This window comes from Kocuria sp. CPCC 205235 (assembly GCF_040980905.1).
GTDB lineage: Bacteria > Actinomycetota > Actinomycetes > Actinomycetales > Micrococcaceae > Kocuria > Kocuria carniphila.
This window is the reverse complement of the sequence record NZ_JAVKPR010000015.1, coordinates 1-88,200: the sequence shown is the minus strand read 5'-3', so window position 1 is coordinate 88,200 and position 88,200 is coordinate 1. Positions and strand designations below refer to the sequence as shown.

79 protein-coding genes, 1 tRNA gene, 1 other RNA gene, 2 pseudogenes and 1 riboswitch are annotated in these 88,200 nt (G+C 64.0%); of the genes and pseudogenes, 35 read left to right on the top strand and 48 right to left on the bottom strand.

The genetic code is table 11. The features are described 5' to 3' along the window. Positions 1 to 494 precede the first annotated feature (494 nt). Positions 495 to 1,495 (top strand): annotated as a pseudogene (locus tag RF638_RS11250) (IS481 family transposase). Between the two features lie 570 nt (positions 1,496 to 2,065). On the opposite strand, the gene nrdF reads toward RF638_RS11250, so the two are convergent. Then, positions 2,066 to 3,046 carry a class 1b ribonucleoside-diphosphate reductase subunit beta gene (nrdF, locus tag RF638_RS11245; RefSeq protein WP_368842042.1) on the bottom strand — a complete coding sequence of 327 codons (981 nt, stop codon included), beginning with the start codon at positions 3,044 to 3,046 and terminating at the stop codon, positions 2,066 to 2,068. Positions 3,047 to 3,387: 341 nt separating this feature from the next. On the opposite strand from nrdF, the gene RF638_RS11240 reads away from it, so the two are divergent. Then, positions 3,388 to 3,576, top strand: coding sequence for an antitoxin (locus RF638_RS11240; RefSeq protein ID WP_095798883.1), 189 nt, complete (start codon positions 3,388 to 3,390; stop codon positions 3,574 to 3,576). 86 nt (positions 3,577 to 3,662) lie between these two features. On the opposite strand, the gene zapE is transcribed toward RF638_RS11240, so the two are convergent. Further along, the gene (gene zapE, locus RF638_RS11235) at positions 3,663 to 4,712 is read right to left on the bottom strand and encodes a cell division protein ZapE (RefSeq protein ID WP_095798918.1); all 1,050 of its coding nucleotides are present in this window, start codon (positions 4,710 to 4,712) and stop codon (positions 3,663 to 3,665) included. Positions 4,713 to 4,975: 263 nt separating this feature from the next. On the opposite strand from zapE, the gene RF638_RS11230 reads away from it, so the two are divergent. Genes RF638_RS11230 through ybaK form a run of 3 tightly spaced genes read left to right on the top strand, consistent with a single transcriptional unit; the run spans position 4,976 to position 6,848 of the window. After that, the gene (locus tag RF638_RS11230; protein ID WP_095798884.1) at positions 4,976 to 5,884 is read left to right on the top strand and encodes a sulfurtransferase; all 909 of its coding nucleotides are present in this window, start codon (positions 4,976 to 4,978) and stop codon (positions 5,882 to 5,884) included. Beyond that, positions 5,881 to 6,342, top strand: coding sequence for a SufE family protein (locus RF638_RS11225; protein ID WP_095798885.1), 462 nt, complete (start codon positions 5,881 to 5,883; stop codon positions 6,340 to 6,342). Before RF638_RS11230 ends, RF638_RS11225 begins: the two co-directional genes overlap by 4 nt. A gap of 59 nt (positions 6,343 to 6,401) precedes the next feature. Beyond that, positions 6,402 to 6,848 carry a Cys-tRNA(Pro) deacylase gene (ybaK, locus tag RF638_RS11220; RefSeq protein WP_259915453.1) on the top strand — a complete coding sequence of 149 codons (447 nt, stop codon included), beginning with the start codon at positions 6,402 to 6,404 and terminating at the stop codon, positions 6,846 to 6,848. On the opposite strand, the gene RF638_RS11215 is transcribed toward ybaK, so the two are convergent. Then, complete coding sequence (locus RF638_RS11215) at positions 6,808 to 8,064, bottom strand: alpha/beta hydrolase family protein (protein WP_368842040.1); 1,257 nt, start codon at positions 8,062 to 8,064, stop codon at positions 6,808 to 6,810. The genes ybaK and RF638_RS11215 overlap by 41 nt on opposite strands. 132 nt (positions 8,065 to 8,196) lie before the next feature. Here RF638_RS11215 and msrB point away from each other — a divergent pair, with 132 nt between their 5' ends. The 3 genes from msrB to RF638_RS11200 all read left to right on the top strand — a co-directional run bounded on the left by msrB (position 8,197) and on the right by RF638_RS11200 (position 10,807). Continuing rightward, a complete protein-coding gene (gene msrB / locus RF638_RS11210) occupies positions 8,197 to 8,640 on the top strand; it encodes a peptide-methionine (R)-S-oxide reductase MsrB (RefSeq protein ID WP_095798919.1) in 444 nt (147 codons plus the stop codon). A gap of 63 nt (positions 8,641 to 8,703) precedes the next feature. Further along, positions 8,704 to 9,363: a DUF3000 domain-containing protein gene (locus tag RF638_RS11205; protein WP_368630291.1), complete on the top strand. Its 660-nt coding sequence runs from the start codon at positions 8,704 to 8,706 to the stop codon at positions 9,361 to 9,363. Between the two features lie 85 nt (positions 9,364 to 9,448). Further along, positions 9,449 to 10,807, top strand: a complete 1,359-nt coding sequence (locus RF638_RS11200) for an HRDC domain-containing protein (RefSeq protein WP_368842039.1) — start codon at positions 9,449 to 9,451, stop codon at positions 10,805 to 10,807. Positions 10,808 to 10,927: 120 nt separating this feature from the next. Here the strand turns inward: RF638_RS11200 and RF638_RS11195 are convergent, their stop codons facing one another. Continuing rightward, complete coding sequence (locus tag RF638_RS11195) at positions 10,928 to 11,338, bottom strand: hypothetical protein (protein WP_095798888.1); 411 nt, start codon at positions 11,336 to 11,338, stop codon at positions 10,928 to 10,930. Positions 11,339 to 11,512: 174 nt separating this feature from the next. On the opposite strand from RF638_RS11195, the gene RF638_RS11190 reads away from it, so the two are divergent. Beyond that, positions 11,513 to 11,977 carry a ubiquinol-cytochrome c reductase iron-sulfur subunit gene (locus RF638_RS11190; RefSeq protein ID WP_238663228.1) on the top strand — a complete coding sequence of 155 codons (465 nt, stop codon included), beginning with the start codon at positions 11,513 to 11,515 and terminating at the stop codon, positions 11,975 to 11,977. 57 nt (positions 11,978 to 12,034) lie between these two features. Here RF638_RS11190 and dxs read toward each other — a convergent pair whose 3' ends face one another. The 4 genes from dxs to RF638_RS11170 form a co-directional block, all read right to left on the bottom strand. Then, positions 12,035 to 14,047: a 1-deoxy-D-xylulose-5-phosphate synthase gene (gene dxs, locus RF638_RS11185; protein WP_368842037.1), complete on the bottom strand. Its 2,013-nt coding sequence runs from the start codon at positions 14,045 to 14,047 to the stop codon at positions 12,035 to 12,037. A 193-nt stretch (positions 14,048 to 14,240) separates the two neighbouring features. Continuing rightward, entirely contained in the window at positions 14,241 to 17,048 is a 2,808-nt protein-coding gene (gene acnA / locus RF638_RS11180) for an aconitate hydratase AcnA (protein ID WP_368842036.1), read from the bottom strand. Between the two features lie 139 nt (positions 17,049 to 17,187). After that, positions 17,188 to 18,603 carry a class I SAM-dependent RNA methyltransferase gene (locus tag RF638_RS11175; protein WP_368628952.1) on the bottom strand — a complete coding sequence of 472 codons (1,416 nt, stop codon included), beginning with the start codon at positions 18,601 to 18,603 and terminating at the stop codon, positions 17,188 to 17,190. Further along, the gene (locus RF638_RS11170; protein WP_095798892.1) at positions 18,600 to 20,573 is read right to left on the bottom strand and encodes an APC family permease; all 1,974 of its coding nucleotides are present in this window, start codon (positions 20,571 to 20,573) and stop codon (positions 18,600 to 18,602) included. Before RF638_RS11170 ends, RF638_RS11175 begins: the two co-directional genes overlap by 4 nt. Positions 20,574 to 20,637: 64 nt before the next feature. Between RF638_RS11170 and RF638_RS11165 the strand changes: the two genes are divergently transcribed. Both RF638_RS11165 and RF638_RS11160 read left to right on the top strand, forming a co-directional pair. After that, the gene (locus RF638_RS11165; RefSeq protein ID WP_095798923.1) at positions 20,638 to 21,366 is read left to right on the top strand and encodes a TrkA family potassium uptake protein; all 729 of its coding nucleotides are present in this window, start codon (positions 20,638 to 20,640) and stop codon (positions 21,364 to 21,366) included. After that, on the top strand, positions 21,363 to 22,142 hold the full coding sequence (locus tag RF638_RS11160) for a TrkA family potassium uptake protein (RefSeq protein ID WP_259915466.1): 780 nt from the start codon (positions 21,363 to 21,365) through the stop codon (positions 22,140 to 22,142). The genes RF638_RS11165 and RF638_RS11160 overlap by 4 nt, the downstream gene beginning before the upstream one ends. On the opposite strand, the gene RF638_RS11155 is transcribed toward RF638_RS11160, so the two are convergent. The 4 genes from RF638_RS11155 to dut are packed head-to-tail and all read right to left on the bottom strand — an operon-like array spanning position 22,042 to position 24,419. Further along, positions 22,042 to 22,779 (bottom strand): DUF3159 domain-containing protein, encoded by a 738-nt coding sequence (locus RF638_RS11155; protein WP_368842035.1) that lies wholly within the window; start codon positions 22,777 to 22,779, stop codon positions 22,042 to 22,044. The genes RF638_RS11160 and RF638_RS11155 overlap by 101 nt on opposite strands. Then, complete coding sequence (locus RF638_RS11150) at positions 22,776 to 23,150, bottom strand: hypothetical protein (protein WP_095798894.1); 375 nt, start codon at positions 23,148 to 23,150, stop codon at positions 22,776 to 22,778. Before RF638_RS11150 ends, RF638_RS11155 begins: the two co-directional genes overlap by 4 nt. Positions 23,151 to 23,155: 5 nt before the next feature. Next, the gene (locus tag RF638_RS11145; protein ID WP_095798895.1) at positions 23,156 to 23,908 is read right to left on the bottom strand and encodes a DUF3710 domain-containing protein; all 753 of its coding nucleotides are present in this window, start codon (positions 23,906 to 23,908) and stop codon (positions 23,156 to 23,158) included. A 49-nt stretch (positions 23,909 to 23,957) separates the two neighbouring features. Next, positions 23,958 to 24,419, bottom strand: a complete 462-nt coding sequence (gene dut / locus RF638_RS11140) for a dUTP diphosphatase (RefSeq protein WP_368842034.1) — start codon at positions 24,417 to 24,419, stop codon at positions 23,958 to 23,960. An 81-nt stretch (positions 24,420 to 24,500) separates the two neighbouring features. Here dut and RF638_RS11135 point away from each other — a divergent pair, with 81 nt between their 5' ends. Then, a complete protein-coding gene (locus tag RF638_RS11135) occupies positions 24,501 to 25,025 on the top strand; it encodes a DUF3093 domain-containing protein (RefSeq protein ID WP_095798897.1) in 525 nt (174 codons plus the stop codon). A 94-nt stretch (positions 25,026 to 25,119) separates the two neighbouring features. Here the strand turns inward: RF638_RS11135 and RF638_RS11130 are convergent, their stop codons facing one another. Further along, entirely contained in the window at positions 25,120 to 25,419 is a 300-nt protein-coding gene (locus RF638_RS11130) for a DUF4193 domain-containing protein (protein ID WP_095798898.1), read from the bottom strand. 333 nt (positions 25,420 to 25,752) lie between these two features. Between RF638_RS11130 and sepH the strand changes: the two genes are divergently transcribed. Then, on the top strand, positions 25,753 to 27,090 hold the full coding sequence (gene sepH / locus RF638_RS11125; RefSeq protein WP_095798900.1) for a septation protein SepH: 1,338 nt from the start codon (positions 25,753 to 25,755) through the stop codon (positions 27,088 to 27,090). A 131-nt stretch (positions 27,091 to 27,221) separates the two neighbouring features. Further along, entirely contained in the window at positions 27,222 to 27,860 is a 639-nt protein-coding gene (locus tag RF638_RS11120; RefSeq protein ID WP_368842033.1) for a hypothetical protein, read from the top strand. Between the two features lie 144 nt (positions 27,861 to 28,004). Here RF638_RS11120 and RF638_RS11115 read toward each other — a convergent pair whose 3' ends face one another. From RF638_RS11115 to RF638_RS11100, 4 genes are read right to left on the bottom strand one after another with little or no spacing between them, the layout of a single operon-like run. Next, on the bottom strand, positions 28,005 to 29,075 hold the full coding sequence (locus tag RF638_RS11115) for an alkaline phosphatase family protein (RefSeq protein ID WP_368842043.1): 1,071 nt from the start codon (positions 29,073 to 29,075) through the stop codon (positions 28,005 to 28,007). 59 nt (positions 29,076 to 29,134) lie between these two features. After that, the gene (locus tag RF638_RS11110; protein WP_259915472.1) at positions 29,135 to 29,854 is read right to left on the bottom strand and encodes a DUF5998 family protein; all 720 of its coding nucleotides are present in this window, start codon (positions 29,852 to 29,854) and stop codon (positions 29,135 to 29,137) included. Between the two features lie 46 nt (positions 29,855 to 29,900). Then, positions 29,901 to 31,295, bottom strand: a complete 1,395-nt coding sequence (locus RF638_RS11105; protein ID WP_129701693.1) for a serine/threonine-protein kinase — start codon at positions 31,293 to 31,295, stop codon at positions 29,901 to 29,903. Between the two features lie 12 nt (positions 31,296 to 31,307). Further along, a complete protein-coding gene (locus RF638_RS11100) occupies positions 31,308 to 34,001 on the bottom strand; it encodes a GNAT family N-acetyltransferase (RefSeq protein ID WP_315279963.1) in 2,694 nt (897 codons plus the stop codon). A gap of 70 nt (positions 34,002 to 34,071) precedes the next feature. Between RF638_RS11100 and RF638_RS11095 the strand changes: the two genes are divergently transcribed. Next, positions 34,072 to 36,657: a DNA topoisomerase (ATP-hydrolyzing) subunit A gene (locus RF638_RS11095; protein ID WP_368842032.1), complete on the top strand. Its 2,586-nt coding sequence runs from the start codon at positions 34,072 to 34,074 to the stop codon at positions 36,655 to 36,657. Between the two features lie 164 nt (positions 36,658 to 36,821). On the opposite strand, the gene RF638_RS11090 is transcribed toward RF638_RS11095, so the two are convergent. Beyond that, a complete protein-coding gene (locus RF638_RS11090) occupies positions 36,822 to 38,930 on the bottom strand; it encodes a type IIA DNA topoisomerase subunit B (RefSeq protein WP_368842031.1) in 2,109 nt (702 codons plus the stop codon). Positions 38,931 to 39,161: 231 nt separating this feature from the next. Between RF638_RS11090 and RF638_RS11085 the strand changes: the two genes are divergently transcribed. Beyond that, positions 39,162 to 39,365 (top strand): hypothetical protein, encoded by a 204-nt coding sequence (locus RF638_RS11085; RefSeq protein ID WP_016996488.1) that lies wholly within the window; start codon positions 39,162 to 39,164, stop codon positions 39,363 to 39,365. An 87-nt stretch (positions 39,366 to 39,452) separates the two neighbouring features. Here the strand turns inward: RF638_RS11085 and RF638_RS11080 are convergent, their stop codons facing one another. The 5 genes from RF638_RS11080 to RF638_RS11060 form a co-directional block, all read right to left on the bottom strand. Continuing rightward, complete coding sequence (locus RF638_RS11080; RefSeq protein ID WP_238663230.1) at positions 39,453 to 40,157, bottom strand: ubiquinone/menaquinone biosynthesis methyltransferase; 705 nt, start codon at positions 40,155 to 40,157, stop codon at positions 39,453 to 39,455. 14 nt (positions 40,158 to 40,171) lie between these two features. Next, positions 40,172 to 41,767 carry an RNA polymerase sigma factor gene (locus RF638_RS11075; protein WP_129701700.1) on the bottom strand — a complete coding sequence of 532 codons (1,596 nt, stop codon included), beginning with the start codon at positions 41,765 to 41,767 and terminating at the stop codon, positions 40,172 to 40,174. Between the two features lie 161 nt (positions 41,768 to 41,928). Then, positions 41,929 to 43,308: a DUF4192 family protein gene (locus RF638_RS11070; protein ID WP_368842030.1), complete on the bottom strand. Its 1,380-nt coding sequence runs from the start codon at positions 43,306 to 43,308 to the stop codon at positions 41,929 to 41,931. A 141-nt stretch (positions 43,309 to 43,449) separates the two neighbouring features. Beyond that, a complete protein-coding gene (locus RF638_RS11065) occupies positions 43,450 to 44,748 on the bottom strand; it encodes a nitrate/nitrite transporter (protein ID WP_095798911.1) in 1,299 nt (432 codons plus the stop codon). A gap of 59 nt (positions 44,749 to 44,807) precedes the next feature. Continuing rightward, positions 44,808 to 45,728 carry a PAC2 family protein gene (locus RF638_RS11060; protein ID WP_129701702.1) on the bottom strand — a complete coding sequence of 307 codons (921 nt, stop codon included), beginning with the start codon at positions 45,726 to 45,728 and terminating at the stop codon, positions 44,808 to 44,810. Positions 45,729 to 45,939: 211 nt separating this feature from the next. On the opposite strand from RF638_RS11060, the gene RF638_RS11055 reads away from it, so the two are divergent. The 4 genes from RF638_RS11055 (at position 45,940) to RF638_RS11040 (ending at position 51,894) form a co-directional block, all read left to right on the top strand. Continuing rightward, on the top strand, positions 45,940 to 47,478 hold the full coding sequence (locus tag RF638_RS11055) for a leucyl aminopeptidase (protein WP_368842028.1): 1,539 nt from the start codon (positions 45,940 to 45,942) through the stop codon (positions 47,476 to 47,478). A gap of 182 nt (positions 47,479 to 47,660) precedes the next feature. Then, positions 47,661 to 49,028 carry a dihydrolipoyl dehydrogenase gene (gene lpdA, locus RF638_RS11050; protein WP_095798914.1) on the top strand — a complete coding sequence of 456 codons (1,368 nt, stop codon included), beginning with the start codon at positions 47,661 to 47,663 and terminating at the stop codon, positions 49,026 to 49,028. 115 nt (positions 49,029 to 49,143) lie between these two features. After that, positions 49,144 to 51,420 (top strand): 2-oxoglutarate dehydrogenase, E2 component, dihydrolipoamide succinyltransferase, encoded by a 2,277-nt coding sequence (sucB, locus tag RF638_RS11045; RefSeq protein ID WP_368842027.1) that lies wholly within the window; start codon positions 49,144 to 49,146, stop codon positions 51,418 to 51,420. A 123-nt stretch (positions 51,421 to 51,543) separates the two neighbouring features. After that, positions 51,544 to 51,894 carry a hypothetical protein gene (locus RF638_RS11040; RefSeq protein WP_129701006.1) on the top strand — a complete coding sequence of 117 codons (351 nt, stop codon included), beginning with the start codon at positions 51,544 to 51,546 and terminating at the stop codon, positions 51,892 to 51,894. Between the two features lie 148 nt (positions 51,895 to 52,042). Here RF638_RS11040 and RF638_RS11035 read toward each other — a convergent pair whose 3' ends face one another. Beyond that, a complete protein-coding gene (locus tag RF638_RS11035; protein WP_368842026.1) occupies positions 52,043 to 53,767 on the bottom strand; it encodes a protein kinase in 1,725 nt (574 codons plus the stop codon). A 75-nt stretch (positions 53,768 to 53,842) separates the two neighbouring features. Between RF638_RS11035 and lipB the strand changes: the two genes are divergently transcribed. The 3 genes from lipB to RF638_RS11020 all read left to right on the top strand — a co-directional run bounded on the left by lipB (position 53,843) and on the right by RF638_RS11020 (position 56,512). Beyond that, entirely contained in the window at positions 53,843 to 54,544 is a 702-nt protein-coding gene (gene lipB, locus RF638_RS11030; protein WP_368842025.1) for a lipoyl(octanoyl) transferase LipB, read from the top strand. A gap of 69 nt (positions 54,545 to 54,613) precedes the next feature. Beyond that, on the top strand, positions 54,614 to 55,621 hold the full coding sequence (gene lipA, locus RF638_RS11025) for a lipoyl synthase (protein ID WP_095798444.1): 1,008 nt from the start codon (positions 54,614 to 54,616) through the stop codon (positions 55,619 to 55,621). Positions 55,622 to 55,762: 141 nt separating this feature from the next. Continuing rightward, positions 55,763 to 56,512: a DUF4191 domain-containing protein gene (locus RF638_RS11020; protein ID WP_315279541.1), complete on the top strand. Its 750-nt coding sequence runs from the start codon at positions 55,763 to 55,765 to the stop codon at positions 56,510 to 56,512. A gap of 36 nt (positions 56,513 to 56,548) precedes the next feature. Here the strand turns inward: RF638_RS11020 and RF638_RS11015 are convergent, their stop codons facing one another. Further along, positions 56,549 to 56,995 (bottom strand): RDD family protein, encoded by a 447-nt coding sequence (locus tag RF638_RS11015; protein WP_368842024.1) that lies wholly within the window; start codon positions 56,993 to 56,995, stop codon positions 56,549 to 56,551. A 260-nt stretch (positions 56,996 to 57,255) separates the two neighbouring features. Between RF638_RS11015 and glnA the strand changes: the two genes are divergently transcribed. Beyond that, positions 57,256 to 58,680: a type I glutamate--ammonia ligase gene (gene glnA / locus RF638_RS11010; RefSeq protein WP_315279546.1), complete on the top strand. Its 1,425-nt coding sequence runs from the start codon at positions 57,256 to 57,258 to the stop codon at positions 58,678 to 58,680. A 215-nt stretch (positions 58,681 to 58,895) separates the two neighbouring features. On the opposite strand, the gene mptB is transcribed toward glnA, so the two are convergent. Continuing rightward, entirely contained in the window at positions 58,896 to 60,470 is a 1,575-nt protein-coding gene (gene mptB / locus RF638_RS11005) for a polyprenol phosphomannose-dependent alpha 1,6 mannosyltransferase MptB (protein WP_368842023.1), read from the bottom strand. Between the two features lie 162 nt (positions 60,471 to 60,632). Here mptB and orn point away from each other — a divergent pair, with 162 nt between their 5' ends. After that, positions 60,633 to 61,259 carry an oligoribonuclease gene (gene orn, locus RF638_RS11000; RefSeq protein ID WP_238663165.1) on the top strand — a complete coding sequence of 209 codons (627 nt, stop codon included), beginning with the start codon at positions 60,633 to 60,635 and terminating at the stop codon, positions 61,257 to 61,259. 105 nt (positions 61,260 to 61,364) lie between these two features. Then, positions 61,365 to 61,437, top strand: a tRNA-His gene (locus tag RF638_RS10995). Positions 61,438 to 61,597: 160 nt separating this feature from the next. On the opposite strand, the gene RF638_RS10990 is transcribed toward RF638_RS10995, so the two are convergent. The 6 genes and pseudogenes from RF638_RS10990 to RF638_RS10965 form a co-directional block, all read right to left on the bottom strand. After that, a complete protein-coding gene (locus tag RF638_RS10990) occupies positions 61,598 to 62,887 on the bottom strand; it encodes an RNA polymerase sigma factor (protein WP_368842022.1) in 1,290 nt (429 codons plus the stop codon). 23 nt (positions 62,888 to 62,910) lie between these two features. Beyond that, positions 62,911 to 63,258 (bottom strand): YciI family protein, encoded by a 348-nt coding sequence (locus tag RF638_RS10985; protein WP_238663173.1) that lies wholly within the window; start codon positions 63,256 to 63,258, stop codon positions 62,911 to 62,913. Positions 63,259 to 63,520: 262 nt separating this feature from the next. Continuing rightward, the gene (gene yidD / locus RF638_RS10980) at positions 63,521 to 63,826 is read right to left on the bottom strand and encodes a membrane protein insertion efficiency factor YidD (protein WP_031272760.1); all 306 of its coding nucleotides are present in this window, start codon (positions 63,824 to 63,826) and stop codon (positions 63,521 to 63,523) included. A 72-nt stretch (positions 63,827 to 63,898) separates the two neighbouring features. After that, a pseudogene (locus RF638_RS10975) lies at positions 63,899 to 65,227 on the bottom strand (ABC1 kinase family protein); the annotation flags it as partial. A gap of 11 nt (positions 65,228 to 65,238) precedes the next feature. Then, the gene (locus RF638_RS10970; protein ID WP_129701013.1) at positions 65,239 to 65,946 is read right to left on the bottom strand and encodes a hypothetical protein; all 708 of its coding nucleotides are present in this window, start codon (positions 65,944 to 65,946) and stop codon (positions 65,239 to 65,241) included. Beyond that, entirely contained in the window at positions 65,889 to 66,467 is a 579-nt protein-coding gene (locus tag RF638_RS10965; RefSeq protein ID WP_095798435.1) for a TetR/AcrR family transcriptional regulator, read from the bottom strand. Before RF638_RS10965 ends, RF638_RS10970 begins: the two co-directional genes overlap by 58 nt. A gap of 112 nt (positions 66,468 to 66,579) precedes the next feature. On the opposite strand from RF638_RS10965, the gene RF638_RS10960 reads away from it, so the two are divergent. The 4 genes from RF638_RS10960 to RF638_RS10945 all read left to right on the top strand — a co-directional run bounded on the left by RF638_RS10960 (position 66,580) and on the right by RF638_RS10945 (position 69,142). Next, the gene (locus RF638_RS10960) at positions 66,580 to 67,167 is read left to right on the top strand and encodes a hypothetical protein (RefSeq protein ID WP_095798434.1); all 588 of its coding nucleotides are present in this window, start codon (positions 66,580 to 66,582) and stop codon (positions 67,165 to 67,167) included. Between the two features lie 55 nt (positions 67,168 to 67,222). Further along, positions 67,223 to 67,654 (top strand): DoxX family protein, encoded by a 432-nt coding sequence (locus tag RF638_RS10955; protein WP_129701017.1) that lies wholly within the window; start codon positions 67,223 to 67,225, stop codon positions 67,652 to 67,654. 153 nt (positions 67,655 to 67,807) lie between these two features. After that, on the top strand, positions 67,808 to 68,596 hold the full coding sequence (locus tag RF638_RS10950; protein ID WP_368842021.1) for a hypothetical protein: 789 nt from the start codon (positions 67,808 to 67,810) through the stop codon (positions 68,594 to 68,596). A gap of 117 nt (positions 68,597 to 68,713) precedes the next feature. Further along, positions 68,714 to 69,142, top strand: coding sequence for a VOC family protein (locus tag RF638_RS10945; protein WP_095798429.1), 429 nt, complete (start codon positions 68,714 to 68,716; stop codon positions 69,140 to 69,142). Between the two features lie 6 nt (positions 69,143 to 69,148). On the opposite strand, the gene RF638_RS10940 is transcribed toward RF638_RS10945, so the two are convergent. After that, positions 69,149 to 70,333 (bottom strand): zinc-dependent alcohol dehydrogenase, encoded by a 1,185-nt coding sequence (locus RF638_RS10940; RefSeq protein ID WP_095798461.1) that lies wholly within the window; start codon positions 70,331 to 70,333, stop codon positions 69,149 to 69,151. Positions 70,334 to 70,436: 103 nt separating this feature from the next. Here RF638_RS10940 and RF638_RS10935 point away from each other — a divergent pair, with 103 nt between their 5' ends. Next, entirely contained in the window at positions 70,437 to 71,375 is a 939-nt protein-coding gene (locus tag RF638_RS10935; protein ID WP_129701023.1) for an SDR family oxidoreductase, read from the top strand. Between the two features lie 69 nt (positions 71,376 to 71,444). Here the strand turns inward: RF638_RS10935 and RF638_RS10930 are convergent, their stop codons facing one another. From RF638_RS10930 to RF638_RS10885, 10 genes are all read right to left on the bottom strand, one after another. Then, positions 71,445 to 71,816 carry a multidrug efflux SMR transporter gene (locus RF638_RS10930; RefSeq protein ID WP_129701025.1) on the bottom strand — a complete coding sequence of 124 codons (372 nt, stop codon included), beginning with the start codon at positions 71,814 to 71,816 and terminating at the stop codon, positions 71,445 to 71,447. A gap of 1 nt (position 71,817) precedes the next feature. Beyond that, complete coding sequence (locus RF638_RS10925; RefSeq protein WP_095798426.1) at positions 71,818 to 72,132, bottom strand: multidrug efflux SMR transporter; 315 nt, start codon at positions 72,130 to 72,132, stop codon at positions 71,818 to 71,820. Between the two features lie 12 nt (positions 72,133 to 72,144). After that, positions 72,145 to 72,211, bottom strand: a riboswitch (guanidine-III (ykkC-III) riboswitch). 155 nt (positions 72,212 to 72,366) lie between these two features. Beyond that, positions 72,367 to 73,635, bottom strand: coding sequence for an APC family permease (locus RF638_RS10920; RefSeq protein WP_368842019.1), 1,269 nt, complete (start codon positions 73,633 to 73,635; stop codon positions 72,367 to 72,369). Between the two features lie 2 nt (positions 73,636 to 73,637). Further along, a complete protein-coding gene (locus RF638_RS10915) occupies positions 73,638 to 74,723 on the bottom strand; it encodes a sorbosone dehydrogenase family protein (protein WP_095798424.1) in 1,086 nt (361 codons plus the stop codon). 44 nt (positions 74,724 to 74,767) lie between these two features. Further along, complete coding sequence (locus RF638_RS10910) at positions 74,768 to 75,673, bottom strand: SDR family oxidoreductase (RefSeq protein WP_129701033.1); 906 nt, start codon at positions 75,671 to 75,673, stop codon at positions 74,768 to 74,770. Between the two features lie 52 nt (positions 75,674 to 75,725). Beyond that, a complete protein-coding gene (locus RF638_RS10905; protein WP_095798422.1) occupies positions 75,726 to 76,364 on the bottom strand; it encodes a DNA-binding response regulator in 639 nt (212 codons plus the stop codon). A 34-nt stretch (positions 76,365 to 76,398) separates the two neighbouring features. Continuing rightward, entirely contained in the window at positions 76,399 to 77,232 is an 834-nt protein-coding gene (locus RF638_RS10900) for a glycosyltransferase family 2 protein (RefSeq protein ID WP_095798421.1), read from the bottom strand. Then, positions 77,217 to 78,089: a glycosyltransferase gene (locus tag RF638_RS10895; RefSeq protein ID WP_368842018.1), complete on the bottom strand. Its 873-nt coding sequence runs from the start codon at positions 78,087 to 78,089 to the stop codon at positions 77,217 to 77,219. The genes RF638_RS10900 and RF638_RS10895 overlap by 16 nt, the downstream gene beginning before the upstream one ends. Before the next feature lie 140 nt (positions 78,090 to 78,229). After that, positions 78,230 to 79,291 (bottom strand): glycosyltransferase family 4 protein, encoded by a 1,062-nt coding sequence (locus tag RF638_RS10890; RefSeq protein ID WP_095798419.1) that lies wholly within the window; start codon positions 79,289 to 79,291, stop codon positions 78,230 to 78,232. Then, positions 79,288 to 80,349 carry a glycosyltransferase gene (locus RF638_RS10885; protein ID WP_095798418.1) on the bottom strand — a complete coding sequence of 354 codons (1,062 nt, stop codon included), beginning with the start codon at positions 80,347 to 80,349 and terminating at the stop codon, positions 79,288 to 79,290. The genes RF638_RS10890 and RF638_RS10885 overlap by 4 nt, the downstream gene beginning before the upstream one ends. A 206-nt stretch (positions 80,350 to 80,555) precedes the next feature. On the opposite strand from RF638_RS10885, the gene def reads away from it, so the two are divergent. Continuing rightward, the gene (gene def, locus RF638_RS10880) at positions 80,556 to 81,125 is read left to right on the top strand and encodes a peptide deformylase (RefSeq protein ID WP_095798417.1); all 570 of its coding nucleotides are present in this window, start codon (positions 80,556 to 80,558) and stop codon (positions 81,123 to 81,125) included. A gap of 81 nt (positions 81,126 to 81,206) precedes the next feature. On the opposite strand, the gene RF638_RS10875 is transcribed toward def, so the two are convergent. From RF638_RS10875 to RF638_RS10860, 4 genes are all read right to left on the bottom strand, one after another. Beyond that, positions 81,207 to 81,989: a YaaA family protein gene (locus tag RF638_RS10875; RefSeq protein WP_129701037.1), complete on the bottom strand. Its 783-nt coding sequence runs from the start codon at positions 81,987 to 81,989 to the stop codon at positions 81,207 to 81,209. A 13-nt stretch (positions 81,990 to 82,002) separates the two neighbouring features. Further along, positions 82,003 to 82,377, bottom strand: an RNA gene (gene rnpB, locus RF638_RS10870) — RNase P RNA component class A. A gap of 59 nt (positions 82,378 to 82,436) precedes the next feature. After that, the gene (locus RF638_RS10865) at positions 82,437 to 83,165 is read right to left on the bottom strand and encodes a zinc ribbon domain-containing protein (protein WP_129701039.1); all 729 of its coding nucleotides are present in this window, start codon (positions 83,163 to 83,165) and stop codon (positions 82,437 to 82,439) included. Next, positions 83,162 to 84,085: a Nif3-like dinuclear metal center hexameric protein gene (locus RF638_RS10860; protein ID WP_173674325.1), complete on the bottom strand. Its 924-nt coding sequence runs from the start codon at positions 84,083 to 84,085 to the stop codon at positions 83,162 to 83,164. The genes RF638_RS10865 and RF638_RS10860 overlap by 4 nt, the downstream gene beginning before the upstream one ends. A 70-nt stretch (positions 84,086 to 84,155) precedes the next feature. On the opposite strand from RF638_RS10860, the gene msrA reads away from it, so the two are divergent. The 3 genes from msrA to epsC all read left to right on the top strand — a co-directional run bounded on the left by msrA (position 84,156) and on the right by epsC (position 86,536). Next, a complete protein-coding gene (gene msrA / locus RF638_RS10855) occupies positions 84,156 to 84,695 on the top strand; it encodes a peptide-methionine (S)-S-oxide reductase MsrA (protein WP_129701041.1) in 540 nt (179 codons plus the stop codon). Between the two features lie 86 nt (positions 84,696 to 84,781). Continuing rightward, on the top strand, positions 84,782 to 85,717 hold the full coding sequence (cysK, locus tag RF638_RS10850) for a cysteine synthase A (RefSeq protein WP_095798413.1): 936 nt from the start codon (positions 84,782 to 84,784) through the stop codon (positions 85,715 to 85,717). 234 nt (positions 85,718 to 85,951) lie between these two features. Then, the gene (epsC, locus tag RF638_RS10845) at positions 85,952 to 86,536 is read left to right on the top strand and encodes a serine O-acetyltransferase EpsC (protein ID WP_095798412.1); all 585 of its coding nucleotides are present in this window, start codon (positions 85,952 to 85,954) and stop codon (positions 86,534 to 86,536) included. Positions 86,537 to 86,628: 92 nt separating this feature from the next. Here the strand turns inward: epsC and gndA are convergent, their stop codons facing one another. After that, positions 86,629 to 88,086 (bottom strand): NADP-dependent phosphogluconate dehydrogenase, encoded by a 1,458-nt coding sequence (gene gndA, locus RF638_RS10840; protein WP_368842017.1) that lies wholly within the window; start codon positions 88,084 to 88,086, stop codon positions 86,629 to 86,631. Positions 88,087 to 88,200: the final 114 nt, after the last annotated feature.

Genomic DNA, 88,200 nt, shown 5'->3' with positions numbered 1-88,200 from the left:
AACACTGTAACCAGACTGCGGATCTTCAACAAGCCGCATAACCCCGTGTCCACCATCCGGGGTCAAGGCCAGCCCTGCTCATCACAATAGTGGACATCTAGACACCCGGGTGGCTGGGTCGCTACGTCGATCATTAATCCGTCCCATGAGCCAACCACCAGCAACGACGTGAGACTGGGAGTTCTTGTCAACGGTTTCTCAGACAACGACGAAGTTGATGCCATTAGCCTCTTCCGTTCTTTAAATGGGGTGTCACATGTTGACCTAGAATCCATGCTGCCCCACCTCTTAGGCCAGGTCACACCCTTCCTACATACAAGTTATGTTGTATGAATAGCTCGGAAGTGTCAACACTCACCCAGGTTTGTTCGGCTGGGACTAGTTGTTGCGGGGCATGAGGTTCTTGGCACGGGTGCGTCGGTGAGATGAGGAACGGGCTCCTTGTCACAGGAGGGAAATTCCTACACCCTTCGCCTGTACGAGAGAGCCCGTTCATGACCCACATTAACGCACCCCTGGACCCGACCAGCCGTCTGCGCATGGTCCGCCGTCACCTCGAGGACGGGATCCCCAAGGCCCACGTGGCCGCCGAGTTCAGGGTCAGCCGAGCTACAGTGGCCACCTGGATGGCCCGCTACCTCGAGTCCGGCGAGGCGGGACTGGCCGATCACCCCTCGACGCCGCGGCGCAGCCCTCAGCGCACCCCTGCGGCGGTCGTCGAGTCGATCAAGTCCTTGCGCCGGGAACGGAAGTGGTCGGCAAAGGCCCATCCACCGCCACCTGCGCGGTCTCGGACACCGTCTGCACCTGCCCACCGTGGGACGGTGGTTGGCCCACCTGGGACTCTCCCGCCTGCGCGACCTCACCCCGGACGGGGACGGCCTGCGTCGCCCGCCTCGGCGGATCCGTGCAGCTTGGCCCGGAGACATGATCAACCTCGATGTGAAGAAGGTCGGGCACATCCCCGACGGTGGCGGGTGGCCGGCTCACGGCCATTGCAGCGCTGCAGCCAAGCAGTCCAAGCGTGGGCCCGGGGCGAAGGTCGGCTACACCTACCTGCACTGCGCCGCGGACGGCTTCTCGCGGCTGGCCTATACCGAGGCCCTCCCCGATGAGAAGGCAGTGGCCACGATCGGGTTCTTCTGCCGGGCCCGGGCGTTCTTCGCCGCCTACGGCATCACCCGGCTGCACCAGGTCGGCGCCAACTACAAGGCTCGGGATTTCACCCAGTGCGTGGAAGCCCTCGCCAGCCGGCACCAACGAATCCGCCCCTACTCGCCGCGCCACAACGGCAAAGTGGAGCGGTTCAATCGGCTGTTGGCCGACGAGGTCCTCTACGTCCGCCCCCTACGCCAGCCAACAGGCCCGCCGGGAAGCGATCGAGATGTGGGTCAACGACTTCAAGTATCATCGGCCGCATACCGCCTGTGGTGATCAGCCCCCGGCCTCACCCACCCCGGCCCGATCCAATAACGTCATGCCCTCTTACAACTAGGCAGTATGGAGGGTGACCTTGGATGCGGGGGAGGTGCTTTCAAAGGGACCACCGTATGCAGCGGAAAGCTGGGGTGAAGGGATTCTTTCAAGGTTGCCATCCAATTCAGGTAGCCCCCATGACGTGACAAAAGCCGCTAGACCTGGCTTTGCGGACTCTGCGGCGGGGGACGCCTAGTTTTCGATTAGTGCTTCCGAGCCTCATGCCTTTGGCTCTACGAAAGCTTGACAAGCTACTCTCGTCAGATCGGTTTTCCATTAGTTTGGGCCTCGAGATTCTGCCATCAGCTCAGTTAAAGTGTGGGACATTCCCGCGGTTCCGAATGGCTGCCTCTGATCCAACTCTGTCGTCGTCCTGGTCGCATCTTTCAGGCGAACACGCTCCGGTACTTCGTCCGAATGTGGGCTGGTGCATTGTTAGTGCCCTCCGGTACTTCCCGTGCGGGATGCCCAACACCGAGGTACACCCTCTGCACTCACCCGTCCTGTAGTCATATATGTGAAAAGAAGCCCGGATCTGCAGAAACCTGCAGATCCGGGCTTTCAGGCCTCGAGTCGAAATGTGTAGGCCCTAGAAGTCCCAGTCCTCATCTTCCGTGTTCACGGCCTTGCCGATCACGTAGGAGGAACCGGAGCCGGAGAAGAAGTCGTGGTTCTCGTCCGCGTTCGGGGACAGCGAGGACAGGATCGCCGGGGACACCTCGGTCATCTCGCGCGGGAACAGCGCCTCGTAGCCCAGGTTGTTGAGGGCCTTGTTGGCGTTGTAGTGCAAGAACTTCTTGACGTCCTCGGTCCACCCCACCGTGTCGTAGAGGGACTCGGTGTAGGCGATCTCGTTCTCGTAGAGCTCGTCCAGCAGGTCGTAGGTGTACGCCTTGAGCTCTTCCTGACGCTCCGGGGTCTCTTCGACCAGACCGCGCTGGTACTTGTAGCCGATGTAGTAACCGTGCACCGCCTCGTCGCGGATGATCAGACGAATCAGGTCCGCGGTGTTGGTCAGCTTGGCGTGCGAGGAGAAGTACATGGGCAGGTAAAAGCCCGAGTAGAACAGGAATGACTCCAACAGCGTGGAGGCAACCTTCTTCTTGAGGGGGTCATCACCCTTGTAGTACCTGATGATGATCTCGGCCTTGCGCTGCAGGTACGGGTTCTCGCGTGACCAGCGGAAAGCCTCGTCGATCTGCTTCATGGACGACAGCGTGGAGAAGATCGAGGAGTAGGACTTGGCGTGCACCGACTCCATGAATGCGATGTTGGTGTACACCGCTTCCTCGTGCAGGGTCTTGGCGTCCGGGATCAGCGACACAGCGCCCACGGTGCCCTGAATGGTGTCCAGCAGGGTCAGACCGGTGAAGACCTTCATGGTCAGGTCCTGTTCCTGCTCGGTCAGGGTCTTCCAGGACTGGACGTCGTTGGACAGCGGCACCTTCTCGGGGAGCCAGAAGTTGGAGGTCAGGCGATCCCAGACTTCTAGGTCCTTGTCGTCCTGAATGCGGTTCCAGTTGATGGCTTCCGCCGGGTGGCGGAGCAGTTCAACCTTTTCAGGTGTCATGGCGCGCGCTGGCTCCTTCGCTTGGTATGAAAATCGGTCGAGTCCAAGGGGCTTCATCACAAATCTGTGAGAGGGAGTCGACCGAGCTTCAAGAGTAGCCCACCGAGCGGCTTAAACCACGGTGCAGATATCTAGGTCCTCGAATCCTACGCATCGATGGAGCGGCACAAGTGGGCAGGGTGACCGAGGGTCACTTTCTCACGAGTAACCCCGTCTGTCATTGGTTGTTTCCTCTCCGCGAAGTCGTCGCAGAAAGTGTTCCCAACTCTCTGGCTCACCAGTCATGATGATCACATCAGCGCCCCGAGCGGGGCGGCTCGATCTACCGAAAGGAGACCGTCATGGTGGACATCGGAGGACTTGGAGACAAGGCAAAGCAGTTCGCTGAGGACAACCCGGACAAGGTTGACCAGGGCATCGACAAGGCCGGAGACACCGTGGACGACCGCACCGGCGGTCAGCACGCGGAACACGTCGACAAGGGCCAGGATGCGCTGCGTGACAAGCTCGGCGGCGGCAACGAGCAGTAACAGCTGATAGAACGGCGCCCCTCGGAAGAAATTCCGAGGGGCGCCGTTTGCTATGCACACGTGCTTGAAGAGAGTCGTTGCGGAACCTAGGCCGCTTCCCCGCCTTCACGAGCGAGCGCGGTCAGACGGGACACGGCACGGTAGTACTTCTTCTGGTAGCCGCCGGCCATCATTTCTTCGGTGAAGACCTGGTCGAAGGGCACACCGGTCGACAGAATCGGCAGATCCTTGTCGTACAGTCGGTCTGCCAACACCACGAATCGCAGTGCCACGGCCTGCTGGTCGATGGTGCGCACCCCGCGCCACACAATGGCGTCCAGGCCGTCGATCAACGCACGGTAGCGGGAGGGGTGCACGCGGGACAGGTGAACGACCAGCGCGTCGAAATCGTCGATCGCAACGGTCCTACCCGAGAAGGCTTGCTCTGCAGCCGCTTCCAGAGCGGCGTCGTCGGCGAGGGGTTGAGGCGCCTCGGGAAGGCCGCGATGGCGGTAGTCCTCGCCGTCGATCCGCACGACGTCGAACTGGGAGGACAGCACCTGGATCTCGCGCTGGAAGTCCTGGGCCGCGAACCGGCCCTCGCCCAGCGAACCGGGCAGCGTGTTGGAGGTCGCCGCGAGCTTGACGCCCGCGTCCGCCAGTTCGCGCATGAGGCGGGACATCAGCACGGTGTCCCCGGGATCGTCGAGTTCGAACTCGTCGATGCACACGAGCTTGTAGTCCTTGAGCGCCTCCACGGTGTGGCGGAAGGTCAGCGCACCCACCAGGTTGGTGTACTCCACGAACGTGCCGAACGCCTTGGGCCCCGGAACCGCGTGCCACAGCGATGCCAGGAGGTGGGTCTTGCCCACACCAAAGCCACCGTCCAGGTAAATGCCCTGCGCGGGCGAACCCTTCTGGCCGCCGCCCCCACCGAACAGCTTGGAGAAGAACCCGTTGCCGGAGGCCTGGCCGCCACCCACGCCTGCAGCGAAGGCCTTGAGCTTCTCGACCGCCTCGGCCTGCGAGGGCTGGGAAGGATCGGGCCGGTACGTGTCGAAGGAGACCTCTCCGAAGCGCTCGGACGGACGGAAACCGTCCAGCAACTCGTGGCCGGATACGCGCGGATTACGCTCCACGAGGTGTTCAATGTGCATGTTCACGTAAAGGGCCTCCCTGCCCGCTGCGCCACTCCCCCGCGAATTCACGGGCACCGGGCACCGGACGGCATTGATCGGTACGGATTCTGAGCAGCCTAACTGCTCCTGCCCCGATGCTACCGGTCAGCCCGTGGTGAACACGCGCGCTGCAGCGCCCGGTTGCGGCTTTCTCGCATGCATTCGCCACCGCTGGCGCACTACGCTGGAAAACAAGTCCCGCGCGCCGTGACGCGCACGTCTAGACACGAGGAGTACTCCACATGCCCGTGGAAGCAGAGAACAACCAGGATTTCTCCCAGTACGCCCATCCCGAGCGGCTGGTCTCCACCCAGTGGGTGGCCGATAACGTGGGCAAGCCCGGTGTGGTGGTTGTCGAATCGGACGAGGACGTTCTGCTGTACGAAACCGGTCACATCCCCGGTTCCGTGAAGGTTGATTGGCACACGGATCTCAATGAGCCGGACACCCGTGACTACGTGGACGGCAAGCAGTTCGCGGAGCTCATGTCCCGCAAGGGCATTTCCCGCGACGACACCATCGTGGTCTACGGCGACAAGTCCAACTGGTGGGCCGCCTACGCTCTGTGGGTCTTCACCCTCTTCGGTCACCAGGACGTCCGATTGATGAACGGCGGTCGCGACAAGTGGGTAGCCGAGGGCCGCGAACTCACCACCGATGCCACCGAGGTCACTCCGACCGACTACCCCGTGGTCGAGCGCGATGACTCCGTGATCCGCGCCTACCGCGAGGACGTCCTGGAGAACCTGGGCACCACGCCGTTGATCGACGTGCGTTCCCCGCAGGAGTACACCGGCGAGCGCACCCACATGCCCGATTACCCCCAGGAGGGCACGCTGCGCGGCGGTCACATCCCCACCGCAGCGTCCGTTCCCTGGGCCCGTGCCGCCGCGGAGGACTCCACTTTCAAGTCCCGTGACGAGCTGGACGCGATCTACCGTGAAGAAGTTGGCCTGTCCGACGGTGACGACATCGTCGCCTACTGCCGCATCGGCGAGCGTTCCTCCCACACGTGGTTCGTGCTCACCCACTTGCTGGGCTTCGACAAGGTCCGCAACTACGACGGTTCCTGGACCGAGTGGGGCAACGCCGTGCGCGTGCCCGTGGCCCAGGGCGAGGCCCGCGGCGAAGCTCCGGAGGGTGTCCGGTGACCACTGACGCATTACCGAATCAGATTCAAGAGCTGATCGAGGATTTCGACGCCGTTCCGGAACCTGACAAGCTCCAGCTCCTTCTCGAGTTCTCCCGTTCGCTTCCCGAGCTTCCCGCCCGGTACGGCGAGCACCCGGAGGACCTCGAGCAGGTGGTCGAGTGCCAGTCCCCGCTGTTCCTGGCCGTTGAGCTCGAAGAGGGTACCCAGGATCCCGGCGTGAACATCTTCTTCTCCGCGCCGGCGGAGGCTCCGACCACCCGTGGATTCGCGTCCATTCTGTACGAAGGACTGGACGGTCTGCCCGCGTCCACCGTGCTGGACATCCCCGATGATCTGCCCGAGCGCTTCGGGCTGACCAAGCTGGTGTCCCCGCTGCGCATGCGCGGCATGTCCGCGATGCTGGGCCGGATCAAACGACAGGTTCGGGACCAGCAAGCGGCTCGCTCCGCCGGCTGATCGTGGCTCGTAACCGCCCCGGGGCTCGGGCATCACACGCTGCTACGGCGGCGCTTGCGATGCTCGACGCCGCCGGGGTTGCCTATACGGCGCTGCCCTACCAGCACGATCCACGCGCCGAATCGTTCGGGCTGGAAGCAGCTCATGCTCTGGGCAAGGATCCGGCGTGCGTGTTCAAAACCATCATGGTCGTCCACGACAAGAACTGGGCCACGGTCATGGTCCCGGTCAGCTCCACGGTGGATCTGAAGGCAGCCGCACGAGAACTGGGCTGGAAGAAGGCGAGTCTCGCGGCACCGTCGGCGGCTCAGACCCGGACCGGCTACGTGGTGGGCGGCATCTCGCCACTGGGCCAGAAGACTCCGTCACCCACGCTGCTGGATGAATCCGCGCGGAACCGGCCGACCGTTCTGGTCTCCGGTGGGCAGCGCGGACTGGACGTCGAGTTGTCCCCCGAGGACCTGCTCAGGCTGACGGACGGGCGGTACGCACCGCTGGCCGCTTGAGCTTGGTGGGTAGCCACTCGCGCACGGCACGCTCCCAGCGCTTGCGGTCGATGTTCCACTCCTTGGTGTGCCGGGCGCCGGCGAAACCCACGAAGTCCACGAACGGGCTGAGCTCGGCCAGGTGCACGGAGCCCTCGACCGGAACCACCTCGTCGTCGGTGGAGTGCAGGATGAGCGTGGGGGTGGTGATGTCCTCCCAGCGGGACAGCCAATCCAACGCATGCAGGTCGAGGGGTGCCGCGAGACCGGTGATCTTGGGACCGAGCCGATGCGAGATCAGGTCCGTGGCCATGCGACCGATCCGGCGCGGAATCCGGTGGATCTTGGCCTGGTGCGCCACCAGCTCGAACCAGTCCACGACCGGACCGTCCAACACCACCGCGCGAACCTTGTTGCGATACTGCGTGAGTTCCAGGGTGCGGAGCACGATCGCACCACCCATGGACCAACCGAACAGCACGATGTCCGTGGCACCTCGGGACAAGGCGTACTCGATGCCCGCCTCGACGTCTTCCCATTCGGTGAAACCCAGGCCGTAACGGTTGTCCTCGGTGGCGGGGGCCTCCCGATCGTTGCGGTAGGAGACGATCAGACTGTGCAGCCCGAGTTCCTGGGCCACACGGGCACCACGAATGCATTCCATGCGCTGTGCCCCGCGGCCGTGCACCATGACCGCCCACACTCCGTCGTGCAATGTCCGGTCAGTGTTTCCGTCCGCGGGGATGACCCATGCCGGAGCCGGACCGAGGTCCGTATCCACGTCCACCTTTTCGAACACGAATCCGGCGTCGCCCGGGCGCGCGTAGACCGTCCCGGTCCACCAACCCTTCTTGCCCTCTTCCAACTCACCCCGGTAGACCCGCTCGACCAACCGGGTGACCGTGCTGTTGTTCTGCCGCACCACGAAACCGATGCGCGCCATGCTCTGGCCCTCGTCGAAGCGCAGGGCGTAGGTTCCGGCGGCGCGGGTGTCCGTGTTGGCGGGCAGAGTAATGAGCGGCTGACCGGAGTTTGGGTCGTTCTCGAGCTTCAGCACGGTGAGTTTTCCACCGACCTTGGGAGGCACCACCACTTGGCGTGCGATCAGTGCCGCCAGACCACTGGAGAGGGCGAACGTCGCGGACGCCGCACCGATGCTCGCCGTGGCACCCACGATGGCACCGTGTCGCCACGAACGGGCGGGGGCGTCTCCGGCGGGAGTCAGAAGCGAAGCCATGTCGTCATTCTGACATGTTCACCCTGGACGGCACCGGCGGGCATATTGGAGGACGGTGAAGTGTTGTACCCAGAGGCCTGCTCCATCACGGCCATCACGATCAAAGAACTCGAACTACGATACGGAGAAGCCATGTCTGAGAACTCCACCAACGAATCGGTCTCCGCACGGTCCGCCGCCCGCACCGACGCACAGTGGCGCGAGATGCTGTCGCCCACCGAGTACCAGGTTCTGCGCCAGGGCGGTACGGAACGCCCCTTCACCGGCGAATACGTGGACACCGAAACCACCGGTGTCTACGAATGTCGCGCCTGCGGGGCGGAATTGTTCCGTTCGACCACCAAGTTCCACTCGAACTGCGGCTGGCCCTCGTTCTTCGAACCGCTGGCCGAGGACCGGGTGCGCTACATCGAAGACACGACCATGGGCATGAAGCGCGTGGAGGTCCGTTGCGCGGCCTGCGACTCCCACATGGGGCACGTTTTCGAGGGCGAAGGCTTCGACACACCCACCGACCTGCGGTACTGCATCAATTCGGTTTCCATGCGGTTGGTGCCGGAGTCGCAGGGCGGCTAGCGGTCAACTAAGCTACCGCGCAGTCACCCTTGGCTCGGAGAAGTCGTAAGAGTCGCACACGGCGTGGCTCCCCTCACCCTCACCGACTCACTGGCTAATGTGAGCGTTGTGAGCGCGGTAAGCGAGCTGAACGGCACCCCGGAGGAATTTCGCACGGCAGTGCGATCTCTCGGTCGTGCACGCACCCGCCCTGAGGTTTCCCTGGCCCGCATCGCGCCGCCGAACGGACTGGCACCGCACGCAATCTCCATTGCCGCGGAAGTGGGCCGAATTCAACGGAGAACCCTCCGCGCAATGCGAAGTCCGGAGCAAACCCAGGCGCCCACCACCGGGCGATTCGTCATGTTGTACGACCCCACCCGGCCCGAGCCGTGGGGCGGGCCCTTCCGAATCGTCAGCTGGTTCCGGGCTCACATGGACCTGGATATCGGACGTGACGAATTACTGACCGATGTCAGCTGGTCCTGGCTCACCGACGCCCTGGACGGCAGCGGCGCCCGCTACATGGCCGAGGGCGGCACGGCCTCGCGCACCATGGAGAAGGGTTTCGGCTCTCTGCGCGAAAACACCGACAGCGTGGAAATCGAGGTCCGCGCGTCCTGGACTCCGCTCACCGAGTACGAACCGCAGAACTGGGCCGCCGCCCATGTGGAGGCCTGGTCAGAATTACTGTGCACCGCCACGGGACTTCCCCCGTACAGCGAAGGCGTGACGTATTTGTAGTGGATCACACCTACTGACGGGTTCAGTGGCAGTACGGTAGGTACAACAGTTATCGATCCATTTGTCAGGAATTCTCATAAACACCGTGAGTGATCAATCTGCCAGGCCGCCGCGCGAGCCCCAATCCACCGAAGTGGTGGTCGAGGGGTTCGAGGATTTCCATGTCCCCACAACGGTTCACCTGAACGGGCCCGCCGAGGGTATCCCCCGCGTGGTGGATACGGCACGCGGTCTTGCTCGCGCAGCAGAACAACTGGCAGAAGCCACCGGCCCCGTGGCGATCGACACGGAACGGGCATCCGGGTTCCGCTTCGGACAACGAGCGTTCCTGGTTCAGATCCGCCGTGAGGGCGCGGGCACCATTCTGATCGACCCCGAGGCCGTAGGATCACTGGCCAGCGTGAACGAGGCCCTGAGCGGCGTCGAATGGGTCCTCCACGCCGCCACGCAGGACTTGCCGTGCCTGCGGGATCTGGACATGACTCCCGATATCTTGTTCGACACCGAATTGGGCGGTCGGTTGCTGGGACTACGCAAAGTGGGCCTGGCCTCGATGACCGAGGAGCTGCTCGGATTCACGCTGTCCAAGGAACACTCGGCCGTGGACTGGTCCAAGCGGCCACTCCCCCAGGATTGGCTCAATTACGCTGCTCTCGACGTCGAGGTCCTGGTTCAGCTGCGCTGGGCCACCGAGGAGCGGCTCGTCGAAGCCGGCAAACTCGACTGGGCCCGGCAAGAATTCGAGGCGGTGCGCACCGCGCCCACTCCCCCGCCGCGGAAGGATCCGTGGCGCCGCACTCACGGAATCGGAAACGTCCGTGGCCGTCGCAAGCTCACCGCCGTGCGCAACCTGTGGACCGCTCGCGAGAACCTGGCCAAGCACAAGGACCTCTCCCCCAGCAGGCTACTGCCCGACTCGGCCATCATTGCCGCCGCGAACGCCATGCCGCGCACGGTGCCGCAATTGCTCGCGACCCCCGGGTTCCACGGCCGCTCCGCTTCCCGTGAGGCCCCCCGCTGGTTGACGGCGGTCCAGGAGGCGCGGCTGACGGAAGATCCCGTACCCCACAACGTTCCCTCGGACGCACTTCCGCCGGTCAAGGGCTGGGACACCAAGCGACCGGAGGCCGCCGCGAGGCTCAAGGCCATCAAACCCGCCGTGGCGGAACACGCGGAAACCGTGGGCATGCCCACCGAAAACTTGGTCACGCCCGAGTTGCTCCGTCGGTTCTGCTGGCAGCCGCCCCGCTCCACCTCGGACGACGCCGTGGCGCAGCGCCTCACAGAGCTAGGCGTCCGGCAATGGCAGGTCGAGCAGGTCACTCCGGTCATCGGCCGCACGTGGCGTGAACTGCGAGCCCAGCGTCGCGCGGAGAAACACGCGGACGACTCCCCTTCGGGTACAGAGCCCGACACGAGTGCCGGCACATCCGAGCAGCAATAGACACCGCTGCGTTCGGGCCGAAACGGGTCGCGAACAAGGTCTGCACACCAGATCACCCGCAGATGACAGTGGCCGCACATCCCGGGGGATGCGCGGCCACTCGTCTGTGACGGACAGACATCAGTTCTTCATGTCGTCCTTGGTGGGAGCCGGCTCTGCGGCGTCCATGTCCACGTCCTTCTCGGTGGTCACGGGCTTGGGGAGATCAGCATCGGAAGAGTTGGAACCGACCTTGGCCTTCACCGATGCGGCACCACCCTGAGCCTTGTCCTTGACGGCCGAAGCGCCTTCCTGAGCCTTGGAGGACACAGTGCCGGCTGCCTTCTGCGCGGTCTCGGCGAGCTTACCGCCCACCACGGGAACCTCGGCCTTGACCCAGTCGGTACCTTCAGCGACCTTGTCCTGGACCTTGGGGTCGTTCCAGGTGTTGATGGCGCTCTCGCGCAGGGACTCGTAGCTCTTACGGCCCGAGGCGGAACCCACGACAAAACCAACACCGAAACCGGCGACAAAAGCGAGACGCTTGATCATCTTGATTCCTTTCATTCCTTCGAGGCAGCCATCATGGCGCCCCTTGACTAATACACATCCTACTGATCTTTGCCGTGGCCCTCAGGGTTGACGCACGGGCTCTCGGCCAGTCGCACCAAATTGCCAGGGTCGAAATCCTAGACTGATGGCAACCACACCGTAGAGAGGGTCCCCTTGAGCACCGAACGTCATCAACCGTCCGACACCGCAGATACCTCCGGCTTGCCCACGCGACGCCGCGTGATGGGTGCTGCGGGACTCGCTTCAGTTGCCGCGGTCGGACTGAGCGCTTGCGGTGGCTCCGATCAGGAATCCAGCGACCCGGCCACGCCCCAGGCACCCACCAGCCCCGTGGACGTAGCTGCGACCTCGGACGTTCCGGTAGGCCAGGGTCTCAAGGTTGAAAAAGACGGCCTGCAGGCCGTTGTGGGCCAGCCCACCGAGGGCACCTTCAAGGCCTTCTCCCCCGTGTGCCCCCATGAGGGTTGCGTGGTGAATCCCGCCAACAAGAGTTACGTGTGCCCGTGCCACAGCTCCACGTTCGACATGGCCACCGGTGATGTGCAGGGCGGTCCCGCGACCAGTGGACTCGTCGAATACCCGGTCACGGTTCAGGGCGACCGCATCATCGTGGGGTGACCGGTTCCAACGGCCCGGGCTTGACGCCCCCGGGCCGGAAGGCCCAGGCCCGCCTGCTTACGCGCCGTCCACCCGCCGCATCTGGCTCGTCTGGGTGGCGCGTACTTTTTCCTCGTCGGCGGGTCGAGCATAGGGAACCCGGGTGCCGAGCACGGAGGACAGTGTGTTCTGGGCGATGCGCTGCGCGGTGAGTCCGGTCCGCTCCAGGATCTGTTCACGGCTCGCGTGGGCCAGGAACTCAGTGGGCAGGCCCACCTCGTTGAGAGCGGTATCCACTCCGGCCGACCGCATTTCCTGACGGATAAGTGAGCCGATACCACCGGCCCGCACACCGTCCTCGATGACCACGACAATGCGGTGCTGCGCCGCAAGCTCGACCACGGACGTGGCCACCGGAAGCACCCAACGCGGGTCCACGACCGTGGAGGACACACCGTGGGCAGCCAGTCGCTCGGACACGTCCTGGCTGATGTCGCACATGGCACCCACGCTCACAATCAGCACGTCCCGGCGATCGGTGCCGGGCTCGGTCGGGTCGCCATTGCGCACCAGCACGTCCACGCCGTCCGGTAAGCGCTCCAACGCCGGCGACGGCGCTCCCACCGTTCCCTTGGGATAGCGCACCACGGTGGGTGCGTCCTCGACGGCCGCGGCTTCGCGCAGTTCCTCCACCATGGTGGCCTCGTCGCGGGGCGCGGCCAAGTGCAGTCCGGGAATGATCTGCAACAGCGCGAGGTCCCACATGCCGTGGTGGCTGGGCCCGTCCGGACCGGTGACGCCGGCGCGGTCCAGCACCACGGTCACACCGGCCTTGTGCAACGCCACGTCCATGAGCAGTTGGTCAAAACCACGGTTCAGGAAGGTGGCGTAGAGCCCCACCACGGGATGCAGTCCGCCGAAGGCCATTCCCGCGGCCATGGTCAGGGCATGTTGCTCGGCAATTCCGACGTCCACCACGCGATCCGGGTGGGCCAACTGCATCTTCTGCAGTCCCATCGGAATGAGCATGGCGCCCGTAATACCCACGATGTCTTCGCGTTCGTCCGCGATGGCCGCAATCTCGTCACGGAACACGTGGGTCCAGGTCCGGGAGGACGACGTCGCGGTCGGTTTGCCCGTGGACGGATCAATGACCGGCACGGAGTGAAACTGGTCGTTCTCGTCGAGTCGGGCGGGCAGGTACCCGTGGCCCTTCTCGGTGATCGCGTGCACGATGACCGGGCCACCGAAGTTCTTGGCGTTACTCAGCGCCTGTTCCATGGCGTCCAGATCGTGGCCGTCGATCGGGCCCACGTACTTCATGCCGAGGTCCTCGAAGATCCCCTGCTGGACCACCACGTCCTTGATGCCCTGCTTCATCCCGTGCAGACCCCGGTACACGGCCGATCCCAAGTGACCGGATTCCTGGAGCAAACCCTTGACCTTGTCCATGGTCTGCTCGTAGCGGCGGTCGGTACGCACGGCGTCCACGCCCTGCTGCACGCTCGCCTGAAGTTCCTGCAGCCGGTTGGCGAAACCACCCACGGTGGGCGCGTAGGAACGGCCGTTGTCGTTGACGACGATCACGACCTTGCGGTTCTTGTCCGAGGCAATGTTGTTGACGGCTTCCCAGGCCATACCGCCGGTCAGGGCGCCGTCGCCGATCACGGCCACGGTGTGGCGATCGTGCTGGCCGGTCATCTGGTAACCGCGCGAGATACCGTCCGCCCATGACATGGACGACGACGCGTGTGAGGACTCCACGATGTCGTGTTCGGATTCGCCGCGGTCCGGGTAGCCTGCCAGGCCGCCCTGTTGGCGCAGCGTAGAGAAGTCTTGGCGCCCCGTCACGAGCTTGTGAACGTAGGACTGGTGACCGGTGTCGAACACGATGGAGTCACGCGGTGAATCGAAGACCCGATGCAGGGCAAGTGTCAGTTCGACCACACCCAGGTTGGGTCCCAGATGACCACCGGTCGCGGCCACGTGCGTGATCAGGAACGAGCGAATGTCCGCAGCCAGTTGCTCGAGAGCCGCGGCGTCCAGTCCTTTGAGGTCTGCCGGGCTCTTGATGGTCTCCAGAAGCGTCATTGCGTGCTCTCCGTGCCTTGAAAATTCGGGATCGGTCAGTGCGGTGTCGGTCGACAGCAGACTGTCGGTCTGCCCCGACGTACCGTTCGATCTTACTCGTCATCACCGACAGCACTGCACAGGCACCTGATGAAACAACCCGGCCGACGATCCTCGAGAGGACCGTCGGCCGGGTTGTCAGGCCGCGAATGCCTTACTTGGCAATCTGACGCAGCACGTACTGCAGGATGCCACCGTTGCGGTAGTAATCGGCTTCACCCGGGGTGTCGATGCGCAGATCGGCGTCGAACTCCACGGTGGAACCGTCTTCCTTGGTGGCGGTGACCTTCAGGGTCTTGGGGGTCTCGCCCTCGTTCAGAGCGGTCACACCCTCGATGTCGAAAGTCTCGGTGCCGTCCAGGCCCAACGAGTCAGCGGACTCGCCCTGGGGGAACTGCAGCGGCAGCACACCCATACCGATCAGGTTGGAACGGTGAATACGCTCGTAGGACTCGGTGATGACCGCGCGCACGCCCAACAGCGAGGTGCCCTTGGCGGCCCAGTCACGCGAGGAGCCGGAACCGTATTCCTTACCGCCCAGCACGACCAGCGGAACGCCGGCTTCCTGGTAGTTCACGGAAGCGTCGTACACCGTGGACTGCGGGCCGTCTGCCTGCGTGAAGTCGCGGGTGAAGCCACCCTCCACGCCGTCCAGCAACTGGTTCTTGATGCGGATGTTCGCGAACGTGCCGCGGATCATCACCTCGTGGTTACCACGACGGGAACCGTACGAGTTGAAGTCCTTGCGCTCCACACCGTTCTCGATCAGGTACTTACCGGCCGGGGTGTCCGACTTGAAGGAACCTGCCGGGGAGATGTGGTCGGTGGTGACCGAGTCGCCCAGCTTCAGGAGCACGCGAGCGCCCTTGATGTCCTCGACCGGGGTTGTCTCCATGGACATGCCGTCGAAGTACGGTGGCTTGCGCACGTAGGTGGAGTTGGGATCCCACTCGAAGACGTCGCCGGTGGGGGTCTCGAGGTTCTGCCAACGCTCGTCGCCATCGAAGATGGTGCCGTATTGGGTGGTGAACATATCGGTGTCGATCGACCGGTCGATGATTTCCTGGACCTCGGTCGGGTTCGGCCAGATGTCCTTGAGGTAAATGTCGTTACCGTCGGAATCCTGCCCCAGGGCCTCGTTCTCGAAGTCGAAGTCCATGGTTCCGGCCAGGGCGTAGGCGATGACCAGCGGCGGTGAGGCCAGGTAGTTCATCTTCACGTCCGGGTTGATCCGACCCTCGAAGTTACGGTTACCCGACAGCACCGAGGTCACGGCCAGGTCGTTGTCCTGGATGGTCTGGGAGATCTCGGGCTCGAGCGGGCCGGAGTTACCGATACAGGTGGTGCAGCCGTAACCCACGATGTAGAAGCCGAGCTCCTGCAGGTCCGGAACCAGACCGGACTTCTCGTAGTAGTCGGTGACGACCTTGGAACCCGGAGCAATGGACGTCTTGACCCACGGCTTGGCCTTGAGCCCCTTACTCACCGCATTGCGAGCCAGAACGGCGGCCGCCATCATGACCGACGGGTTGGAGGTGTTGGTGCACGAGGTGATCGAGGCGATCGAGACTGCACCGTGGTCCAACTCGAACTCGCGGCCGTCCTCCATGTTGACCTTGATCGGGTTGGACGCTCGGCCTTCGACATCCTGTACGTCGTGGTCGCGGGGGCGCTCGGAAGCGTCCTGCTCCTCGGTGGCGTCGTGGGACGGGGAGTCCGAAGCGGGGAACGAGGTGCCGTTCTCGCTGCGGTCCTTGACGATTTCCTGGCCCTCAACGTAGTTGACCAGATCGTCACGGAACTGCGGCTTGGAACGAGTGAGCTCGATGCGGTCCTGCGGGCGCTTGGGGCCGGCGATCGAGGGAACCACGGTGGACAGGTCCAGCTCGAGGTACTCGGAGAATGCGATCTCCTCCGAGGGGTCGTGCCACATGCCCTGTTCCTTGGTGTACGCCTCGACCAGAGCGACCTGCTCCTCGGAGCGGCCGGTCAGGCGCAGGTAGTCCATGGTGACCTCGTCGATCGGGAAGATCGCGGCGGTCGAACCGAACTCGGGCGACATGTTGCCGATGGTGGCGCGATTGGCCAGGGGCACAGCTGCCACGCCCTCGCCGTAGAACTCCACGAACTTGCCCACCACACCGTGCTCACGCAGCATCTCGGTGATGGTCAACACCACGTCGGTCGCGGTAGCGCCGGAGGGGATCTCGCCGGTGAGCTTGAAGCCCACCACGCGCGGGATCAGCATGGAGATGGGCTGGCCCAGCATTGCGGCCTCTGCCTCGATACCGCCAACGCCCCAACCCAACACGCCGATGCCGTTTTCCATGGTGGTGTGGGAGTCGGTACCCACGCAGGTGTCCGGGTAGGCACGAACGGTGCCATCGACCTCGCGGGTCATGACCACGCGGGCGAGGTTCTCGATGTTGACCTGGTGCACGATACCCATGCCAGGGGGAACGACCTTGAAGTCGTCAAATGCGGTCTGGCCCCAGCGCAGGAACTGGTACCGCTCACCGTTGCGCTGGTACTCGATGTCCATATTGCGCTCAATGGCGTCCGTGGAACCGAAGGCATCGATCTGCACGGAGTGGTCAATGACCAGCTCGGCAGGAGCCAGGGGGTTCACGCGGGATGCATCGCCGCCGAGTTCCGCAACGGCCTCGCGCATCGTGGCAAGGTCCACGATGCAGGGAACGCCGGTGAAGTCCTGCATGATGACACGGGCAGGGGTGAACTGAATCTCCGTGTTGGGCTGGGCCTCGGGATCCCAGTTGGCCAGGGCTTCGATGTGCTTCTCGGTCACGTTGGCACCGTCTTCGGTGCGCAGCAGGTTCTCGAGCAGAACTTTCAAGCTGTAAGGGAGTTTCTTGGCCCCCTCAAGTGCATTGAGTCGGAAAATTTCATAGTCGGTGCCGCCGACGTTGAGTACGCCTTTGGCTCCAAAGCTGTCCACAGTCATGGTGTGGAACTCCTCTCGCCACCGTTTGAATGCGTTCGCAGCTGTCAACGGAGCGCGAGAAGCACCCCGGGCGCGCACGAACGGTCACCCCACAGTGTAGCCTGTGCCACTTCCCCTGACCGGGAGATTCGGCTCGGGATCATTCATTGCGCCGCAGCACCGCCACGGCCTCAACGTGATGGGTGTTGGGATACAGATCGAAGGCCCTGATGTTGACCACTTTCCACCCGCGCCGGGACAACCGACCGAGGTCGCGACCGAGCGCCGCGGGATCACACGCGACGTACACGATCGTGCGGGGTTCGACGGCGTCGATGGCCGCGAGCACTTCCTTGGCCGCACCCGAGCGCGGTGGGTCCAGGATCACGATGTCCGGCTGAGGGGCGCGCACCGCGGGACGTTTGTGGCCCCGGGAGGCCCCGTGGCGGCGTCGTGCGGGGTTGCGGCCCGTGAGAATCCGAGCCACATCGCCGCGGGTGACCCGCACATGATCCAGCTCCGAGAGGTTCACGCGGGCATCCGCGGAGGTGACCGGGGAGCCTTCCACCGCGAAGACCTGACCGTCCGGACCCACCAAGGGCGCCGCAGCGGCGGTGAACAGGCCAGCGCCGCTGTAGAGATCCCACACCGTGTCCCCGGGCCCCATCTGCGCGGCCGCGAGCACCGCATCGACCAGCGTGCTCGGGGCGCTGCGGTGGATCTGCCAGAACCCGGTGGGACTCACTCGCCACGTCAGCGGTTCACCGGCGGGCATGTCGAGGGTTTCGCGGACAACCGGTTCACCGACCCAGGTCTGGATCTCCCGATCTTCCGGGGACTGCGCGGTCACCGAGACCTCGTGCTCACTCCCCCACGCGGCCAGGTGACGGCGCAGTTCGGCCAGTGCGTCGGGGTCCTGACGCGCGCGCAGACTCACGTGCAGCAACGGACGGCTTCCGTTGGCCGGCGCGGCGACATCCAACCGCGACGCGCCGGGTACGGACAGTTCCCACGGGGCCAGTGACTGAATGACCGGCGTGGCCAGTGGCATGTCGGTGATCGGAATCAGTTCGTTGGAACGGTGCGGGTACATGCCCGCGGTCCCGTCCTCGGCAACGTCCAGGTGCAGGCGGGTGCGCCAGCCGGTGCCATCCGAGGTTTCGTCCTCGACCGCGGCGACCTGTCCCCGCCAGTCGATTCCGGCAAGGTGATCAAGCTGCTCGGCGACCACGGAGCGCTTGAGTTCGCGCTGGGCCTCCAGGGTGAGGTGCCCGAATTCGGCCCCGCCCACGGGCAATCGCTCCTCCCGCGCCGCCGACACCGCGTCCGCCGCTGCCCACGGGTGCTCTCCCCGCCGGCCTTCGGAGGCCTCGAGAACCTCGACCACGTCACCGCGCCAGAACTTGGCGTCCTCACCTCGATCCGTGAGGCGGACCCGCACCAGCTCCCCCGGGGCACCGTGGCGAACGAACACCACGCGCCCCTCCGGCGAACGCGACACCATGTGCCCTCCGTGGGCTACCCCGGTGAGCCGGAGCGTCAACTGGTCGGCGGTGTCGGGTTGGTCTTCGGTCATCCTTGATTCTCCGTGAGTCGTAGTTCGCGCACCGATTCCAGGTGCCAGGGAACGGAGGCGATCATGACGCCTCGTTCGAAATGTAGTCGTGTCTTGAGCGGTCGGATGGCTTGGTTGTGCAGGAACCGTTCCCAACCGCGTCCCACAACATATTCGGGCAGGTAGACGATCACCAAGTCACGCGGTGATTTCTTGCGGATGCTGCGCACGTGGGAGATCACGGGGCCGATGCTGTCACGGTACGGGGACGCGAGGACCGTGATGGGGACCGGGAATTCCAGCCGCTGCCATTGCCGCAGGACATCTTCGGTGCGGGCGCGGTCGGTGTCCACGACCACGGCCTCCAGCGTGGACGGCCGGGAGGCCCGGGCGTAGGTCAGGGCGCGCACCACGGGCTTGCGGACCGATGTCACCACGATCAGCGCGTGCACGCGGGAGGGCAACGCGCGGACCGGTGATTCCGGATCGACCTCGAGTTCTCGGTCCACTTCCGAGTAGTGGTGGCCGATGGCCCGCATCCACAGCGTGAGCAGCGCAATGGCAACGATCGTCAACCAGGCTCCCTGCGAAAGTTTGGTTCCCAGCACCACCACGAATACGGCCGCGCAGAAGATCAGGGCCACCACGGCGACTCCCTGCCGCACGGTCAACTGCCGGGTCGTGGCTTTCGAGGTGCGAGTGCGCCGCACACGCGCCCAGTGCCGCACCATGCCGGCCTGGGTCAGGGTGAACGCGAAAAATGCGCCCACCACGTACAACTGGATCAGGCTGTTGACGTTCGCGTCGAAGATCACCGTGAACAGTGCCGCGACGATCGAGAGCAGCACAATGCCGTTCGTGAAGGCGAAGCGGTCTCCGCGTGACTGCAGTTGTCGCGGGAGCAGGGCCGCGCTGGCCAGTCGCGAGGCCAGCGTGGGGAAGCCGGAGAATGCGGTGTTGGCGGCCATGAACAGCACACCCACGGTGACGGCCACCAGCACGAAGAACCACACGGAGTCCTCACCCGCAATGGTCTGGGCAAGCTGACCGAGGATCGGCACCTGAAAGAACTCTTCGCCGGGACGCTGACCGTTGATCAGCAGTTGCTCGTCCGCGTTCATGACCACGACCGCGCGGGTTTCCCGCGTGAGATACAGCACGCCCAGCAGCAACACGGTGGACAATGCGCCCAGATAGGCCAGCGTGCGAGCGGCATTGAGGGCCTTGGGTTTGCGGAAATAGGGCACCGAATTGGTGATGGTTTCCACACCGGTCACGGCCACCGCGCCCGAGGAGAACGCTCGCAGCACCAGCACCGCACCGGCCAGTCCCACCAGGCCCGCGTCCATTCCCGCGGCGGGCAGAACCTCGTAGTCCGCCGACGGCGCTCGGTCCAAAGTTCCGGTTACGTTCTGTACCAGCCCGGCAACGATGAGTAGGAGCACCACTCCCACGAACGCGTACGTGGGCACGGTGGATGCCCGTCCCATGAACTGGAGTCCGCGCAGATTGAGGAGTCCGACGATTGCAATACCCGCCAGGGCCACCCACACCTGATGACCCACGAACCACGGCACCGCGGAGGCGACGTACTGCGCCGCCGCTGACATGGACACCGCCACGACCAGCGTGTAATCCACCAGCAGGGCCGCGCCCACCATGGCACCGGAGGGCCGGCCCAGGTTCTTGGAGGCGATTTCGAAGTCCGCACCGCCGGACGGATAGGCTCGCACGTTCTGTCGGTAGGCGGTAATCAGAACGATCAGCACCACCAGCACCACGATTCCCACCCAGGGTGAAATGGCGATGGCCGCGGTGCCCGCGAGGGCCAGGGTCAGCACGATTTCGTCCGGTGCGTAGGCCACCGATGACAAGGCGTCGGAGGCGAAGACCGGAAGTGCCGCACGGTTGCGGAGCAGGGTTCCGCCGGCGCGCTCGTTGTGAAGTGGTTTACCTACGAGTACGCGGCGGGCAAGTTGGGACAGGTGCACGATTCAACACGCTAGTACCTCGCGGGGGTCTTGTCCCGAAGCCCGGAGAATTATGCTGTGCGACATGGCGCATTTTGTGATCATGGGTGTCGGCCGCGTGGGGATCTCCATTGCGCACGCCCTTGAGGATTCCGGCCACACAGTGGCGGTCATTGATCAGGACGATCGGGCCTTTCGAAAGCTCCGGCCGTCCTTCGGTGGCAAAAAGGTCACCGGCCACGGTTTCGACCGTGATGTTTTGCGCCGGGCGGGCATCGAGGACGCCTACGCGTTCGCGGCGGTGTCCAGCGGTGACAACTCGAACATCATTGCCGCCCGGGTGGCCCGTGAGACGTTCAAGGTCAAGCACGTCGTGGCTCGCATCTACGACCCCAGCCGCGCGGAGTTCTACCAGCGCATGGGGATTCCCACGGTGGCGTCCGTGCGGTGGAGTTCGGATCAAGTGTTGCGGCGCATCCTGCCGGAGCACGCGATCACGGGTGACTTCCGAGAGGCGTCGGGGCGGTTGCAGCTGGGAGAGTTGCCGCTGCACGAGTCGTGGTCCGGTCTGCACCTGGACCGCATTGAAGAAGCGGCCGGGGTGCGGGTGGCCTTTGTGACACGGTTCGGGGAGGGCATTCTTCCGGCGTCGGATTCCAGCTACCAGCAGGGAGATATCGTGCACGCCATGATGCGCGTGGAAGACGTCGAGAACGTGGCCAGAGTCCTGTCCCGCCCGCCCTCGGACGAGGTCATGGAAGCAGTGGCCCTGGCCGCCACCGAAGAACGCGGGCACGGACGGGAGCGGTCATGAGAGTCATTGTCGTGGGTGGTGGATCCGTGGGGTCCTCGATCGCCCGGGAACTGGTGTCCCACGGCCACGAGATCGTGGTGATCGATGCGACGTCGGAGGTGATTGGCCGGTCGAACCTGCGCGGCACCCAGTGGGTCGTGGGTGACGCATGTGACCTGGAGGTGCTGCAACGCGCCAAGACCGAGGAAGCGGACGTCGTCGTCGCGGCGACCGGTGACGACAAGGCCAATCTGGTGGTTTCGCTCCTGGCGCGCAGCGAGTTCGGGGTTCCCCGCACCGTGGGTCGGGTGAACAATCCCAAGAACGAGTGGTTGTTCGACGACGCGTGGGGCGTGGACGTTGCCGTGTCCACTCCGCGGCTCATGACGGCCCTCGTGGAAGAGGCCGTGGAGGTGGGTGACGTGGTGCGGCTGTTGAGTTTGCAAACCGGTGGTGCCACGCTGGCCGCCTACACGGTGCCGAGGGAGCACCCTGTGGTCGCGTCCATGGTGTCCCAGGTGCCGTGGCCACCGGAGGTCGCGCTCGTGGCCATTCTGCGCGACGGTGTGCCCATCACGCCCTCCGGCGATGACGTTCTGGAAGGTGCGGACGAACTGTTCTTCATCTCCACCGCTGAGGGTGAGGAACAGTTGCGGGCCATGTTCACCACGGCCCAGGACGTCCCGGAGGTTGAGGTTACCGAGGACCGTCTCGAAGAGGCCGAACGGGCCGGGTCATCATCCACCCGAGCCACAACACCAACGCGTACAGCGGAACGCCCATCACCAACCGAGTGACACCCAGCGCGGCCACGTTCTCCGCGAAGTACAACGGCACCTGCACGAGCAGCCGCGTCGCGAACATGCCGATCAGCAACAGGGTGGCGCGCTGATAGGCCGTGCGGCGGCGTCGGTCCTTGCGCCACTCCATCCCTTCACCGCGCACGTAGCCGTAAAACACGCCCAGCAACGGCCAGCCGACCGCGGTGGAAATGGACAGCCCAATGAACCACGCGATGTTGATGAAGAAACCGGGTACGTAGTAATCAAGGGCCTGGCCACCGGCTCGGGCGAACAGCGCGCACACCGCCACACCGATCAGTCCGGTGATCGACTGCATCAAGGATTGCCGCTGCGCCAGGCGCAGAACCGCGAAGACCGCCGCGGTGGCCAGAGACGCGATCAGGGCGATGCCCAGTTGCTGGGTCAGCAGGAACACGACCAGGAAGATCAGGCCGGGCAGCACCGCCTCGATCAGCCCGCGCCAGCCGCCCACCGCGTGAAGCACGTCCAGCTGGCCGTGTTCATCGCGCCTCAGCCCGGCCCGCGCCGCATAGTCCCCCATGGCCTGTTCCATGGACGGCGGCCGCTCGGGCCGATCGTTGTCTTCCTGCTCACCGGAGTGCTCCGGGGGCGGGGGTGTTCCGTGGCTCACCGGTTGATCCTTTTGGGAGTGATGATCTCGTAACGAGGGTTGTACATGGTCGGCACCGAATCGGTGAAGGACACCACGGCCACGCACCGCAGTTTCGTGCCCGCCATGACGCCTGGGACGCTGCGCTGACCGTGCCAGAGCAGTTTGATGTAGGAATCGGCGCGGCCCAGTTCCTGCGGCGGTTGGTTCTGCACGTGGAGCACGGCTTGGTACCGCGGAGCCTCCGTAGCCGGGGAGAACGTCACCTCGGTGACCTCACCCTCAACCATGACCCGCCGCCGTTGCGACGACGCCGCCGGATCCAGATCCTGTGCGGCGGCGCCGCACTCGCTCACCACGTCGATGGCGCCGGTGGCTTGGGATGTCACCACGACAATCAGCCGATTTCGGTGATTTCAGGACCGCGGCGCGGTGCACTCACCGGCGGTTGCGGGTCCTCGACGGGTTGTTCGGGCGATGCGGTCCCCGGATTCTGGGGCGTGGCATTCTCCGGAACCTTGAACTGCAAGAGGTCACGCGGGGGCATCGGATCCTGTCCGCGCACGATCACCAACGACCGCACGACGTCGTCGAGGACCTCCGCGGTCGTGGACGGCATGGCGCCGCCACCCGTGTAGACCGCGCGCAGGAACCAACGGGGCCCGTCGATGCCGACGAACCGCGCCAATCGGTAGCCGGGACCGCCCGAGGCGGTGGTCGCGTTGAACTTCGCGTTGACCTGCAGGCCCAGCGGTCCTTCGGCCACCGTCGCCTGCCCGCCATCACGGCGCAGCCCCTCTGTGAGCTCGCGGCGAACGTCGTCCCACAGGCCACTGCTCTTGGGAGCCGAGAAGGCCTGCAGCTGGACCGAGCCGTCCTTGTAGTCGACGTTCAGCGCGCGCGGTCGTTGCGTTTGCTCATCCAGGTCCATGCGCACGGCCACCCCGGACACGGGCTTGATCAGGATGCAGCCGAGGTCCACATAGTCCTCACGCTCGCCCTTCATCTCGGACTCGTCCCACGGTCCCAGCGCGCGGGGGTCCGGCGACGACGCCGCTTCCGCCTCCTCGGGTGCGTCCTGCGGCTCGGTCTCGGCGACGGCGCCGCTGTCCGCCTGGGCGTCCTTGCCGCGCTTCTTACGTCCAAACATGTGTGCTCCGTTTACTGTCTGCGGGTCGTGGTGATTGGGTGGCCGGGGTCTAGTGGGTTCCCGAGGAGCCGAAGCCCCCCGCCCCTCGTTCGCTCTCGGGCAGCTCTGTCACTGCCTCGAAGTGCGCCGTCTCCACAGGCTGGATCACAAGCTGGGCAATTCGTTCCCCTCGGCTCACCGTGTAGGTTTCCGTGCGGTCGGTGTTGAGCAGGCACACCTTGATCTCGCCCCGGTAACCACAGTCCACGGTTCCGGGAGCGTTGACCACCGTCAATCCGTGCTTGGCCGCCAATCCCGATCTGGGGTGCACCAAGCCCACGTACCCGTGGGGAATCGCAAGGGCCACACCGGTGTCCACCAGTGCGCGCTGACCCGGCTCCAGCACGGTTTCTTGTCGGGCTCGCAAATCGGCCCCGGCGTCTCCAAGGGTCGCGTAGGACGGGGGTGCCAGCTCAGGATCCAACATCTTGAGGGCCACGGTCACGGTGTGGTTACCGGCTACATCAGTCACAATCCACCACTCTAACGCGGTGCACCATGGGGCGCCGTCTGCACGTGGAAGACTCCTAGCAAGCTGTGGGAAAGTGGAGCCATGACCTCTCACGATCCGCGCGCCACCACGGCCTCAGAGCCGGTAACCCCCGACCATCCTTCGACCGAGCCCGTGGTCGAATATCAGGAGCGACTCACCGTCGCGTGGTGGATGTGGCTCGTGGTCCTGTTCGTCGGAGCGGCGTCTTTCATAGCCCTGGCCCCCATCAACATGGCCGTGGGCATCATTGCGGCCGTCGTGATCATGGTCTTGATCACGTTGATCCTCCATCTCGGCTCGCCCAGGATCGTGGTCACGGATCAGGACGTTCGCGTGGGCCGCGCCTACATCGAACGCCGTTTCGTCGGCGAGGCAGAGCCGCTGCGCGGAGATGCGGTGCGAGTGGCTCGCGGGCCGGAACTGGATGGCCGCGCATTCATGAACTTCCGCGTGTCCATTCCTGACATGTGCCGGATCGAGATCGTGGACCCCGTGGACCCCACACCGTACTGGCTCACCGCAACCCGTCACCCCGAAGAATTAGCGCGAGCCATCAACGCCGGTCGCCCCACGGATTCGGCGTGAGACGACACGGTCTGCGGAGCTGAAAAAGTCCGGGCGGTCACCATAAGGTGACCGCCCGGACTATATATTCAACGGCTGATTCAGAGACCGCGTGTCAGCCCATGCATTCGAAGCAGAACTTCACGCCGTCGCGTTCTTCGGCAAGCTGCGAACGGTGACGTACCAGGAAGCACGAACCGCACGTGAATTCGTCTTCCTGAGCGGGAAGAACCACTACGGACAGTTCTTCGTTGGACAGGTCTGCGCCGGGGAGCTCGAAGCTTTCGGCCGCTGCAGCTTCATCTTCGTCGACGCTGCCGGACTGCTGATCCGATCGACGAGACTGCAACTCCTCGATCGAGTCTTCTTTGAGGTCTTCGTCCTGCTTGCGCGGCGCGTCGTAATCTGTGGCCATGTGTGAATCCGCTCCAACCGGTCTTCGCGAGATCGCTGTGGGTGTCGAGACCCCGGCTTTCTGGGAAAAATGCCGGGTCCGTGTCGCGTAGATTGTTCACCATCAACCGCGAAAAATCCAGCCCGAATCTCCTACGGCGAAATGTGTGTCTTACAGCACGCGGATCCGCCCCCGAACGACTGCTCCCGGTATACCCCGCCCCGTCCCTCGAAAAATGCGGTGGCCCGGGCAGAAACCGGTTCGGGGCCCTTCATGAAAGCACTAGACTGGCACGACATGAGCGGCAGGAATTTCTCTGACAGCATTACTTCCCGCCGGTAAAGGAAGGACAGCATGGACCAGTTGCACCTGGTGGGCATACACGATGACGGGGAGCACCTCATCGTGGAAACCACCGATTCACAGCGTTACTCGCTGAAAATCGATCAGCAGTTACGACAAGCGGTGCAGCACGCGCGGAAGAAGACACCCGCGCGTGGCCGTGTGACGGGCCAGTTCGGCCCCCGCGATATCCAGGCTCGTTTCCGTGCCGGTGCCAGCGTGGAAGACATCGTGGCCGAGTCCGGATGGGAGCCGGAGCGCGTCAAGCGTTACGAATGGCCGATCCTCGCCGAGCGCGGTCACATGGTGCGGGAAGCCCTCAAGGTTAAAGTCACCGGCACGAGCCCTTCCCACGACGGCTACCGTTCCGTGTTCGAGGGCGAACCCCGCACTCTCGAGCAGACCGTGCGCCATCGTGCCCGGAACACCGGTGTTGCGGTGGATTCGTTGGACTGGGATGCGTGGCAGCGCGAGGACCAACTCTGGACACTGCAACTGTCTTTCACCGTGTCCGATCGCGACCAGGCACCCCATGACACCAATGGTCCCGCGGAGTGGACCTACAACCCCGCGAATCAGACGGTTCGACCGGCCAATGACTGGGCCACCGCGCTGGGTCAGGAACCGCACGAGTCAGGGCCGCTGGGCGTTCCCGCCCCCGCAGTGAGCCATGCTCCGGCCCCCAACGCCCAGGTGGAGCAACTCCAGCGAGAGGCCAGCCAGGCGGACGAGTTGCTGGACGTGCTGCAGTCACGCCGCGGACGGCGTCTGGGTTCGGACAGTGAAGAAGACGACCGCCTGGCCGAGATCCTCGGCCGCGGCATGGGGCACGTGGACAACCGTCCCCGACCCATCGGCGCGCCAGATGATTCTCCGCTGTTCGATCAGCCCATCCAGCCCGCTGCCGCCCGCGTCGCCGAGGACCGAGCCTTGGAAGAGGACGCAGACATCGAGATCGTGGATGATTCCACGAACGCTCCCCACGAGCACGAGACCTCGAGCGAGGAACCGGACCAGGCGGCGTCGCCGTCGCTGCCCGAGGCCGTCACCGCCGGTCGAGGCCCTCAGCTCACCGTGGCTACGGATTCCGAGGAGTCGATGGCCACCCTCGAATCGGAGGAGCCCGTCGCTCAAGACGACCGGGGCGAAGAGTCGGAGTCACCGGAATCGACGTCCGCCACGCTTCAGGAAACTCCGGAGACGGAGCCCGAAATCGAGCCGGCGCAACGCCACGAGGAACCACAGGAGCAACCGCAACGGGCTCCCGGTCCGCGCGGCCGTACTGGCAAGGCGAAACGCTCGTCGGTGCCGAGTTGGGACGAGATCGTCTTCGGTTCCAACTCGAACTAGTGTCCGGGAGCACCACGCGAGGGACTGCAGATTTCCCGTCGACACGCTAGAGTCATCAAGGCAGATTGGGCTCAGGGGAGAGAGCGGTCCATCTTTGCTCTGGCAATTCATGGATTCGAGGGACGCGTTGCATGGGTAATTCCATACAGGACGACTTGTTCGGTGCCGATGAACCGGCTGCGGAAGCAGCCGGTGGTTCCACTGAACCCGAAGGTGACGGGGGTTTCCGCCGATTCATGGCACCCCTCGTGCTCGGATTGGCCGCGCTCCTGGTCCTCGTGGGGGTGGGCGCACTGGCTTTCACCGGACTGTCGAATTCCCAGGATGATGAGGAACCCGCGGACTTCGCCACGGAATCCGAATCGCCGTCCCCCACGCCCACGCGCAGCGCCACTCCGAGCCGCACGCCGTCTCCCACCCCGGTGGAAACCGCCCCACCGGTCCAGGAGTACGTGCCGCCGCCACCTCCTCCCGTAGCGCCCCCGGTGGTTCCTCCGCCCCCGCCCGCACCGGTTCCGCCGCCTCCGGCACCACCGGTGACCCAGGCACCGGAGCCCACCAAGAAGCCCGAGCCGACCAAGAAGCCGACCCCGGCCCCGACGAAGCAACCGACGACGGCGCCCAAGCCGCCGAAGTCAACGCCGACGCAGGCTCCCAAGCCGCCGTCGACCAAGGCTCCGGTAACCAAAGCGCCGCCCGCTCCCAAGCCGACGAAGGCGAAGCCGCCGGCCAACGACAAGCCGGCATCGACACCCAAGCCCAGCAATTAGTGCACAGAGGCCCGATTCGCACTTCAGCGAATCGGGCCTCTTCGTGTTCAGTTATCGGTCCCGGGACAACGCCACCGCGATGCGAACCTGGGCGCTCGTCGAATCGTCCCGTTCCCCCCTGGCCGGTGGCCAGACATCGGGTGGTTACCAGAGCAGCGCCGGAATCAGGCGTTCGGCATCCGTGAGGGAGCCGTGCTGACCCACCATTTTCAGGGGCTTGGCGCCCTGCCGTGAAACGTCATAAATGGCGACCGGTTCCTTGCCGAGTACCCATACATCACCGGCGCGTTCCAGGACGGCCTGATTCGGGTCACTGCCGAAGTAGCCGCCCGAGGCCAGCTCGTCCCGCGTGGCCACCCAGACGTCGTCGCCGAAGTGGTCCTGCCAGCGAGTGGCGACCTTATCAGGATCGGTATCCGCTTCCATGTGAAGTTGCACGGCTCGCGGTTCACCCGCGGTGTGTCGCACGCCGTCGAGCAGTCCGGGCACAGCGCTGGCGTCATAACGGTGTTCGGGAGCCACGTCCACCATGCCGTGATCGGCGGTGAGGATCACGCGGGTGTTGGCCGGTAACTTCTGGACGAGCCGCTTGATCGCGGAATCCAGCTCTTCGAGGGCCTGCAGCCACGTGTCGGATCGCCACCCCTTGGAGTGCCCGATCTTGTCCAGCTCGTCCCAATAGAAGTACACCAGGGCGCGCTTTCCCTCCCGGAGTTCCTCGACGGCGGCGGCGGTGCGTGCGAATACGCCGTCGGCGCCCTTGAAGCGACCGCCGCGCAGCGACGCGCGGGTCAGTTCGGAGTTCTCGAACCGAGGCTTGCTGATGGTCACGGTGTCCACCGTGTCCTCCGCCCGGTTGAACACCGTGCGATGCGGCTGCCAGGATTCCGGGTCGATCTGTGGGCTCCACTGCCCCAACATGTTGACCACCCGGTCCCGGGCCGGATCCAGCACGTCGTAGCCGAGCATGCCGTGTTGCCCGGGGGTCAGCCCGGTGCCCAGACTCGACAGCGATACGGACGTGGTGGTGGGGAACGCGGCGTCGAGCTCCCCCAAGGACTGCGCCTTCCGGAGCGTAGGCGCGTAACTCGCGTACTCGCTGAGCAATCTGGAACCCAGACCGTCCACGAGTACCACCACGTAGCGCTGGGCCTTGGGCAAACCCAGGGAGTTCGTGAGGTCGGGGACGCCCAGGGCTGCGGCGGCAGAGGACATCACGTCTGCCACGCTGCGCCGGCCGTAACGCGGGGGCGCAGGAAAATCAGACGGCAGTGTCATTGGGATTTGCGCCCGGAATCTCGCCCCGTGAAGCGGTGTCCGAAACGAGGGCGCTGCACGGGCGCCTCGGAAGGCCTGCGGTCGGTCAGGGGCCGCTGATGCGGCGACTGGGCGATCTGGGCACCCGAATCCGTCACGGGTGCCAGGTTGGCGCGGCGCAGCGTGCGCGCGAATTCGCGGGCGCCCTCCACTGCGTCCTTGCCGTCCGCCTCGGAACTAATGCGCAGGACGACGTCCTCGCTGGCGGCGGTTCCCGTGTAACCGTGGTCGGCCTGGCACTCGGGGTCCTCGCACATCGCGGGGTACAGCTCGAGCTGCTGGGTTCCGGTCCAGCTCACGGCCAGGGTCAGTTCCATGATGGGCGTGTCCGGGTGGTAGTTCTGCGGCTGGTGGTAGGCGTAACTCAGGGTCACGGAACGGATCTGGGAAATCCCGACCGTTTCCGTGGACACCCGGGCGACCACGTCACGCCCGCTGTCGTCGAACTGCTGATCGTCCACGTGGGTGATGTGCAGTACGTCCTCGGCGAGCACCAACACGGTGATGTGTCGGTGGAGTTCGGTGTTGTTGAAGTGGGTCTCCAATTGCACCAGGTGGGAGACGGGCTGTCGGCCGTCCAGGGAATCCTTGACCACGTCTTCCACCAATTGGGGATAGAACCCGGCCGTGCCGATGTCCTGAATCAGGCGCGAACCATCGGGAGCTGAATACGTCATGCGTCCATTGTCCTTCACTTGCCGCTTCTGTGCGCAATTATCACGGTCAGGGGGTGACCACGCACGACAGCGATCCGTCTTCTTGCTCGGTGCACACCGGTGTCACGTCCTGGCCGGGTTCTGGCGGTGGCGACGGCGTTGGGGTCACCTCGGGCGTTTGGCTCACGTCGGGTTCGCCACCGGTCGTATCCTCCAGCCACGAGCTGAGCGCCGGGCCGGCCAAGAAGTATCCGGCGGTCAAGGCGATACCGGCCAGCACCAGAGCCAAGAGCACCCAGGGCATCCGAGATCGTTGGGGCCGTGTGTTTCGCCTGGCCGGAATGGACCGCGGTGTGGGCGTGGGTTCCTCGCTCGCCACGTGCGGCACAGCGGCAGTGCGCGGGGTCTCCTGGCGTGGCAGAGCTTCGGTGGTTTCCCCGGTGGCTGCCAGTCTGCCGAACGGGTTCAACGGGTCGTCGGAGATCGGTGGCACGGCTGCCGCCTGTGGGTGTTCCTCTCCCCTGCGGCGCACGGCGTGCCATTCGATGCGTGCCGTGGGAGCGTCCTCCGAGAGGGGCAACACCGCTGCATCGGGAACCACGGACAGCTCACGCTCCGTGGTGGGTGAGAGAACGTCGAAGATCTCGAAGGGTTCTCCCTCGGCCGTGAGGGATTCGCGGTCGGATCGGCTCGCTGCTCCTTCGCCCAAGTCGTGCAGGGCGATCTTCGCCGCGGCAATGCGCTGTTTCGGTTCCGTGCTCAGCAGACCCGCCACGTGACTACGCAACTGCGGAGAATCCGGGAAAAGTCCCTCCACCGCTGTCGGTTCCAACGGGTTGCTGAGATCCACGTGCGGGTCCACGAGCCGCACCGCCGTGACACCGGCCGCGTACAGATCCGAGGAGATCGACGGCTCCATGGGTCCGTAGGCCTCGTGCGGCAGGTATCCCGGTGTCCCGACCACGGTTCCCGTATGGGTCAACCGAGCGTCCTCCGCGCGAACGGCAATACCGAAATCCGCGAGTCGAGCCCATGGCCGCCCGGAACCGGTGGGTTCCATGAGCACGTTGCCCGGCTTCACATCCCGGTGGATCCAGCCTCGTGCGTGAACGAACTGCAGGGCCTGAAGCAGTTGGTAGACGATCTCCTCCGCCACGAAGTCCGCCACGGCACCGTTGTCCCCCAACGCTGCCTCGAGGGTCCCCCCGCTGACCAGGGGCATCGCAATGGCCACGTACTCGTCCTCGGCGGCCCAGCCGTAAGGTGCGACCACGTGCGGGTGATCCAACTTGACGGATTGCTCTCGCACGAAGCGCAGCAGATCGGCCGAATCGCGTTGGCGTAGCACCTTGGCCGCGCATTCCCGCTCCAGTTTGTGGTCCATGGCGCGCCACACTGCCCCGCTGCCACCCTTGGCAATGGGTTCGAGTAGCTCGAAACGCCCGGCTATCGTGTCCGACACGCGATAGGTGACCTAGCCCCGCATGGCCCGGCGAGCGCTGTCGGTGCGCTGGCCCGGGTCACCCAGCGTGACGGTTGCGGACAGCACCGTGACCACGGAGCCGGACAGTAGGACGGGATTGAGATCGATGGATGCCGTTTCCGGGAACTGGTCCTTGAGCAGCGCCACCCGGTTGACCAGGTCTTCCACGCCGTTCGTGTCCACGGCGGGGACACCCTGGTGTCCGAAGAGTTTTTTGGACGCCTTGGGGGCACGCACCATCCGGGAAATATCCTGATCGGTCAGCGGTGGCACGCGGTGGGCCCAGTCGTCGAGCAGATTCACGGCGTCACCGGCCATACCGAATGAGAGCACGGGTCCGATCAGGGGATCCTCGATCGCGCGCACAATCACGGTCTGTCCGGTCGCGGCCATCGACTGAACCTCGAAATCGGAGGTACCGAAGCTCGCCAGCGCGCGCTTCATGGTGGTGATGGCCGCTCGCAACTGCGATTCGTCCTCAATGTTGAGGGCCACGCCGCCCAGGTCCAAGCGGTGGCGCAGGTGCGGATCCGTGGTTTTCAGGGCCACCGGGTAGCCCAGCCGCCCGGCCGCTTGGACCCCTTCGTCCGGATCCTCGAATCGTACGGATTCCAGGACCGTGATCCCCGCGTGCCCCAGCAGCTCGGTCGTCTCGTTCGTGCTCAGTTCGTAGAGACCGTCCCCTGGAATCTGGGGCTTGAGCCTCTCGAGGAACTTTTCGATGGCATCGTGGTTGAAGTCTTCGGGGATCTCCACGTGCCCGTGGTCCTGATCGCGCCAGGTAGAGTAGGTGACCACACTGGACAGGGCGAGAAGCGCTGCACCCGGCGAATCGAAGCACGGGAGGGACGCGCCGTCGTCGGTGGTGTGCACCGTGGCCGTCTTGGCGTCACTACCGAATTGGCCCGTGAACACGCCGATTGCGGTGCATTCCGCCGTGCGTGCCTCGCGGGCGATCTGGTCGACCAGCGCACGGTGATCGAGCCCCGGAACGGGCATGAGAACGACCACCAGGCTGGCGACGCCCTCGCGGGCGGCATTGTCCCGAACGGCCTGGATGATCGCGTCGTGAGCGTGCTGGGGACCCTGGCTGGTGTCCACGTTGCCGTCAGAGACGACCGGTTCCATCCCCAGCCGGATCGCCGAGTCCTCAGCCAGTTGGGACAGCGCCAACGCATTGGACACCACGGCCACCCGATTGTTCTCGGGAACCGGCTGGCTTTCGGCCACGGACGCGATGTCCAACAACTGCTCGGCCGTCGCGGCACGGATCACGCCGGCTTGGCGGAACATCGCGTCCAACGCTCCGGGAGGAGCCTGGGTAGTGCGCCCCGTGTGTCCCGGGGGCAGCCGCAGACCGGTGACCTCGGACTTGGCCACGATGACCGGCTTGGACCGCGAGAGTCGCCGAGCGATACGGGAGAACTTGCGCGGATTACCCACGGACTGCAGGTACAGACCGCACACCGTGGTCGAGAGGTCATCCTCCCAGTACTGCATCATGTCGTTACCGGAGACGTCCGCGCGGTTACCGGCGGACAAGTAGCTGGACAGCCCCACCCTGTGACGGCGTGCGGCACCGTAGACCATGGTGCCAATCGCCCCGGACTGGGAGAACAGGCCCAGTCCCCCGTGTTTGGGCATGCGCGGCAGGACCGAGGCATTGAGGCTGACCTCTTCCGAGGTGTTGATGAACCCTAGGCTGGCCGGTCCGACCACGCGCATCCCTGAAGCGCGGGCAATACGTACCAAGCGGCGCTGCTGCGCGGCGCCATCCGCACCGGCCTCCGCGTAACCGCCGGTCATGATAACCACGGCCTTGGCACCGGCTCGTCCGCACTCGGCAATGGTGGATTCCACGGCGTCCCGGGGGACCGCGATGATCGCTACATCGATCTTGTCGGTAATTTCCTGCACGCTCGCCACGAACGTGAGCCCTTTGCGCTCGTACGGTGTGTTCCCCACCCCGTAGAGCGTGCCGGTGTAGCTGCCGTTCAGGATGCCTTCGACCGCGTGGTATCCCGCGTGGTCAGGATCCGACGACGCTCCGACCACCGCCACGACCTCGGGAGTGAGTAGGTCCTGGATCGAACGGGCCTCGGCGCGGTGTTCGCGGGACTCCATGACGGCCAGTGACTTCTCGGTGGGGTCGATGTCGAAATCAACCACCACCACGCCGTCCTCGAACTGGCGGGATACGTCGTAACCCGCTTCCACGAACACGTGGAGCATCTTGCGGTTCTCCGGCAGGACTTCAGCGGTGAACCGGTCGATGCCGTTCTCTCGGGCCGCGGCGGCCAGATGCTCCAGCAGGATGGAGCCGATGCCACGCCCCTGGTGATGGTCGGAAATCATGAAGGCGACTTCCGCCACGCGGTCCGAGGTGCGGTCGTAGCGACCCACTCCGATCATCTTGCCGTCGAGCAACAGAATGAAGCAGACGCGGTCCACATGGTCCACGGTGGTGAACCGGGCCAGTTCTTTCTCCGACAGTGCCGGCTTGTAGGAGAAGAAGCGCAAGTAGATGCTGTCCTCGGACTGTTTTCCGTGGAACTCGGTGAGCAAGTCCCGGTCATCCGGACTGATGGGGCGCAGATGCGCGGTCGCACCGTCGCGCATAATGACGTCTGCTTCCCAGTATTCGGGGTAGGACGGTGACTGCGAACCTTCATCGTGAGAACCCATAGACTTCAGGGTAGCCAACTGCGTGACCTCTCGACAGGTACACGCCGATTATTCGAGGAGTTGCCGCTAGATGGCCCGACGTCGTTCAACCACCCGCTCCGAGCAGGACGAGCTGCCCGAAGATTTTACCGAGCACATTGTTGACATTGATGTCACGCAGGAAATGGAAACCAGTTTCCTGGAGTACTCCTATTCGGTGATCTACTCGCGCGCCCTGCCCGACGCACGGGACGGCCTCAAGCCGGTGCAGCGGCGCATCCTGTTCATGATGGACCAGATGGGTCTGCGCCCGGATCGCGGTCACGTCAAGAGCGCGCGCGTGGTGGGCGAGGTCATGGGTAAGCTCCATCCGCACGGTGACTCGGCCATTTATGACGCCATGGTGCGCATGGCCCAGGCGTTCGCCATGCGGCTTCCCCTGGTGGACGGCCACGGCAACTTCGGTTCCCTCGACGACGGGCCGGCGGCACCGCGGTACACCGAGGCACGCATGGCCCCGGCCGCCCAGGCGCTCACGGGTGACCTCGACGAGGACGTTGTGGATTTCGTCCCCAACTACGACAACCAGTTCCAGCAACCCGGGGTACTCCCGGCGGCCTACCCCGCCCTGCTGGTCAACGGCGCCACCGGTATTGCCGTGGGTATGGCCACCAACATGGCACCGCACAACCTGCGCGAGGTGGTCGCCGGTGCGCGGCACCTGATCCTCAACCCCGAGGCCACGCTCGAAGACCTCATGAAGTTCGTTCCCGGCCCGGATTTGCCCTCGGGTGGTCGGATCGTGGGCCTGGAGGGTATCCGCGATGCCTATCGCACCGGTCGCGGCTCGTTCAAGACCCGGGCCAAGGTCTCCATCGAGCAGGTTTCGCCCCGTAAACAGGGCATCGTGATCACGGAATTGCCGTACATGGTGGGCCCGGAGAAGGTCGCCGAGAAGATCAAAGATGCCGTTCAGTCGAAGAAGCTGGCCGGTATCTCGGACGTCGTGGACCTCACCGACCGCACCAACGGGTTGCGCCTGGTCATTGAATTGAAGAACGGTTTCAACCCCCAGGCGGTGCTGGCTCAGCTCTACAAGCACACGCCCATGGAGGATTCCTTCGGCATCAACAATGTGGCGCTCGTGGAAGGCCAGCCCCGCACCCTGGGCCTGCTCGACATGCTGCGGGTCTACACCGATCACCGTCTGACGGTGGTGCGCCGCCGCACCGCGTTCCGGCTGGCCAAGCGCCAGAACAGGTTGCACCTGGTGGAAGGTCTCTTGGTCGCGATCGTCGATATCGACGAGGTCATCCAGATCATCCGCTCCTCCGAGCAGACGGCGGAGGCACGCGATCGTTTGATGAAGGTCTTCGACCTCTCCCGCGCCCAGGCCGAGCACATCCTGGAACTGCGCCTGCGCCAGCTCACCAAGTTCTCGCGCATCGAACTCGAAGCCGAGCGGGATCAGTTGCTCCAGGAGATCGCCGAACTTGAGGCGATCCTCGGCTCCGATCAGAAGCTGCGACAGGTCGTGGCCGACGAACTCGAGGAGGTTGCAGAGAAACACGGCGACGATCGTCGGACCGTCCTGCTCGAAGCCGAAGACCTGCCGGCCGTGACTTCTGCGGCGGACGCGAGCGGCAAACGTAAGCAGGCGGCGTCGTCGGTGACACTCGAGATCACCGACGATCCGTGCTGGGCGTTCGTCTCCACGACCGGGCGACTGGCGCGTACCAACGCGCGCACCCCGCTGGCCGACGCCTCGCGGCGCTTCAAGCACGACGCCCTGGCCAGCGTGCTCCCCACCACCGCGCGCGGCGAGATCGGGGCGGTCACGTCCACGGGTCGTATGCTGCGCGTGTCGTGTATCGACATTCCCGTGCTGCAGGATTTCGACGGCGTTCCACGCCTCGCGGACGGTGTTCTCGCCTCGGATTTCCTGGGCCTGGACAAGAACGAGCATCTGGTGGGTCTGGTGCCCCTCACTCAGGTCTTCGCGGTCGGTACCGAGCAGGGCGTCGTCAAGCGCGTGAACCCGGACTACCCGCTCAACCTCGATCAGTGGCCGGCCATCAAGCTCAAGGACGGCGACCGCGTGATCGGCGTGGCCGCGTGCCCGGACACCGCCGAGCTGGTGTTCGTGTCCTCGGACGCCAAGCTGCTGCACTTCGCGGCGGATCTGGTGCGCCCCCAGGGTCGCAATGCCGGAGGTGTCGCCGGTATGAAGCTGGCGTCCGGTGAGCGCGCCATCTTCTTCGGAGCGGTCAAGGAGGACGACGCCACGGTGGTCGTCACCCAGGCCAAGTCCCAGGATCAGCTGCCGGACATGGGTGAGGCCTCCATCAAGGTGACCCCGCTGTCCGAGTACCCCGCCAAGGGTCGCGCGACTGCCGGTGTGCGAGCACAACGCTTGCTCACGGGCGAATCGGAACTCAACCTTGCGTGGGTCGGCCACGGCCCGGGTAAGGCTGTCTCGTCGGCCGGTGTGGCCCGCAACCTGCCCCACGAGTATGGGCGCCGCGACGGCTCCGGCGTGAGCGTGGACCGTGCGGTGCACGCCGTGGGGCCCGCTCTCGGTGGACTGCCCGTGCCCGGGTTGGACACCGCAGCTGACCTTACGAGCGTGGCCGATCAGGCTCCCGCCGATGAGGGCATGCTGCCCCTCGACGACTGAGTCGCACCTTCACAAACGACGGCGCCCCGAACTTTTCGCGAGGAAGGTTCGGGGCGCCGTCGTGGATCGGGCATCGCCTGCTCGGCCGGCCGAGGTTCAGGGTGCGGACGCGTTGATGCATCGCTGTTGTGCCTGTCCCGTACCGCTACGTCGACTGTCCTGGATCAAGCGTCGATGCGGTCCTGGTCCAGCTGGGCGGCACCCGCCACGATGAAGTCCTTGCGCGGGGCCACCTGGGATCCCATGAGCAACGAGAACGCGTGCTCAGCGGCCTCAGCGTCCGCCACCCGCACGCGACGCAGCACGCGGTGGCGGATGTCCATGGTGGTCTCAGCCAACTGGTCGGCGTCCATCTCGCCCAGACCCTTGTAGCGCTGGATGGGCTCCTTGTAGCGGCGGTCCTGCTCTTCCAGGCTGCCCAGGAGCGTTTCCAGTTCACGCTCCGAGTAGGTGTACACCATCTCGTTGACCTTGGAACCGGGATTCACGATCTCCACGCGGTGCAGTGGCGGCACCGCAGCGTAAACCCGTCCGGCCTCCACCAGCGGACGCATGTAACGGTAGAACAGCGTGAGCAGCAGGGTGCGGATGTGGGCCCCGTCCACGTCGGCGTCGGTCATCATGATGACCTTGCCGTAGCGAGCGGCGTCCACGTCGAAGCTGCGACCCGAACCAGCCCCGATCACCTGGATCAACGCGGCGCACTCGGTGTTGGCGAGCATGTCGGTGATCGACGCCTTCTGGACGTTGAGAATCTTGCCGCGGATCGGGAGCAGCGCCTGATAATTGGAGTTACGTGCCAGACGCGCGGTGCCCAACGCGGAGTCACCCTCCACGATGAACAGTTCGGAACGGCCGACGTCCGAGGAGCGGCACTCGACCAGCTTGGTGGGCATGGACGAGGTTTCCAGCGCGTTCTTCCGCCGCTGGGTCTCCTTGTGCACCCGGGCGGAAATCCGGGACTTCATCTCCGCGACCACCTTGTCCAGCACCTGGCTGGCCTGGGCCTTGTCGTCGCGCTTCTTGGACGTGAACTGCTTGGTCAGCTGCGATTCGACCACCTTGGTGACGATCTGACGCACCGCCGGGGTACCGAGCACTTCCTTGGTCTGGCCCTCGAACTGCGGTTCTGCCAGACGGACCGTGAGTACCGCGGTGAGTCCCGCCAGGACGTCGTCCTTCTCGAGCTTGTCGTTGCCCACCTTGAGCTTGCGGGCGTTGGCCTCCACCTGCTTGCGGATGGTTTTCAACAGTGCGGCCTCGAACCCGGACAGGTGCGTTCCGCCCTTGGGCGTGGAAATGATGTTCACGAACGAGCGCACGGTGGTGTCGTAGCCGACGCCCCAGCGCAGGGCCACGTCCACCTCGCACACGCGCTCCACGTCCTGCAGATTGGCCCGTCCGGTGTCGTCCAGCACCGGGACGCGCTCGGTGAAGCTGCCCTGGCCCTGCAAGCGCCAGACGTCGGTGACCGGCGCGTCAATGGCCAGGAACTCGGCGAACTCGGAGATGCCGCCGTCGTACTGGAAGATCTCGGTGTGCGATCCGGTCTCCCCCGGTGTGCCCGCCAGCAGGCGCTCGTCGCGCACGGTGATCTGCAGCCCCGGGATCAGGAACGCGGTCTGCCGTGCCCGGCGCACCAGTTCGTCCGTGGAGAACTTGGCGTCCGGGGTGAAGATCTGTTCGTCCGCCCAGTAGCGGATCCGCGTGCCGGTGACCCCGCGCTTGGCCTTGCCCACGATCTGCAGTTCGGAGTTGTCCGTGAACGCCTCGAACGGGGCGTGCGGCGAGGGTGCGCCCTTGTCGGTGAAGATTCCGGGCTCACCGCGTTTGAAGGACATCTGGTAGGTCTTGCCGCCGCGGTCCACCTGAACATCCAGGCGCGAGGACAGCGCGTTGACCACGGACGCGCCCACGCCGTGCAGACCGCCGGAGGCCGTGTAGGAACCGCCGCCGAACTTACCGCCGGCGTGCAGTTTGGTGAACACCACTTCCACACCGGTGAGCCCGGTGCGAGGTTCCTGATCGATGGGAATACCGCGGCCGTCGTCGTGGACTTCCACACAGCCGTCCTTGTGCAGGATCACGGTGATGTTTTGCCCGTAGCCGGCCAGCGCCTCGTCCACGGAGTTGTCGATGATTTCCCACATGCAGTGCATGAGGCCGCGGGAGTCCGTGGAACCGATGTACATGCCCGGGCGCTTGCGCACCGCTTCGAGGCCCTCCAGGACGGAAAGGTGCCGGGCGTTGTATTCGGAACGAGTGGGTGTCACGGTGATAAATCTCCCGAGAGTCTGGCCCGGAGGCGCGAGTGGGACTCCCCCACTTTAGTCCGCAGCGCCGACATTGTGCGCGGTGGGCGAAACCACTGTCCCGGGGGAAGGAATCAGGTCTACCTTTGGTTCTATTGATACGTGCTGCAGTGTTCATTCTCGAAACCAACTGCGCATCGTAATTGCACCGCGAGGTGGGATTACAGACCCTGTATCCGTAAGGAGGATCCAATGAACGCGACACTCGAGACGCGTGAACTCAACGCGACCGACCGCTGTGACGCCTGTGGCGCCCAGGCATATGTCCGCGTGGTCCTCGAAAGCACCGGCGGTCAGCTCCTCTTCTGCGCGCATCACGCGCGCAAGAACGAGGACAAGCTGCGCCCGCTGGCTGCCACTTGGCAGGACGAAACGGAGCACCTGGGAGCCTCCTGAGGCACTCACGGCCAATGCAAAGACCGGGGCACGCACCACACACGGTGCGTGCCCCGGTCTTTCGCTATCCCCCAGGTGCTGACGGGATCAGGGTTTGTGACCCCACATGATGACATTGGTACCGAAGTACTTGGTGGCCCAGTCGACGTCCCGGAACCCTACGCGCTCCATGACCGCCGCGACCTCAGCGGGTGACATGAAGCCCAGCGTGGAGCTTTTCAAATAGGTGTACGCCTCGCGATCCTTGGCGATGATCTGTCCGAGCAGCGGCAGGACCACGCTCATACCGACCGAGAGCACCAGCTTGAGCACTCCGCGCGGCGGTGATGTCTCCAGCACGACCACTCGACCGCCCGGCTTGAGCACGCGGTGTTGCTCCCAGAGAACCCGCTCCACGTCGCTGACGTTACGAAGCAGGTACCCGTGAGTCACAGCGTCGAAGGATTCGTCCTCGAAACGCAATTGATGCGCGTCCGCGAACTCCCACTCGATGCTGTCCGCACCGGGTTTCTCACGGGCCTCGGCCAGCATGTTCTCGGAGAAGTCCACACCGAAGATCTCAGCGCCAGGGTAACGACGCCGCGCGGCCAAGGCGATCTCGCCCGTGCCGGTCGCGATGTCCAGGAGTCGCCCACTCGCGGTCAGATCCGCGCGCCGGGCAACCTCCCGACACCACTGCGCGTGACGACCCATGGTCATCAGCGAGTTGATTTTGTCGTAACTACGCGTGACCCGGTTGAACATGCTCTGGACACGGCTGTCCTGGGACGTCATGGAGTAATCCTCACTCACCGTGGCGATCCGGATCAGTCCAAGTAGTCCCGCAGCACCTGCGAGCGCGACGGGTGACGGAGCTTGGACATGGTCTTGGACTCTATCTGGCGAATGCGCTCACGAGTGACCCCGTAGACCTTGCCGATCTCGTCCAGGGTCTTGGGCTGACCGTCGGTCAGACCGAAGCGCATGGCCACCACACCGGCTTCCCGTTCGGAGAGGGTGTCCAGCACGGAGTGCAACTGTTCCTGGAGCAGGGTGAAGGACACGGCGTCCGCGGGAACCACGGCCTCGGAGTCCTCGATGAGGTCACCGAATTCGGAGTCGCCGTCCTCGCCCAGCGGGGTGTGCAGTGAAATGGGCTCGCGGCCGTACTTCTGAACTTCCACGACCTTTTCGGGGGTCATGTCGAGTTCATTGGCGAGCTCCTCCGGGGTGGGTTCGCGGCCCAGGTCCTGGAGCATTTGACGCTGCACGCGTGCCAATTTGTTGATGACCTCGACCATGTGCACCGGGATACGAATGGTGCGGGCCTGGTCGGCCATGGCGCGGGTGATGGCCTGACGGATCCACCATGTGGCGTACGTGGAGAACTTGAAGCCCTTGGTGTAGTCGAACTTCTCGACGGCGCGGATCAGACCCAGGTTGCCTTCCTGGATGAGGTCCAGGAACAACATGCCTCGGCCAGTGTAGCGCTTGGCCAGGGACACCACCAGTCGGAGGTTTGCCTCGAGCAGGTGGTTCTTGGCGCGGCGTCCGTCGTGGATCACCCAGCGGTAGGCCCGGCGGGTCTCTGCGTCCATCGAGTCCTGCTCGTCCGCGAATTTGTGTTCAGCGAACAGGCCGGCCTCGATGCGCAGCGCAAGATCGACCTCTTGCTCGGCGTTCAGCAGCGCGACCTTACCGATCTGCTTGAGGTAGTCCTTGACGGGGTCCGCAGTGGCACCGGCGGCGATGACCTGCTGCGCCGGGGCGTCGTCCTCGTCGTTGGTGGTGAGCACGAACCCGCGAGCGGTCTTGTCCTCACGGCCCTTCATGCGAGGAGCGGCTTCCTCCGGGCTGGCCTGAGTCGATTCCTCGCCGTCAGAGTCGCGTTCGTCCTCGATGGCCTCATCGTGGTTGGCCAGCAACTCGTCATCCGCGTCCGCGGTGTCCGCGGAATCGGAAGCCTTCTTGCGGCCACGACCCGTGCCCGTTGCCGTGGCGGTCTTCGACTTGCGTGCGGCACCCGCGGTCTTACGGGCGCGAGTGGTCTTGGCGGGAGTTGACTCCGTGTCCTCGACCTCTGAGGTGTCATCGCCTTCGGCCTGGGCTGCCTTGGCGGCAGCGGCCTTGGTCGCGGACGCCTTGGAAGCCGCCGCCTTGGTGGCCGCGCTCTTGGCCGCGGTCGACTTGGTCGCCGGGGTCTTGGAAGCGGTGGGCTTTGCTGTGGTGGTCTTCTTGGCCGCGGTCGTCTTCTTCGCCGCCGTGGTCTTCTTAGCGGCGGTTTTCTTGGCCGCCGTGGTCTTCTTTGCCGCACCGCTGGTACTCGCCCGGCCGGTGCTGGCCTGAGTGGTCTTCTGTGCGGAGTCCTGTGACTCCTCAGAGACCGTGGACTCGTTCGCGGTCTTGCTTGCAGCAGGTGACACTGAGAACCTTTCGTTGAACCGGTCGCGAGGTGCATTGCCACCATGTGTGGTCAACACGCCTATGACCCTGTCAAGCCCGGATTGCTGGCATTTCTGCCTCCTGAGACTTGAAGGGTCCTAGTTGAGCCAACATACATGCCCCAAGTTTTGTTCCCGGTTCATCACAAATATTTTTCGTGAGCGTGGCGAGGGTCATTGCGTTTCGCCCACCAACGGTCTCCGGGCCACGCCGTACGGGGGTCGGTGCTCCACCACGGTATGTCCTGGATGTCCAGACGACGCCGCACGGTTCGGGCTCCCTCGCGACCCTCCGCGATCTCGTTGCTGCGCTCCAGGAGCCCCATGGCAGTGAAGGCTCGTCCCCTGAACACCTCCAATTGAGCGCGCGCGGATACGACGTCCGCGTGGACCATGGAGCACCGACGTTCCCGCCCTCGGAAGGCCTCCGCGGATTCCAATCCGTGGCTCAGCAACAAGTCCAATCCCTCCAGGATTCGATAGGCCGCTTCTACCGTGGCCCAGTCCGGAATGGACTCCCACTGGCCTAGCACCGCGTGCGCGCAACACAGCCCCTCAGCGACGTCCTCGCGCGTGGCGCAATACTCGATTGCGGGTGCTGGGAGGGACAAGACTTCTCGCAGGGACGCTTGCAGCCCCTTGTGCGCCCGCGCTGCTCGGTCCTGGTCACCGGTCAACCACGAGTAGAAGATCGCATCCCGGGTGATGTTGTGGGTCAACGCCATGACCAACCGAGCGAGATGCTGATCCGTGAGACTCAACAACGCGGAGGGCCAGTCGGCTCCTCCGGAGTTCATCACGGCGATGGCATCATGCCAGCGCCGCAGGTCTCGTTCGTAGCAGGCCGGCGCCTGGAAGTGACAGTGCCACTGCTCGTCCACCCACTCGTGATGGGTGCCCTCGTACGCGAAACCGTGGTCCTCGGGCACTTCGTCCTCGGTGTGCCAAACGCCCGGTCCCTCTGTTAAGTGGTCCAGGGCGTCGAGGAATCCGGACGACCGGTGCCTTAGCGCATCCGGCACCTGGCCAGGTTGTTCCGGGGTCAACTCGTTGAAACAGCTTCCGAGCGCCACCATGTGCGCGTTCAGCTGGCTGTCGGAGATCCCACTCACCGGCTGCGGTTCATCGACACGCTGGAGGTTCCACCAGTGCTCCGGGCCCACGACGAAACCACCGGTGGCGCGCATTCCGGAGTCCTCAACGGCCAGCCCCAGCCACGCTGCGCGGAAGAAGTCCTCCTCGGGTTGGGAAAGCACCGCCGTATCCGAATACACCACCACCGTCGCCTGCTGCACGTGACCGGTGGTCGCTGTCACCTCAGTCAGCTGTTGGGCGTATTCCGCAAGATCTTCCGTCCCACTGGGGGTGGGCAGCTTCAAACACAGTGCTCCCCCGCTGGAGACCGGGATGAACAAGACGGCGCAATTGCGCGGTTCATATCCCAGTTGGTGCGGAATCAGTGCCAGGAGGTCTTCGTCGCAGCGGATCTTGACGGGTTCTTGGGGATCATTGAGGAGTGTCATGCCCCCACGATCCGCGAGGCAAGCTCACCACGTCTCGCGGCGGCGTCGAAATGTGCATGCCGAACAAGAAGGAAACCCGAGAGACCGCACTGTGGAGTGCGAGTGCCGCGACTTAAGGGACCAACAGGTTCTCGGACGCGATCACACGGAGCGGGGCCCGTGAACCTTGCGCACTTTCTTAGTGCAGATGAGCACCGCAATGATGCCCACCGCGGCCACGAGACCCTGGGCGGCAATGGCGGGACGGAACGCCTCGGCATCGTAGAGGGTCGGTGAAACCCCCGCCGCGAATTGGAGGTCCAGCACCAGACCGGTGAGATAAATGGCCGCCAAGGACGCGATGAACCCGCCCACATTGGCCAAGCCCGTTGCGGTGCCTCCGCGGCGGGGCGGATTGAAGCTGCGCACGATGTCAAAAGCGAGCATGGACGCGGGATAGGACAACGCCAGCATGCCGACCGCAATGAACACCACGGCCGTGGGCGCCTCACCGGGCCACAGCAGCATGAGCGCCCACCCGCAGTAGATCACCGCGCAGAAGCACAGAGCGAGCACAGAGCGGCGCTTGGCGAACACCGCACTGAGCTTGCCCACGCCCAAACTCACCACCACGTTGACCACCACGAACGTGGTCATGACCACGGAGGCCTGAGTGGCATCCATCCCCTGAGCGTTCTGTAAATACGGGTACGCCCACATCAGGGCAAACGTATTGCCAACGAATTGCACGGCGAAGTGAACCCAGAAACCCAATTGCGTCCCGGGTTCCCGGAGGGATTCCTTGATGGTCGCGCCCACGGTTGCGAAAGAAATGGACTCGTTGAGCACGTTCACCCCCGGTGGTGCGCTGCGCAGTAGGGCCGCGGACAGCACGCCGGACAACAATGCCAAGGCCGCCAACGAAATGAACGCGGGAACCCAGCCGGTCGCGTGCAGCACGGCCGCGAAGGGGATCACGGAGAAGAGTTGCCCCAGATTGCCGGTCATGCCGACCACTTGGGAAAGCATGGGCACGCGCATGGCAGAAAACCATGCGGGCAACAGGCGCATGACGCATACGAACGTGGCGGCGTCACCGGCGCCCACGAGAATTCGGCCAATCACACCGGCCGCAACGGATTCGGCCGCCGCGAGCTGCAATTGGCCGACCACCATGCACGCGGCCCCGGCGCTGATCAGCACACGGGGCCCGAAACGGTCCACCAGCACACCCACCGGGACCTGCAGGGCGGCGTAAACCAGCACCTGCATCATGGAGAACATGGACAGGCCCGCTGCCACTGTCTGGAAGCGGTCCGTCGCTTCCACCGAGGCCACACCAAAGCTCGTCCGCTGGGCTACCGCCGAGAAGTAGGCGAAAACCCCCACAGCAAAGACGAGCCACGCCCTTCGCGAATCCTTCCCCTGATCACGGGGTGAAGACATGGGAGTGCGTGGCATGCTCAGGGTCCTTGGGTCGCAGTGGAGATCGCGGCCCGGCTAGTGCAGTTGCCGCGAGATCAGTTGTCCTGCTCGTCCTGAGAAGCGAGGAAAGCCTCGGCGGCCGCACCGAGTTCGTCGGCGTCGGGCAGATCGTCGTGGTCAGGACCGGCCAGGATGGAACGATGCGCTGACGCATCGACCACGTCATCGTATCGCCGTTCCATATTCTCGATGACGGACTGGATCTCCGGGGACCCATTGGCCTGCTCGTTGATCTGCTGAATCACGCCGCGAGAGGCTTCACGCAACTCGTCCGTGGGAAGCGTGCGGCCCGTGACGGCGCTCAGGTGCTCCAGAGCAGCCACTGCGGCCTGCGGCAAGTACGACTCCGCGAGATACTGCGGCACGTGTACCGACAGGCCCACGTGATCGATACCGGCGCCCTGCAACTTCAATTCCAGTAAGTGCGAGACGGAGGCGCTGATCTCGAAGGTCGGCTTGTTACCTCCCGTGCTCGGCAACAGGTCGGCCCGCGGTCCGTGCGCGGTGACCAACATGGGGCGGGTGTGGGGAACGGGCATGGGTATACCGCTCACCAGGGCCACCAGGCTCACGTCCAGGCGCTGGGCCAGGCCGACCACGGCCCGGGTGAAGCGCTCCCACTGAGTATCGGGTTCGGGACCGGTGAGCAGCAAGAAATGACGACCCAGGCCATCCGTGACCACGCGCAGGGTGAGCTCGGGTGCGTCCCACTCTTCGAAGTGGTCCTCCACGAACTTCACGTGCGGCCGACGGGAACGGTAATCGTAGAGCTGGTCCAGATCGAACTGGGCCAGGGTTTCACTGGGCATGGAGTCCATGACCACGGCCTCGATCTGGCCGGCCAGGTGCCCCGCCTCCACATATCCGGACAGCGCCACGATCATGGGCAATCCGCGCAGTCGCCCATCTCCGAGCAACGCGGGGTCACTCAGGTACAGCGCCGTAGGATCCAGCACAACGACCTCCTGCAAATAACTTGGGGGACGAAACCAGGGACGGTTCGCCTCATGATGACATTACTGAATTCAACGCCGGTGTGACCCGCCGGTATTCCCGCAGCGTACTGCGGAAGTGTCGGCACGTCCGGATAGGATCGGTGACGGTTCCCACGTTGCGATCCCCCTGGCGTGGGTAAGTGTCAGTGTTTCCGAACGAAAGGACACCATCGTGACCACCGTGCAGGACATTGTTGATATCAGTGATCTGAGCCTGGCCGTCAGTGCCAAGTCCCCGGCTGCTCTGTCCGTCGACGCGCTCGTCGTGGGTGTCGAGGCCCCCGGCAAGACCGTGAATCTGGGTCCCGCAGCCAATCCCAAGTTGAGCCGCACCCTGTCAGAGCTGGCCGAACTCGCGGGTGCCTCCGGTGCCGCAGATTCCGTCACCGTGGTTCCCGCGCCCTCCAACGTTTCCGCGCGTCTGGTCGCGTTCACGGGTCTGGGCAAGGCCAACCTCGACGACGCCGCCGCTCACGCAGAGGCCCTGCGCCAGGCGGCCGGTGCCGCCGTGCGCCAGTTGGCGGGCAAGGCCACCAGCGTGGTCGTTGCTCTGCCGACCACCTCCGTGGCCGAGGTCCAGGCCGTGGCCGAGGGCCTGGGCATGGGTGCTTTCAGCTACACGGCCCAGAAGGTGCAGACCCTGGACAAGCAGTCCACCCCGGTCGCTTCCGCGACTGTGTGTGTTGCGAAGGACCTCGCCAAGCGCTCGCAGGTGGCCGTGGAGCGTGCCGCCCACGTGGTCAAGGCGGTTCGCACCGCCCGCACCCTGGTCGATCTGTCCCCCGACACCGCTAATCCGGAGTTCGTGGCTGACTACGCAACCGCTGCCGCCAAGGGCAGCAAGGTCAAGGTCACCGTCCTGGCCGAGAAGGAACTGGCCCGCGGCAACTTCGGTGGTCTGCTCGGCGTCGGTCAAGGATCCGTTAACGGGCCGCGCCTCGTGAAGCTCGAGTGGGCTCCCGCCAAGGCCAAGCGCCACGTCTCGTTCGTGGGCAAGGGCATCACGTTCGACTCCGGCGGACTCTCGCTCAAGCCCCCGGCCTCCATGATGACCATGAAGTCCGACATGGCCGGCGCCGCTGCAGTGCTGGCCACGGTGATCGCGGCGGCCGAATTGAAACTACCCGTGGCAGTGACCGGTTGGCTCTGCCTCGCGGAGAACCTGCCGTCCGCCACGGCCACCCGTCCCGGGGACGTTCTCTCGATGCACTCCGGACACACCGTGGAAGTGCTCAACACGGATGCCGAGGGCCGTTTGGTCCTGGCCGACGGTCTGTGGGCCGCGGGCCAGGAGGATCCGGACCTGCTCGTGGACATCGCAACCCTCACCGGCGCCCAGATGGTGGCCCTCGGAACTCGTACCGCCGCCGTGATGGGTGACGAGCCCGCCCGCGACATGGTGGCCGAGGCCGCTTCCGCTGTTGGCGAAGCGACATGGACCATGCCCCTGCCCGAACACTTGCGCGCATCCCTGAACTCCAACGTGGCCGACATCAAGAACATGGGCGACAAGCACGGTGGCATGTTGGTGGCCGGATTGTTCCTGCGCGAGTTCGTTCCGGAGGTCAAGGGGAACCGCGTCCCCTGGGCCCACGTGGACATTGCCGGACCCTCGTTCAATGAAGGCTCCCCCTGGGGCTACACCCCCAAGGAGGGCACCGGATTCGGTGTTCGCACCCTGTTGAACGTGGCCGAGAACTACGCGTCGTAGTAGGCGTACCCGCCCCACCAAGCGCGCCACGCGCCGGGGACCCACGAGGTAGCAATACCTGGTGAGTCCCTGGGCGTGGCGATAAGGTGGGGACAAAACATCCAAGGGTCTGAGCGCACCGCAGATCGGTACGGCCAGACCGCATAGCAACGTCAAAACACTCGAACCCCGAGGGAGCCAACGTGGCCGACAACCAATACAACATTCTCGTCCTGGGCGGTGGATCCGCCGGATACGCAGCAGCACTGCGCGCAGTTCAGCTGGGTTACTCCGTGGCACTGTTCGAAAAGGAGAAGCTGGGCGGCACGTGTCTGCACTGGGGTTGCATCCCCACCAAGGCGTACCTGCATTCCGCCGAGTTGGCAGAGGGTGCTCGTGAGTCGGAGAAGTACGGCATCAAGGCCACGCTGGAATCCATCGACATGGGTGCCGTGCGCGATTACAAGAACAAGGTCGTGCAAGGCAAGTTCAAGGGACTCACCGGTCTCATGAAGATGCGCAAGGTGGACGTCATCGCCGGGGACGGCAAGTTGACCGGCCCCAACACCATCGAGGCCAACGGCACCACCTACACCGGTGAGCACATCATTCTGGCCACCGGTTCCTACGCCAAGACCCTGGGCATCGAGATCGGTGGTCGCGTGATGACCTCGACCGAAGCCCTCGAGATCGACTTCGTACCCAAGTCCGCGATCGTGCTCGGCGGCGGTGTGATCGGTTGCGAGTTCGCTTCCATGTGGCGCTCCTTCGGTGTCGACGTCACGGTGATCGAAGGCCTGCCCCACCTGGTGGCCAACGAGGACCCCGCCATCATCAAGATCGCCGAGCGTGAGTTCAAGAAGCGCGGCATCAAGTACAACCTCGGCACGTTCTTCGAGAAGGTCGAGCAGAACGACGACGGCGCCAAGGTCACCCTCGCGGACGGCAAAGAGTTCGAAGCGGACATCGTTCTCGTGGCGGTCGGTCGCGGCCCCAACACCGAGAACATGGGCTTCGAAGAGCAGGGCATCCCCATGGACCGCGGTTTCGTGACCCCCAACGAGCGTCTGCACACCGGTGTCGGCAACGTCTACGCCATTGGAGACATCGTTCCCGGCGTGCAGTTGGCCCACCGCGGTTACCAGCAGGGTCGTTTCGTGGCCGAGGAGATCGCCGGACTCAACCCGGTGCCCGTCGAGGACATCAACATCCCCAAGGTCACTTTCACCGAACCCGAGATCGCATCCGTCGGATACTCCCAGCCCAAGGCCGAGGAGAAGTTCGGTAAGGACAACGTGGAGACCTTCGAGTACAACCTCGCCGGTAACGGAAAGAGCTCCATCCTGGGCACGGGCGGCATCATCAAGCTCGTGCGCGAGAAGGACGGTCCCATTGTCGGATTCCACGCAATCGGTACACGCATCAGTGAGCAGATCGGTGAAGGTCAGCTCATGGTGAACTGGGAGGCATACCCGGAGGACGTTGCCGCGTTCATCCACGCCCACCCCACCCAAAACGAGGCCATCGGTGAAGCAGCCATGGCATTGGCCGGAGCACCCCTGCACGGTTGATACCGAGTCGATGCCCGCCACCCGGCGGGCATCGACGGTTAGCCCACCACCGGGGCGGTCACCCGCCCTGACAACTTGAGAGCATTTCTACGTTTAGAGAGGGACGGACGAGACAATGTCTGAAACCGTTAACCTGCCCGCACTGGGCGAATCAGTCACCGAGGGCACCGTTACTCGTTGGCTCAAGGAAGTTGGCGACGAGGTAGCCGTTGACGAACCCTTAGTCGAAGTTTCCACCGACAAGGTCGACACCGAGGTCCCCTCCCCGGTGGCTGGCGTCATTGAGAAGATCCTGGTCGAAGAGGACGAGGACGTCGAGGTCGGCGCGCCGCTGGTCGTCATCGGCGACGGTTCCGGTTCGGGCGATTCGGACGATTCCGGCTCCGAGGAGTCCTCAGATGATTCCGGTGAGTCCGAGCAGGCCGAAGAGCCCGCCGAGGACACCCAGGACGCCAGCGAGTCCGAGGAGAAGGAAGAGCCCAAGGAAGCACCCAAGGCCGACACCAAGAAGTCCTCGGGCAATTCCGTAGAGGTCACCCTCCCCGCACTGGGCGAATCCGTCACCGAAGGCACCGTGACCCGCTGGCTCAAGGAAGTCGGCGAGCAGATCGAGGTCGACGAGCCCCTGCTGGAGGTCTCCACCGACAAGGTCGACACCGAGGTTCCCTCCCCCGTGGCCGGCACCCTGCTGGAGATCAAGGTCCAGGAAGACGAAGACGCAGAGGTCGGCCAGGTCCTGGCCATCGTCGGCGACGAATCCGACGCATCCTCCGACGACTCCGGCTCCGAGGGCCCCTCCGATGAGCAGGTCGAGGACGCCGCAACCGAGGCGGACTCCGGTGAGAACACCGAAGATGCCGCCGAGGACAAGGCTCCCGCCAAGAAGGAGGAGCCCAAGGAAGCACCCAAGGCCGACACCAAGAAGTCCTCGGGCAATTCCGTAGAGGTCACCCTCCCCGCACTGGGCGAATCCGTCACCGAAGGCACCGTGACCCGCTGGCTCAAGGAAGTCGGCGAGCAGATCGAGGTCGACGAGCCCCTGCTGGAGGTCTCCACCGACAAGGTCGACACCGAGGTTCCCTCCCCCGTGGCCGGCACCCTGCTGGAGATCAAGGTTCAGGAAGACGAAGACGCAGAGGTCGGCCAGGTCCTGGCCATCGTCGGTGACGAATCCGACGCATCCTCCGACGACTCCGGCTCCGACAACTCGGACGACTCCGGTTCCGAGGGCCCCTCCGATGAGCAGGTCGAGGACGCCGCAACCGAGGCAGACTCCGGTGAGAACACCGAAGAGGCCGCCGAGGACAAGGTTCCCGCCAAGAAGGAGGAGCCCAAGGAGCAGACCAAGAAGGTCGAGCCGAAGAAGGAAGAGTCCAAGCCCGCTCCCAAGCAGGACGACTCCTCTTCCGAGAAGCCCAAGTCCACCTCCGGGCCCTCCGAGGCCGCCGGTTACGTGACTCCCCTGGTGCGCAAGCTCGCTCGCGAGAAGGGCGTGGATCTCTCGACCCTGTCCGGCACCGGTGTGGGTGGCCGCATCCGCAAGCAGGACGTGTTGGCTGCGGCCGAAGAGTCCTCCAAGGCTTCCGAGTCCAAGGATCAGTCCGTCGACATGGCCCCGGCAGTGGCCGGCGGTACCGATGAGAAGTCGGCTGCTCCGGCAGCGGACGCCAAGCGCGGCACCACCGAGAAGGCTCCTCGCATCCGCATGACCATCGCCAAGCGGATGCGCGAGTCCCTGGACGTGTCCGCCCAGCTGACTCAGGTCACCGAGGTGGACATGACCCGCGTGGCTCAGCTGCGCACCAAGGCCAAGGACCAGTTCCAGAAGCGCGAAGGTGCCAAGCTGACCTTCCTGCCGTTCTTCGCCAAGGCTGTCGCTGAGGCGCTGCAGACTCACCCTGTCCTCAACGCCACGTTCAAGGAGTCCGACAAGGAGATCGTGTACAACGGCTCCGAGGACATCGCGATCGCCGTTGACACCCCGCGTGGACTGCTCGTTCCGGTCATCAAGAACGCCGGTGATCTGAACCTGGGTGGTTTGTCCAAGCAGATCGCAGAGTTGGGTGCCGCCGCCAAGGACGGCTCCATCTCCCCCGATCAGCTGACCGGTGGCACGTTCACCATCACGAACATCGGTTCCTTCGGTGCGCTGTTCGACACCCCGATCATCAACCAGCCGCAGGTTGCGATCCTGGGTACGGGCACCATCGTGAAGCGCCCCATGGTCATCACTGATGCGGACGGTAATGACACCATTTCCATCCGTCACATGTGCTACCTGTCGCTGACCTACGATCACCGCTTGGTCGACGGCGCGGACGCCGGTCGCTTCCTCTCCACGATGAAGAAGCGACTGGAAGAGGGTCACTTCGAGTCCGAGGTCGGTCTCTGATCGCCACTGACTGACTCGTAGCGGTCAACCATTCGGTTGATTTATCACCGCCGGGATGTGTTCTGGATCACTCAGAGCGCATCCCGGCGGTTTTGTTGAGGGGGACTCGGATAGGGTCGAAGCATGGACTTCCTCTTCAGCCTCATGTTGTTCTTGCACTTCGTCGGCCTGGCCGTGATCATCGGAACCTGGATCTTCACGATGAAGCGCCCCACCGTGACCGTGGGCCAGTTCTGGTCCGCGATCGTCATGCTCCTGACCGGTCTGGCCATGGTGGCCATGCGCGAAATGCAGGAGGGCTTCGAGGTCAACCACATGAAGATCGGCATCAAGCTGGTCATTCTGCTGGTGGTTGCCGTGGCCGCATTCATCGGAATGCGCAAGACCAAGCGCGGCGAGCCCGTCTCGACCGGCCTCGCTCACGCTGTGGGCGGCATGGCCTTGATCAACGCCGCCGTCGCCGTCTTCTGGTGATCCTGCAGCCCTGAACCTTCCTTTCGGAGCCTCGCCGCGCCTGGTGCGCAGCGGGGCTCCTCTCATGGCCGGGGTGCCGCCGCCGTATCGTCCGCGGTGGGTCGACTGCAACAGTTACCGCACCCGCAACGGGCTGAATGTGCACGTTTTATCCCTGGCGTTCAACCGGAGTGACATCCACGATTCGCCACCCCTGGTTCGTGTGGGCCACGGTGATGTGCACGTTCTGGCGCACCGTGGCGTCCTCGCGGTCCACGTGCGAGTCCGAGGGAAGCTCCCCGTGCCAGCCACGTGTGAGGATCTCGGCGTAGAACGTCTGCGCGTCTTCGCTGCCCCGCTCGTCATCCCGTTCGTTGTTGGATCTCGTCGAGGCATCGGAAACACGCGCCGGCTCAATGCGATCCACTTCCATACTCAGTTCGGAGAGGACCGAGTAGTCACTGGCGCCACCGTCCTGGTCAGCGGCATGGGCGATGGTCGACCTGTCAGATTCTGCCAGCGCAGAGCCTTGCACGTACACCGCCGTGAGCGCCTGGTCATCCCCCGCAGCCAATGCATGGGCCCGCGAGGAAACAAGGCGGCGCGCCGCTTCCTCTGCGGCCCCCGGCGATTCAGTACCGGCACCGGCGTCAGCCCCCGAAACCTCCCGCTCGGTCGCCACGGGGGATGTCTCTCCCCCGGTAAGTTCGGCGACCCCGAACCACGCGCATCCGACCACGGCGGTGGCAGCCAGTGCCAGAACCAGTGGTCGCCGCCAGGAGCGCCCTTCAACCGCGGAAGCCGTACTGGAACTCGATCCACGGCGTGATCTCGGGCGCCAGGTCCGTCCCAGCCTCACTTCGGTGCCGTCCGCTCGAATGATCTGCGGGGTTGACGGGCGGGCTGTCCTGGGCGCGGTTCTGGCAGCCGGAATGGCCGCAATGCCCGTGGCGAATTCATGGGCGGTGGGTCTAGGTTCGGGGTCATCGTTGAGTGCGGCCTCCAGCATGAGCACCAGGCCCCTGGGCGCAGCGGGACACACGAGGGTCAATGGCACCCGGTGAGAATCCGAACCCGGCACCCTACCCGTCAGAGCCACCCATGCGAGGGTGGCCAATGCTTTGACGTCATCCGCCGGGATTCGCGCAACACCACGATCCAGCATCTCGGGCCGGTCATCGTGGCCCCACGACACCACGGCTGGCAGATCAGGATCAGAGCGCGCATCAGTGGTCACGGGCACCCCGTAACCGTCCAACCACACCTCCCGGTCCGGACCAAGCAGGATGTTGTGTTGACTCAAGGTGCCGTGCACCCACCCCTGATCGTGCAGGGCGGCCAACCCTTTGGCCGCCGCGGTGAGGATCGGAGAGATCTCGGCTGGAGGCACCCGTCCGTCCTGGGCGATTCTGTGGGCCAGGGAGATACCGGTCACGTGGCCGGACACCAACGCCTCCGCACAGTCAGAGTCGCCTATGATTCCACGCACCGGCACCAAGTGAGGATGGGAATTACCGGCCCAGAACTCGGCCACTCGAGACATGGAGCGCTGTTGCGCCTCACGCTCTCCCCTCACGGTACCCGTGGCGAACGTGACCGTGAACTTCTCTCGGCTGAATTCTTCTTTCGCGAGCCACGTACGGGTCCCCCTCCCCGTTCCCAGGTGGCCGACCAGTTCCAGTCCCTCGGAGTGAGCGGCTGCACGGTCGTGAGATTCCAGGACAGCCTCCGGTCCGTCCGCGCCCGGTGAATCTGCCAAGCTGTCGCCGCCGGTCGATGTCTCGGATGATGAACCCTGCGAATCCGGGACGTGCGACCGTGCCCGTTCAGCACGCGGCCGTTGGGCGGCCAAGAGTCGTTCCTGGGCTCGGGTCCGTTTCTCTGGTGCGCTCATGAGCCCACTGTGCACCCAAACCGCCCGGGCCCGCTCACGTTATCCACAGGCTGGTACAAGGGATAAACTAACCGAATGGCTTTGCACTTCGAACGCATGGGGTTCGACCCGAACTTCGTGGACTACCGTTCCTGCCTGCAACTGCAGCAAGAGGTCCACGATCAGATCGTGGCCGGTGAACGCGGCAACACCGTGATGTTGCTCGAGCACAACGCCGTCTATACGGCTGGCCGCCGCACTGAGAAGCACGAATACCCCCGGGACGGCACCGAAGTAGTGCCCATCGGACGCGGTGGGAAACTCACCTATCACGGCCCCGGAATGCTCGTCGGCTACCCCATCATGCGCCTTCCCATTCCCCTGGACGTGGTCAAGGTAGTACGCGTCCTGGAAGAAATCATCATTGCCGTGGTCAAGGATTTCGGAGTCGAAGCCACCACTGTGGAGGGCAGGTCCGGGGCGTGGGTGCCCGCCGATGATCGAGGACCGGACCGCAAGATCTCCGCCATCGGCCTGCAGGTCTCCAAGCGTGTGACCATGCACGGGTTCGCGCTCAACTGTTCCAACGACCTGCTGCCCTTCGGCAACTTCATTCCGTGCGGCATCACCGATGCCGGCGTGACCTCCATCAGCAAGGAAACGGGGAATCAGATCAACCCCGCTGACGTTGTTGAACGCATGGAGCAGGAGCTGGCGGCCCGCGAATCGGACCTCTGCGCCCCGTTCGAGCCCGACTCACCCGCAACACCCCTGACCCTGGACTCTCTGGTCTCCTAAGCTGGAGGACAGTGACTTGCCTGCACCACCGCGTCAGGCACAACCGAGCGCCACAAGCGAGGAGTACGTATGACCATCGCGCCCGAAGGCCGCAAGCTGCTGCGCGTTGAACAGCGCAACGCGTCTGTTCCGATCGAGAAGAAGCCCAATTGGCTCAAGAACACCGCCAAGATGGGCCCGCAGTTCCAGGAACTGAAGTCCATGGCGCGCGGCCGCGGGCTGCACACGGTGTGCGAAGAAGCCGGCTGTCCCAACATCTACGAATGCTGGGAAGACCGCGAGGCCACGTTCCTGATCGGCGGTGACACCTGCACCCGTCGTTGCGACTTCTGCGATATCGCTACCGGTAAGCCCGGCATGCTCGACGCTTCCGAGCCCCGTAAGGTTGCCGAGTCCGTCCTTGATCTGAACCTGCGCTACGCGACCGTGACCTCGGTGGCCCGCGACGATCTCCTGGACGGCGGCGCGTGGCTCAATGCGGAAACCATTCGTCAGATCCACGAGCTCAATCCCTCCACCGGCGTCGAGATCCTGATTCCTGATTTCAAGGGTCAGCCGGACGCCGTTCAGCAGGTCATCGACGCCCAGCCCGAGGTTTTCGCGCACAACCTGGAAACCGTGCCGCGGATCTTCAAGCAGATCCGCCCCGCTTTCTCCTACGAGCGTTCCCTGGATGTCCTCACGCAGGGCAAGGAGAACGGGATGATCGTGAAGTCCAACCTGATCCTGGGTATGGGCGAGACGGACGAGGAAGTCTATGAGGCCCTGTGCGATCTGCACGACGCCGGTTGCGACATCATCACCCTCACCCAGTACCTGCGTCCGGGCCCCACTTTCCACCCCATCGAGCGTTGGGTGACCCCGCAGCAGTTCGTGGACTTCTCCAAGCAGGCCGAGGAGATCGGTTTCCTGGGTGTGATGGCCGGTCCCATGGTGCGTTCGTCCTACCGCGCCGGCAAGCTGTGGGCTCGCGCCATGAAGAAGATGGGCCGCGAGATCCCCGAGCACCTGTCGCACATCGACGATTCGGGTTCGGCCAGCCAGGAGGCTTCCTCCTTGGTCGCCCGCCTGAGCTGAGCCCGCTCTCCCGGTACGACGACGCCGCCCGGCCGGGCGGCGTCGTCGTCCTGTGTCCGGCCCTGCCCGAGAACGCGTCACGGGCACCTGCCAGCGGTTAGAATGGCCGCAATCCCCTACCAGCAATCGCGAGGAACAAAAGTGTCACCTAGCACCTCATCCACAGCCCGTGCTGCAGAGCGCGAACGCAAGCGCGAGGATAAGCGCAAGCGCAAAGCGGCGAAGGGTCCGGGCATTTTCGCCCAGATGAAGCAAGTCTTCCAGATGACCAAGGAGCGGGAACCCAACATCCTGCTCTGGATGATCCTGCTGGGTCTCGGTGTGCTGCTGGTGTTCCTGCTCATCGGCGTGCTGCTCAACAACTGGCTCACGTGGCTGCTGATCGGTATTCCGTTTGGCATTCTGGCCGCGGTGATCCTGCTGTCGAGGCGAGCCGAACGTGCCGCCTTCTCCCGGATCGACGGCCAGCCCGGTGCGGCCGGCGCCGCGCTGTCCACCCTCAAGCGCGGCTGGATCATCGAGGAAGAACCCGCCGCCATGGATCCCAAGTCCAAGGATCTGCTGTTCCGCGTGGTGGGTCGCCCCGGGGTGGTGTTCGTGACCGAGGGCCCCGTGAACCGTGTGGACAAGCTGGTCAAGAAGGAACGCCGCCGCATTGGCCCCGTGATCCAGAACGTGCCGATTCACGTGGTGAAGTCGGGCAACGGTGAGAACCAGGTTCCGCTGAGCAAGCTCGCCAAGCACCTGAAGAAGTTGGACAAGACGCTGACCAAGCAGGAAGTGCACGTGGTCTACAAGCGTCTGAACACGCTGCAGAACCGCTTGCCGATCCCCAAGGGCATCGACCCCATGAAGGCCCGCCCGGACCGCAAGGCCATGCGCGGGCGCTAAACCGCCCCGGGGTGTTGTGCCGTCAGTTGGCGACGGTCAGCGGACCTTCACCAGAATGGTTCCCACGGCCCGATCGTGGAGCCCGCGCTGATCCTGGTCGTAAATGACCGGGGGGATCACCAGACACAGCAACAACGACCGAATGGCCGCTTTGCCGAAACCGGCGGGGCGGCCATTCATCGTCTGAACCTGCAGCCCCATGAGCCAGTGTCCGATGGTGCGGCCGAAGGCCCCGACCAACAGCACGTTGAGGGCGAACAGCACGGCGAGGTTCATGAGCCCGTTCTGGTTCCACTGGGCCAGGAACAAATTGGCAATGACCATGGCCGGGAGCCAGTCGATGCACAGCGCGAAGAATCGCGGCACGAAGCGTGCCACCGACGCGGGGCCGTCAATGGGCCTGCCCAGCCGCTCCCCCGGATATTCGTTGGTGCGCGAGGGGCCACCTTCGAGCCAAGAACCCAGATCCTGCCGTGAAATCATGCTCTCAGCCTATCTGCCCTTCCGGTGTTGGACGTGCCAAGCCCAGTAGACTGAGGATGTACCGACCGGTCGGTGTTGTCCGGGATTCCAGGTCGGCCATGTGCGCGTGTGCCCTTGAACGTGTTACATGGTCGAAACATTGGTGTCACGGACGGGCAATGCCAGGTTCTTAGGATGGACATCAGAACCGAGCGCGGTGATCACTCCCCGGAGTGGAGCTGTCGCTGATCGGGACGCCCATACAGAAGGAGAACAGGTCCATGTTCCAGTCAGCCGAGGAAGTCCTCGCCTACATCAAGGATGAGGAAGTCGTTTTCGTCGACCTCCGATTCACCGATATGCCGGGTGTGCAGCAGCACTTCAACCTGCCCGCCAAGTCGGTGGACAACGATTTCTTCACCGACGGACAATTGTTCGACGGTTCCTCCATCCGAGGCTTCCAGGGAATTGCTGAATCGGACATGCAGCTGATTCCGGATCCCACGTCCGCTTTCGTGGATCCCTACCGTGTGGAGAAGACCCTGGTGGTCACCTGCTCCATCGTGAACCCCCGCACCGGCGAGCCCTACCACCGCGATCCCCGCGGCGTGGCCGAGCGTGCCGAGGCCTACCTGAACTCCACCGGCATCGCAGACACCGCGAACTTCGCCTCCGAGGCCGAGTTCTTCGTGTTCGACGACGCCCGCTTCCAGGTCTCCCCGGAGAGCACCTTCTACAAGATCGATTCGGAAGAGGCTCCCTGGAATTCCGGCCGCAAGGAAGAGGGCGGCAACCTGGCCAACAAGACCCACACCAAGGGTGGCTACTTCCCGGTCTCCCCCGTGGACAAGCAGGCCGATCTGCGCGACGCCATGTGTGTCGCTCTGGACGAGGTCGGCTTGTTCGTGGAGCGTTCCCACCACGAGGTGGGCGCCGCCGGCCAGGCAGAGATCAACTACCGTTTCTCCACCCTGACCGCTGCCGCGGATGATCTGCTGAAGTTCAAGTACATCATCAAGAACACCGCGGACATGTTCGGAAAGACCGTGACCTTCATGCCCAAGCCGGTCTACAACGACAACGGCTCCGGTATGCACTGCCACCAGTCCCTGTGGAAGGGTGGCGAGCCCCTGTTCTACGACGAGAAGGGCTACGCAGGCCTCTCGGACGTGGCACGTTGGTACATCGGCGGTCTGCTGGAGCACTCCTCCGCAGTACTGGCGTTCACGAACCCCACGGTCAATTCCTACCGCCGCCTGGTCAAGGGCTACGAGGCACCGGTGAACATGGTGTACTCGCAGGGCAACCGCTCCGCTGGTATCCGTATCCCCATCACGGGCACCAACCCCAAGGCCAAGCGCCTGGAGTTCCGCGCACCGGACCCCTCCTGCAACCCGTACCTGGCTTTCGCAGCTCAGCTGATGGCCGGCCTGGACGGCATCCGCAACCGCATCGAGCCCGCGGACCCGATCGACAAGGATCTCTACGAGCTTCCCCCGGAGGAGGCCAAGGACATCAAGAAGGCCCCGGGCAACCTTGAGGAAGCTCTGCAGGCGCTCGAAGAGGACCACGAGTTCCTGCTCGCCGGTGACGTGTTCACCGAGGACCTCATTGAAACCTGGATCGAGTACAAGCGCGAGAACGAGCTCAAGCCGCTCTCCCTCGTGCCCCACCCCCTCGAGTTCGAGCTCTACTACGGCGTGTGATCCGCTGACTCAGCGGTGAACGAATTCGGCCCCGACCAACGTGAGTTGGTCGGGGCCTTTTCGTTTCCGGATTGCTCGTCATGCCGAGTTCGACGACGCCGCCGCGCCGGTCGACCTCATGGGCCTGGTTCGCGGCTGGTAGCCGGGGGCGCGGCCGGGCGGGTGGTGACGCCGCGGCGTCGTCGTGCGTGGTCCGACGGTGCGTGACGAACTCGCTAGATGATCGTGGTGCGCATGTCCGTGCGATAGCGGGAACGGAACAGGCGTTTGGTCGCGGGGTCGAAGAACCAGAGGTAGACGCCGAAGGTCAGCGCCACGATGGCGGAAATGACACGGGCGGAGATCAAGCTCAGATCGAGGTACGGGAACACGTCCAGCTGGTCGGCCACGGCGTAGATGGTGAAGAAGGCCGTCAGGAAGAACAGGGTGTCCAGCTGCCAGTCGCTGCGGATGCCGGTGATGGCGAACAGCGGGATCAGCCACACGACGTACCAGGCCTGGATCATGGGGGCCAGCAGGACGAGCGCGGCGAAGGCCCACGCCAGGCGGCGGAAGATCTTGGCATCCCGGCCCACGAACATCAGGATCAGGACGATTAATGCGGACAGGACGGTGCCGATGGTGTGGACGACATCCATCCAGACCCGCCCGTTGGCGGTGAGTGAATCTCCGATGATCATCGCGAAGAACCCGATGAGTCCGATGGGTGCGTACCAGATGAACACCGTGCCCGGCGTGGACAGGGCCGCTACCCAGCCGAAGCCGAAGCCGTTGATCAGGCCCATGATCCCCAACAACGCCAATGAGTAGGCCAGCGTGAGCGTCCAGATATAGAACCGGCGCGGCCACGACGCACTGCGCCCGGCCCAGAGCAGTCCGATGAACGGTAGGAACACGAGCGTGATGGGCTTGATACCGATCGACAGTGTCACGAGCGTGGCGCCGATCATCCCGCCCTTCCAGTTACGTTGGATGGCTGCCGCGTAGATGCCGAACAGGGCGAGAGCGACCATGATGGCGTCGTTGTGGACGGCCGCAATGAAGTTGGTGAGAAACAGCGGGTTAGCCACGGACAGCCACAGGGCTCGGGCTGGGTTGACGCCGTGCAGCCGGGCCAGCCGAGGGATCACCCACATACACGCGATCACGGAGACCACGCACATGGCGCGGAACAGCAGGACCGAGGCGTCCGGGCTCGCGTTGGTGATCATCACCACGAGCTGTTCGAGCCACAGGAACACGGGGCCGTACGGTGGCGGAGACTCTGCCCACAGCTGGTCCGCGCCCAGCTGGAAAAAGTTCTCGATGGTCGACACACCGTACTCGTAGGGGTTCAGCCCACTCTGCATCACGCGGCCCTGACCGATGTACGAATACACATCGCGACTGAACAGAGGGACGGCGAACAACAGGGGCGCCGACCACGCCGTAATGGCCGTGAGGACCCACTTACCGGTTCCGTTTCCCCATTTATTGAGTTTCTGACCCAGGCGCAGCCACTCGCGCACCATGATCATGCTGCCGATGGCCAGCAGCAGAATGGAGAGGACTACCCCGCCGGTTTCGTAGCGCATCCAGATGATCAGCGGGTTCTGCCGCAGTGGGGAAACACTCGCGAGCCAGCCCACGCCCAGGGAACCGGCCAGCACCATGAGGGAGCCCAGAGTTCCCATGATCACGGTGCGCAGCGGGGACTGGGAGGTGTAGGCGGATCCCTGGCGGGTGGCCAGAACCGTGCCCGGGTGCGGGCCAGATTCGGGACGGCCGGCAGCCTCGGGGTTGCTCTCCACCGCATTGCCTCCAGATTGCCCGTCGCTCAGTCTTGTGTCTCACCCTACCGACGCCGCCGCGCAGGCAGACCTGCGAAAGGCCCCGGAACGGCGTCGGCCTGAATCCTATCGCGATGCGGGGGGCGCACGCGCCGGGGGCTCCGGCGCGGTAAGTTAGAGGACGTGTCTATTTCTAATCAGAGAATCGTGTGGATCGACTGCGAGATGACGGGCCTGTCCCTGTCCGACGACGCCTTGATCGAGGTGGCCGCGCTCGTGACGGACGATGAACTGAACGTCCTGGGCAACGGCGTGGACGTGGTCATCAAGCCGAGCGACGCCGCGCTGGAGCAGATGAACGACTTCGTGCGGAACATGCACGTGACCTCCGGCCTGCTGCCCGAGTTGCCCCAGGGCCTCGGAATGGAAGAGGCCGAGGCCGAGGTTCTCGATTACATCAAGGAATGGGTCCCCGAACCCCGCAAGGCGCCTCTGGGCGGTAACTCCGTGGGCACCGACAAGACGTTCCTCACGCGAGACATGCCCAACCTTGTGGATCACTTGCACTACCGCGTGATCGATGTCTCCACCATCAAAGAACTTGCACGCCGCTGGTACCCGCGAGCCTATTTCCAGGCACCGGAGAAGACCGGCAACCACCGCGCCCTGGGTGACATCGAAGATTCCATTGACGAGCTGCGTTACTACCGGCAGATCCTGTTCGCTGCGGAACCCGGTCCCAGTTCCGACGACGCTCGTAAAGTTGCGGCGTTGATCAATGCTTCCCGGACGCGTTCCGGAAACTCCTGACCACTCCCCTCCGCGTCGCGTGCCCGATGCGGAGTTAACGCAAACTTTGCGCTATAGTGGTCGTCGTTGCCCGCGCAGGTGTTACACCTCGTGACGGGTTACATGGTGGGCGTAGCTCAGTTGGCAGAGCGCCTGGTTGTGGTCCAGGAGGTCGCGGGTTCAACCCCCGTCGTTCACCCCGTATAACGAGGTCCGAACTTTCGTCAGGATAGTGTCATGACGATGAGTTCGGACCTCGTTCTCGTTGTCCGGTGCGGCTCTCTACTCGAGGTGGCGACCATGTGGGCACTTGCCGGGCACGTTCCACATCCTCAGCCCGCGCTACATCATGGACGGTGTTAGTGGGAATGCCGGGACTGCGCCAGATTCTCTGCCGCCCGACGGCGCAGGACGGCTCGTTCGCTCGCATTCCTGGACAACTTTGCTGCCTCCGCGAACGTCTCACTGGCCATCCTGTGCTGCCCAGACCGTTCGAAGAGATCTGCGCGCACGCTCGGGACGAGTGGCGAATCACGGAGCGCTGCAGAATCAAGTGCGTCGAGCACGGCCATGCCGGCCTCCGGACCGAACGCCCGTCCATAGGCGACGGCCCGGTTGACCTCGATGGTCGGCCCCGGAGCGGCGCCGGCCAAGAGATCGTACAGCATGGCGATTCGGCGCCAATTCGTGTTCTCGGCGTGTTCTGACCTGGCGTGCTGCGCTGCGATCGCAGCCTGGAGGAAATACTGCCCCACGGGTTGTCCCGTGGCCGCAAGGTGTTCGGCCTGCTGCAGAGCTACTAAACCTCGCTGGATCATCGACTGGTCCCATCGTGTTCGATCCTGAGATTCCAGGAGCACGGGCTCCCCGTGGTCGTCGAGACGGGCCGCGAACCGGGAGGCCTGAAGCTCGAGGAGCGCTTGCAGTCCGAGGACTTCGGGCTCGTCACGAGCAACCGAGCTCAATAAGCGCGCCAGCCTCAGGGCTTCCGTGGCCAGTGCTGGTCGCATCCAGTCCTCACCGGCAGTTGCCGAATATCCCTCATTGAAGACCAGATAGATCACGGCCATGACGTCACCAAGTCGTTGTGCGCGTGCCTCACCTGTTGGCAACTCGAAGTCTGCGCCGGCGTTGGACAGTGACTTCTTCGCACGAGAGATGCGCTGGCCCATGGCGGTTTCCGTGGTCAGGAAGCCCCGGGCGATTTCGCTTGTCGTGAGGCCGCCGACCAAGCGCAGTGTCAATGCCGCCCTAGAAGCGGGGCTGAGCTTGGGATGGCAGCACAAGAACATCAGCCTCAGGACATCGTCCTCGATGAAATCCACGGCACTTTCGAGGTCGGTCATATCGTCCTCCCCAGGCGGGGCGTGTTCGAGTTCGCTGACCTTGCGGTTGAGTGTCTCTGCTCGCCTGAAGTGATCGATGCCTCGCCGCTTTGCCGTGGTCATCAACCAGGCTGTGGGGTTGTCCGGGACACCCATTGCAGGCCACTGTTCCAGTGCAGCCACCAAGGCGTCCTGTACGAAGTCGGCTGCAAGCTCCACGTCGCGGGTCATCCTGGTGAGAGCGCCGACGAGGCGGGCCGAATCAGCCCGCCACGCGGTATGGACGGCCTCAATGGGGTTGTCGGGGACGGCTTTCTCCGCCATGAGGCCAGTGTAATGAAGGCGAGTCAGTCGCCGGATTCCTCCGGGCCTGTGGAGATCTGGCGCATGGTAGTGATGACGGTGACCTCGGGCCAGTACTTCGCGTGCAGCTCAGCGAACTTCTCCTGATCGGCCACTGCTTCCTCAAGCGAGTCGTATTGCAGGATGGACCAACCACCGACAACCTCTTTGACTTCCGCGTACGGCCCGTCGACCCGGCTGATCTCGCCGTTCCGCACGACGAAGTTCACCGCATCCTCCGTGCCGTACAGCCCACCCCCGTCGAGAAACACGCCGTTGGCCACCCGTTCGCCGATGTGTTCATCCATTGCGTCGAACAACGCCTGCGGAGGTGTTCCAATGTTCTCTTCCATCCTGACGAATCCCATGAATCGCGGCATCGTGATCACTCCTGTTGATTGTTGGTGAGATGCTGTGCACACCTATGTCGAATGACCAATACGGTTTTCGACATCCTCCTCAGAAGATTTTTCGACCATCTTTTCTTCACAGCGATTTGGTCATCCGGATCTCGTATTGATTGTCGCGGACGGGATCACGCTGTCCAGTGGCCTTGAATCCAATACGCCCATAGTCCAGGATCGCGGCCGGATTGTTGTCTACGGCGCTACGTATTTAGAACCGGATCGGAATGGGGATGCCTCCGCAGCAGCAGACGCCGTTTACTCGGGGGCGCTCCCTCCCGAGCATCATCGCGGCTTGATAGCACGCGGCGAACTGGATCATGGTCGGGACAACACCGCGCATCACCCCGCGCTCGGCAATGATGTTTCGGATCACCCCTGAGCAGGAGTCTTGGCCTCGAGCCACGAGGTAGGCGCAGCTGAATCCCTTACGCGGAGACAGATACCGCTGGTACCCGCGGATAGCGAGGTCAACGCCCTTGCGAGGAGCGGAAGTAACCAAACTTAGTGTCGTCATGGTGCAACCCTAGCCCTCACGCTCGAGTTCTTGGGAGATCACGGCTCCCCTGAACCACGGACGCCCGGTGTGTTAGCGGTCATGGATCAGTGCCTCTGCCGTTTCGTAGCGACCGCGGAATGCCAACGCGATGAGTCTGCTGCCGAGCGTGAAAGCGAAGAGGAGCAGGACGAGACCCGCATAGGTCACGAGTTGTAGCCGCGGTGCTAACAATGGCCCCATGTCGCTGAGCACCAGAGCCGTGCCACATGCTGCGAATGTCGCCGTGAGTACGGCCAGCACGAGTTGCTGGACCAGCCCACTGAGAAACCGCTCGCCGTGCGTGTCCGAAACCAGGCTCATCCGCACCCCGAGGTTCGGTCGATCGACACGATCAATGATGGACCGTACGTGTTCGGGCAACCCTTGCGCCAAGCTGGCCACGGTGACGAGTTGCTCGTGTGCTTGTTCGACCAGATTCTCCCGATTGAATCCAGCGCGCACCACAATTCCAGCACGATCACGTACCAAGCCGACCACATCGATAGAGGGGCTGAGGAGCCGCAGAGTGCCTTCCAACGAACTGATCGCACGAAACGCCGCGGCAAGCGGCGGTGGAACACGCAGTCGATGGTCGAGAGCGATGGTGAAAAGTTGCCCCAGCAATTCATCAACGGGGATACCCCCGACTCTCATGACCAGGTCGGCCATCTGGCGTTTCAACAATGCCATGTTCATGTCTTCGGGTGCTTCCAGCAGCGCTGTGAGTCGTTTTGCCGCCGCGGCGCCGTCCTGCCGGTTGATGGACAGCAGTAGCGACACCAAAGCAGTCCGCAGTCCTCGGTCCATGCGGCCCACAGACCCGAAATCGAGGAGCCCGAGACGCCCATCTGTCAAGAGCAGGACGTTGCCGCCATGGAGGTCCGCGTGAAAGATGCCATCCACGAAAATCTGTTGCATCACCACGTCGACGAGCGACTCCGCCAACTCGACTCTGATTTCGGGGCTCAGGTCGGCGATCTCCTGTGCCGCACTCGTGAGGGGAACGCCATGGAGTTGTTCCATGGTCAGGACGCGATGGGTTGACTGGTCCGGAAAAGCCCTGGGAATGACCACCATGTCACTCCCGCGCAGCGTCGTCAGATTGTGGAGTTCGACTCGGTAGTCAAGTTCTTCGTCGAGGGAGCGGTGGAAACCAGCGGCCAGGTCTTTTGTTCCCAACCTGCGTGCCCACGCGGCGCGGCGCTCAGTCAGTGCGGCCAGATGGTTGATGATGTCCAGGTCACTGCGAACCAGGCCATGGGCTCCCGTCCGTTGAATCTTGACGACCACCGGTTCCCCGCTCACAAGAGTTGCGGTGTGCACTTGTCCCACGGAGGCCGCCGCCAGGGGCAGCGGATCGACGTCTGCGAATACCTCGCCCGGTTCTCTGCCTAACTCCTCGCGGAGAGTGCGGTGAACCGCCGGCCATGGTTCTGGGGGACCTGGCTGTGCAAGCGCGAAAGTTCTTCGATATACCGCCGAGGCAGCAGGTCCGGTCTGGACGCCAACGACTGACCGAGCTTGATGAAGGTCACGCCACCCTCGGTCAGTGCCTCCCTCAGTGAGGTGGCGGTGTCACGCCGGGTCCTCGAGCCTCCCGCCACGGCCGGAGCAGAGCGTGAAAGGAAACGGATCAAGCCGTGGCGAGCCGCAATGCTGAGGATGCTCAGATACCGCCGAACACGGCGTAACCAACCGGGCAACCCCCGGATCAATTCAACGGGCCCTGCTACCGACCCGGTTGGGAACACTGCCTCGGCAACTGCCAGGATGCTGATCAGGAACACCAACACCCAGGCCCCGTAGAGTAAGGCCACCATGGTCGCGGCGAGCGGGTGGGTCACGCCGTTCTCCACGGTTTGGATGCCGATCCATTCCAGGATTTGCCCCAAAGGTGAGAAAGCCGCGAGGGTGGCTATCGCTGAGAGGAACAGGGTTCGAGGCCATCCCACCGCAACTCCCAGCAATCTCCGGGCGATGACCGTGATCACCACCGTATTGAAGATGGTTGCCAAAAGGACGATCACGGCGGCCATCAGGCTCAGTCCCCGAGTGCCAATACCGCGGTAGAACTGGCAACGACCACGGCGGGTAGCCATTCGGGAACGGTGTCCCACAAGTAAGGACGCACGAAACCATAGGGCCCGTCTGCGGCGGCGATCCTGACGAGTTGCCTGCGTTTTTCCGTGACTCGTCCGTATCGAAGCTGAGCGAGTTCACTCAATCGTTCATGGATCTCGTCGTTGATGTGAGCAACCGCCTCCCTGCAAGAGTCCGGGGTGTTCTCAACCAACCGTTTTTGCCGGAACAGCGCCATCGATGCCGCATCCTGCGGATGATCGCGAGTGAAAGTCACCACGCTCTCAGCCATTCCCAGGAGGGCCTTCTCCGGGTCCTCGCTGCGCCCGGCCGCCAGATATACCTCGTGAAAGCGGCGCACACTTCGGAGCCACAAATGGACCAACAACTCTTCTCGGGAACCGAAGCGGTGATAGATCGACCCGGTCGGCGCGCCCACTCTGGCGGCGATGCTGGCGATTCGCACTGCTGACCCGTGATTGCGAACTTCCTCCGCAGCGGCGTCCAAAATGCCGTCAGTAGTGAATTTTGCCAAGGCCATGGCGCAAGCGTACCCCTTGACGAACCAAACATCTAGAATCTATGCTCTAGATTATTCATTCCAGTAAGCGGCTCTTACGCTCACTCATTACTGCCTTGCGGAAGGACCCGTCATGGGACCTGTCTCGATAGCCGCTCTCAAGCCCTTGGCACCACCCGCAACACCGTTCATTAAAGTCATTGGTATTCTCATCGCCCTCTGGTGCGCAGCGTTCGCAGTCATCAACATTTGGTTCGAATCCAGTGACTACTTCGCCCAAGGCCCCCATGCAGCCGACGCCGCCGCCCTGTCCGTTGTGAACTGGTACGTCGTGGCCGTCAAAGTTCTGGGCATCGCCGTTGCACTACTCGCCATACGGCAGCCCCGTTCAGCCCGCACGGCCACGCTTGTCGGCATGACGCTCTGGGCGGCCTTCGCCACCATCGGTATTTACGTTGTGGGCAGCCTCGTTCAAATCATCACCATGCTTGTCGGAATAATGGGAGACCCGTCCAAGCTCACTCTCGGCTCAGTGGGCTATGTGCTCGCATTCAGTGCGGCAGGCACCGGATTCGGGATTCTCGCCGTCTCCTACAAACGACGAACCAGCCTGAGGACTTTCGCGGTCGTGCTGGGCATTCTCGGCGCGCCCCTGATGCTCGGGAGCATCCTGGTGTTTCTCCCCGCTCTGCTCCGTATGGCAGGTCTGCTATCCAGCTGACGACGGCGCCTCGAGACTCGCACTCGCGCGTCTCGCCGAGAAAGGAACAAGTCCGTTGTTCCCATTAATCGTGCTCGTCCTCACAACTATCGGCGCGCGTCAGTTCGGCATTCTCTTCGACGTGGAATACCTCTTCGCATGGCCTAACGCCCTGGCTGTCGGGCTATCCGTCATGCTGCTTTTCACCGCGAGCGCGCACTTTTTTCAGCCTCGCCGGAATGCTCTGATCGAGATGGTTCCGTGGGCACTGGGGCGCCCGAGAGTGTGGGTAACGTTTACCGGCGTCCTGGAGATACTTGGCGCCATCGGACTCCATGTACCCGTGACTCGAACTGTCGCGGCCATCTGTCTGGCTCTGCTCTTCGTGGCGATGTTCCCGGCCAACATTCGGGCCGCTCAGAACAACACGGGTCTATCCAGCATGAAGCTGTCCTTACGAGTTCTTGTCCAAATGGTCTTCGTGGTTGCCTGTCTGATCGTCGCCTGAACCGACGTCGCTCGTGCTCACTCGAACGGTATAAACGCGGCCACCCAGGCCATGTGGTCACTGGCGTCTTGGGAGTGGCCAAATCCCGCTTCTAGCGTGTTGAATATGTAGTTGGGGACATTTGTCCCCTAAAGCGCTTACATGAGGGAGAGCATGAACACGCAGACTGAACCGCAGATCTCACGCAGATCGATTGCCAAGGGTGTCGCGTGGGCCACGCCCACTATCATTGCCGCGAGTGCGGCCCCGGCGTTCGCGGCGTCTCCGCCCGATTGTTTGTACACGGTTGACATGTCCTCTGTGAACACGACGTCGGGCACGCAAACTTACGTAGCCAGAAATCAGAGGACAGGTCGTGTCCTCACCTTTACGGCTTCAAGCACCATGAATGGCACCACAGGCACGCCCGTCAACATGACCAACGACATGTTCGCTCGAGGTGCGTCGTCAAGTTTCGGTTCCTACAGCACGATCAACTCTAGTTTCCAGCAAAACGGCCTCATGCTGGCACAGTACGCAACGGGAGCAAACACTTGCTCGGCCACGAGGACGAGTTCCTCTCAAACCGTCAACTTCACCATCACCGACCAGAGGACCGGCCAGACCATTCCCAGTGAGAGTATTGGCGGAGGTTCAATGACCGTGGTCGATATCAGCTCTCAAGCCACCGGTGTCACACCCGCGAACTGGCGGCAGTACTGGGACCAGGTGACGTTCTCCAGTTCCGCCACGCGGACCGGGGGCACGAACACCGGCTTGAACGCGACGAGCGGCACGACTTTTTACGTGACCGGTAATAACCAGGTGTCTGCATCCACGAAGGTCACCGATAACTTCTCTTTCACGAAGTTCCCCACCACGGTCACTTATGGACAGCGCGGCTCCTACTACGGCGTGCAATTCATTCAGTTGAGGAACATCCAGTTCTACGGACCCTGCTGATTCTGAAATGCATTCTGCGCGGCTGAAATTGTGCCGGTTAGACTCAGGGCACACATGGCGGTGGGGGCCGCGAGCATCGCCGATCCCCGTAGCTACCTCCAGCAGTCAGGAGTTCCCATGTCTTTCAAGCTCAACCCGTATCTCCGTTTCCACGGCAAAGCCAAGGAGGCCATGGAGTTCTACCACGGTGTCTTCGGCGGGCAGCTGACGATGACCACAATGGGTGAGATGCAGTCTGACCTGCTCGGTCCGGACGCCGAAAGGATCATGCACGCGCAGCTCGACACGGACCACCTCACCCTGATGGCCTCGGACGGTTTCGAGGATGCAGAACCGGCACACACCGAGTCCAATGTCTCGCTGGCGCTCACCGGAACCGATGAGGCAGCCCTCCGCAGTTTTTGGGACGGCCTATCCTCGGACGGGACTGTGACACAGCCGCTGGTCGACGCACCGTGGGGCGGGGCCTTCGGCATGGTGGTGGACCGCTTCGGCACGGACTGGATGTTCAACATCCAGCCCGCACCGACAGCCCAGCGGAACTGATCCCGGTTACGGCTTGAGCACCACCTTGATGCACCCGTCGCTCTTCTCCTGGAACATCTTGTAGGCCTCGGGAGCATCCTCCAGGGACACCCTGTGAGTTGCGAAGTGATCCAGGCCCAAAGTGTCGTCGGGTTCGGAGGCAATGGCTAATAGGTCATCGGTCCACTGCTTCACGTGACATTGCCCCATGCGCATGGTGATGCCCTTGTCGAACATGGTCATCAGAGGCATGGGATCAGCCATGCCCCCGTACACGCCCGACAGCGACACGGTACCGCCGCGCCGCACCGCATTGATCGCGGTGTGCAACACCTCGAGCCGGTCGATGCCAACATTCTCGATTGCCGCACGACCCAGTGGCTTGGGGAGTCTTGCAGCCCCGGCGATGATTTTTTCGGAGATGGGGTTACCGTGCGCTTCCATGCCCACGGCATCGACGACGCCGTCCGGCCCCCTGCCGTCCGTCATTTCTTGAAGTGTTGCGGCAATGTCCTTGACTGTACGCCGGTCCACGGTTTCAACGCCCCATGACTGGGCCAGTTCGAGGCGCTCGTCCACGAGATCCACGCCAATGATCCGATCCACGCCCATGTGCTTGGCGGAACGAACGGCCATCTGGCCCACAGGCCCCAGACCAATGACGGCCAAGGTGTCACCGGGGCCCACATTGGCCCACTTCACGCCCTGCCACGCGGTGGGCAGGATGTCGCTGAGGTAGAGGAACCGCTCATCGGAGTACGTCTCGGGAAGCTTGACCGGCCCGAAGTCTGCGTGGGGAACACGCACCATTTCTGCCTGGCCACCGGGTACGGAGCCGTAGAGGGACGAGAAGCCGAACAGCATGGCGCCCTTGTTCTTGGACTTCACCTGAGTGGTCTCGCACTGTGCGTAAAGCCCACGGTCGCACATCCAGCATTCGCCGCACCCAATGGTGAAGGGGACCACCACGCGGTCCCCCGGTTTGAGGTTCGTGACCTGCTCCCCTACTTCTTCCACGATGCCCATGAACTCGTGACCAAGTACATCGCCGGGCGAGAGATACGGGCCCAGCACTCCGTAGAGATGCAGGTCCGAACCGCAGATCGCAGTGGAGGTGACCCGGACGATTGCATCCTTGGGGTGCTGGATGACGGGGTCGGGAACGGATTCGACTCGGACGTCGCCGAGGCCTTGCCAAGTAAGTGCACGCATGACGGCCAGTTAACTGATCATCAGTCGCCTTTGCAACACCTCAGCGAAAGTTCCCTGTGAGCGAAGTCCTTACATGATCGGTCGGCTCCCATAGACTGGCCCAATGGTAAGCACACTGAAGACTGCACTCGTGCCCGGCGGATCGCGAGGACTCGGTCTGCTCGTCAGCCGCGAACTCCTGGACCGTGGTTTTGCCGTGGCCATCGCAGCGAGAGACGACGCCGAGCTCGCTCGCGCTCGTGACCAGCTGTCCGAACACGGCACAGTCAAGGACTACGTCTGCGACGTTCGCGATACCGAGGCGGTCCAAGGCCTGGTGCACGACGTCGAACGAGATCTGGGCCCCATTGACGTTCTCATCACCGTGGCCGGGATCATCCAGACCGGCCCGCTCGAAGCCGTCACCCTCGAACATTTCCGGGACGCCATCGACACCATGACGTACGGCCCGATTCACTGCGCTCTGGCAGTGCTACCGAGCATGAGGGGTAGGCGCTCCGGACGGATCGGAACCGTGGCCTCCGTCGGCGGGCTGGTGTCCCCGCCTCATCTGCTCCCCTACGCGACCGCCAAGTTCGGTGCCGTGGGATTCAGCGAAGGCCTCGCCGTGGCGTTGGCTGGTTCCGGGGTAACGGCCACCACGATCGCACCCGGCCTCATGCGCACCGGGTCCCATGAACGGGCCTTTTTCACGGGTCAGTCGGAGAAGGAGTACGCGTGGTTCGGCCCCGCTGCGTCTTTGCCAGTGCTGTCCATGAACGCGGAACGTGCAGCCCGAATCATCGTTGACGGCGTACTGGCCGGCAAACCCACAGTTCTGGTCGGCTGGCTGCCCAAGGTCGCGCATCGGGTCCACGGTCTCGCACCGGGGCTGACCACGCGAGCAATGGGCATTGCCAACCGGCTGCTTCCGGGAGCACGTCCGGAACAGTCGGATCTCCGGGAAGGCCGCGAGGCGGCGTCGGGCCTTAACTCGAAGGTCGTGAAAGTACTCACCACCTTGGGTTCCAAGGCGGCTCGCAAGAACAACGAACGCGGATAAGGCCCGCGCGAGGTCAGCAAAGAACCCGGTGTCACGCCTAGTCTGCGTGACACCGGGTTCTTTTGTTGGTCAGTGAGTGGTCGACGAGGCCGTACCCGGTGCGGGGGTCGCTGCCTTACCGGGCTTGCTCGGCACGAGCTTGAGACCGACCACCGCGGCGATAATGCCGGAAATGAAGATGATCTTCCCGAGCGAAACGCTCTCGGTGCCGGTCGCCATCGCGTAGACCACCGTCAACGCGGCGCCGATGCCGGTCCACACGGCATACGCGGTTCCGATGGGAATGTGTTTGGCAGCCCAGCCGAGTCCCGCCATGCTCACGGCGAGTGCTGCGAAGAACACGATGCTGGGTGCGAGCTCACTCAGGCCGTTGGATTCACCGAGCGCGGTGGCCCACACGGCTTCAAAGACGGCGCTGATCAGAAGCACGATCCATGGCATGTCAGCTCACCACCTTCAGGCCGATCACGGAGCTGACCAACAGCACGAGCAGTAGCACCCGTGCGGTCGTTGGACTTTCATAGCCCTTCACGAAGCCCCAGATCACGGTGAGAGTTGCGCCAATTCCTACCCAGACTGCGTAAGCCGTACCGGTCGGCAGAGACGTCATCGCCCACGCGAGACCGGCCATGCTGAGGGCCATGCTGACGGCAAAAATGAGGGTCGGGATTTTACGTTTGAATCCGTGCGATGCTCCAAGAGCGGCCGCCCAGACCGCTTCGAGCATTCCGGACAGAACAAGAATGATCCACGCCATGACATGCGTCTTTCTGAGTCAGTCTTGTCGTGGTGCGGGTACTGCTCCCTCGTCCGCGAGCCCTGCTGCCGGGCTCCAATCCAAAAATTAGCAAATGCTCCTACGGTTTTCTACCCAGATTGGGCATGACGTACCTCTCCGTCGGCCGCCGCAAGAGTACGAGCGGCACAGCAGCTTTCGACGCCGCTCCGGTCACCTTCCGCGAAGCGCGGTGTTCCCTCCTCAAGCGGGTGGTCACGACCCGTTCTGTTCCGATCCACGACGGCGCACCAACACCACCCGGTACAAGATCCCAGCGGCGACCAGAATGACTCCTCCGATGATGGATGCGATCGGCAAGGTCGCCACCAACACCAGACACAACAGCGCGCCGATGATCTGCACGATCGTGGGATACATCCGCGCCTCACGACCCTGGGTGTAGGCGGAGACGTTGGCCACGAAGTAATACAGCAACACCCCGAAGGACGAGAAACCAATCGCCCCGCGCAGGTCCATCGTCAGCACCAAGACGATCACCACCGCACCCAGAACCAGTTCCGCACGGTACGGAACGCTATGCACGGGGTGCACCGCGGACAGCCACGCCGGTAGGTCACGGTTGCGGGCCATGGCCAGACTCGTGCGCCCAATTCCGGCGATCAACGCCAGCAACGCCCCCAGGGCCGCGGCCGCCGCACCAATGCGGACGACGACGCTCGTCCACTCCCAGCCGCTGGCCGCGGCGACGTCCGCGAGCGGCGTCGTCGTGGTTGCGAGGTGTGAGGCGCCCAGGGTCGAGAGGGCGACCAACGCGATGACCGCGTAGACCGCGAGCGCGCCGAACAGGGCAACGAGGATCGCACGGGGAATGGTGCGGGACGGGTCGCGGACTTCTTCGCCCATGGTGGCGATGCGCGCGTAACCGGCGAATGCGAAGAACAGCAGCCCCGCGGACTGCAGGATGCCGTAGAACCCGGAGGGGGCGCCGTCGCCGGTCAGTCGGGATGCATCCGCCTCGCCGGAAACCAATCCGGCGACCACCACGAGAGCCAGGACCACGAGCACGATCGAGACGATGATCTTGGTGAGTCCCGCGGTGCGCGTGACCCCGAAGTAGTTGACCGCAACCAATGCGGCCACCGCGAGCGCCGCCACGGGCCGTTCCCACCCTGCCGGCGCCGCGTACGCGGCGAAGGTGAGCGCCATGGCCGCGCAGCTGGCGGTCTTGCCGATCACGAAACACCAACCGGCCATGAAGCCGGCCCACGACCCGAGTTGCTCGCGCCCGTAGACGTAGGTGCCGCCGGACGTTGGATACTGCGCGGCGAGTTGCGCGGAGGAGGTCGCGTTGCAGTAGGCAACTACTGCCGCAAGGGCCAGGCCGATGAGCAGTCCCGAACCGGCCGCCGCGGCAGCCGGCGCAAAGGCGGCGAACACGCCGGCGCCGATCATTGATCCCAGACCGATAGCGACCGCGTCGCCCAGACCGAGTCGTCGTTGCAGGGCGCCGGAGTTGGTCATAGTCAGGGCAGGTCCACTTCTAGGAGTCGGTCATCACCGTCCTGCGGTTGACCGCGCCCATCCGTGTTGTTGGTCAGCAGCCACAAGGCGCCGTTCGGTCCGGGCACGGCATCGCGCAGGCGGCCGTACGCGTCCTGAAAGTAGTCGGTCGAGGTGTCCGGGGAGTTAACGGGCACGGCGCGCAGCACCCGTCCGCGCAGGTTGGCGATGTACAGCGTGTCCCCCACCCGTGACATACCGCTCGGGCTCGCCTCGCTGGTCTCCCATTGCTGCACGGGGTCCACGAACTCGTCCCGCTCCGCGATGCCTTCTACCTCTGGCCACCCATAGTTGGCGCCGGGCTCGATCACATTCAGTTCGTCCCACGTGTTCGCTCCGAACTCGCTGGCGAACATGGTGCCGTCCTCTGCCCAGTCGATGCCCTGCACGTTGCGGTGACCCAGGCTGTACACGGGCGAACTTTCGTGGGGGTTGTCGTCGGGAACGGTACCGTCCGGCATCAGGCGCAGGATCTTGCCGGCCATCGAGTTCGGGTCCTGGGCTTCGCCGCGCTCCCCTGCGTCCCCGACCGCGACGTATAGCATGTCGTCCGGTCCGAACTTGATGCGCCCGCCGTTGCGGACGCCCGCCGACGGGAGTTCGTCCAGGATGACCTCACTCTCGCCGAGAATCAGCGACCCTCGCTCGCCCGTGACCGTCCACCGAGTCACTCTGTTGCCGTTGCCCGTGGTGGCGTAGGAATACAGGTCACCGTTGGGGCCGGCCGTCAGCCCCAAGAGTCCGCATTCTCCCCCGGCCATTACTTCAGGCTGTTCCCCCACGGTCCGGCTTCCGCCGTCCGGCAAGATTTCCAGAATGCGGCCGCTGTCCCGTTCGCTGATCAGCGGGGCGTCCTCGAGGAACGTCACGGACCACGGCGCTTCCAGGTCGTTGACGACGGTGTTCGCGTCGCCGAGCGGGCGGTACCCCGTGTCATCCGTTCCATCATGGGGCATGGGAGAAGCCGGTGGCTCCCCTCCCGTGAGTGGGCCGCAGCCGCTCAGAACGAGCGCAGCCACGAGAAGGGATACCACCGGCTTCTTGATCATCAGTTCAGTCCTTGGTCAGGGAGCTGAGAACGTGTCCGGTCAGTTTAGAAGACCGGCTTGCCTCCGGTGACACCGATCACGGTGCCGGACACGTAGGAGGCCTCAGCCGGGCTGGCCAGGAACACGAACGCGCCGGCCAGTTCGGACGGCTGACCCGCACGCCCCAGAGCGGTGTCTCCGCCGAAAGCGGGCATCGACTCGCCGGCCTTGGTCGCGGGCTGGAGCGGAGTCCAAATGGGGCCCGGTGCCACGGCGTTGACGCGGATACCCTTTTCACCGATCTCGTTGGCCAGGTTGACAGTGAAGTTGTTGATCGCGGCCTTGGTCGAGGCGTAGTCGATCAGGTTCTCCGAGGGATCGTAGGCCTGGATGGAGCTCACGTTGATGATGCTCGAGCCGTCCTTCAGGTACTTCAACGCCTGCTGAGACACCCAGAACAGGGCGTACAGGTTGGTCTTGAACACACGGTCCATTTCTTCGGTCTTCAGACCCTGCAGACCACCGTCGCGGCGAGCCCACTGGAAACCGGCGTTGTTGACTACGATGTCCAGGCCACCCAGCTGGGATGCTGCATCGTCAACGACACCGCGCGCTGCCTGCTCATCACGCAGATCTGCGGGCAACAACACGGCCTTGCGGCCAGCCTTCTCGATCCACTGCTTGGTGTCCTCGGCGTCGGACTGTTCCTCGGCGAGGTAGTTGATGGCAACATCCGCGCCCTCTCGCGCGTAGGCAATGGCGACGGCGCGACCGATACCGGAATCGCCTCCGGTGATCAGCGCCTTCATACCTTCGAGCCGACCGCGGCCGACCCAGCTTTCTTCACCGTGGTCGGGCAGCGGGGTCATATCGGTGGTCAGACCGGGAGGGGCTTGTTCCTGCGTTGGGAATCCGCCTTCTTCTCCGGCGAGTTCACGGGCGGCTTTGTCTGCAGCAAATTGATCAGTCATATGACTATTCTGCCCGGTCAATCTGAGTGCTTCCACCACCTCAAGGGTGAAATCAGGAACGCGCGACCTTGGGCTGCATGCCGTTCTGCACGCCCCAGAGCACCGCTTGGCTGCGCCGCTCGACGCCCATCTTGCGATACGCGGACCGGATGTAGGACTTGACGGAGTTGATGCTCAAATAACACGTGCGGGCGATTTCATCGTTGGTGGCACCCTGTGTGATCAGAGCTACGACCTCTGCTTCGCGGGGTGACAGTCCGGCGTGTCGTCCCGGCCAGTCGGCGATCTCGATGTCTTCGTTCGTCGGTTCCGGCATGACCACGCGTTCGCCTTCGTGGATTCTGACCAGCGCTTCTGCCAACTGATCGGCCGTAAGTTCTTTCGACAAATACCCGTGGACCCCCAGGGCCAGAGCTTTGTGCACCTGATCCTCGGCTACGTTCCAGGTGTAGATGACCAATTTCCGGTTCTGCACGTCCTCAAGCAACCGTGACACGTCGTACTCGCCGCGGTCACGAGCGGCGAACGCATCGAACAGCACGAGGTCCACAGCGTGACCTGGGATTTCGCCGGAGTCCAACTCGTTCACCACGAGTCGGTCATGGTTTTGGAGCATTCGCGCCACACCCTGAATGACCACCGGGTAGTCGTTCACGAGCGCGAGGGTAATTGCAGCAGACTGATCTTCCACGTGAACGACCTTAGTGGCAAGTGCTCCTTAAGTGCTATCGCGGTTGATCCGCAGCCCGCCAATGACCGGCTTCATGCGTTAGGTGCCCCGTGTCGAGCATGTCATTCAGCCAGCCCTCCATAGGGTCGAATCCCCACTTCTCGCGGAAGATGTTGGCGTTGCGGGCAATGGACGCCGCGTGCTGGACCGGCGGAGTCACCGTGGGGTGGTACTGGTGGTAGGCGCAGGCCCGGCCACTCCACCACATGGTCCCTCCGGCCGCGGCCAAGCGCTGGCCGAAGTCCGTGTCCTCTCCCCCGTACCCCACATAGGCCTCATCGAACCCGCCGATCCGGTTCCAGCTCTCGACCGTGGAGGCGATATTGAGCGACCACAGCATTCGGGGATCGGCAGGTTCCAAGGAGTCGCCTGGTGGGATCCGCCGCGCCGGGTGGTCCCGGCCCAATTCCGCTACGCCGCTGGCGGTGTAGTCGGCCTCGGTCATGCCTTCAGGTAGGTACTTGACCCGGCCGCTGATCACGGCGGTGCGTGTCCCGGTCTCTGCCAACGCGCCCGCGTAGTCGCCGATCAGGTCGCGATCCGGTAAACAATCCACGTCCAGCAGCACTACGGCGTCCGCACCGAGTTCCGCTGCCTTGGCCACGCCCGCGTTCCGCGCCACCGCGAGGTGAAGTTCTTCGGTGGGCTCCATCGCGACGACGACGCCGCGGCCGTTCTTGTTCTCGGCCACCAGGCCAGAGATCTTGGGATCGCCCATGCTCACCACCACGTGGAACTCCGGCTGGGGCGCCAACCGTGACACCCATCTCAACTGTCGTCGGAGGTGCTCGTGGCGACCGCGGACGATCGTGATCAGCGCGGTTCGCACGTCAACGCCACATCGTCGAGTCGTTCAATAGCCTGGGCCGCGCGGCGCGCTCCGCAGTCATAGCGCCAGCGTGCCCAGCCGGAACCTCCGCGTTCCCGCGCGTTCTCCAGGAGGCTGTGCCACTCATCCGGCTCCGGCCAGTGATCCAGCGCGGTGCACACCCCGGCCTTCTCGAGCGCGCGAGCGGTTGCGTGCTGTTCGTCGAAGGGCCGCGGCTGTGCGATGACCACTGCGGGCCGGGCCGCCGCGGAGAGCTCTGCCACGGCGTTGTTCCCGGCGTGGCTGACCACCACATCTGCCGCTTGCAGGTTGGCCCACAGGTCCGGTGACGGGTTGGCAGGGCTGCGCACGGTCCAGTCCCAGTCCGGCGTGGCCAGCCGCGCCCGGTCGATGTCGCTATCGGTGACGTCGGTGCCGCCGCCGCCCCAGACCACCAGGACCTTGCGCCGGGAATCGGACCGGGCGACGTCGTCAGTGGTTGCTACCGGCGTGACCGCGAGGTGATCGAACCGCGAGATAGCGCCCGCGAACACGGTTTTCTCGGTCCACTCGCGCGGCCAATAGTCCTCGGCCGACTCCGCCGTCCACGGGGCCACGATCATGGACGCGGCGTCGTAGGCGTCACGGTGCGTACGGTCCGTACGATTGCCGCGCATGGCCATGACCACCGTGCGAACGCCGAAAAGCCGGGCGAGGAGTGTCACCTCGGCGGAGGTGTCCGTGACCATGACCGAGAGCTCGGACCCGAGGTACTCGGCCATCAATCGCATACGTTCGCGGTAACCGGCGTGGTCCAACGGCGCCCAGTGCAAGACGCCGTTCGCCGTGGGATCCACCGGCCTACGGGGAACGTCCATGGGCAGGGTGCACCATTGACCGGGCCAATTCTCCGGGGCCGTCAAGGAACTGAATCCGATTACGGGGACCTCAAGTTGACGAGCGATTCCCGTCGCGCGAGTCCGGTGGCCCAGTCCCTGATGGTGAATGTAGTACCCGATCATCGGGCAACCAGCTCCCGGTACAGGTCCACGTACTGATCAACGGTGGCGTCCAAGGAACACCGAGCGCGAGCGTGCTCGCGTACCGTGGCGCGATCCATGGCCACCACGCCGTCGAGGGCGCGGGCGGCCGCGGTGACGGTCTGCTCCTCGGTGGCCTCGGGGAGCACGGACCGACCACCCGGTGCCTGCACCACTTCAGCGAGGCCACCGCGAGCAATCGCCAGCACCGGAGTACCGCATGCCATGCTTTCCGCGGCGACCAGCCCGTAGGGTTCTTCCCACTGCGGAGTCACCAAGCACGCCGCACTGTGGGAGACCAGGTGATGTAGTTCATCCGGTTCCAGGTGCCCCGCGTAGGTGATGTCCTCCGACAGCAGCGGCTTCAACTGTGATTCGTAGTACTCCTGGTTGGAGAGTGGTCCCGCGATGCGCAGTTTCCATCCGGCTTCCCGGGCGATCATCGCGGCAAGGTGGGGGGCCTTCTCCGGAACGATACGCCCGGACCAGACCAGCGAATCCCCGCCCGGTCCCAGGGACCAATGATCCAGGTCCACACCGTTGGGAATCACGCGCGCGGCGGTGACATCGCGCCACATGTGGGCGATCGATGAACTCACGGCGGCAGTCGTGACACCCGGGCTCAACCGCAGGGCCGGTTCCATCCACGGGGTGTTGGGCGTGTGGAGTGTCGTGAGGAAGGGCTGCCTGAGTGATTGGGCCATGGCGATGGGCAGGTAGTGGAGCGAGTTGTTGTGGACCACGTCAATGTCATCGCGCTGTGCCAGTGCGGTCATCACCTGCAGGTAGGAAATGGTCTCCCGCACTTGCCCCTCGGGTGGCATCGACACGTCGTTGCGAGCCTGTTCACTGAGCGAGACCGGTTCCACGGCCAATTCTTCGGCTTCCAGGGCCGGATCGCTGCCGGGCGCGGCAAAGACCACCACGTCGATCCCTCGTTCGCGCAGTCCCTTGGCCAGGTACCACGTGAAAGATTCCAGCCCACCGGCAAAGGGGGCTGCGATCGGGAATCGGTCGTGTGCGAGCAAAGCAATTTTCATGAAGGTCTCCCCGCCACTGCTGTTCGATAAATCTCGTCGTGTGCGCGAGCGATCTCTCGTCGCTGCGCCATGCGTTCCTCGCGGGTTGCCCGCCACGGCCCCAGTTTCTCGACCTCGTCCAATGCCGCGGCTATCTGACCCGCCTCCGGCTGACCTTCGTCAGTCCAGTCGAAGCTCAAGACACCCGGATGCTGCTGGTGGTAGAACCCCACCGACGGTGCCAGCACGCGGGTACCCAGGTCGTAGCAAGCTTCGAGCCAGCCCGAATGAGTCCCGAACCGATACGCCAATACGGATAGATCCAGTCCGGCAATGTAGTCCCACAGATCGTCATCGGTGTAGAAGTCGTGAACGTGTACTCGGACATCTTCACGTTCCTGCACGGTCCGTAAGAGCTGCGCGACCTCGGCGTTGTAGTGGGTCCCCTCGGAGCGCACCACATCCGTGTGAACGTCAATGAGCAGGTTCATGTCCCGGTCGCGAATCTCGTCCAACAGGGTTCGAAGCACCGGCATCGGATTCATGTTGGTGCGCATGCTTTTGAGGTGCAAACCCACGGTCACGCAGCGGTGTTCGGGCCGCGGTCGATCCAGCAGGTCGAGGGGCACGATGTGCGGATGCGGGATCACCGTGGCCGTTCGACCCCAGCGCCGCTCGATCTCGTCCGCCGCACCCCGGGTGAGGGTGATGAGCTGGTCCGCTTGGGGAATCAGGACGTCGAGGGCCGCATCCTGAATTGCGGGATCCACCTGGTGAGGATTGCGCAGATCATGGACCGTGTAGACGAACGGCTTGGCGTGGGCGTGCAACGCGGACACAATGCGTTCGAGCTCCGCTGGGGCCACGGCATCAAAGCCGAAATGCAAATGAAAGACATCGAACTGGTGGGCGTGTTCGTTGATCCATTCCACGTCCAACATGACCAGGGGCCACCAGGGCGCACCGGGAACGGAGCGCTCCGGTGTGGGGTCGGGAAGTCGATAGACGCCGTCCGAGGTGTCGGGGTCGGCCAGGTGTTGGATGTACACGTGTCCGTGCGGTGCTGACGCAACCCTCACTCGGACGTTCCTCCTTAGGTTCAGACAATTTGGCCCACCGGCCAGTTCAGCCCGTAGAGCGCGCACGACACCACACCCCTGTGGGGGAGATATTCAGCGGGCTTAATGTTAGCCGGACGAAGGAGCATCCCGTGACATGCCCGGTCTCGCGATATATTGACGTGCGGATCACCCGCCCCCGATTGCACCGCGTGAGGAACATCAGTATGGCCATTCGCCCCATCGTCATGACCGGGAATCCGGTGCTTCACCGCCCAGCGGCGAAGGTCACCGAGTTCAATGACGAACTGCGCGAGCTGATAGCGGACATGTACGAGACCATGGACGCGGCTCACGGAGTAGGCCTTGCTGCTCCCCAGATCGGCGTGGGGCTACGCATCTTCACCTACGTCTTCGACAACGAGGACGGCGTGGCACCTCGCGGCGTGCTCGTGAACCCGGTGCTCACCACGGGAAAGATCTCCGAGCTCGCCCCGGACCCGGATGAAGAAGCCGAGGGTTGTCTGTCCGTGCCCGGTTATTCATGGCCCTTGAAGCGCGCGGACTGGGTTCGCATTGCGGGCCAGGACGAGAACGGCGACCCCGTCGGATTCGAGGCCAACGGCTGGTTCGCTCGCGTGATGCAACACGAGTACGACCACCTGGACGGCAAGCTCTACGTGGACCGTCTCAACACCAGATGGGGCAAAAAAGCCAAGAAGGCCATCAAGAACGAAGCTTGGTCCACCGATTCCACCTGGCTACCCGGTGAGGACGAGGACCCGTTCGGTCACTGATCACAGGGAACTGACTCGAATCGGGCACCCGTTCATCGGGTCCCGGGTCAACGCAGTCCTGGATTGCGCGGCCCATGGCCGTTACACGGTCGGGGGATCCAGTACCACGGTGAGCGTTCCGGCCTTGCGCGCGGTGGGCTCGGTCAGTTCGACCCTCCAGCGCTTACTCAGGGCATCCCGAACGGCATGCACGGTTTCGAACGCGCCGTGCTCGGCCTCGTACTCACACAGGAACCGGGCCACCAGACCCCGTGTGTACTTCGCGTTGTGGGAGACCACGGAGCGTTTGCCCGCCTCGTTGAGCTGTTCGACGCGCACCGCAATGGTCTCCGCCGCGGGCGCCTTCCACGCCGCGGCGTAGGCGGCAGACCGGCAATCCACAATGACCTGATCGGTTGCCACTCGATCCAACACCGGGGACAGCCGCGGTTTCCACCACGTATTGAGTTTCCCGTGCCGGGGCAGATCCGTGCCCATCGACAGGCGGTACGCGGGAATGTGATCGCTCGGCCGTACCGCACCCCACAAGGCGGAAATCACCATCAGCGACCGTTCCGCAACCTCGTGTGCGGCCGCGGAGAGAGAATCAGCGTCGAGGGCGTCATAAAGCACCCCGGAGTACACGGACAGTGCCGGCGCGGTTGGTGCGGTGGGAAGCTCACGGTTGCGAGCGACGTCGGTAGCCAAGGACTCCCCCACGCCCAGGACGGACAGCGCGTTCTTCTGCCCGCTGACGCGAGCCAGCGTGGTTGCCAAGTGGTCGCGGTCTTTTGTCAGTTCGGGAAAGCTCAGTGTGTCCAATGACACGGGATCGCCGCTGACGGGAGCGGTCTTGGACTCGGATGGGGGTAGCAGAATCAGCACCCCAGAAGTCTAGGGGACAGGCGGGCCTATGAGCCGGGTTCTGTGCCGCGGCCGGTTACCCGAGCCGCGGTGGTGACCATCCATCTAGGCCGTGCGTTGCCGCACGGCTCAAGCAGCCTACCCGGGCGCTCGGGCGAGCAGCCCTCGAACGCACCCTGCATGGCCTTGCTCCGGATGGGGTTTACCAAGCCGCACCGGTCACCCGGCACGCTGGTGGTCTCTTACACCACCTTTTCACCCTGACCCGCTCGAGGCGGGCGGTCTATTTTCTGTGGCACTGTCCTGCGGGTTTCCCCGAGTGGGCGTTACCCACCATCCAGCTCTGCGGAGCCCGGACTTTCCTCGAGACGCGCCTTTCGATGCGCCGCGCGGTCACCCGGCCCGCCTGTCCAGCGTCGATCCTACCGCGCCGTGCGCGTCCCCCGATTCACGCCGGATCGAACGGCCTCACCGGACCAACAGCGCGGAACACTCAATACAGGTGGGAATGCTGCCCGCCGGAGTATGGGCGATGGTTTCTGCATCCCCCGGGCTCATGTGCGTACCACACGCTCCGCAGGTGTCACGTTCGAAGCGCGCGACGGCGATTCGACCACCGCCCCGCGCGTTGCGCAGCGAGTCATATCGCTTGACCAGGGCGTCATCGCCCACCGCGCTCACCCGTCCGGGTCGTTGCGCGGTGAGCTCCTGGTGGCGTTCCTTCAACGCGGCGAGGTCTTGGTCCCGCTGCGCGACGGCCTCCTTGGCCTGCGCATCCGCGGCCCGCAGCAGGGGCAGTTTCTGTTCCCGGTCCGCAGCGACGGCCTCTGCGTGCTCCATTGCTTGGTACTGGGCGTTCTCGGCCTCGCCGCGCTGCTTGGTGAGCGTGTCGATCTCGTGCTGAATCCCCATCAGGTCCTTGGCGGTGCCACCGTGATTCAGTCGCTCGGTGTCCCGGTCGATCTTGACCTGGATCTCCCGCACCTTGGCCTCCGCGGTGTCGACGCCGCTCGCAGCCTCCTTGCCTCGGGCGTCCAATTGCTTGGCCGCCTCAATAGCCTGGGTGCGGCGTGCCAATAGCGCTTTCACATGCTCGGATTCTTGCAGGGACTTTGCTTTGACCATGATTCCGTGCAGTTCGGAGTCCACCGTTTGCAGGCCCAAGAGCGCGGTCAAGGCAGGATGTTGCTCGGTCATGAGGTCTCTCCTGAAGTGAGATTCGGCGTTGAATCGGAGTCGGGTGAGGCTACGCGGAAATCCCACGGGTCGGTGCGCAGGTCGCTGACGTACACCTCTACGTCAAGCCCCTGGGCGGCGAGCGCTCGCTGCAGGTCTTCGGCTCCCCACGGAAGCCACAGAGCCTCGCTCGCGGAGTGGGCGGCGTCGATCAGTGCCGGTGTGCCCTTCTCCCCCGGTCCCAGGGCCTGTTCGCGAGCCTCGGATGCGGGGTGATGACGCAGGTCGGCGGTGACGTACACGTCCGCACCGGAGGATCGCACCGTGTGGAAGAGCGAGTCGCCGGAGCCACCACACACTGCGATGGTGGTGACCATTCGGTCCGGATCACCGGCGATGCGCAGCCCCTGGGCAGTACCGGGGATGTTCGTCGCCAGGCGTTGGGCCAATTCTCGTAGCGTGACGCTACGAGTCAGGGTGCCCACTCGACCCAGCCCCGCGTTCGGGTCCGTGGCGTCCGGGACGAGCGGTGCGGCGTCGTCGGGATTGACCCCCGCCGCAGCGATCAAGGCGTCTGATACGCCTCGACGGGCGGAATCCGCGTTGGTGTGGCAGGCCAGGAGTGCACAGCGGTTCTCGATCAGGTCGTGGATGACCTTGCCCTTGAAACCCTCGGCCGCAACGGAGGTGACCCCGCGGATGAGCAGGGGGTGATGGGTGATCAGCAGATCGGCGTCGAGGGCGATGGCCTCTTCGGCCACCGCGGCGACCGGATCCACCGCAAAGTGGATGCGTCGCACGGGCTGATCAGGACGGCCCGTGACCAAGCCGGACGCGTCCCAGTCCTCCTGGAGCCGGAACGGCCACAGTGAATCCGCAGCGGCCACCACCTGGGCAAGCGTGGGAATCGTACGGTCCTGCGATTGAGCCTCAGACGTCATGGAACCATCCTAGGAGCGACGGCAACTTCCGGCGCGGGAATTGTGCGGCGGTTTGCGCGTTATATGGACTATGAGTTCTTCCTCAACCGAAACCTTTGTGCTCGCCGGCGGTTGCTTCTGGTGCCTGGATGCCGTCTACCGCCGTGTTCGCGGTGTGCTGGATGTCCGCAGTGTGTACACCGGAGGCCAGACCGAACACCCCGATTACGAATCCGTGTGCTCCGGCACCACAGGTCACGCTGAAGCCGTGGTGGTCACCTTCGACCCCATGATCGTTCCGGCTGACGTGATCCTGGACCTGTTCTTCACCGGTCACGATCCGACCACGTTGAATCGGCAAGGTTACGACGTGGGCACGCAGTACCGCTCCGCAATGTTCCCCGCCAACGAGCAGCAGCGCACACTGTTCGAACAGGCCATCAACAAGGCACAGCCGCTGTTCCAGGACCCGATCGTCACGACCATCGAGGAACCGCAGAAGCTGTGGGAGGCCGAGGATTTCCACCAGGACTTCTACGGCAACCAGCCGTTCAACGGCTACTGCCAGGTGATCATCAACCCCAAGCTGGCCAAGGTCCGCAAAGATTACGCTGTATGGCTAACTCACTGAGATCCACCCAACACCGGCGCTAGGCTGAAAATCAGTTCTGTGCTGACACACCTCCGAGCACGAATCCACGACAGGAGAGAACATCCATGGGCAAGATTTATGACAACGTCACCGAGATCGTCGGCGGCACTCCCCTGGTCCGCTTGAACCAGCTGGACAAGGACCTTCCCGGCAACGTTGCCGTCAAGCTCGAGTTCTACAACCCCGCCAACTCGGTCAAGGACCGGATCGGTAAGGCCATCATCGACGCCGCCGAGGCCTCCGGTGAACTCAAGCCCGGCGGCACCGTGGTGGAAGGCACTTCCGGTAACACCGGTATCGCCCTGGCCATGGTGGGCGCGGCCCGCGGTTACAAGGTCATCCTGACCATGCCCGAGACCATGTCCACCGAGCGTCGCGTCATGCTGCGCGCTTACGGTGCGGAGATCGTGCTGACCCCGGGTGCCGAAGGTATGCGCGGTGCTGTGGACAAGGCCCAGGAGATTGTCGATGCCTCGGACAACGCTGTGCTGGCCCGTCAGTTCGCCAATCCCGCGAACGTGGATGTCCACTACGGCACCACCGGCCCGGAAATCTGGGAAGACACCTCAGGCCAGGTGGACGTGTTCGTGGCTGGCATCGGAACCGGCGGGACCATTTCCGGAGCAGGTAAATACTTGCGCGAGCAGAAGCCTGACATCCGTCTGGTAGCGGTTGAGCCCGCCGATTCCCCGCTACTGACCGAGGGCAAGGCCGGTCCCCACAAGATCCAGGGTCTCGGCGCAAACTTCATTCCCGACATCCTCGACCGCGACATCTACGACGACGTCTACGACGTCACCGTGGAAGACTCCGTGTCCACCGCTCGTGATCTGGGTTCCCGAGAAGGCATCCTGGGCGGCATCTCGTCCGGAGCCATCGTGTGGGCCGCCCTTGAGGAAGCCGCAAAGGAAGAGAACCGCGACAAGTTGATCGTGGCGGTCGTGTGCGACTTCGGTGAGCGCTACATCTCCACCATCCTCTACGAAGACATCCGCGGCTGATTCGACCCCACTTCGCATGATTTGAAAACACACGCGCGGCGGGCGGCCCACAAGGTCGCTGCCGCGCGTGTGTTTTCGCATCCTCCCCGTCATGACCTGTGCAAACTCGTGCCCAGGGTCGGGCGGGAATAGCATGAAGGTTCTGTAGCGTTGGCACGAAGGACGCCCCGGCGTCAGCTACATCACGAGATCATTGGGCCCTGACACGGGGCGGAGCAGAAGAGGTACGGACACGTGAGCTTTTGGCGCAGACTCAAGGAAGATCTCGAAACTGCCCGCAGCCACGATCCCGCGGCGCGTTCCAATGTGGAGGTCGCGCTGAACTATTCGGGGCTGCACGCCATCTGGGCGCACCGGCTCTCACACATGCTGTGGCAGGACCCCAATAAGCGTCTGCTGGCTCGCACGGTGTCCCAGGCAGCCCGGTGGGCTACGGGTGTGGAGATCCACCCGGGTGCCACGATCGGACGGCGCTTCTTCATCGACCACGGCATGGGTGTGGTGATCGGTGAGACCGCCGAGATCGGTGAAGACGTCATGATTTACCACGGTGTCACCCTGGGTGGCCGCTCCCTGGAACCGGTCAAGCGCCACCCCACCATTGGCGACCGCGTGACCATCGGCGCGGGTGCCAAGATTCTCGGCCCCCTGGTCGTGGGCGCGGATTCGGCCGTGGGAGCGAACGCCGTGGTCGTCAAGGACGTTCCCGAGGATTCGATCGTCACGGGCATCCCGGGCAAGATTCGCCAGCGGACTCCCGAGAAGCAGGAGCCCCTGGTGGACCCTTCCAGCTACATCGATCCCGCAATGTGGATCTGATGCACTAGTTTTTCCCGGTATTCCGACGCCGCGGGCCACCTTTCGTACGAAAGGTGGCCCGCGGCGTCGTCGTTGGTTCTACTGCGTACGAATCAGGAGACGACCTCTGAACGATCGCCGCTCCACAGGACGTGGAACGAGCTCTCGGGATCGTCCACGCGCTTGTAGGTGTGCGCGCCGAAGTAATCGCGCAGGCCCTGGGTGAGGGCGGCGTTGAGGCGCGGGCGGCGCAGCGCGTCGTAATAGGCCAGCGCCGAGGAGAAGACCGGGGCCGGGATGCCGCGCTCGACCGCGCGAGCGACCACGCGGCGCCATGCGGGCAGGCAGTCTTCCATGGCTGCGACGAACTCGGGAGCGAACAGCAGGTTCAGCGGATCCTTGTCCCCCGCGTAGGCCTCCATGATCACGTTGAGCAACTCGGCGCGAATGATGCAGCCTTCGCGCCACAGACTCGCGATGGTCGCGAGGTTCAGGTCCCAGCCGTACTCGCGGCCGGCCATGGTCAGCATGTCCAGGCCCTGGGCGTAGGAGACCAGCTTGGATGCGTAGAGCGCCTTGCGGACGTCTTCCACGAACTCGGGATCCTTGACCACGTCCTCGGTGGTGTCACCGATTCCTGCGGGCAGGGTTTCCTGAGCTTCGCGGCGCATCTCCGGCTCGGAGGATGAGAGCGCGCGGGCGAACACTGACTCGGCAATGGCCGTGACCGGGGAGCCCAACTCGAGAGCCTCTTGCACGGTCCAGCGACCGGTGCCTTTCTGGCCGGCGGCGTCCGCAATGATGTCGATGAACGGTTTGCCCGTCTTGGAATCCACCTGGCGCAGCACGTGAGCGGTGATCTCGATGAGGTAGGAGGAAAGCTCGGTCTTGTTCCATTCATCGAACACGACCGCCTGCTCAGCGGGTTCCAGGCCGGCCACCGAACGCAACAACTCGTGGGCCTCGCCGATGACCTGCATATCCGCGTACTCGATGCCGTTGTGGACCATCTTGACGAAGTGTCCGGCACCGTCCGTGTCGATCCACGCGCAGCACGGCTTGCCATCGTTGGCCTTGGCGGAAATGACCTCGAGCATGGGGCCCAGGGTCTTGTAGGACTCCTCGGAACCACCGGGCATGATGGACGGGCCGTTCAGGGCACCCTCTTCACCGCCGGAGACGCCAATCCCCACGAAGTGCAGGCCGTTCTCCGCGCATTCACGCTCACGACGGCGCGTGTCCTGGAAGTAGGAGTTGCCGCCATCAATGATGATGTCGCCTTCGTCGAGCAGCGGGGTGAGCTGTTCGATCACGGAATCCACGGGCTCGCCGGCCTTGACCATCACCAGGATGCGACGGGGTCGCTCCAGGGAATCCACGAGTTCCTGCATGGTTTCCGTACGGATGAAATCGCCCTCGGAACCATGTTCCTTGATGAGAGCGTCCGTCTTACCCACGGAACGGTTGTGGAGGGCCACGGTGTAGCCGTGGCGAGCAAAATTGCGGGCAAGGTTCGCGCCCATCACCGCGAGGCCGGTGACACCAATCTGAGCTTTCTTATCTTCAGCCATGGCACAAGCCTACGCACCGTGCGGGGGTCTGAGCAGGGATTGCGGGTTATAGGCCAAAATATGTGTATGGCGGGGGCTTGCTTGCCTGCGATAGCAACGTTCTAGGGCTTTGAC

Coding starts and splice junctions, on each gene's coding strand:
- RF638_RS11015 (WP_368842024.1), bottom strand. CDS start 56,995: ATGATTTCACGGCAGGATCTGGGTTCTTGGCTCGAAGGTGGCCCCTCG.
- sepH (WP_095798900.1), top strand. CDS start 25,753: ATGGACCAGTTGCACCTGGTGGGCATACACGATGACGGGGAGCACCTC.
- glnA (WP_315279546.1), top strand. CDS start 57,256: ATGTTCCAGTCAGCCGAGGAAGTCCTCGCCTACATCAAGGATGAGGAA.
- RF638_RS10990 (WP_368842022.1), bottom strand. CDS start 62,887: ATGGCGGAGAAAGCCGTCCCCGACAACCCCATTGAGGCCGTCCATACC.
- RF638_RS10865 (WP_129701039.1), bottom strand. CDS start 83,165: ATGACCGAGCAACATCCTGCCTTGACCGCGCTCTTGGGCCTGCAAACG.
- sucB (WP_368842027.1), top strand. CDS start 49,144: ATGTCTGAAACCGTTAACCTGCCCGCACTGGGCGAATCAGTCACCGAG.
- RF638_RS11165 (WP_095798923.1), top strand. CDS start 20,638: ATGGCGCATTTTGTGATCATGGGTGTCGGCCGCGTGGGGATCTCCATT.
- RF638_RS11100 (WP_315279963.1), bottom strand. CDS start 34,001: ATGGGTTCTCACGATGAAGGTTCGCAGTCACCGTCCTACCCCGAATAC.
- RF638_RS11110 (WP_259915472.1), bottom strand. CDS start 29,854: ATGACGTATTCAGCTCCCGATGGTTCGCGCCTGATTCAGGACATCGGC.
- RF638_RS10965 (WP_095798435.1), bottom strand. CDS start 66,467: ATGGCCTTGGCAAAATTCACTACTGACGGCATTTTGGACGCCGCTGCG.
- ybaK (WP_259915453.1), top strand. CDS start 6,402: ATGCTCGACGCCGCCGGGGTTGCCTATACGGCGCTGCCCTACCAGCAC.
- RF638_RS10960 (WP_095798434.1), top strand. CDS start 66,580: ATGGGACCTGTCTCGATAGCCGCTCTCAAGCCCTTGGCACCACCCGCA.
- RF638_RS10920 (WP_368842019.1), bottom strand. CDS start 73,635: ATGACCAACTCCGGCGCCCTGCAACGACGACTCGGTCTGGGCGACGCG.
- RF638_RS11240 (WP_095798883.1), top strand. CDS start 3,388: ATGGTGGACATCGGAGGACTTGGAGACAAGGCAAAGCAGTTCGCTGAG.
- dxs (WP_368842037.1), bottom strand. CDS start 14,047: ATGACGCTTCTGGAGACCATCAAGAGCCCGGCAGACCTCAAAGGACTG.
- nrdF (WP_368842042.1), bottom strand. CDS start 3,046: ATGACACCTGAAAAGGTTGAACTGCTCCGCCACCCGGCGGAAGCCATC.
- RF638_RS11195 (WP_095798888.1), bottom strand. CDS start 11,338: ATGATCAAGCGTCTCGCTTTTGTCGCCGGTTTCGGTGTTGGTTTTGTC.
- zapE (WP_095798918.1), bottom strand. CDS start 4,712: ATGCACATTGAACACCTCGTGGAGCGTAATCCGCGCGTATCCGGCCAC.
- RF638_RS11085 (WP_016996488.1), top strand. CDS start 39,162: ATGAACGCGACACTCGAGACGCGTGAACTCAACGCGACCGACCGCTGT.
- RF638_RS10890 (WP_095798419.1), bottom strand. CDS start 79,291: ATGAAAATTGCTTTGCTCGCACACGACCGATTCCCGATCGCAGCCCCC.
- RF638_RS10895 (WP_368842018.1), bottom strand. CDS start 78,089: ATGGACGTTCCCCGTAGGCCGGTGGATCCCACGGCGAACGGCGTCTTG.
- RF638_RS11035 (WP_368842026.1), bottom strand. CDS start 53,767: ATGAGCGCACCAGAGAAACGGACCCGAGCCCAGGAACGACTCTTGGCC.
- lipA (WP_095798444.1), top strand. CDS start 54,614: ATGACCATCGCGCCCGAAGGCCGCAAGCTGCTGCGCGTTGAACAGCGC.
- RF638_RS10915 (WP_095798424.1), bottom strand. CDS start 74,723: ATGATCAAGAAGCCGGTGGTATCCCTTCTCGTGGCTGCGCTCGTTCTG.
- yidD (WP_031272760.1), bottom strand. CDS start 63,826: ATGACGACACTAAGTTTGGTTACTTCCGCTCCTCGCAAGGGCGTTGAC.
- RF638_RS11215 (WP_368842040.1), bottom strand. CDS start 8,064: ATGGCTTCGCTTCTGACTCCCGCCGGAGACGCCCCCGCCCGTTCGTGG.
- RF638_RS11065 (WP_095798911.1), bottom strand. CDS start 44,748: ATGCCACGCACTCCCATGTCTTCACCCCGTGATCAGGGGAAGGATTCG.
- msrA (WP_129701041.1), top strand. CDS start 84,156: ATGAGTTCTTCCTCAACCGAAACCTTTGTGCTCGCCGGCGGTTGCTTC.
- RF638_RS10945 (WP_095798429.1), top strand. CDS start 68,714: ATGTCTTTCAAGCTCAACCCGTATCTCCGTTTCCACGGCAAAGCCAAG.
- RF638_RS11130 (WP_095798898.1), bottom strand. CDS start 25,419: ATGGCCACAGATTACGACGCGCCGCGCAAGCAGGACGAAGACCTCAAA.
- RF638_RS10970 (WP_129701013.1), bottom strand. CDS start 65,946: ATGGCTACCCGCCGTGGTCGTTGCCAGTTCTACCGCGGTATTGGCACT.
- RF638_RS11135 (WP_095798897.1), top strand. CDS start 24,501: ATGACCTCTCACGATCCGCGCGCCACCACGGCCTCAGAGCCGGTAACC.
- RF638_RS11145 (WP_095798895.1), bottom strand. CDS start 23,908: ATGTTTGGACGTAAGAAGCGCGGCAAGGACGCCCAGGCGGACAGCGGC.
- RF638_RS10950 (WP_368842021.1), top strand. CDS start 67,808: ATGAACACGCAGACTGAACCGCAGATCTCACGCAGATCGATTGCCAAG.
- cysK (WP_095798413.1), top strand. CDS start 84,782: ATGGGCAAGATTTATGACAACGTCACCGAGATCGTCGGCGGCACTCCC.
- RF638_RS10985 (WP_238663173.1), bottom strand. CDS start 63,258: ATGGAAGAGAACATTGGAACACCTCCGCAGGCGTTGTTCGACGCAATG.
- RF638_RS11040 (WP_129701006.1), top strand. CDS start 51,544: ATGGACTTCCTCTTCAGCCTCATGTTGTTCTTGCACTTCGTCGGCCTG.
- def (WP_095798417.1), top strand. CDS start 80,556: ATGGCCATTCGCCCCATCGTCATGACCGGGAATCCGGTGCTTCACCGC.
- RF638_RS10930 (WP_129701025.1), bottom strand. CDS start 71,816: ATGCCATGGATCGTGCTTCTGATCAGCGCCGTCTTTGAAGCCGTGTGG.
- msrB (WP_095798919.1), top strand. CDS start 8,197: ATGTCTGAGAACTCCACCAACGAATCGGTCTCCGCACGGTCCGCCGCC.
- RF638_RS11160 (WP_259915466.1), top strand. CDS start 21,363: ATGAGAGTCATTGTCGTGGGTGGTGGATCCGTGGGGTCCTCGATCGCC.
- RF638_RS11070 (WP_368842030.1), bottom strand. CDS start 43,308: ATGACACTCCTCAATGATCCCCAAGAACCCGTCAAGATCCGCTGCGAC.
- RF638_RS11175 (WP_368628952.1), bottom strand. CDS start 18,603: ATGACCGAAGACCAACCCGACACCGCCGACCAGTTGACGCTCCGGCTC.
- acnA (WP_368842036.1), bottom strand. CDS start 17,048: ATGACTGTGGACAGCTTTGGAGCCAAAGGCGTACTCAACGTCGGCGGC.
- RF638_RS11115 (WP_368842043.1), bottom strand. CDS start 29,075: ATGTCCTCTGCCGCCGCAGCCCTGGGCGTCCCCGACCTCACGAACTCC.
- gndA (WP_368842017.1), bottom strand. CDS start 88,086: ATGGCTGAAGATAAGAAAGCTCAGATTGGTGTCACCGGCCTCGCGGTG.
- RF638_RS10860 (WP_173674325.1), bottom strand. CDS start 84,085: ATGACGTCTGAGGCTCAATCGCAGGACCGTACGATTCCCACGCTTGCC.
- RF638_RS11120 (WP_368842033.1), top strand. CDS start 27,222: ATGGGTAATTCCATACAGGACGACTTGTTCGGTGCCGATGAACCGGCT.
- RF638_RS11230 (WP_095798884.1), top strand. CDS start 4,976: ATGCCCGTGGAAGCAGAGAACAACCAGGATTTCTCCCAGTACGCCCAT.
- RF638_RS10925 (WP_095798426.1), bottom strand. CDS start 72,132: ATGGCGTGGATCATTCTTGTTCTGTCCGGAATGCTCGAAGCGGTCTGG.
- RF638_RS10940 (WP_095798461.1), bottom strand. CDS start 70,333: ATGCGTGCACTTACTTGGCAAGGCCTCGGCGACGTCCGAGTCGAATCC.
- RF638_RS10935 (WP_129701023.1), top strand. CDS start 70,437: ATGGTAAGCACACTGAAGACTGCACTCGTGCCCGGCGGATCGCGAGGA.
- RF638_RS11095 (WP_368842032.1), top strand. CDS start 34,072: ATGGCCCGACGTCGTTCAACCACCCGCTCCGAGCAGGACGAGCTGCCC.
- RF638_RS10910 (WP_129701033.1), bottom strand. CDS start 75,673: ATGACTGATCAATTTGCTGCAGACAAAGCCGCCCGTGAACTCGCCGGA.
- lipB (WP_368842025.1), top strand. CDS start 53,843: ATGGCTTTGCACTTCGAACGCATGGGGTTCGACCCGAACTTCGTGGAC.